This is a genomic window from Mycoplasma corogypsi (assembly GCF_045276875.1).
GTDB classification, from domain to species: Bacteria; Bacillota_I; Bacilli_A; order Mycoplasmatales; family Metamycoplasmataceae; genus Mycoplasmopsis; species Mycoplasmopsis corogypsi.
This window is the reverse complement of record NZ_CP174163.1, coordinates 230,686-346,028: the sequence shown is the minus strand read 5'-3', so window position 1 is coordinate 346,028 and position 115,343 is coordinate 230,686. Positions and strand designations below refer to the sequence as shown.

Genomic DNA, 115,343 nt, shown 5'->3' with positions numbered 1-115,343 from the left:
CTCAACATACTTTTCCATAAGTTCTCGTGTAAGCTCATTATCTGTTACTACTTCTGTTTCGTTAGAAGATAGTTTTATCTTTTCTTCCAGCCTGTCAATTTCCTTATCTATCTGGTTTTTACTTTCTACAAACTTAACTTTCGTCATTTTACCAAGTTTATATTTTTCAAAATCAGACATCTTCTTTGCCTGAAGCTTTTCTATCTTCTTCTCTAAATCTTTCTCGAATAATGATCCAGAACTGAATTCAAATTAATATAATGTTCTACAATCTTAACTCCATCGAGATCGGTTCTATCTACATGAATTTTTGTATAATAAGTTTTTTCTGTAGGTAAAAGCAATCCATTATATATGAAAAATTCAGGATATTTTTGTTTTAAATTATATTGATAGAATAATTGTTTATAATTCAGTTGTTTCACTTCTGCATTAAAGTACTTGGAATCGAAAAGAACAATCTTGTGATTATCATCATCAATAAATATATGATCATACTGTATTTTATATGGACTTCTGCTCTTATATTGCAATCTTTTTTCTGCGCTTTCCACATATTCCATTTCAGGCTTAGAGAATTTATTTTGTTTGTTTTCTCCCCAAATAATTTGATCTTCTTCTATTCCACAAAAACCATCGTTGAGATATTCATTTATCATTACTTCCCAATAATTTTCAAATTTCAATGTTATAAGTCTGACATTATCTCTAGTTGTGCTTTTCCACTCTATATATTCAATCAAATTGTTAATAAGCCTTTTTTCTATATCTTTAAAATATAGATTTCTAATCCTTTTTAATTCATTAAGTACATACCTTAAGTTGTTGAATATATTGTTTTTATTAATATATTCATACGGCATAATCGTATTTATAAACTTCTTATATCTGCTTGCATCTGATAAAACGTAATTCATACATTCGCTAATAAATACACTTTTATCCCTAGTCCTCTTAATAATGAATGGGAAAAATATTACACCTTTTTTCTGAATGATTTTATTTGATTTATTTACTGTTCTGTTCCAATCTATGTTTCCAGCATATCCATTTTCATAATATTGTTCATTAGATAAATATAAACCATATTTCTTATAATGCATCAAAATGCCTAAATATGCTTTTATCGGAAATTCTCCTTTTATTCCCTTATCAAAACTACCATAACTTGCTTTTGATTTCGATAAAATATAAAGTATTTGTTTCATACAAGAAACTTGATTGTGTTCATCATCAACTTTATAATGTTTTGGAAATGAAAATAAAATTTTGTCATTTTTTATAATTGCTCCGACAAAAGATATTGTAAGACTTCCATTGTATTGATCACAATAATCAAATATCTCCCAAGAGTTTACGAAGTCTTTATCAACAGTTTGACCATCATTTACTACACGAATTTCCCGTTGACTCATTTCGCACCTCTACAATTATTGTTTATCATATAAATCAATTAGTTCTTCGCTAAATACATTAAGTTTCTCACCAAAATCTTTATATAGAGAAGAGAATGTTTTGTATTCCTTATTAAATATCTTATACTCATCAGAAATAACTGCACCTTGTACATCATCCCATAGGTAATGCAATAGTTTATTTTGTATTGCAGCAAATTTTTGTTCATCATTACTATAATTATTAAATTTAATGAAGAACTGTCCAATTTGTTTATCTTCACTAAGTTCTAATTTTGTAGTTATGAGCTCATTTAATGACATGTATAATTTATTCCATTCAAATGCTTTATTTACTAGAGTAAACACATATTCGTTCATGATTATTCCATCTTTAGAAACAGGACTTACATCAACATATACAAATTCAAATCTTCTTTTAAAGGCTGTATCTATTACGTTTACATTTTGGTCACTTGTATTAACTGTTCCTATTATATGAAAATTCCTTGGTAAGAATATTTTTTTACCGATATTAATGCCTTTTTCATCAAAATGTTGAATTATTAAATCATTATTAATAGAGCATTCACTGACTCCGTTCTCATCTCTATCTAATAATTGCAAAATATCTCCAAATATACTTGCAATATTACCTCTTGACATTTCTTCAACAATTAAAAATATTTCTTTGTCACTATACTCAAACACCCTAGCAAGTGCTTGCGAAAAAATCCCAGCCTTAAAGGCATATCCAATTTCACCGTTTTTTGATGTCGGCATAATATTTCCTATAAAATTGTAATATGAATAATCCGAATAAACGGTTGTTTTAAAGACAAATGGATTATCTTTATTCTCAATGTTCGGATAGCAATTTCTTATTAACTTATCCACTCCATAACTTTTTCCTGTCCCAGGTGCTCCAAAGTATATATTTTGAATGTTATAATCTAATTTTTTACACTCAATACTTTCAAACTCACGATCAGAATTAATGTCCATGATAACAACTGTATTTTGTTTTACAACAAATAATTTCGATAATGTATTATAGTCTATATCTGACTTTCTAACTAACTCAATATTGTATTTATCCTTATTTTTTACTATTTTAAGTATGTCATCACACTCATAGTTATCATAGTTATCAAGTAAAAATCTAGATAAGGATCTTTCTCCTGTAACTGATGCAAATCTATATGAATTAGCCTGCCCACCCGCTTTAGAAATTCTAAATTTTCCTTTATCAGTATCATTTTTATTTGAAATCTCTACATCGACCCCATTTAAATTCGATTCATAACCATCAAAAAATCTTTCATATGCTTCAGCAGTTGTCTCTATTTGTTTTTTTGTGTCATTATTTGTTATTTTTCTTAGATATATTAGCATTTTTATTCCCTTCAAAATTATAATATTTATCCAATAGTGCACTCACTTCTTTTGCGATTGCATATGAAAGTGCTGGAGGTACTGCATTCCCCACTTCTTCACATCGTTTTGTATGACTCCCAACAAATTTATAATTCACAGGAAACCCTGTGATTGTAGCAGCTTCTCTAACCGTTATACTTCTATGCTCTCTTGGATGAACTGGAAAATTACTATGTCCAGGGACCAATGTAGGACTTGGACTATTTCCATCTAATCTCATTGTATTACCTCGTGAATAAAACCTACTAATCTTTAATTCATCTGGAACATTATCCATATGATTTGCAATATTATCTCCTTCTGGAATCAATTTAAATCTTGCTACAGTTTTAGCAGAATGTTTCATAGGGATATTATCCAAATCTGATGTATCTGCATAATCTATCATTGCCAATGCATCATTTACTGTTCTTACAGGTCTATAATCTTCATTATCAGAATATAAATAAGGATATTTTTTCTTTAATGATTCATCACCGTATTTTGCTAAAGGAAATTTAAACTCAATATCAATATCTCCTCTTATTGCAACAATAATCATTCTTTCTCTTTTTGTTGCAGCTCCATAACAAGCAGAATTTACAAGATGGGCATATACCTTATAGCCAAGTTTCTCATATAAATCGTTTATATCTTTGTAAACAGATTTCATATATCTTTTTTCTTTTAATTCCTTTAGAAGCTTTTCTTTCTCTTTTCTTAATATTTTTCCCTTTTCTTCAAATTCCTCATCTATAGTTCCTTTTTTTCTTCTATTTGATTTTTCTCCCTTATAATTTTCAAGACTTTGCCATATTTCATCTACTTTTTGTGAAATTTCTATTGGAGTATTAGCGTCAAGAACTTCTGCAGTTTTTATGCCCGGAACATTCTCAATAATACTAACTTTAGGTCTTAATACATCTACAAATTCCAACTGTTTGTGATAGAAATAATTGCGTTCATCATTAGGTGATTTTTCTCCTGCTAAACTAAATCCTTTACAAACTATTCCACCGAAAAGCACATCAAGTTCTTCTTTTTTCATACCAGAATCATTCATGATTTGTTTTGGATTAACATCAACTATACTTGTTGTATCAATAATTGAAGTATCCTTTATTTCAGGATTGTTCAGAATTAAAGTTTCAATAGCATCAATTGAGAAATCATTTACATACCGTGAAACAAATCCATTATTTTTAAAACCTATATGTGAGCCTCCCGCTCCAACAAAAGTCTCAAAAATCGTATATTCACTACTTTTTTTTATTACTGTTCTTCATTTTCTACACGCTCCACAATCTCTGATATATCACACTTGAGAACATCACATATCCTTAGCAATACATCAGTAGTAACATTTTCGCCATTTTTAATTTTATAGAATGTACTCTTACTTATATGAGCTTTTTCCATAAGCTCAGTATTTTTCATTTCTACATCAATTAGTTTTTTAAATAGTTTTTTATAACTTAATTTTGACATGAATATCCTCCAGTCTTATCCATCTTAATATCATATCGTTTCTATTATAGCATAATAATAGAACTTTTAATAGTATTATCTTCTTTTTTCTCGAACTAATTTTGCAATAAAAAAAAATCGGTGCAGCCCGAAGACCACACCGACATATCCTATCTCTCCGTTTCCTTTGAAGATTCTTTCTTCTCCATAGGTTTTGCTTTCTCTTCAGCTTTATATTTCTTTATTGCTCCGAGCACAGATTCTTTCTTTTCTTCTTGATTCTTCATCTGTTCCTTTGCTTTTAAAAGCTTAGACGATAGGATTCTAACATTAGTATGTTCCTTTCCGTTATCGTCAATGGATGTTCTTACTTGACCAAAAAGCTTTACAAAGTCACCTTGCTTAAAATCCTTTGGTATATCTCCCTTATCTCCATAAGCTGAGCAATTAGTGTAAATCTTATTTCCCTCATCGTCTTTAGACACAATCGAGAAATTAACTACTTTAAAGGTTTCTCCGTTTTTATTTTCTCTTTCAATATTTTCGACTTCACCTAAGATATTCCCAACAATATTCACCAGATTATTGTCTTCTTTTTCAATTGTTGCACTATCTTTAATCTGTCCATTTTCTCTAAGTTCATCAATCAAGTAATCAAATTCATCATTAAGTAAGCTCATACTGTCATTATCCATATACTCCTCATAACAGACCTCTCTATTTCTTTGACTTATCTTCTAAGCTATTAATTCCTGTATTGTTCAACTTTTCAATTGACATCAACTGAGTTCTCGCAAGCTTTCTCAGTTCTATCATTCTTTCTTTTTGTTCCATACCTTTGCCGATAAGAACCGCATTATAGCTTTCCATATTTGCAAGCACCAACAACTCATTCAGACTTGCATAGTCTCTCATATTACCGTTCAAATCTGGATTTTCTTCACGCCACTGTTTTGCTCTTTTGTTAAATAAAGCAACATTTAGCATATCTGCTTCACTTGCGTACTTATAGTATAGCTGTTCGTTGGTAAGATCCTTTAAGAGATATTCTTTGATTGCATCCGTATGAATTTTATAGTTAATCTTGGAAATTTCTCTATTCAGATTCCATCCCAGTGACAATCTTGAATTTTCATCTGATTTAAGTCTCTTATAATCTTGAATAATGTAAAGCTTAAATTCTGGTGAAATCCATGAAGCAAATTCCATTGCTATATCACTATGAGCAAATGTGCCTCCATATCGTCCTGACTTAGAAACAATGCCTATCGCATTTGTCTTTTCAATCCATTTTTGTGGTGATAGTGTGAATGCATTACTACCTGCTTCATTTCTAAACCTATCGAATTCGATAGGTTTAAAATCAGGATTATGCATTGATTCCCATAAACCTAAAAATTGAATATTATCTTTGCTTCTCAACCAGTTATTAATAACTATAAATGGTTCATCACTTTTATATCTAGCAATATCCGTTAGACTTATATAGTCGTTTTTAAAGTCTTCAGTATAAATTTGAATAGCAAAACCTTTTGCTTCAATCGTGTCTTTTTTTGCCTTAGACATATGACTTCCTCCTTTATGCTGATGTACTGTTTACAACATTTATTATCGTAATAACTGCTCTAAACAGCACACCAACGATTCATTTTTTTGATTTTAAACTTTGGTAGAAACTCTAAAACCCTTGTATTTACTTGACTATTTGCCTGTGTCATTATTATGACACGAAACCCAGCAAAGAAATCGAGTACACGAGCATTTTTATTTTTTGTAATTTAATATTAATTAAAAAATTTATTAAATCTATATTTTCACAAGTGTTAAAGTTGGTATTTCCACAAATACTTTCTAAAAGATCATTACCGTTTTTTGTGTTTAATGTTTGTACCATTATAATGGATTTCGGAGTTCAAGAAGTGTCTCTTTTCTTTGTACAAGCACTGAATTTATTAGATTCAAATTTTACATATAAATCATCGTTGTCTTCGACAACTTTTTCTTTACCTCATCTTCAAACACCATCATAAATATTTTTAATTTTTTTCGGAAAAATTTCTGCAATAGTATTTTCTCTTTTTATAACATCAACTTTATATTCATCTTTATCTTTATATATGTATAAAGGGTAATACAAGTTACTTCTTGTTTGCTATTAAATTTACTATTTGTATTTTCTAATTTATTTTGAAGTTTAAAGAAACCCTTTGCATCTTTAAAAATTTCTTTATATATTTGAGGCATTAATTTTGATATATATATGTCTTCTAATTCCTTAAATTTAAAATTATCACCATTAGAATAACACAAAATATATTCATGTGTTAAAGCAAAGTTTGTATTTGCTTGCCTTCCTTTTAAATTAGAAATATATGGTATACAAACCGCAAAATTCTTTTCGCCAAAAATTTCGTCCATTAAAACTTTTAAATAGGCTTGTTCGCTATCATCAATTGAAACGAAAATAACACCATCTTCCTTTAAAAGTTGGCGTGCTAAAATTAATCTTTCTTGCAACATGTTTAATCAGCCATTACGACTAAATTTATCTCTATAAATAAATTTTGAATTAGAGATATTTTCTTTATCATCTGCTACACTATTTCCATCAGTTACAGCTGACTCTGTATTATAAGGAGGATCGATATAAATTACATCGTAGAGAGCATTATTCTCTCTATTAATAATAAGTTATTTAAAACATTGTAGTTTTCACCAATTATTAATTGGTTCACTGGTTTTAATGGGTTGTTTATAAATGATTTATTGTCATCTTTTTTCTAAAAGAGCAATTGTATCTTTAGCTTCCCCGGAAGCTGAATCGAAAGTAAAGCCTACTTTAACTCTTTGTATTAATAATCTGTAAGCGCTTTCAAATTCAAACGTAGATGTATTTTTATCGTTAAAAAGTAGTTCTAACATCTTTTTAATTAATTCTTTTTGATCTTTATTTAATTGTTTAGAACTAATATCATCAACTTTTTTGAGATATAAATTTAACGATTCTTCTTTCTTAAAGTTTTGCATAATCCTCCGTTATTATATTTATTCTGTTTATTTAATTTTATTAAAAAAATAACATTCAAATTTAATTTGTTCAATATTTATAAATTACGCGAAATGAAGTTAAAAAATTCAGCACTTATACATTGAAAGAAATTAATGGATACAAACTCATAAAAATTTACAAATATAATATGTGTCTTAAATTACAAATTTATCATTTTCATTAAAAAATAAGTGACATGTGCGCTTAATCCAAAAAAATGAAAATAACTTACTATACTATAATATATTAGAATTAACAATATTGTAAAAAGAATATTTTAAATTATAGTGCCCCTTAAAAAATCAATTATTCATTTTATTCGCATTTGTGTCATTCGAAAAAAACACGCATAATATAGGTATGAAAAACAAAAAAGGAGGCATTATTATGTCGCAAAAAAATAATAATAAAAATACAAAAAAGAATATTTTTGATTACAATCATTTTTCTCAAGTTTGTTCTATGGCGAAAAGTTATCAAAATAGTTTAATTCGAGCATTTGATTTAGAACAGATAAAAAAATAATAAGTGAAATCTCTAATGAAAGTTTTAATGATTATGAGAGTTTTCTTAATTCGGTTTCTTCTAAAATGGAAAAATTTTGAAGAAAAAAATATGGTATCGATTTATATTCAGATATAAATGTTTCATTGCCTTTTAGTGAAGATCTTTACAATGCTATTAAATATAAAAAAAAATTGTAGTTGTAGGTAAAGATTCTATCGCAAAATATTCTCAAATCGAAAATATGCTTAAAAGAATAAAATCCGAAGATGACACTTTTAATTATAAACTTAAATCAATCGATACTAGTGTAGCCGATATGAACACTTGAGGTGGACTTAATACAGTAATCGCCACAAACTTTGGAGGCAAATGAGACAGTCAAAGTAAGCATGGAAACATACATAAATATTTAATTGTTAATAAATTATCAATATATGTAAATTGGGGTCAAAATAAAGAAGATAAATCAACAACCCCATTTGAAGAAGTCACTTTTACTGATTTTGATGGTACTTTAATAACTTTAGAAAGTGAAGAAGGGCTTTCAACACTTAAATCATCTAAATGTTTAACTGATGATAGATGAACGGTTGTTCGTTTAAACTCTGATGAATATACATTAGATCAAATACAAGAAATAATTAATGTACAGCTTAATAGAATATATAAAGACTCAAGTGTTAATGTTGAATTGAATGAAAATTGAATCGAAGAATTTGAAACTTTTAATGACTTTTTATATCCTAATAGAGACAATATCTTTACATTTATACTTAAATGCGCAGAATTAGAATACAAAAATAAAAAATCTAATAAAAATGCGAAAGTTTCATTAGATCAAAATATTAAATTAGTCTCAGAATTATTAATCGAAATAATAAATTATTATTTAAATCTAAATCAAAAGATTAATGACAAAGTTAATGAGATTATGAAAAAAGATACTGAAAAGTTATTAAAAGTTTGACAAGAGGATGATATAGAAAATATTATCATGAAAGTATCTTATGCAAAAAAAGACCAAATATTTAATCAAGGTATATCAGATCAAGTAATTAAGCATTCACGATTATTAGATTATAAATTAGTTTATACTGATGAATCGAATCTTGAATATTATTGCAGTGAAGAATTGATTTCTTATATGAACTATATAAATAAATTAGATAAAACATACAAAGATGTAATAAAAGAGTTAACTAATCAAAAAAATATTTTAAACGATGAAGAATTAATAAATATGTTAATTCCAACAACAAGTGATAATAAGCTAGATCAAAAAATAGCAAAAATATTAGAAATTAATAAAAATAATATAATGCCTCCAGGATTTATTTATTCTAGTTGAGACTTTGCAAATGTCTTAACTATTCAAATAAATGTATTGTCTCTCTTAATAAGCATTTCAAAATTGTTTATAGAACAAAAAAGAGAACCTTTAAATATAGAAACGGAAACCGTTTTAAAATATTTTAAAACTTGTTATCCTAAAATGATATTTCCATACGATAGAATTAATAAATCGGAAGATTATAAAAGCTTTGAGAACAAAATTAAAAATATTTCACAAAGCATCAAAAAAGAATTATTTTTCCAAGATGAACAAATTGATAAAGCTGTTCAACCAATAATGAATAAAATTATGTTCCAAATGAATAAAAATAAACCTTGAGCTGCATATTTATTTGGAGGGCCAACAGGTGTAGGTAAAACCAAATTATCACAATTATTATCTGAACACTTATTTGATGAAAAAGAAATAATTATTGTGAATATGGCTGAATATAATGGCTCATCTAGCAAAAGCTTAATAAGTAAAACTGGTGACTTATCAACTAAGTTAAGAACGAATCCTCAATCGGTAGTAGTTTTCGACGAAATTGAAAAAGCTTCACAGTCCACAATAGATAACTTATTGCAAATCTTAGGTGCTGGTTATTTTAAAAACTCTGATGATGAATATATTAGTTTAAAAAATGCAATAGTTATTTGTACAACTAACTTATGCAGTGAATTAGAAGAGTATAAAGTATATTACGATTATGATCGAAATGCTTGAAATGATTTACTTTTTTCAAGTGGAAAATTACGTCGTGAAATACTAGGTCGTTTCGATAAGATAATAATGTTTAATTACTTAGATGATGAAAGATTGTATCAATTATTTAAATTCAAATTTAATAAGACAATTAAAGAATTATTTAAAAAAATAGACTTTAAATTTGATGTTAAATTAGATGATTCTATAAACGATTATTTATCTAAAAATGTTGATCTAGAAAAAAAGGGTGCACGTTCGATTGAATCATTAATTGATAATGATTTATTAACGGCCTTAAGTAATTTTTTAATACACACAAATAATATTGATAAAAACTTAATAATTCATTATAAAAACGGTAAATTGGAGGTTGCTTATGAATAATGAAGCTATAACATCTAAATTGATTGAAACTGCAAAATCAAACAGTATCAGTAAAAAAGACGATGCTTATTCTTTTAAACAAGAAGAAATAAAAAATAATTCAAAAAGAATACAAATTTATAAAGAGTTATTAAAAGAAAATGACTATAAATCAAATTCTTTTGAAAAAACTAAAGAAATTTTTGAAAATGAATTTTATTCAAGACAAGAAATAAAAAATACATTTTTAGATTTAACTAAGAAAAATCAACTTATTAATAAAACATTCGTAATTGAAGGTGATGAACATAAATCCATAAAATATTTAGCCAAAGTTTTATCAAAAGCACTTAATTATGAATTTTGTGAGATATTAACTGACGAATTAGATAAAAAGACAATCAGTAATAACGTTAATGAATTTACTGAAATTCTGTTAAAAAAGAAACCAACAATAGTTTATGTCAATTCAGAAAAAAATCCTGCATTAGCAACAAGTTTAATCTCTAAAATTAAGGATAATAATATACTTGAGTTTTATGATCAATTCTTAGATATTAACTTAAAGTTAGAAAACTGTATTTTAATTATTCATACTGATAATGATTATAAATATCAAAATAATTTAAAAAATTATTCAAAAATAAATTTTAAAAACTATTCTTATGTCGAATTTAAATATTTAATTGAAAATTACGTTATACCTAAATTTGAAAAGCAATATAAATTAAAGATTGAAAATATAAAAGAAAAATATAGCGAGATCTTTGATAGAACATGAACGGGTGTATCTTTTGATCACGCTTATAATGATTTAAAATCATTTTATACGGACATGAGAAATAAGTTTATAGATGATGAAAATAATATTGTATTAACAGATGAAATTTTAAATGAATGATACTATGAAAAAGACTTTTTAGAATCAGCAACTTATGAAAATAATACAAAAGTTGGTGTTTGCAATATAATCGGTGTTAACTTTAAAAATAAAGGTATTTTAAATAAATTAGAAGTAAGTGAAAACTTTATTGATCCTGATAAAAATATAAGCCTTTATATTAATAAAAATCACGATGATTTTGATACTAATATTTCCTTTGAAATAGCAAACAAAGTGGCAATTGATTTTGCTATAAGAACAATAGGAAATACCTCCGAGCTAAAAAAAAATTAATCAAAATAAAATTATTAGTGTTAGTGAAATTCGAGCAAAATTTCAAGGCAATTCAGCAGGTATTAGCATTACAACAGCTTTATTATCTTATTATTTAGATATCCCAATTAATAATAATATCGCTTTTACAGGAGCTATTGCACCAGAAGAAAGTGTGAAAGCAATTGGAGGATTGGAATACAAATTATTAGCATGTAATGACTCAAATATTGAAACTGTTTTTATTCCATATGAAAATAAAATGGATTATGAAAAAATCAAAAAAGACATAGATTTAAAATTTGAGGTTGTATTAGTTAAAAAATACGAAGAAATCTTTGATAGATTATTTAAAAATAATAAATCAAAGCTATTAAAAAAAATAAATAAATAAGTCGTCTATTTAAGACGATTTATTTTTGGAGAAGTACTTCTTTATTAATCTATATTAATTAAATTAATATATCCATGTTAAAATTTATATAAAGAAATTATAAAGGACAGAATATGAAAAAAGACTGAGAATTAAGACTGAAAAACAAATATAAAATTCTATTCATTGACGGTGAGTCATTATTTAATCAAGTTTATACAACATATATTCAAAATAACTTATTAAATAATAAAGATTTTAACCAATTTGACCCTGAAACAGGCGAAATAGGAGATATTCTTGTAAAAAATTTAGACAAATTATTTAATTTATTTTTCATGATAATTTCTAGATCTCAAAACTTAGACCTTTTTCATAATTTCACAAACGGTACTCCTCCTGAAGAAATTTCAGAATTTCAAAATACTAATGAAAAAAATTCAAACTTTATAAAAAAAACCCCTAATAAAATACATGAACCATTCAATTCGTTATATCGAGAAATTGAACAAATAGTTCGTAAAAATATTGATGAATCAGAAGAAGATCAAGTAAAAATAAATTTGAACTTATCAAAATTATTGGCTAATATAGGTGAATATGTTGAAAAATTACATGCGAATTTGTATAATGATTTTTCACAAATTTTTATAGCTTTTAATTGAACAACAAAAGCAGAAAATCATGAAATATTGAATCAAAATATAAGAAATATTATTTTGAATGAGATGAATAAAGCAAATTATTTTGATGTTTTTAACAAAAACATTTTATGTGACTTTTCAAAGAGCTTCACAAAGGATAAGAATAAAGTTATAAGTGATGCAAATAATGAAAGTATTTTATATTGTGATACATTAACCCATTTAAGAATTAATAGCTCGAAAAAATTTTCTCAATATAATTATGTAATTGATCAAGATAAAACCAATAATAGACAAAGATATTTATACGATAATATAAGAAAGCACTTTATCAATTTATTAAAATATTTTGGTTTTAATCTTATTAGTATTCCTTATTTTGAATCACTTGATACTATTAGCTCATATATATCTATTATGAAATCGGATAATCCAATTTTAAAAAGGTAGATTTCTTTGATTTTGATTTAATAAACCCTGGAATTCTTTATGCCAAATATAATAACATTCAAATACCAATCGAATTTCATATTTTTAGTAATAATCATTTATCCAGAAGTTTAATTGCTAGCGATGTAATTAGATTTTATTGAAATAGAGAACAAAATAAATTCATATACGAAAATCTACAAAAATTTATGGATCTATATAAATTTAGCCCTAAGTTATATTCGCAATATAATTTTTTAACTTTTGGATCATTTGCTAATAATAATTTTGAGCAAAAAATGATTGGTGGCTTCGAACACAAAAGTGCAATAGAATTTTTACATACATATAAATCTATCGATAATTTTGAATATTTATGTGATATGTTTTGGAAAGTTCATTATATTACTCCGTTTAGTAAAAATGCAGGAATAAAACAAAGTTGTAATGCGAATTATAAAAATAAATATCATATAGTTTGCGATTTTGATGTTATTTCAAGCTTAGAAGAAAAAGATAAATTAAAACAGCTTCACGATAAACTTTTTAAATTTACACATGTAGAGTTAGAAAACTTTATTAAGTTTTATAAAAAAATTTATATGCTAACTGAAGAAGATATGTTTAATAAACATAAACAAAGAAATAATAATTTAAGTTTAACATCAGATTTCGATGATACATTTTCAGATGTCTTACGAAATAATATCACTTTAACAATAAGTGAATTAAAGAATTCAGGTGGACATTATGAAAACAATTCTTCTAGATTAAAATGAACACAAGAATTTTATATTCCAGAATTACACCAAATAGCATTTTTTGCTAATTTATTTTCACCAATAAAACTTAATTCTTATTATTTTAATCAAATAATATTTAAATTTTTAGATAAAACTTTTTTACAAGACAGTAAATACAATTTTATGAAAGAATGTAAAAATTATAGTATTAAATCTAAGATATTTAAAAGTTTATGAAACATTTATTTTAAATCAAACAATCATATCTTCAAGAAATACAATAAATATTTAAGAAATTTAAAAAGAAAAATCGGTTTAGGATATAATCCAGAAACAGAAAAAATGGTATTTAAAACTGTTTTTGTATTTTGAAATAATGATCTAGAATTCAGCAAATACTTAATAAATTTTGAACCAAATGAAAGACCAGAATATAAAAATGGAATGAGTTTAATTCGTCAAATATTAAACTTTGAATCCAAGAATGAATTCAATAAACAAATCTATACACATATGTGCTTTAAGTTTAAGGAAACAGAATTAAATCTTAAATTATATAAAAGTTATATTTTTAACCTACTGAACTATGACTTATATAGTTTAAATTGATTGAAGCAATTATTTATAACTTCAATACATTTGGAATTAAAAGAGTGAGTAGTTAATAAAACTTTTCTTGAAACTGATTCAACTCTAAGCAAGTATTATGACTATAAAGGAAACAATGATGATCTTAGTTTCATTATAGAATAAATTTTTAAACACATTCACATTAAACATAAAAGATATATCCACATAAAAGATATATCTTTTTTGTTATTATAAAATTATCTTTTGATGCTGTTTCATAGGTCTTTTGGTCACTGATTTAATTTTATAAACAAAAGTATTAAATTATGATTAACATAAAGTTTTTTATCGTGTAATAGTAATAATGAATTGCCTGGCGATATGTTAATCATTTTGATTAATTTATAAATGATTATGGTTTTTTTAAAAAATCGTATTTTTGTTTTTCAGTTCACAATAGAGAAACTAGTAAAAAGCGAAAGAAAAATCACTGTTTTTTTTCTTCAAAATTAAGAAAAAAGTGTATTTTTCGTCCTCTTGCTTACCAAGCGACATCACAGCTTTAAAGGTAAAAATGAATATTTGAAAAAGTGAAAATAATATTTATTTTTATAAATTAATTTTAATATAATTATAAAAAAGAGGCATATATGCAAATTACTTATAAAAAACTTTGGAAATTATTAATAGATAAAAATTTAAAGAAAACTGATTTGATAAATTTAGCCAAAATTAGTTCTGTTACTCTTTCAAGATTAAGTAAAGATGAAAGTGTATCTGTGGAAACGCTAAATCGAATATGCAAAGCCTTGGATTGTCAAATTGGTGATATTATTAGTTCAAAGGATGAATAAATGAATGTAATTGATTTGTTTGCAGGATATGGTGGCTTAAGCTTAGGTTTTAAATAGCTGAATTTAAGATACCGTTAGCTATTGAAATGAATGCTTGAGCATCACGAACATATAAATTTAATCTTCAGAATACCATGATACTAACTTGTGATATCACAACGATAACAGACCCTTTAGCACTGCTAGATAAAAAGATTGAAATAGATCGCATACTCGGAGGAGACCCATGCCATGGTTTTTCTTTAAGTGGTAAACGAGACAAAAATAACCCTAGAAATAGTTTGTTTTTGAATTTTATTTCGTATGTCAAAGCGTATTAACCTAAATTTTTTATCATGGAAAATGTTCCTGAATAAAATAATAATTATGGAGAATTTATAATCATGAAGAAAAATAGTAATTTAACTAAAGCTAAAAACGCTAAAAATGACGAGTTCTATACTCAATATAACGATGTAGCTAGTGAGTTAATGAATTATGAAGAGCAACTTCGAAACAAAGCCATTCTTTGTCCGTGTGATTACGATTTTGATAAACTACCGAAAGAGCAACAAGAAGAATTTTTTAATAACGGCTATGTAAGTGGTATTAAAGATAACTTCGCTTTTAGTCAGTTTTTTCATAGTTAAAACGATAAAAACAACCCTAACAACTGAAACAACAAGTTGTATTTTACATACTACGATATTGATACTAATGAAGGAACAAAGTTCCAAGATAGTATCAAAGAATTCGCTAATAAACACCCTGACGGTATCGTAATAACTAACCCTCCATTTTCGTTATTTAGGGAGTTTGTTGAAGTATTAATGGAATGTAATCTTAAATTCTTAATTGTAGGTAATAAAAACGCTATTACCTACAAAGAAGTATTCAAATATATTAAAGCAAACAGATTATGATTAGGGTACACTGGGGTTAAAAATTTCAAAGAACCTAGTGGTGATATCAAAACATTCGGTAATGTGGGCTGATTTACTAATCTTGATGTAATTACCCGAGAAGAAGAATACCCTTTATCAGCCAGATACGATAAAGACTTATACCCTAAATACGATAATTACTATGCTATTAATGTCGATAAGGTTAAAGAGATACCATATGACTATGAAGGTTATATGGGAATACCGATAACCTTTTTAGATAAGTATAACCCAAAGCAATTTGAGATATGTGGAACAACCGAGGTTGAAGGGTATCGAGTAGGACTAGACCCAAGCAGCACTAAAAAACAAGCTTATATAGGTAATCGCGCCGTTTTCAAAAGATTACTAATTAAAAACCTTCAAGTAAGAAAGGATGAGGAAAATGACAATTAAAGAATTAGTAGATAAATGCATAAAAGGTATTATCACAAGCGATATCTCAATGCAAAGAGATATTGTTTGAAACAAAGAAAAACAAGAAAAAGTAATCGATAGCGTTCTTAACGATATTCCACTCCCAGCTATTTATCTATATAAAATAAGGGACGATAAAGACGAAGTAAGTGAAGATAAATACGAAGTATTAGACGGAAAACAAAGAATAGAAGCTTTTAGAAAGTTTCGCAATAACGAGATAAGTTATCAAAATAAAACTTATTACTATTGAGGTCAAAGCAAAGAAGGAAGAGACTTACAAGAAAAGTTCGAAAATACAGAGTTAACTATTATTAATGTCGAAGGCGATGATAACTTAAAAAGAGAAACTTTTTATCGGATTAATGCATTAGGAGTACCTTTAAATAATTATGAGATTATCAACGGACTAGTTAATAATACTTTTTTAAAAGAACTAAACCAATACGCTAAAGATAATAAGGTTTTAAAAGTGATTTACGGGGAAGTAAATAGTAGAGGTAAGTATCAATATGAGATATTAAAATACTTATTTAATAAAAACGAACCAACCGAGTTAGCCAAAATTATTGAAAGCCAAGCACATTTTATTCCAGATGAGTTAAATAAAATTTATAACTTTATTAATGATTTTTTTATTAAACAAAAGAAAGCGATTTTATTTACCAAACAATTACTAGAACTAACCAAAGAACATAAGTGATATAACTTAAAGTTGATTTTATTACCTCATAAGATAATCATTAACGAAACAATTAAAAAATTCCATGACGAAAACAAAAAGATTAAATTCACTGACAAAGAGAAAAAAACTTTTATTTATGAACTAATTAGTGCTTATCAAAATAATCTAGAACTAGATACTAAAAGGTTATTTAGTAAAGAAGATAAAGCCAAATTATTTAATCAAGAAAAATTTATAAGCCAAAATGATGCAACCCTAGAAGTAGCCAAATGTAAACTTTGTGAACACGAATTTTTACTTGAAGATTTAGAAGTTGACCATATTAAAGCTTGAAGTAAAGGTGGAAGAACAGAACTAAACAACGCTCAACTATTATGTAAAAGTTGTAATATCAAAAAAAGTAATAACTAAAGCGACATTATGAAGTACGAATTTTTAAGTATAAAAGATATTTTTGATGAATATAAGGTTATAAATGTACCTTATTATCAAAGAGATTATGTATGAGGACATAAAAACGAAGGTAGAAACTTATATAAGTTTATCAATGATATTTTTACTCAATATGATAAACACCCTGCTTCTGATTATTTTATTGGAACACTTGCTTTTTGTTCAGCAAAAGTTCATGATGTAATTGATGGTCAACAAAGAATTACATCATTAGTTTTAATACTATCTGTGTTAGTTAAAAGATGTTCACAGAAAAAAATTGATGAACACGAGAAATTTTTAATGCAGGGTGATAAGTTTGTTATTCAAGAAGAAGATTACTTAACAGAAGAAATAAAAAGTTGTTTAGGTCTTCCTAATAATTTCAGAACTCAAGGGTATAGAGTAGATATTAGTAAAACAATTGATAAAATTAAAGCCCAAATTAAAAATGCTTGAGGAGAATATACAACTAACTGATATGACGGTTTATATGATTACATTTTTAACAAAGTAAAATGTATTTCACTAGTATATTCTAATATTGCTGATTCGTTAAAATACTTCTTAAATATTAACTCTTTATCAATTGAGCTAACTCAAAGCGATATATTCTATTCAATCTTGTCACAATCTTTAAGAATCACTAATAATACTCATAGTATTTTTACTATTAAAGAAAAAATCAGTGCTCTAGCTAAATATAAAGGTTTAGATAAGGATTTAGACAAATACAACGCATACAACCTAGGTGATGATAAAGGTGTTGTTAATATTATTGCTATTTTCTTGTTTTCATATTACCAAGTAGATGAAAATATTACTTTATTAAACGAAACAGGTATTGGTAAATGATTATCATTTTACAAAAACGAAGTGTTTAATGATCAATTAGAAGCAAAAGAATTTGTTGATAAGTTTTTACAATACTTAGTTGACTTCGAACACATTTATAAAACATTCTCAAATTATGATTCAAATTTAGAAGTAGAATCACCAATTTATACATCATGAATTTAGCTCCAATATGAAGGCTTTTCTGATATGTTGAAGTTTTTAATCGAAGTATTCAGAAAAAGACACAACTACATTGATCATAAACAGATGCTATATGCAGCTGGAACTAATAAAATTGATAGTCAAGAACTAAAAGAAATAGCTAAAAGATTAAACTTAATCATAATAGGTAATTACTTTAGAAATTCAAATAAAAGACTTGATAATTTTATTACCAGTATTTCATTAAATTCTTCAAACAATTACAAACAATCAATTGACGATATTATTATAGACATATCAAGCTCAATTGATTCAGTATTTAATTTAACTTATAATGATAAAAAGAATGTCTCTAATTTAAAAATTAAAGACGAATCACGTGCTATTAAAGTTATTTTAGCTTTACAGCAATCACTTTTAAATGATAAAGCAAACACCAAAGAACCATTTAATGAATACTTAAAAAGTATTTTGTTAGAAAATAATTTTACTATCGAGCACTTGCTTAGTGTTCAAGAATATCGCGATGCAGAAAGACTTGAAAATTGAAGAAGCAAAAAGAATAAATTTCATAATGAAGAAGACTTTGATAGAGAAAGAACTAAGTTCGAAAACCTTTCTTTATTAAGTAGATCAAGTAATTCATCTGCAAGTGATGATGTGCTTTATGAAAAATTGGATAAATATAAAACAGCAAAAAATATACGTGGTTCAGAATTTGAATATTTAATTCAATCACTAGCTGAAAATTCAGAATATTACCATAATCTTAATATTAACGCTCTTGGATTACCAAATAGAGAAATACAAAACATTGAAGGAAACACTTGAGAATTATCTCCAAACAACAGAGAATTCAACATTCAATTATTAGAATTAGTAGTTGATTTAATTGCTAAAATGTAATTGTTTAATTTTCTATACATCATATGTGTGCGCATATGATGTTTTTTATATGATTTATTTGTTTACAACAAAAATATAAAAAAACCAGCACATTAGTACTGGTTAAATTGTATTACTTAACTAAAAGTGATTCTTCATCCATTTCTTTTGGTTTTGCAATTCCTACATATTCTAAAACTGTTGGAGCAACATTAGCTAATTTACCATCTTTTAATTTAACTGATTTGTCTGTACAAATTAGCATTACTGGGCTACTTGTATGTTTTGTAGCTGGTTTACCGTTTTCATCTTCTGTAATTTCAGCATTTCCGTGGTCAGCTGTAATAAATACTGTTACATTATTTTGCTCGGCTCAATCAACAATTCTTTTAATTTGTTTATCTAAAAAGCTTACAGCTTCAATAGTCGATTTTAAATTTCCAGTGTGTCCTACCATATCTGGGTTTGCGAAGTTCATGATTGTAACATCATAGTTTAAAGCATTAGCTAATAACTCATCTGTAATACCTTCAGCTGACATATGAGGGGCATCAGCGTATGATTCAACTTTTAGAGATGGAACCATGATTCTGTGTGAGTTTTTGTATTCAACATCAACACCACCGTCCATAAAGAATGTAACATGAGCGTATTTTTGTGTTTCAGCAATTCTTAATTGCTTTTTACCTGCTAATTCTAATACTTTACCAATTGGCATTGGAATTAACATTTCATCAAAAGCTACAACTGTTTGTAATCCTTCATATTTCATCATTGAAACAAAAACATTGATTTTTAACGGATGCGCTGGTTTTTCTTCGTATAAACTTGATCCAATAAATAAGTGTGTTAGCTGTCTAGCACGGTCTGGACGGAAGTTAAAGAAAATAATTGAATCTCCATCTTTCGCGAATGCACTTTGAGGCGCTTTAGCATTTACAGCTGGTACAAAAAACTCATCTGTAATATCGCTTGCGTATTGACTCTCTGCATAATCAACAGCATTTTGGTAACTAGTAGTTGAATGACCTGTGATAGCGTCATAAGCTTTCATAACTCTATCAAACATTTTATCACGATCCATCGCATAAAATCTACCAGAAACACTAGCGATTGTGTAACCATATTTATCACAAATAGCTTGTAATTTTTCCATTGAGCTTTTAATTGATTTAGGCGCAACATCTCTACCATCACCAAATACGTGCACAGAAACATTTTTAAGCCCATAGTTATGCGCAGCATCTAATAACGCAAATAAGTGGTCTTCTAATGAGTGAACTCCACCTGGTGATAATAATCCCATTAAGTGTAAAGTAGAATTATTTTTCTTTACATCTTCAAAAGCTTTAACAAATGCTTCAGTATGCGGATATGTTCCATCACTTAAAGCTTTTTTAATTAGCGATAGACCTGTATAAACAACTGTTCCAGCTCCAATATTTAAATGACCTACTTCTGAGTTTCCCATTTGTCCTTCAGGTAAACCAACAAATTCTCCTGAAGCTTGAATTAAACTATTTGGATAGTTAGCAAAAAGATTATCAAATGTTGGTGTATCAGCTAAAGCAAACCCATTACCTTGAGTTTCTTTTCTTAAACCTAAACCATCGATAACGATTAAAACGGTTTTTTTCATAGAACTCCTTTAATATCTAAATTTTAAGTATTTCAATTATATTACTTTTTATGCTAAATAATGCACTACAAAGCAATTTTTATAGCTAATTGTAGCTCTTTATTCAACTAAATTGCTCCACTTTGCTAAACCTTTATTTTTTAGTGTTCTCTTGCGCTACTTTTCTTAACATTAATTTTTAAAAAGTTAAATATTTAACTAAAAAACTTGTGTGTTAGCTTTGTATTCATTGCTAAAAAGGGTTAAAAATATAATAAAATATAAGCATGAAAGAAGTGACAAAATATCTTAATAAACTCTTAAATAAAGAAAAATTCAGATGAAAACTTTATAAAATTCTCGACATCATTTTTTCAACTTTAATTTTGTTGATGAACTTAACTACCATTTCATTAGCAATTTATACTTTAGTTATATTAGTAGATAAACAACAACATTCAGGAAAAAGTTTTGACTTTTCGATCTATATATTAGTAACTTTAGTAGTTTTAATTTTACTTTCGTTTATTTTGACCATTACCCTTGCGATTTACAAGCAAAACACAAGGCAAAATGAATATAATAAGATTTATAACACTTTAAAACACTTAGAAATTAAGTATTACGCTAATAAGTTTGACCGTGAAACATTTGAAAAGTATTTAAATATGCTTTGAGAAAATTCAAAACACAAGCGTAAATTAGTGATTACCAAAATCATAGCTTCAGAACTGAAAAAAGGAGGAAAATAATGCTTACACCAATGAGACAATACATTAAGCTCAAACGTAAATACCGTAAAGAAAAAACTATTTATGGAGTTTTATACTATGTGTTAAATTTAGTTATTTTATCAACTACTTTTGCTGTTGGTATTTTATCAATTCACTTTCTAGCTGGTATTAACAATTATTTTCCTAAAGGTGTAGTTAATACTTATAAAAATCCAGTGTTAGACACTCCTGGTTTTTATCCAATTTTAACTACTTCAATTAGTGCTGGAATTGGTCTTATTTCAGGTTTACTATCATTCTTTGTGGTTTCTAAAAAATACCAAAATGCATGTAGATATCTAAAGCATATTAATATGGAAGAAATCTTATTTAAAAACAATCTATTTGTCTATAAAGATGCTCCAAGTAAAGTAGCCAAAGAATTTAGACTATATCGAAGAAGTATTACAATAGCTGAATACGACTTTTATCGTGAACAAGATTTTATGGAAGGGTTACCTAAAGATGAAAAAAAACAATAAAAACTTATCTGTTGAAGCTCTTGAAGAAAAAAGAGTTTTATCAAAAGCTAGTAAATACCGTATGATCTTTTACAAAAAGTTCATCATTAGTCGGACAACTTTCATTTTTTTAAGTGTTATTATTTTAATTATTTCTTCAACTATTATGGTCTTAAACTTAAGTTCAATTCGTTTTAACCAACACCCAATTGAAACACTAGGTTTATTTATTGGTATTGCGACAATTAACGTTATGACTACTTTTGTAATCACTATTCAATCATTTTTAAACATTACCGATGCTAAAAGTAAAGTTGAAAACAAAATTGAAAACATTAAAAACTCTTTAGAAACATTAAAAGAACAAACTGATGTAACTCAAGAAGATGTCGATTTATTAAGTGAAATCTTTAATTAAAAATTAGCAACCTTAATTGCTAATTTTTTTTACTATTTTTGTCTAGCATCAATTAAAACACCACGATTTACAAATGGAATATTTTTATAAATTGAATCTAGTAAATTAGGATAATCAATAAATGGATTTCTTAATCCGCCTTGTGATCTAGCACTTTCATTGTTTCTCGTAATATCAAACTTATCAACTGGATCAATTTTGTTTCACTTACTATAAACTTGTTTATAGTGTTCATTTAGATTTAAGTTATTTGGACTAAATACTTCTCTAGCATTGGCTGTTTGAGTTATATTTTTATTTCCATAAGCTGCAGCAAAGTAGAAATAAGCTCTAGATATATCACCCTTAAATGAATTAATTGGTTCAAATACCATTTGATTAGCTGAATTTCTACCTAATTTTGAGCCATTTCTTGATGTAGTTGAAACGCTAGTTACAACATCATGAGGGTAATTACCCCTCATCGCATTAACTTTTATATCAGTAGGTCAAACATGGTTTACATCAGAAACCATTGGTGCAGCTTTACCAAATCAAGATTGAGGAATTAGGTGTTCTCTATTTGTTCCTGTTCCTTCTTCCCTTCCGCTTCCACCTTTATAAGTTGGATATTCATAAGGGTCAGCACCGTTAGGATTTTCACTATAAACATCTAAAATTGAATTATCTTTTTCGTAGTATAAATCTTTGAAAGCGTTAGTGTTTGAGTAAATACTTTTCAAGTCATTATATGAGCCAATACCACTACTTTTTGAAGCTAATAATTTATTAATAGCCGTAAGCAATTCTTGACCGCTTTTACCTTCAAGAGAACTGTAATAATTATCATTTGCATTATAAATATATTCATAACTATTTACAGTTATATTTTCAGTTCTAATATTTGAATTATTTGATGAATTAGTATCTGTTGTTGTATTTGAACTACTACTATTTTCATCTCTTGCAGCTTCATTATTAGTTTTAACTCCTGGTAATTTAATTGAGATTGTAATTGTATCTGAAGCTAGTGTAGAAAATGGGTTATTGTCAAAAATTGAAACAGGTAAAAGTTTTAGGTTAATTGTTGCTGTATTAGTTTGTTTATCATAAGCAAAAACAATATGTCTAAATGGTTTATTTGATCTTGTTGTAACTCTATCACCAGAAACTATTGCTAAACCATATTTTGATGCGTTTAAATCAGTGAAAACATAGTCTCTACCATATGAAGTATCTACATATAACTCACCACTATCATTATCTGAATGTATTTGTGTTCCAAAATTAGAATTATATGGTGTTGTAGCTTCTTCCATAAAAACAGTTTGTGCTTCTTTGTCTTTAAATAATAATTTCAGAGTTTTGTTTTCAAAACTTGATAAAAACGCTTCAACTGCTACTTTAGATCTAGCATCATCAGCCTCATTAATTACACTGCTTAATTTATCTTCTAGAGCTTTAATTTCAGCACTAGTTTTATTAGTTGAATTTGCTAAAAATTCTTTTACTTCGTCAAAAACAGCAACAACTTTTGCTCTAATTGATTTAAATGCTTCGATATCTTCACTAAATTGGTCTAAAATATATGACTTTTGCTTATATCATTCGATAATTTTCTCAAGATTAGTATTAGATGCAGTTGGCTGGATATCAATTTCAACAGCTTCATCTAAAGCTGTTTTTAAAGCTGCATGCAATTCTTTTTGAGCTTCTTCTAATTCATTTAGTTGAGAATTTTGATTGTTTTTAACTTCTAAAGCTTTATTAAAAGCATTTTCTAATTTAGTCTTTACAGCTTGATATTTTCCATCAGTATATTTAGCTAATCGAGCATCTTTTTTACTGATTTCTAGATCTAATCTTGTTTTTGCAAGCATTTTTAGTGCTTCACTAGAAGCAACATTACCAGTTACATCCTCGTTGTTTTTAGCTAATTCAGTTGCGTTATTTGAACCACTTGCACTAGTTTTTTCAGTATTTTGGTTATTTAGTTCTGATTTATTAACTTGTTTATCTTTTTGATCAGTATTTAAATCAGTACAACTAGTTAAAGTGATTAATGGAACTGAAAGGGTTAAAATTGAGCCTAAAATTTTTGATAGTTTTTTCATGATTATTACCTTGTATAAAAATTTTAAAAGTTTTTTGATTTAATGTAATAAAAATCATGCTTATCAAGTTAAATATTGAATATAAAAATCACAATAATTTTTTAAAATTGAAAATATAGTAGAATTAATAAATATTTCATTGAGGTGTTATGAACAAAAGACTTTATGTGGATGATTTATTTTATCAAAAGATCATAGATGGAACAAAAACAGTAGAAATTAGGCTAAATAGGGATAAATACCACGGCATTTTACCTAATTCATATTTAATGCTAGTTAATAATAACAAACCATCTGAGCAACTAATTAAAGTTCTAAATGTTTCTCAATTTAAAACACTTGAAGAATTACTACAAGTTAAAGGTTTTAAAAACTGTGGTTTTACTAGTATAAACAATCCAAATCTTGCTTTAATTAATACTTTTTACACCCAAGAAGAAATTCAAAAGTATGGTTTTATCGCAATAGAATTTGAAAAAGTTACACTTAAATTAAGCGATATTAAAAACTTTGTTTTTGATTTAGATGGCACACTACTAAACTCAGCTGGAAATATAGGTGAAAAGAATCTAGAAACTATTTATAAACTAAAAAACCTAGGTAAAAACATAATCATAGCTACCGGAAGACCTATTTTTACAGCAAATAAGGTTTTAGAAAAACTCCCTAATGATTTTCCATCACTACTAGCTAATGGTTCAATGATTTATGATTTTAAAAATCATAAATATCTTAATATTGAAGCAATTGATAAAAATATCATAAAACAAATCTACATCAAACTTGTTGAATGAGATTATGATTTTGTCATGTATAGCCAAAATTGTATTTTAGGCTATAACACCCAAAAGACTGATTTTTTCACTAAAAAAGGTTATACTAAAACCTTAAGTGTACAGCAATACATTGAAGGAAATGCTTATGAATTACTTGATCAATTAGATATTTGTAAAATTCTGGTAGTAAAACGAAGTAACCCTGAAGCTATGTGAGATAAAGTTGTACCTTTAGTTAATTCTTTTACCCAAATTTATGGTGTAGTTAGTGATATTGGTCATTTAGATATCATGAAACAAGGAGTTTCAAAAGCTAGTGGTTTAGAATATTTAGTTAAACATTTTAAGCTGGATTTAACCAAAACTATCTGTTTTGGTGATGGTGATAATGATATAGATATGCTTCAGAAAGCAGCTTATTCAGGTTGCACAAGTAATGCTTTTACAACTGTCAAAGATAAAGCACTATTTAATTTAGATAGTAATGATACTAATTGACTTAGTGATTTTATTTTAGAAATTGAAAAATAAGCACCAATAGGTGCTTTTTTTATAAAGAAAAAATGCACATAAGTGCATTTAAGATGGTGTTTTACAACAAATGGCGGAACGGAGAGGATTTGAACCTCCGCGGGAGTTGCCTCCCCTACAGTCTTAGCAGGACCGCCTCTTCAGCCTCTTGAGTACCGTCCCATTTCTTTGAAGTTGCTTTATTATTATACACAAAAATTTTAGTGTTATAATTAAATTATGAAAAAATTAATTAAACTAAGTAATAGCGATAAAGCATCAATTTTAGAATTTTTAAGTAAGCAAGATATGGTTAAATATATGTTCTTAGTTTCTGATATTGAAGGATATGATTTAGAAACTAAAGATGTAGCTTTATATGTTTCAAAAGATAATGATTTAGTTGAAAATATTTTCTTATGTTTCTATGGTAATTTAGTTGTGTTTTATCAAAAAGATAATTTTGATTTAAACCAACTAAAAGATATTATGACTGAATATCAAATTAAAAATGCTATTTGTCAACCTGAATTTATTCCTGTTTTAGAAAAATTAGCATCTCAATTAAATAAAACAGTTGAAATAAATAGAGAAACAATTATGACACTGGATAAAGCTGAATTTGATCAAATTAAAGCACAATACCCAAATTTAGAAGCTACTTTAATTGTTGAGAAAGATTTAGCTCCAATTATTGAATCAAGAAAACAAATTAAAGAATTTAATAATTTTAGCGCACAAGCTTTAGATCTAAATTACTTACTTAAATCATTAAATAATGGTTATTATGGTGGTTATGTAATTTATAAAGATAACAAAGTAGTATCTCACGCTTCATATATAGCTAAAAATCAAAAAGCAGCAACAATTGGTGGTGTATTTACACTTGAAGATTATCGTAGAAAAGGTTATTCAAAAGATTGTGTAATTAAGTTATGTGATGATTTATTAAATAAAAACATTACTCCTACACTATTTTTTGATAATCCTGTAGCCGGAAAAATGTACTATTCACTTGGTTTTAAAGATTACGGAACAATAATTGTAGGTTTATTAAAATAATATGCAACAAGAATACCAATTACAAACCAAACCAGTTAAAGAAATTATTTTAGATGATTTATATGCTAAAAAAGTCAAAGAATACTATAATCTAGATTCATCAAAATTTGAACATGATGAATTATTTGTGCAATTTCAACAAGAAGTTAGAGAAATTGCCAATGTTTATAGAAAATATCCTGATACTAAAAATTGTTTAATTTTGGTTAGAAAACTGATTCAAAATTCAACATATAGCGATGAATTAAAAAGCATACTGCTTTATAACTTACACGCAATTACTTATAATTTAATTGTTAATTATTTAATTATTTTAGTTAAAAACATTAATGATGACTGATTTGATAAAAATAACTTTGCTAAAAGATATCAAGCTAGTAAAATCAAATTAGATAAAAAACTAGCTAAAATTAGAACTAAATTACAAAATAACAAAAGAACTAATGTTGAATGAATTTTATTTGGTTTAATTAACAAAGTGTGTTTATGTGCTGGATTAAGCATTGGAGATATTGTTTCTATTCATAAAATTTATGGCTTTTAGCAGCCATTTTTTTAATTATTTATAATAAAATTGTTATTATGCCCAGTCATAAAATTAACAGTTTTTGGCACAATTAAAATGTGCAAAAGTTTTCCACAATTTCTTTTTATCACTAAAAAAATAGCATAAAAGTTTTACAATTTTGACTTTTATTGTAAGATTTAAATAGAAATAAAAAACTAAAAAATGGAGATTACTACATTATGACAAAAAAAGAATTCATTGCAACAGTTGCGGATTACATTGAAGAAGACGCAAAGATTGTATCTAAAGTTTTTGACGGAATGGTGTTTATTATTAAAGAACAACTAATTTCAGAAGAACCAGTTAGACTATCAAAATTAGGTATTTTCCAAACACAAATGAAAAAAGCTCGTACAATCACAAATAAATTCACAAAACAAGTGATGGAAGTTCCACAAAAACGTGTTATTAAATACAAACCATCAAAATACATGCGTGAACAAGTTGATATGAAAGCTTAATCAAGTAAATTGATAATTCCAGGAAATTCAAGATCTAAGACTCTTGAATTTTTTGTTATTTCTTCAATACTTAAGTACTTTTTATTCTCAATTAACCTACTAAAATCATCAATATCAATTTTGATAAATTTATTAATTACATTAAAGTAAATCAACAAAAACGCAATTCCTCCATATTGCTTTATCGTTTTTAAATAGTTAAATTGATGTTCCTTTAAGTTAGCTACATAAAACTTATCTTCATTACAAGTTTTAGCTTCAAAACAGATAAATCTCCCTTGATACATTCCAATATAATCAACTGTACTTTTCTTATAAAAATGAGCATTTTTTAAGACCTTTTTATTATTAACTTCTTGAACTTTATTAAACTTAACATCTAAAGGTTTTTTCTCGATAAAAGCTTGTTTAGTTTCTCAATAATGAAATATTGTTTGATTGATTATATTTTCTAAAAACATTCCCTTATTTTTATACATCACTAAATTATTAAATTAAAAACTAGTTTGAGACTAAAATCAAACTAATTTAATACTAATAATTCTAAAACCATATTAAAACCAAGCTTTTAAAAAGCTTAGTCTTAATTAAAAGCTAAGAGTTATTTAAAACTTAAGATAATAATTTTTGGTTAAAAGCTAAAAAATCAATATTAAAATTATAAAAATATTTTAAAATATAAATACTTAAAACATAAGGAGTATTATGAAAAAACTAGTAATTATTGGTAACTGAAAAATGAACAAAACTTTTTCAGAAACTAAAGCTTTCGTAGCTGAATTTGACAAGGTTTATCAAGCAAATAAAGCAAAATTATATGGGAATTTAGATTTTGGGATTGCAGCACCATTTACAAACCTAGCAGCACTTAGAGAATCACAAGTTAAAGAATTAAAAGTTGCAGCACAAAACATGAATGATCACGAAAAAGGTGCATACACAGGTGAAACAAGTCCTTTAATGTTAAAAGACTTATCAGTGCACTATGTTGTTTTAGGACATTCAGAAAGAAGAACATACTACCACGAATCAGATGCTGATGTTTATGCAAAAGCTAAATTAGCATTAGAACACGGTTTAACACCAGTTATTTGTGTTGGTGAAACTTTAGAACAATACGAACAAGGTGTTACAAAACAAGTTGTTTTACAACAAATTAAAGAATCAGTTAAAGATTTACCACTTTCAAAAATCGTGGTTGCTTATGAACCTATTTGAGCTATTGGAACAGGTAAAGTTGCAACTCCTGAAATTGCTCAAGATGTTTGTGCTTACATTCACGAAGTTACTTCAAAAGAACTTGTTGTTCAATACGGAGGAAGTGTTTCTCCTAAAAATATTGAAGAATTATCATCACAAAAAGATATTGATGGTTTCTTAGTTGGTGGAGCTTCATTAGAAGTTGAAAGCTTTGTACAATTACTTACATTAGGTAAATAATTAAACCTTTATGATACAGCTCATAGCTGTATTTTTATTTTCTTTATAATAAAAAACACATTCAGTGAATGTGTTAGCTTGGGATCGAATCTCGTTTAAGCGCATCTAAATCAACAACATTATCAAATCTTTTAATCATTCTTGGATCAAAGTGGTGTGAAATGATAATAATGGCTTTGTTTAGATTTAGGATGTTTTCAATGATTACACCACGGTTATCGTGATCTAGGTTTGAAATAACCTCATCTAAAATATAGAGTGATTTTTCATTATAGAAAATATTAGCTAGTCTTAATTTTTGTAGCTGTCCAATTGATAAAGTTTCTAGTTTTAACGGTGTGCTAAAAGTGCTTAAATTCAAGTTAAAAGTTTCAGCAAGATGATAAACTTTAGCTTCATCGTAGGTTTCACTACCAGCTATAACTTGGAATACATTATCAAATGGAAGAAGTTGTGAATTAACCTCACAATAACCAATATTAACGCTTAAATCGCTTTTTGAAGTATATTGAGTATCGTTTCAATAGATATTTCCATCATACTTAATTAGATTCAGAATACATTTAGTTAAAGTACTTTTACCACTTCCGCTTTCACCCATTATTAAGCATTTTTGGTTTTTGTGAATTGTCAAGTTAAAATCATTAAAAATCTTATGTTCAGCAAAAGTAATGTTTAAGTTTTGAATTTCTAACTTTTGTAATTCTTCAAATGGAATAAGCTCTGATTTTTCTCTACCATCAAAAAAGTTAGATAACTTTTTAGTGATCATTTTCACTTCTTTGAATCTTTTAAATAGTGAAATGATGTTAGTAAACTGAATAATAATTTCATTAAAGTATAAAGTTACAGTAATTAAAATACCTAAAGATAAAAGTTTTTGAACTGCATAAAAGTAAATTCCGAGTCCAAAAAAGATAGCCATTAGGAAAAAATCAACAATTTTTCCAGATGTATCTAACGTAGTGTCCATAGTTTTTAGTAAAAAGTGTCTTTTAAAAATAGGATTTGTTTTATCTTTGAAAAAGGTATATAAATAAACTTTTTTGTTCGCAAAAACAAATGAATGGACTACATTAATAAATTGAGTAATAATTGAAGTTCTTTTTTGCTCTAGCTCTGTTTTTTTAACTTGTACTTTTCCGCTTAAGTAGCTTAAGATATAGTTAGCGATAATTTTGATCACAATAACAACAGCTAGCATACCTAAAACTACGATATTTTCAGCACCAAAGACAGCAATAACACCTAAAATAGTAGTTACACCATACACTACATTTTTTCAAGCCATTAAACCTTCAGTAATCTTATTTCCATCAATTTCGAGATTAGATAAAATCTCATCTTGATTAATTTTAGTTAGTTCACTTGGATGTAAATGAATAAATTGTTCCATTAGTTGTTTTCTAAATAGATAATGGACATAGTGATACAATTTTACAAACGAGTAATCACTAATTGGTACAATAAATAAGGTAAAAACGTTTACCGCAATGTAAATGTAAATTCACATCATCATTTTAATTGGTAAAGCACCTTCTTCAGGTGTTTTATTGACAAAAGCTTCAAAAAACTTAATGGTAAATCAAACACTTAAAACTGTAATAGATGAATGAATGGTTCATAAAATGATATTTAACAAAATCAGAGGTTTATTTTGAAAAACTAATTTATGCGTTTTCATGCAAACCTCCATTTTTTAATTCATAAACGTGATCAAAATATTTTATATCATCTTTAGTTACAGTGTTTGAGACCATTATTATTGTTAAGTCATCACAAAAAGATAAATATTGCAAAATTAGTGAAGTGTTTTCAGCATCGATATTACTAAAAGATTCATCAAAAATTAAAAACTTTTTGTTTGAACATAAAGCTTGCACAATTCCTAGTCTCTGCATTTGTCCTTGTGAAAATTCTAAAGCATTTGGATTTACAGTTTTTTGTAAATCCAACATTTTTAAACCAAAGCTATGACATAGGAACTTAGCGCGCTTTTCTTGTAATTTATCACCAAAACTAATGTTGTATAAAAGTGGTTCTTCAATAAATTTAGTATCACTAGTTAAGTAATAAAAGTCATTATACAAGTTGTAATATTCTAAATCTTGGTGATTGATCAGTTGGTCATTACGATAAATTTCAATTTCAGGAAAGTGATTATAAGTTAAACCAGAAAGCATTTTTAACAGTAAACTTTTACCAGTACCGGAATTTCCTTGAATTAAAATTTTCTGTCCCTTTTTAATGCTTAAACGGATGTTTTTAAATGCTAAATTATAAATATTATAGTCGTGAATAAATAAGTCATATGACTTAAAACTATGCGGAAATTCTAGCCTTTGGTCTAATAAATTTGTATTAGGTTGTTCTTCATCTACTATCGTATTTAAATCTAAATAAGTTTTTTTAGTAATTTTGCTTGAGTTATTTAAGGCATAAAATTCTTTCGCAGCTGTAACACCTTTATCTGCTAAGTTTTTAGCACTCATTAACACAATTGAAATCACACCAACATCATATTTAGCTGTAACAAGCATTGTAAATAAAATAATCAGTAAAAAGACTGTGTAGTAAGTTAATTCACCACTAAAAGTAATTGGAATGTGTTTTTTAGCTAAATCTTTAACATAAGTTTCTTGAAAACTTTGAAACTTATGTTCATATCACTTCAGTAATTTATCAGGTGAATTTAAACGGTAAGTTTTTAATGCTTTTAGAGCATCACGATTATACTGATATGGTTTTAATTGTGTTGTTTGAAGCGAATCTCCATAGCGATTGCTAGCACGTTTGAAAAATAAAGGTACAACAATTGCAAAAATAGCTAACGGAGTTATATAAAGTAAAGTTAGTGGTGCTACCACTGCCAAAAAAGCTGTAATAGCTGCAATTGCTAAAATGGAGTTAAAGAAACTCATAAAAGCCACACCATTTGAAAGCGCATTGCTTTCCATTGCTTTGGTTAAAGCATAAACTTTAGTATGAGAATCAATTTTGTAACTTTTAACAATATTCTTATTAGTTATATCATCTTTAAATAAACTAAAAGACAATCTTCTTTCAAGCTTAAAATAAGTAAAGTTTAACAAAAACGAAACACTAAAACCTAAAATTAATTGTGCTAAAAATACACCTAGGTAAATTCCTAAGTTAATAAATAACTCATTTGATTGATTAGTTTGCTTTAACATCGTAATTAAGTTTTGAAATAAATACGATGAACCAATTAAAGCAGCAGCGTATAAAAGCGAACTAACAAGTAAAAAGATAAATAAAAATTTGTATTTTTTAAATAGCATTTAACTCCATAATTTTGTTGTTTAAATTTTAAACTATTGCGCTGATTTTAATAATTAATTTTAAAACATTAAGCTTAATAAAGTATTTTAAATACTAGCATAAAAGCTAAAAATAGTATTTTGATAAATAACTTATTCAATTAAAACGACTAATGCCTAGAAACTAGTATAATTATTATGAAATTTCTACTTGAAGGGGTTTTATGGAATTAAGAAAGAGTTTTACAGTTTCACATCCAAACGGAATTAATGTCGATCAATGTGCTCAACTAACAGAGGTGGTTAGAGAATATAAAAACACAGAATGTGTGATGGCTTATAACTCTCGTTATGCTGATATTAAATCTTTTTTAAATGTCACAAGTTTAGGATTAAAACATAAAGATATATTTACAATCATTTGTAAAGGTGTTAGTTCAAATGAAGCATTATTAAACATCGAACAAACCTTACAAAGCTTAAAAATTGTAAATTAAGTGGTAAAACTGGAATAAAATTTCAGTTTTTTTATTATCTGTGTAAAAAACTCCCCATACTATAATAAAATTATAGTATGATGGTCAGCAGCAAAAAAGACAGTAAAAAAGTTAAAAAAACCAGAATTTATGTGCAAATTGGTGCAATTTCTAAGCCGCACATAAAACTGATTGATTTTTCTACTGATTTAAAATGAATTCCTGTTTCGTTTGCAGTTATAGCAGTGGACTACAAAACAAAACGAATTCGTAAAAGTTTTTCAGTTATCAACCTTTCTAAATTAACTGAAATCAACTTTGTTAGAAAACTACAAAAAGAATTCGCTAAAGCGATTTTATCTGTAGCTAAAATCGATATAGAAGACCCTAAAAACCTAGAAAATCTTGAATTTTATACTTGAGATGGTGTTATAACCAAAAGTGTGCTATTTAAGTACTTTAATATATCAGCTAAAAGCTATTCAGATCGCTTTCATGTTTCTTTAATTGATCTTACTAATTCTCAACCTCATATTCCAAGTGAATTTAAATACTTATTATCATTAGATTTTGAAGATGATATATACCTAAAAACCATTCAAGAAGATAAACTGAGTCTAATGAATTCTCTAGCATTATCTTATTTATACCTAAAAACCAACGAAGAAAATATTAACCATAGACTTGAAGGTCTAGATTAATACAAAGAAGTTCACCCACGCTTTTTAATCGAAGATGTTCAACAATTTTTATTCAATCAAATTAACCGTTTTCTATACTTTTTAGAGCATAAAAACAAGCTTTATAAATTTATCCCACAGTTTGAAAATTACAATACTCAAATTCAAAAATTAAGTGCTGAAAGAATTGCAGTACAAAATAAAATTAATTTAATTCTAAATAGATGTAAAATCCTAAGCAAAACCATCGGTGAAACAAGAATTAAATTAGAAATTAAAATTGCTAAATTAAAAAACAGTTTGACCGAAAACCCTGATGTTTTAGCTTCAAAAGAACAAAAAACTAAAATCAACAGCGATATTTCAAAACTTGTTAAACTTAGTGATGCCTTAAACTCAATTTTAGACATTAGTGATAGTAGCAGTTTATACCAGTTAATTGACGCTTTAAAGCTCAAAATTGTCGAAATCGAAACTCAAATAAACACCGTTAAAGCACTTAAAAGTAAATATGGAACAAAGCTGGAATAATAGCTTTAAATATAATAGATATATTGTATAATTCTTAAAGATAATTTTCAACTATTAGTATAGATACTTAGACACTTTTAAGTAAAGTTATTAAATTCAAAAAATCAAAAAAAATATATAAGGAGACACATGAAAACAGCTCAAATCAAAATTACTGACCCAGTTGGATTACACGCTCGTCCAGCACAAAAAATTATCAGTGTTACATCAAAATTTAAGTCTGATTGTGTCATGATTGTAGGTGGTTCAAGAGAAATCAACTTAGCTTCAATTATGAACATTATGACAGCTGGTGTTAAAAGTGGTGATGTTGTAACTTTCAAAGTTAATGGTGAAGATGAAGATAAAGCATTTGAAACTTTAATTAAAACAGTTACAGACACAGAAAACAACCAATCAGCATTAGGTGAATTAGTTTAATATTAATATTCATCAGAGCAAAAGCTCTGATTTTCTTTATTTAAAAGTTTATATGGTAACCTGCTTACACTAAATTAATATATAATATAAACAATCTATTTAACTAGAAAGCAGGAGATATTATGAGTCTTATGTTTATTCTTCTAGGGATCGGATTTAAGATTGCCTTAGAAAATGTTCCAAGCTTTTTATACAAGCGTTTTGGTGCTCGTTGATCAGTTGGGAACGGTTTTATTTGCAAGTATCTAAATAGTAGTGAATTATTTTTAAATACTAAAGATAAAGTACATCCAGACTTTATTTTAGGGCTTAAAACAGCTAAGAATTTAGAGACTAATTTACTGAAATTTTTATTAATTAGGCTGTTATGTAGCATTATTAGTATATCGATAATCACAACTTTAGCATATTTTGCTTTTAATCACTTTATAGCTGAAGGTGTTAGCGCTAATGTTAAATATATTGTGTTTTACTCACTGTTTTTAACTACTAGTTTCTTGATGTTTTGCTTTAATATTAGTTTTATCTTAGCTAAAAGAAAGAAAATTAAATTCTTTAGTACTAAAATAACTGAATTAGAATTTAGTGCACCAAGTCATTTTAATAATTTACTACCAATTAGCTATGAAACTAATGTAGTAGAAAAACCAGCTAAAAAGGACGCGGATAAAAACAAAAAAGCTCAAGAAGAAGAGGAAGATGAAGAAGAGTTATTAATTATAAGAGGAACTTGAGCTGATGTATTTGAACCATTTCCTATTTATAATGAACCAACTCTTTATAAAAGATTTTATAAATTTGATAATCAAGAATTTCAAACTTATTTATATGCAGTTGTGGTTGCTATTTATTATGACCCAGCTGAATCAAAACTTTATACCAAAGATTATAAAAATAAAATCGCTCAAAACGTTGTGAATTTATTCCAAGAAAATAAAATTAGAAGATTTACGATAAATACTTCAAAATAGTTATATAAGCTAACACTAGGTGTTAGTTTTTTTATACTGTAAAATCAGTAAATAAGTCAAAAAGTCTATTAAAAAACTTCACCAAGTGGTGAAGCTAATTTTATCTAGCTGATTCAACTTTTGTAATTTTAATTGTTAGTTTTGTTTTAGCATTAACTTCGACAGTAGCTCCAGCCTTTTTACCTAACATAGCAACAGCAAGTGGACTTTTGTTTGAAATAATGTCATTAAATGGGTCAGCATCAAGAGCACCTTTAATTGTAACTACTTTTCTTTCACCAACTTTAACTCTTGAATCTTTGTTTTCTACTTCTAAAACTTCAAATTCAACTTGGCTACCAATACCAACTTCACCTTTTTTCTCTGCTAATGTAGCTGCATCAATAACGGTGTGAGATTCAAAGATTTTTTCTAGTTCATTAATACGACCTTCAACTTGAGATTGTCTATCTCTAGCTGCATCATATTCAGCGTTTTCAGATAAGTCCCCTTGGGCACGAGCTTCTTTAAGAGCGTTTTGCACAGCAACACGATCTTCTTCGATTAAACGTTTATATTCTTTTTTGTAAGCTTCTAAGGTTTCTTGTGATAGATAATTTAATGATTCATTATCAATTTTTTGTTTATTTTTAGCCATAACAAATGCTCCTTAATATGTTTTATTATTTTACTATATTCTATTAATTGTTTTGATAAAAAACCAAAAATCTAATTCTATAATGGTTTTTTAGTAATAAAAATAAGCTTTGTACCAAAAAAGTCTATTTCGTGTCTGATGCTTTTGTCTATTAAATATTGAACAAAACTTTTCATATCAGCGTTTAAAGTGTCCTGATAACTAACAATTATCATTCCATTTTCACTTAAATGTTCAAATGATAAATTAAATTCATCAAGAATTGAACTACCAGCGTGTGCTATATAAACTAAATCAACTTTTTGATTACTGTACTCAAAAATATTATCTTTAAATTCCTCTGGGAATTTTTCTTTTGCATTTTGAAATAGATCGTAATCAAAGTCAACCATTTTATAAAATACATTTGATTTAATTTTTTGGGCAATTGCACTAAGAGGGAATAAATCAGAGTTATTAATTACTAAAACACCTTTATATCCATTATTAAAGACTGTATTAATTATTCCTTCAATATCAAATAAATTAGCTTGGGAACAAAAATATTTATATAAATTCATGGGTAATTCACCAGTTTGGTTCTTTAATGAATCCATTTTAATTAAAGTTTCACGATCTAACTGACCTTTTGTTTTTCTACGATAATATCTAGCCCAAATATGAACTCCGATATAAAAACCAAAGGCTAAAATCATAAATACTATAGCACTAGCTACAAGACCAATTTGTCATCCTTTTAACATTATTTACCTCACTTATGTCTGTGGTATTCTAAATACTCATTCAAAATTAGTTGAGCTGCTAATTTATCTTTATATTGTTTTCTTTTTTGTCTAGTTAAACCAGCATCTATCATTGTTTGATGAGCCATTTTAGTTGTATATTGTTCGTTAATTAACATCACTGGAATATTTGGAAAATTAGTTTCTAATAGAGTTTTAAAATCTTCTACCATTAAGGTTCTTTCACTTTTATCACCACTAATTTTTAATGGATAACCTAAAATAAAACCATCAATTTCGTTTTTATAAATGTTTAAGTAATGTTTGATTTGTTCAATAACTGAATTAAAATCATTTTCAGCTGGAAAGCGAAAGTTTTCTAAACCAGTAGCTATGATTTCACTGCTATCAGTGATTGCAAAACCACAAGTTTTAGTACCTAAATCAAGTCCTAATTTTCTCATTTAATTTCACCTAAAACTGCAAGTAAGTTTTGTGGTTTAGCAGCTAATTTACCCATTGATAAAATTTTATTCCCACCACCACGGCCATTAAAGGTTTTAAATAAAGTTTGAGCAACTAAGTTTGAGTCATATTGTTTAGAAGCTACCACTAACATCGGAGTAGCATCATTTGATAAACAAACAACAAGTATATTTGGGTGTTTCTCTCTTAAAGTAGTTGCTACGGTTTTAATATGTTTGTTATCTAAAGCTTCATTTAAGTATAGTTTGTTTCCGTTTAAGTCTAAAACTTCAATGTTTTCATAATCAAACTCAAAGTTAGTTTCAAGTTCTTTGTTTAATTTTTTATTATCTTCTTTAATGTTTTCTAAAGCTTGTCTTAAATATTTAACAGCTTGTTCTTTTTGCTCTGGTATTTCTAAATCAAAAATATAGTTAGTATTTAATTTTTGGTTTTTAACAATCGCATTTTCAATCTCAACTAATAAACCATTAATTGTTTCATCTAAAAACTCATTTACGATTTCATGTGAGCTAATTGCTCTAATTCTAAATACACCTGCAGCTTTTTTATCAACTGAAACAATTTTAAAGTTTTCTAATTTAGCAGTATTACTTAAGTGAGTTCCACCGCATAAATCGGCTGTAATTCCATCAAAATGAACTATTCTAACACTTTTTGGATCCATGTATTCTGCTTCTTCAAGTGTCATAATAGCGCCCATTTGTTTTGCTTCTTCGGTTGTCATTTGTTTATATGCACGAGTAGCATCTAATTTAATATATGAACGAACTAAGTTTTCAATTTGATCAATTTCTTCATTAGTAGGTTTTGTGTCAGCTGGAAAGTTAAAAGTTAGACGTTCTTCATTGTTATCACTACCAATTTGTTTAATTTGTGGACCTAAAACATTTCTTAAGGCACAGAATAATAAGTGTGTTCCAGAGTGGTTTCTTTCAAGTCCTAATCTAATTTGTTCATCAACAAAACACTCAACTGGTAAGTCTTTTTGAATTTTACCTTCGACTTTATGAACGTGGTTACCAAATTTATCTTTAAATACATCTAAAATTTGAATGTTATTTGAATTTTGTTTCATATAACCACGGTCGTGTTTTTGACCACCACTAGTTGCATAAAATGGAGTTTCTTTTAAGATGACATAAGAAATTCCATTAGCGCTTGTAATTTCTTTTTCTGTATCTAGTAAGTATAAAATTTCACTTGTATTGCTTGTGTGTTCGTATCCAATGAATTTATCAACTTTTTGTTTAATTAAAGTTAAAGAGTTGATTACTTTATCCATTCCACTAGTTTTAGAATTTCTTGAAGCTTCAGCGTGTTTTTCTTTGGCAGCTTCAAAAGCGTCTAAATCCACTGTAATATTTTTAGCAGCTAAAATTTCAGAAGTTAATTCAATTGGAAAACCATAAGTTTCAAATAATTTAAATGCTAAATCACCTGGGAAAACTTTAGTGTCCTTTTCTAAATATGAAGCTAAAATTTCTTTTCCGTTTTCAATAGTTTTTGAAAAAGAAATTTCTTCATCTAAAATAATTTTTTGAATTGGCTCAATTTCGTATTCAAAAGGTAAACAACTTTTTACGACAGCAACTAATTTTGATAAAAATTGTTCTTGTATTCCAAGTTGCATTGCTTTATAAACACTTCTACGAATTAGTCTTCTTAAAATATATCCACGACCAACATTTGATGGTTTAGCACCATCAGCAATAGCATTAACCACAGTACGCATATGGTCAGCGATTACTTTAAAACGAGTGTTAATTTCAGCTTGTGTAGCTTCTTTAGTAAAGTAGTTGTTTATCTCATATTTATAACTAGTATATTTTTCAATTTCATTAATAATAGGTAAAAATAAGTCTGTATCAAAGTTAGTTGGAGCATCTTGCATAATTGATACAATCCGTTCTAAACCAGCACCAGTATCGATATTTTTTTGTTTTAATTCAGTATATTCACCCTCACCATTTGAATTGTAAGTTGAAAATACGATGTTTCAAATTTCAATATAACGATCATTTTCTAAATCTTCTTTTAAAAGTTCAATCCCACGAGCGTCATATTTTTCACCACGATCGTAGAAAATTTCAGTATTTGGTCCACAAGGTCCTGAACCTACTTCTCAAAAGTTAGTGTCTTTAGTTCCTGGGATTAAGTGATCTTCACTAGCGCCAAGACTCATTCATAACTCTTTAGTTTCTAAATCTTCATAGTAGTAAGTAAAATACAATCTATTAGTATCTAATTTTAAAACTGTAGTTAAGTACTCTCAAGCAAATTCAATGGCTTCTTTTTTAAAGTAATCACCAATTGAAAAGTTTCCTAACATTTCAAAAAATGTATGGTGTCTAGCTGTAATACCTACATTTTCGATATCGTTAGTTCTAATTGCTTTTTGTGAGTTAGTTAATCTTCTAGCTGGTGGTATTTTTTTACCTGAAAAGTAGTCTTTTAAGGTTGCTACTCCTGAGTTAATTCATAGCAAAGAAGGATCGTTTTGAGGTACTAGGCTTTTTGAAGGTACAATAAAGTGACCTTTAGTTTCAAAAAAATCTAATCAATCTTGTCTAATCTTTTTTGAATTCATAAATTGCTCCAATTTACTAAATATAATCTAGTTGTTTATCATCATTAAAAACTTGTTCAATAATTGCTCCACCCAGACATTTTTCTCCATCATAAAACACTACTTGCTGTCCAGGAGTTACTGCTTGAGCTTTTTCTGGATAGAAAACTCTGACACAATTATTTTCTAATAGTTCAATAGTTACTTTAATATCAGTTTGTCTATATCTAAATTTAGCTGTTAGATTATTTTTATCATAATCTGTGTTATTAAAGTTTAAATTACTTGCAATTAAGTTGTTTGACTCTAAATAATCCATTCGTGAATTAGGTGCGACATACAAAATGTTGTCTTTAACATTATGACCACAAACATAATAAGCCTGGTCCATTCCACCTAAATTTAAGCCTTTTCTTTGGCCGATTGTGTAATAAAAACAACCAATATGTTTTCCTACTACTTTATTAGTTGTTTTATCTACTATATTTCCAGGTTGAGCTGGAATGTAGTTTTGTAAAAACTGAGTAAAGTTTCTTTCACCAATAAAACAAATACCAGTTGAATCTTTTTTATTAGCTGTAATTAAACCAATTTGTGCAGCTATTTCACGAATTTTGCTTTTAGTGTAGTTAGCTAAAGGCATAATGACATTTTGTAGTTGCTTATGTGTTAGTTGAGCTAAAAAGTAAGTTTGATCTTTGTTTGTATCTTTAGCTCGATATAAGTGTCCATCAATGACATTAGCATAGTGTCCCATTGCAATATAATCAGCACCTAAAGCATTAAAAGCGTAGTTAGCAAAAGCGTTAAATTTAATGTATTTGTTACATAAAATATCCGGATTAGGCGTTCTTCCTTTTTGGTATTCGCTAATAAAGTTTTCAAAAACATTATCTCAGTACTCTTTGACAAAATCAACTCGATGCAGTGGAATATCTAGTTTTTTAGCCACTGCTAAAGCATCTTGATAATCTTGTTCTTGAGGACAAAAACCTTTATCTAACTCTGTATTACCTAATATATCGTTATTGACCATTGAGTCTCAATTACGCATAAATAAACCAACAACATCATAACCTTGTTGTTTTAATAAATATGCAGCAACTGAAGAATCAACTCCACCAGAAATACCAACTACTACTTTTTTTGACATCTATGTTCCTTTATTTACAAGTTTTTCAATATAATTAAAATTTATTTTAATTATATCTTTTTTTAGTTTTTAAATAATATAAAAACTTTGAAAGTCAAATAAAAAATGGTGCAGAGCACCATTTATGTTTTTGGGAATATACTAGTTATTTTTAAGTTGTAAATGACTAGGTAAAGTATCTCAAATTTGTAGAGGTTGATGTGATTGTTTTGGTATGTATTTAGTTGTACCATTTTCTTGTGTTTCTTGCACAAATAATGGAATTAAATCAACATATTTTCTTTGACCATTTTGTTCAAAAGTTAAGACATAGTAGTTGTTTTCGTTTGGTAAGTTAGTATTTGTAACTCTTAAGAAACTAGCTTTTTGAGCACCAAATGAAAATAGTAATTTAGCAAACATTTCATTTAAGGCTGTGGTTGAAGTAGTCGTGTTAGCGATCGCATCAGTAATGATTTGTAAGATAGTTGATTTAGAACTATCACCTAATTCATCTTCTCTACCGATTGCAGCGATAAAGTTTCGATCGTTTCTTAATCTGTTTAATTGTGCTTGTGCTTGTTTAATTTGTTCAGCTGATAATTTTTGGTTATCACCACTTTGACCAGCCCCACCAAACATTGATTCTCTAAGTTGAGTACCTGCTGCAAATGCTTGGTATCTAATTTCGTAAAATCTTTCAAGTGTTCCTTGCACATTAGAGATAGTTCTTTGTTTAGTTTGTAGTTCGGTTTTTAAGTTATTAATTCTAGTTCTTAAAACTCTAGCTTGTGAAGTATTTTTTTGCTCAACGGCTTTTCTTAAATCATCTTCAGTTCTTTTTAGATTATTTGGAATTGTTTGGAAAACATCTTTATCTAAATCTGAATATTGTTTTTGTAAACTAGCGATAGTTGATACATATAATAAATCAGGTCATTTATTAATAAAGGCTTTTGGATCACGAGAAAACTCTAAAGTTAAAGCTTCAACTTGTTCAATTGGCATAACATAGTCAAAATACTGTCTTCCAGCTAAAGTCATTTGTTTTCTCAGTTCAACTCTAGCGTCTCACAGTAGCCCTTTAATTCCTACTCTAGCTTTTTGTTCATCAACTGTTAAATCTAAAGCGTTATCAATCGCAGCTTGTAGAGGAACCGGGTTTGAAATTACACCTTGATTTTTATTTTTGAAAATTAAAGCTTCAAACGCTAAGTTTCTTAAAGTTGTCATAAATGCATCTAAGTTAGAAGTGATTTTATTTGAAGCATCACCAGAAATGAATTCTTCTTTAGTAATTTCTTGTTCAATTGGTGATCAAAAGACTGCAAAGGCTGGTGAAATGTTAGTTAAATCAAATAATGGACTTTGGTTTCATAATAAGTTTAATGGACCAAAACCACTACCAATTCCGTTTTTGCTATCGTAAGTGACACGGTAAGCTAAAATGTCAAATGACTTGTAAATAGCATTAAGCAATTTAGTTGGATCTTGTTTTAAGGTTTCAAAATTAACTTCACTTAAGTTGTAATTTTTTAAGATATTTTCAGTAATAAAGTCATACTGTCTACGAGGAATACCATTAAATGGTAAAGCATTTACATATGAGAAAGTAAATGAATAGTTAGCTTTATCTTCAGTGATAAATTTAGAAACTACTTGGTTATTTTCAGTAGTTAATGAATCTAGAAAGTGTTGGTAAAAAGGTGTATCTAATAATGTATGCTTGATAACTTTTAGAACTTTTTCGTATGTAACAATTTTCTTTGGATTACGTGTATCTAAAAATGATAATTTAGAATATTTAGCCATAATGGCACGAATATTACCAGCTTCTGGATCTTTTTCAGGGTTAAATGCACCTCTGATAATAACATCCATACTGTATTTAGGTTTTTGGTAAAACTCTAAATATTCACGCACTTGGTTAAAGTAAGTAAATTTATTTGGATCGTTGTTAGTGTTGAAAGCTTCAGTTGTTTGAGCTGAGATGTTATTAGATTTTACTAAAAAGTTGTTTGATAAAATGAACTTAAATGCATCATATTTATCAGTTAAAAATGGGTTATTAAGATGAGCTTTTATAAATTGTTCTTTTGAAGAATATTGATTAAAGAAACTATAAAAAGCGTTATTTGAATTAGGTCCAAGTACACTAGGTTGATTGTAGTAATACTTATTCATTAATTTATTAGCTTCAGCTAATTCGTTTCTAGCGTTATCAAAGTGTGGTTGAAAAATGCTTGGAAGAGAAGCAATTGATGGATTTAAGATAATTTGGAAAATACCATTTTGTGTGTCGTAGGTGTATACATCATTAACTGTAATAACTAAATCTTTGTTATCTACGGTAATTGGGTCTTTGATGTTTAAGTTATAAGTATCACGGTTGAAAGTTAGGATATTAGTATCATGTAAAGTTTTTTCAAATTCAACAAGTGAAGGAATGTTTAAGTCTTGGTTGTTTTGTGATAGTGTGATTAAAGGTTTGGTTTTAATAGCATTTTGTTCAATGAAAATTTTGGCATATTTAACTGTTTGGTCATTTTGTTTTAAACATGAAATAGTAGTTAATGTAACTAATGTTAAAGCACTAAATGAACTTAAGATTAGTAATTTTCTTTTATTTAGGTTAAATTTCATAATTAAATAAACATATCTGTATATTTTCAAGATTTAATACCAGCGTAGCCAATAACTCCACCGATAACAAAAATTAAACAACAGAATGCTAATCCTCCGATCATGTATGCTTTTGAGAATGTTCATGTATCAACAATTGCTGTATCTAATGTTACTTTTTCTTTAAGTAACAACAACTCATTAACATGAGCGATATTAATTGATAAAGCAATAATACCAACAAAGGCAAAAATAGCCATTATTAATCAAATAATAATTTTTACTTTGTAATTTTTCATTTTCGCCCCTAACCTTTAATTGCTGAACCTTGTCTACTAATTGCAGCCATAATTCTTTTTCTAAAGAATAAGAAACCACAAAACATAGGCACTAAAACTAAAATACTTGCAGCCATACGCACGTTTTCTAATCTACGAGCTTCAGAATCGTTTACATCTAGTCCAGCATTAAATAATCACACTGAAAGAACTTCGTTTTTTGTTCCATTAATTGTTGAAATAATAGAAGGTCATAAGTAGGCATTTCAAGATGCTAGTGAGGTTAAAATTACAATTGTTAAAGTTGTAGGCATAACCATAGGGAAAGCAATTTTAAATAAGTATTTTGCTCCACCAGCTCCATCGATTAGTGAAACTTCTTTAATTCTTCCTGGAATCATTTCGAACGCATTTTTGTACATAGTAGCGTTAAAGATACTTGCTGTGAATGGGAAAGCAACAGCTAATAAGAATCCAATATATGTAGAAGTTAGCTGCGTTTTAAGCACCACAAAATACTGACCGGATAATAAAGCAACTTCTGGGAGCACAAGTAACGCTAGTGCTAAAAATCATACAAATCCTTTTCCACGTCAGTTTCTAAGTGAAAAGGCATATCCCATTAGGAAAGTTACAAAAATCTTAAATACAACTGAAACAAGCACATTAAGTACAGTTAATAATAAGGCATTTCAATAACCACTTGAAGCTGCACGTTTGAAGGTATTAGCTACAATTTCGCTTCAGTTATTTGTAAAAACAATACCGTGTAAATCTCCATTAGTTCCATTATTTACATAGTAAGTAGATCCAGGACCAAATGAAGGTAGTAATCTAAATGAGTTTTTAATACTTTCAATTTCGTTATCACTCATGAAAGCCATTAAAATCATAAATGCAAATGGGAAGATAATTACTACACCAAAAAAGCATAATAATAGTAATTTTAGTGCACCAGCGGCGACAACAGATGATGGTGAGGTTTCATGGACTTGAGAAGAAACACGTTCTTGATTTTTGTTAATTTTAGATTTAAATATTCATCTTTGTATTTTTAACTTTAATTCAAACATTTCTTTCTCCTAAGTTATTTAAGGTTAATTGTACCATGAAGAATCCACCACGAACGATTGAAGAGAAGGTTACACCAATGATGAATAATGAAACAGATGCAGCTCCAGAAAGAGCAACGTTAGGATTTTCTTTTGTTAATCAATAAACGTACATCATAAGTGACGCACCACCATTGTTAAAAGCATCATCTGGTCTGTTATCAAATAATGCTAGTGGGAACACTTTAAGACCACCAATAATTCCTAAAGTGATCAAGAAGTTGATTGTTCCTTTAATTGAAGGAAGAGTGATTTTGAAAAATTGTTTAACTTCTGAACAACCATCAATTGAGGCTGAACGGTATAAGTTTTTATCTACCCCTAGCATAGCTGTGGTAAAGATTAAGATATTAAAGGCTAATCCGCTTCAAATACCATTTACAATCATAGCCACTAATGCATAGAAAGTATTTGGATCACCACTTCTTAATCAGTTAATATTTGTTCCTAATACTGAGTTAATTAATCCACCAGTACTAAATAGTTGCACAAATGTTAAAGACACAGCAACAACGTTAGTAACATAAGGCATGAAAAACACAGTTTGTCAAAATCCTTTAGCTGATTTACGGTGTAGTTTGGCAATAACTGACGAAATAATTAAAGCAGTCATCATAACAAAAGGTAAAACAAACATACCGTAAATAAATGAGTTTCTAACCCCAAGCGCAAACCGAGGATCGGTAAAAATTGATTGGTAATTTTCGATTGTTAAAGCACCGTTTTGGTCTCTAATTGAGTTAGCAACGTTAAAGACCATAGGTACTACTGTAAAGGTAGTAAGCAGAATAATACCTGGTAGTAATAATAAGAATGGTTTTCAAAATGGAGTTTTATTGTCCAAAATTGAATGAGATAGTGTTGATTTTCTTGAAGCTTGTTTTTTAGCTACAAAACTGTGCAATCAAGGAAATTTAACAGCTAAATATGAGTAAAATGAATTTTTAGATAACTTCATACTCGATTCTTTCCTCTGTTACTTGATCGAAAATATGTAATTTACGAAGTGGTAAGTCAAAATGAATTGTTTCACCTACTTTGTAATCGTAATCATTGTCTAATAGGAAATTAATTCTTCCGGCACCTTCTAAATTAACAACTAATTTACTTTCTTTACCAAAGTTTTCTAACACTTCCACTACACCGTGGAATCTTGCTTCTTCAGCATTTTTTCTAATAATAAAGTCTTCTGAACGCACACCGACATTGATTTCTTTGTGTGAGACACCATCAATTTTAATTCTTCCAACTAATACACCTTTAACAAATAAGTTTTCGTGTTTAATTTCTGAACTTAATAGTGCCATTTCAGGCATACCAATAAAACGAGCTACAAACTGGTTTTTAGGCTTGTTGTATAGTTCAATTGGTGAACCAATTTGTTGTACTTTAGCCATTGACATACATACAACAATGTCTGAAATACTCATTGCTTCCTCTTGGTCGTGGGTAACGAAAACAGTAGTAATTCCAAGAGATTGTTGAATTTGTCTAATTCATTGACGAGTTGAGATACGTAATTTAGCATCTAAGTTTGATAATGGTTCATCCATTAATAAGATTTCAGGTTTTTTAACGATTGCACGTGCAATAGAAACACGTTGTTGCTGTCCACCAGATAAACGAGTTGGTTTTTTCTGTAAAATTGGCACAATTTCAACACGTCTAGCAACTTCCATAACTTCATTATGAATTGCTTGTCTTAGTGAAATATTTAATTTTGAAAGTCTATTTAATTCTTGAGTTTCTTCGTCTGTTAAATTAAGTTGTTTAATGTTTTTAACAGTAGCTAATTGATATTTGTTTGAAAGTTCACTTAAAACTTGTTGGAAATGTTTTTTAGCTACAAATGGTAATCTTTTTGCATCAGCTAAAAGTTCGTTATAATCTTTGTTTTCTTTTAAGGTTTGCTTAAATTCGGCTTTAGCAGCTATGTAATCTTTTTCAGCTTCAGCTAATAAAGTCTTGTATTTTTCACGAATATCATTATTTTTCTTAATATATTCGTATCTTGCTACGTTTTTAATAATTTGTTGTTGAACTTTTACCACTTTAACTCTGTCATTTAGTTTAATGTTAGTAAAATCAACTTCTAACAATCTTGAGTTAGCATTATTTAAGCTTGTAATTCTTTTATCAATTTCTTCTTTATTGTTTTTTAAATCAACAAATTTAAGTAGTGAATTATCAAATTCTAGTAAAGCACGACAATCTTCTAATTTATCAGGACTAATTAAACCATTTTCAATTTGTGATTTATATCTGTTTTTAATCTCTAAAATTTTAGTTTTTGAATCTTGTTTAGCTTGAGATATGAATTTCATTAAGTGTTTTGCTAATAATGAATATTCTGAATTTTCGTGCACTTTAGAAATTTTTAAGTGTGCATGAGCTTTTTCATATTTATCAACTAATTTAGCATACACTTCATTAATTTTGTGATTAAGTTCTTTTGAAATAATTGATCAGTTTTCAAAAGAAGTTTTTAGACTTTCAATTTCTTGTTCTGAAGCACCTAATTTTCTTAAATAAATTAAACGAATATCGTTTTTAGCTTCTTCACGATCCATATAAACTTTTGTTTGTCAGTTTATATCGTTTTTTAGTGGGAATGCAATGTTATCATACACACTCATATGTGGATATAACGCATAGTTTTGGAAAACAAACCCTAACTTTCTTTTTTGTGGTGTAGCATCTGTTACATCTTTTCCTTTAAATAGGACTTTACCAGATGTTACAGTTAATAAACCAGCAATCGCATTAAGTGTTGTTGTTTTACCTGATCCAGATGGTCCAAGTAGTGTAACTAATTTACCATCAGGAATTTTAAATGTTGCATTATCGACAGCTAAAGTTTCACCAAAATCAATATTCAAGTTTTTAAGTTCAATAGCTGGAACTTTATCAACATCGATGTCTTTAAATTCATTTACATACTTAGTAATTTTATTTAAATCATCTTCTGTTACTTTTGCAGCTGATAATTTAATGGCATCAGTAACTTTTTTTAGTAACTTCATATATTCCCTTTCCTTTTGTAATTTATATGAAATATCTAGGGTGCTTATTTTTTACCAAAGGCATAAACTTTTGATTTATCTCAAAAGATTAATCATTTTTGGTTTGGTTTTTTTCTATAAATATCCTTTGCACCTTGTGGGACATTATTTATTCATTTAAAGAAACCTTTACGATTTGTAATTGCTTCGTTAAACGCTTGTGCAATAGATGGATAAACTAATTTAATGTATGAATCATCACCTTCTAAATCTTTTTGAATAAGACCTGGGTCATCACTAAATGAGTATGGATAGGTATATCCAGCTCTTACAATTTCAGTGTTATATGAGTATTGGTAATTATCTCCAAAAAAGATATCAGCTGTAAATCTACCAAAAGCATCTTTAGAATCAGCGAATGCAATTCTAGCTGTTGGATATTTCTTAAATACTGCTTTACCAAATTCAGTTGATAATAAAGCGAATGCATATTCAAATGGAGCAGCTTGGTTTCCGATGAATTTTTCAGGTGTATCAATTCCAGCTAGTCTGATTTTAGGTTGATTAGTACCTGTATCAAAGTGAGTTCTGTACTTTTCAGGTGCATTCATTACTTCAAATTGGAATGTATCACCATCAGAAGTGTTAGTAATTTTAATATCTGCTCATGCTGAACTTAATTTATCTCAATTTATTGTAACCGGCTTAAACACTGAAGTATCGAGGACAAAATGATTTAATTGTCCTTCTAAAACTGGTGAAAATGTGATGTCCTTTTTAAATGTAAATGGTAAGTTTGAACCAAAACCTCTAAGTTCAATATTATACTCATCTCATTTATCTCCATTTTTAACTACTGATTTAATATCGTAATTAAATTGAATTGAATTTGTAACAGTATTTTTTGTTGCAAAGTTTAAATTAGTAACACCAGCTTCTCCGTATTTACCTAAATCTAGTGAAACAGAAACAGGATTTTCACTTGGTGTGAAAACTATATATTCATTATCATTTAATTTAACAGATAATGAATCATTAGCACTCGGATCAGCAACTGTAAAATACATATCACTTGGTGTTAGTTGTTTAGCTTGATCTGCTAATACTTTTGCTTTAGCTTGTAATTTATCAATTGATGGTTGAATCTTTGCAATAAATTCTTTAGTTTTTTCAGTTGATAATGTTGTTGATTGACCATCGTTTGCAAGTGATAACCTTGCGAATGCACCTGAATTGGTTTTTCTAATATTTAATTTGTATCCACTTACTGCGTCTTTTAAATAATTAGGATTTTGTGGATTAAGAGATTCTGTTGTTGATGTATTTTTATCAGTATTTGTGTCAGTACATGAAGCAAATACAATAGGAGTTAAAATCGAAGAACTAAAAAGCATTGTGCTAGTTAATAGTTTTTTATTAAATTTCATGTGCGACTTTTTCCTCTATATATAAAATATAATTTGTGTTTTAAAACACAAATTATACAAAACCAAATAAATTTTATTTGTTTTTATTATCCTCTGTTTTTACCAACTTGAATTTTGTCAATAAAGTCACGGTATGTATATTGTGAACCTGAGTTTGCTGCGTTTTGTAATGATGTAAATGAAGAATTGATTTGATCTCTGAATGGGTTCGCTTGAGTTGTTCCTGGTTCATTGTAAGCTACTCAGTTAGGATCTGTTGCTACTTTTTTGTATAGTTCTAACGCAGTTTTTAATGATTGGTTGTTTTCTCTAAATGGACTAGGTGCAGTTTCGAATCCAGTAACAGGAGTTACATATGACATCGCTTCTTGTAAGAAAATAACAGGTTTTTTGTTGTTTAATTCTGAATATGTCTTATCAGCTGTCATGAATCATTTAACAAACATTCTTGTAGCTTTATCGTCTTTTTCGTTAGCGTGGATACCGATTACTGAAGGACCTTGTGAGAAAATAACATCTTTAGGGTCTGATTCTTCTCATTTTGATGGAGAAGGTAAAATGAATAATTCACTTTCTTGTAAAGTACCTGTGCTATCACGTTTAACTAATTGATATCCGAATGGTTCTAATGCTGCATTTAGAATTTCTTCATTAGATTTTCCTTGTGTTTTAGTTGCTTTAATTAACACAAAATTTTGACCTGAATCACTAGTAATAGCTCCAATATAGTTAGCTGATGCTTTAAGTTCAGTATATGAAGATTTGTTAACATCTAATGTTGAATAAGGAACCTTAATAATATACTCATTTTTATTTTCTGGTTGTCATGCGGCTGCAATTTTCTTATCACTTTCTTCATCAAGTGCTTTATATTCAAATCTATTTAAATCATTTGTGTATGATGACTTGAATATAGGGTTGCTAAAATTATCAACATAAGCAAGAACATTTTCAGGTTTTTGACCACTTAGTTTTTTAGGAATTACACCTCATGTGAATCATGATCTGTTTAAATCAAAATTCATATATGGTTTGTTTGGAACTTCAAATGATGAAATAGATTCACTTCTTGTAAAGTTGTGTGAGTAACCAGCGGTTGAACCGATTGAATATGCAAATTTATGTTGGATTTGATCACCAGAACTAAACGCACCTGGAGGTTGTAATTTAAGGACTCTTTGGGTTACTGACTTACTGATAGCATCATAAATAATTCTTCCTTTTGCATATGCTTCAGAGTTTTCGTTATGAATTGGACGGTAACTTACTTGAATTTTGTTTCCTTCTAAAACATTAACTGATTGAATCATTTTTTGATAATCAGCACCAAGTGACGCGAATAACGCTGATTCGAATAGAGCAACTGGGCTATCAACACCAAATGCTTGAACAGCTTTAGCTGAATCAACTGAATTAACGAACATTTTTTGGATTAATTCAGAAAACGCTAATAAACCTTTTCAAGTTTTAAATACATTTTTACTGAATTCAAAACCTTTAACAACTTCACCAATATTTGGAACTGGGTTTCCTCATTCTTTTTGAACTCCGGTAGCATCACCAGCACCAGCTGCTTTAACTTTTGAAACAAAATCTGTTGTTTCTGTATCAGCTGCAAATTTAACACCGTTATCTTCCAGTGTTTTTAGAACATAAGCTAAAACAGATCCATTAACTGCTAAAACGTTTGTAGACTTAAATGCAGGTAAAATGTTTGTTGTAGGTGCATCAAAATATTGAGTTGTGTAGTTTTCTGCAACGAATGCGTTAGAGAAATGTGAAATATCATAGTTAGCTTGTTTGTCTTCATCATTAAATGATAATAACATATTGTATTCAGCTAAACTTGCAGCTAATGCAGCATAGTTAAATGTTAAGTTAATAAATGAGTTAGCATCTGTATTTTCTAAACTTCTAACTACAGCTTGTGCACCTCCATTGTAACCTGAACCAATGTTTTTAATTTCAAATGGTTTAGCAGCTTCTACACCTGGAATATCGCTTGATTTTTCTTTAACTAATTTGTTGTAAACTTCAATTAATTTTTGTAATGATTTATATTGATTGTTTGTTTCACTAAATGTGACACCAAGAACAAGAGTAGATTTTTCCATTTGATCAAATGGTTTTTTAGCTGAAGTTGGGTTTGTACGATCTGCAGCATTTGCAACACGTTCAGCTTCTGTAATGCTGTTAATGTAACCATCTAATGTAGTTGATGAAACTCTACCTTCTAAGTCATCAGCTCCAGAAGTAATAGTACCCCTTGAACTACTACTATTAGTTGCTTCATCTTTACATGAAATAGCAACTAAAGGAACAGCTGATGTTAGTAAAGCTGCACTTCCTAAAATATATTTCTTAATTTTGAAATTCATAGTGTGATTCTCCATTTATGCTAATTTTCATAGCATAACAATCATTATTTTGGCTAAAAACAATGATTTTAATTATAAAAAGTATGTAAAAAAGTAATAAATTGAATGTAAATTGATAAAAGAAACCTTGAAAGTTTTGATTTCTAAATTAATTATAATACATTATGAGGATTCACACACGATTTTAATCCCTAAATTAGTGTTTTTTAGTACATTTTTAAGACTTAAACAATTTTTTAGCCACCTTAAATAAAAAAGCATTAAAAACTAAAAATAAAGGCAAGATTAAGGTTATTTAATGGTCAATTTGTGTTATAATAATTTAATGCTTATAGGTAAAAAAGTAAGATTGTTAACACTATTTAGTGCAAACATAGTACTTCCAACTGTGTTTATTTCTTGTTCTACAACCCAAAATCTAAATAGTCAGATTGAAGCTTATAAAAAAACAGTTCATGATTTGGAATTGTTAAGTAAAAAAAATCCTAATTTAGTTTATTTATATAACGCAGCAAAACATTACCAGCAGGTTGTGTTAGATAATAAAAAAGAATTAGATGATTATTTAAAAAGAGCAAGTGAATCTGACTTAAGAACTTTTGGAGCTTTTATTGAAGCTCGTATCAAAGCAATCAATCTTACTAAAGAATATATTTTAAAAGATCCTACATATGCTACTAGTGTTGTAGCAGCTGCACGTGATTACTTATTTATCTATGGTTATACAGGTGAAAATTCATCAAGTACAGCAGATGCTCGTGGTTTTATTCAGTTAAAAGATTTTATTGAGCAAAATTTAAAAACTAAAAATGAAACTAATGCTCTAACTAATGAATTTTTAGAAAAAAATAGTAAATCTCCCAACAAAGTACAATTAGTAAAAGAATTAGATAAATTAGTTAATAAATTTTACGATTTTAATGAATTATTCAGCATAAATGTATATAAAGCTTTTTTAATTTCTGGTTTTTATAATTCATATTATTCAGAAATTAACTATGGTAAACAAGTTGAAAATTTAAAAAACGTAATAAGTCAATATCAAAAAATATTAGATTCAATACAACAAGATGATAATTTAAATGAAGAAACGAAGATGTTATATCAAACTTATTTTGAAAATGACATTTATCCTCAGAAACAAATTATGCAATCAATCATTGATAGAATTGGATTTAAAAGTTAAAACAGTGAAGTTCTTAGCTCCACTGTTTTAATTTATCTTTTATAAAGTAAGTTGTGTTGATTGCAAAACTATTCTTGATCATCTGGTGTTAATGTTAGCAATAATTGTGCTATATAACCATAATTTGGGATTATTTGCCGTTCAAAATAGTTGTATTTTTCTTGTGATGGATTTAACATCACTAAATCAAGATTTTTATGGATGAATGATAAATCAATTTTTCCTTTATAGTTTGGAAAATATCTTATATATGGATCGAAAATAACTCTGTTATTTTCGTTTTTTAATACGATAAGCTTGAAAATATGGTTATTTTCGGTTAAAAAGTAGTAATAATCTAAATTATTATTCTGTTCACTAAAGCGAGCATGATCAACTATTTTATTAGATAAATAGCTTGTAATTATAGGAATAGGTATATGTTCATGCGAAATTAAAATTCAGTCTAAATATTGTGGAGAATGTCTAATTTGATCAATAGTTGGAAAACTAAACCAATTATAAAACCCTGGACTAAATAAGTGGAAATTATTGAGGAAAAAATATCAGTTAGTACTAAGTAGTCTCTCAAGACGAACAACATTGGATGGATCTATATTAATAGCTTTGTCATTTTTAACTATAAATTCATATTCTTTAAGAATTTGTTTATTTTTACTTGAATTAGTTTGGTTTGCTAAAAACCGATCTAAATCATCTTTATTTGGATAAACATTAGTTAATAATTCATTCAATATTGTTGCATTTTGATTGCTAAATAATTGTTTTTGAGAACTATCTTTAGTTTGATTATCACTAACTTCAGTTTTTTGTTCTTGTGTACAAGAACTAAAAATTAAGGAGGAAAAAGTTAGTAAATTAAGTCCGAGTTTTAATTTTAATTTCATATTTATAAGTTTAAATTATTCTTTGATATCTACAACTGTATAACGTAGATTATCAGCCCCATAGCGTTCAGCAAATATAACACTATTTGCATTATTTGATCTTAAACCAGCAAATGATACATTATCAATAACATATTTTACGATGCTAAAGTCTCTTAACTTATTGTTTGATTGAATTAATTTAGGATACGAAAATAAGTATCCAATGACGTTAACTTCATTTGGGCTATCTGGTTTTCGATCGGTATCCCGTTTAGCATCTGTTATCACAACTTTAATAATAAAACCAGCTTCAGTTAAAAGAAATATATTTGTAGTATTTTCATCTTTTGAATCTTCATATACGTGAACTGCAAAATCGATAAATTTATTTGATTTAGGTTGATAAAATGCACCTAAAGTTAAGCTGTTTTCAGTACTTTTGATTTCCGTTTCAGCTCGACTACGATCAAATAGCTCAACATGAGGATAACTGACAAATTCAAATTTGTCTAAATTAAATAAAAATCATAATCAATTTTTACCAAATAAATCAGAAACTACATTTCGAGCAGTTTGAAGTGGGTATGGAGGTGAACCAAAAAAGTTTCTCACATCTGAACCAAATGAACTTTGTAAGTTATTTCCGAAGTATAATCAACTTTTTAATTCTTTTATGTATGAAGAATCAATAGCTTTTTGTTGTTTTATATATTCATTTCTAGATTGTTCAGTTTTAAAAGCTAAGCTCAAAATTTTATTAATATGTTTAGTGTTTAAAAAGTTATTTCATTTATTTTCTATTTGTTCTTGCTCTGTAAGTTGATAAAACTCTGATAAATCATTTTTTGAGTCATTTTTAACACTATTAATGCTTGGAGATAATGAAAATAATAATGTAGGAGCAGCAATTAATCCTAAAGCTAAAAGTTTTTTAAGAAATTTAATCAATTCATACCCCTTCTAAATCAGTGTTATTTTCTACATTTGTATTTTCAGTGTTTTGGTCATTTGGATTAGGTAAAACTAACATAACATAAGCTGGTAAACCATGTCTTTGGTTTACCACTAAATCTTTTTCTAATGCATCATAACCTTCTTGGTATTTATGTATAAAACCATTATGGTAAATATAAGAAACAAGACTAAGTGAAACAGTTTTAGCTTTACTTGCTCCAAAATATCAAATTTCAGGCGAAATAAATAACTGAGGATTTTGACTACTTGCTTCTCTAATTACTAGTTTTAGTACTACTTTATTAAGTTGTAGGTATAAAACAGTTGTATCTCTAAGTTCAGCTGATTCTTCACCAATTCTGATATTTTGAATATTGTTATTATTAAATTTAACAGTTTGATAAGCACGACTAGAAGCAATTAATTTCTTATAATTTTCACTATGAACACCATCTTTAGCATCAGGAATTGCAATAAATTCTTCAAATAGACCAACATATTTATTGTAATTATTTAAAAAGTAATACCAGTTTTTGCTATATAACTCAAAAAGTTTATTTTTAACATCAACTAAAATTTGATTTTCTTTTTTAGCTGCTCCAAATTTATTAGATAAATCTTGAATTTCAGCTTCTAATTTTTCAATATAAACTGGGTCAGTTTGTTGATTTACAAATTGAGTACGTTCTACATTTGTTTTATATGTTCGACTTAAAATATTATTAATAATACTTTTAGTTGTTGCTTTATCTGGATCAATATCTTGAAAATCAATACTATGATCTTTATCTATGTACTGATATAAATTTGCTTCTTGGTTTAGTTGAGCACAGCTTATAGCAAAACTTAAAGGTGTAAAAAGCGACATAGATGCTAGTAATTTCAGTCTTTTAGTCATTTTCTACACTCCGTAATGTAAATTTAATAATTGGTAGCTCACTTAGTTCTTTTAAAGCGTTAAATTGATATAAAACATAAGAGTTTTGATCGTAAGGTTTAAAATATTGATTTAATTGGTTATTTTGTTTAATGACCTCTTCACCTTTAGGTTCAAACGCATCTTTATCTTCTTTTAGAAGTTGTTCAATATTTTTTTGTCTTTGTTCCCAAATTTTAGTTTCTAAAGCATTTAGTTTATCTTTTAACCAAGTAATTTCAGTATTTTCGTCTGTATCAAACATAAAAAAGTCTGGAACTAGAAAAATTTGTTTTTTGTTGTCAAATTCATAACTATAAAGTTTCATAAAACCAGTTGGAAAAATTAAATAATGCGCTTGTAAGTTGGTAATTGGATCATTTTGATACCATTTAGGTTCAACTAAAACACTATAAATTTCAGTTAATTTATTTGTATCTAGTTTTAGAAATAATGAACCAATTTTCGTTTTAACTTTATTAAAAACATCTTCTTCAAAATCATCGTTATACTCTTCACCGTAAGGGTTAAAAACAAATACAAAACGATTTAAATAGTTAAGTAATCACAATCAATTTTGTTTTAAAGTAGTATTAACTATATTAACACCATTACTTGTTAAAGTTCTTAAAGAGCTGTTATTAGATCTAATATTTGTATAAAACAAGGGAGCTCATGTTAAAGCTGATTTTAATTCATCAAATTTAGTATAAGTGTCATCTAATTGCTGTTTTAGTAGTGAATTTAATAAAAACTGATCATTATTAGTGTAGTTTTGAATGATTGGATCTAATTTTTCTAACATCACATTTTTTGTTTTTTCTGCTGGTTTTTTTGTAGTTTTTGTTTCAGTTGATTTATTTTGACATGAAACTAATGAAACCAAGGCAATTGAGCTAGCAAAAACTAAACTAATTTTGGTTAATCACTTTTTCATAAAAAATACTTTCTAAATGATCGTATTTAGTTCCTGAATACAAGATTTTACCTTTATCAATTAAAGTTAATGAATCTGTGTATTTATCAATTTCTGATAAAACATGCGAGCTAATAAAAATACTTTTACCTTCATTTTTTAGCTCATTTAGTAAATTGAATAATTCATATCTAGCTCGAGGATCTAAATTTGCAGCTGGTTCATCTAAAATAATAATTTCTGGGTCATGAAGTAATGATTGAATTAATAAAACTTTTTTCTTTTGCCCAGAAGAAAAGTTAGCTGGTTTTTTATTTTTTAAATCTAAAATACCGAATTTTTCAAGGTATTGATTAATTTTTATTTCAGCAACATTTTTTGGTATCTCATTAAGTAAAGCAAATGATTTTAGATAACTAAAAGTAGTCAATTCTTTTGGAAAATTTACATATTCAGGTACATAACCTAAATGTTTTTTAGAATTCGGATTAGTATTTTCAATTCCATTAATTAACACTTTTCCACTAAAACTGTTATATGAACCAATAATACATTTTATAGTTGTAGTTTTACCAGCGCCATTTTCACCAATAAAAGCGTGAAATTCACCTTTTTTAATTTCGAAATTTAAATCAAACACACCAGTTTTTGAAGAATTATAAACTTTGTTTAAGTTACTAATTTGTAAGATATTTTCCATTATTTATAATCCTTTCTTCTATATAAAAATGTGGTTGTTGATGCTAGTGTGCTAGCTAATATTAATCAAATAATTCAATAAACATTTTTATTGACAATTTGGTTAGCTCTAACTAAAGCGTAGATATTATCAGTGGTTTGGAATAAATAGTTATCTGATGCTTGTAATTCGTATCTAATAGCTACTTTGTTATCAATAACTTGTTGTTTAGCAGCAAATGAACTAAAACCACCAATGTTGTAATTAAAGTTATCTAAAAAGATTGTTAACTGACTTGGTGAACGATCTTTTTTTGTTTCATTAAATAAAATTGCACCTAATAATCTTGAATCTTGGTATCTAAAGTAAACATAATACATTAAAGCAACTGTTAAATATAATTTCTTTTCTGTTTCACTTTTTATAATTTTATTTTTGATCGCATTAGGATCTAAAACCGTTACTTTTAAGTCGCTAATATTTGCTAAAACACTGGTTTTATCAGCATTTAAGTCTTTTGATAATTCAGATAAAAAGTTTTGTTTTAGTTCAGCTAAACCTAAACGCTTGTTAGTGATGTATTGAGCGATAAATTTATTAATAAATTGATCAGAAACACGCATAAATTCAGCACTTTCTAATAATTCTTTAGTAAATTTTCAACTTAATTCACCAACAATATTATTTGGTGAAGCGTACACAAATTCATCTTCTGGGAAATTAACATCAAACTTATCAGCTCCTTCACGAGCGTAAATTAATTTTGTATTGATTAAATCTGGATACTCACTATTAATTTTTAATAGTCCTGGAACAATAGTTTGATTGTTGAATTTAACAAAATTAGACAATAAATTTTGAGCATTTTTATCTAATTGATAGTCATATAATTTTGAATCCAAACCATTGTAATATATATAATTGTTCAAATTTGTATCTGTTTTATTTGTTAAACTTGCTAAAACATCCTTGTTTTCAAGGTTAAATACATCTAAAAATTGATAAGGCGTACTAAGTCAAGAATACACTTGTATGCTTTGAGCTGAATTTTTAGATAAATCATAAGCTTTATCTAAAAATTGTTTTTGCTTAACGCTAAATTCCTTATTTTCATATCCGTTTGGTACAATAAAGTACTGATCTTTATTGTTTTTAAAATAAAACTCATTTGTATTTGAAGCTGTTTTGCTTTTGTTAAACTGATACGGTAGATTTAGATAACTAGCAAATTTACTTGCAGTATTTGTTGTATTTGAATTGATTACAGATCCACCAATCATAAGTGGAGCAGCTAAAACTAGTGGTAATGTAATAGCAAGTTTTTGGTTAAATTTTAAAGCAAATAAAGCAGTAATGTTGCCAAAAATTACATAAGTTAAAAGCATAACTCCTAAACTTATCAAACTTAAAACTATTAAACTATTGACTTGTAAAATGGCAAAACTAATTGCATTAGTGATAGTTAAAACTAAACTTCATAACACACCAATTGCAAAAAAAGCAATTTGTTTGGAAAGTAAAATTTTAGTTCTTGAAATTGGTTTTGAAAAAACCAAAATATCGATTCCTTCTTCTTCAAGTTCACGATAAATGTTAATTGATTTTAAGCCACTAAAAACTATAGTTGTACTAATTTGTAAAAAAGCAAATGCATAAATATAAATTAAGCTATCGTTATTAGTCCTAACAAAACTAATGACAGTTGCAGCTATAATACAAATTAATAAAACAAACAGTGGCATAATGTAAGTATTTTTCTTTTTTATTAATAAAGATAATAAAAACTTATTGTAGTTAAGTATTTGTCGCATATTTCCTTTCTAATATATTCCATTACTGTAATATATTATATAGTAAAAATATACATATGCTAATAATTGCATATGTTTTTTAAAATAAAAATTGTGCAAGTACAAACTTACACATTATTATTGTTTGAAAAGTAGTTATTTAACTGTAGTTAATTCAAAGTTTACAACTACTGTTTTAGACATTTTAGCTAAAGTGTCTAACTCTTTTTTAAATTCATCAATTTTAGCAAAATCATCATAACTTTGTTTACTTGATCATCTTTCAACCAAAACAATTTTATCATCATCTGCTATTCCGTATTCGAAAGATAAATTTAACTCAAGCATACGGACTTTTTTAGTAAGAACAAACAAGTAATCTAAAAAAGGTTTCATTTTTTCAGGATTAATTGTATATGTAGTTGATTTTGCAAATATCATATTTCTCCGATTTGCTATTTCTTAATACGTTGAAATAACATAAATTGGTTCGCCTGTTTAATATTATCAAATTTTCCAAAGTTGCTTATTAAATTAAATGAAAAAGCCTCGATATTTAACGCTTGTAATACTTCTTGCATCTTTTGTTCTAAAACTACAGATAAATAAGTAGCAACAGCATAAATTCCGTTTAATAATCTGGCGATAATTAATTCTAAACGTTCTAAATCTTCTTTTAAAGTTCAAGGTTGAGTTTCATCAATGTATTTATTTAGTTCACTAGAAAGATTAATAGCAATTTTTAAAGCTTTATCAACTTCAAAACGATCAAAGTGAGATTTGTAAGCTTCAACTGATTGAATAATTTTTTGGTCAATTTCTTGATCTAAAGCATAGTCGCTAACTTTATAAGCGGTTGTCTCAAATGTGTTAGATTTCATTTTTAAGGTTCGAGAAACTAAATTACCAAAGTTATTAATTAAATCAGCATTAACTAAATCAATTAAGCGATCTTCGTCATAAACTCCATCTTCACCTAAAATAATTTGGCTAGATAAGTAGTATTTAACCATTTCTGGGTGGTATTTTTCTAAAAGTAACACTGGATCTACCACATTTCCTTTAGATTTAGACATCTTACCAGTAGGGGTAACAATTCATCCGTGAGATTGAATTCGAGTTGGTAATCTTAAGTCTAAAGCCTTTAAGAAAATTGGTCAATAAATCATATGGAATCGAGCAATTTCTTTACCAATTAAATGCACAACTTCAGCATTTTCGTCATTTCAAAAAGCATTAAAATCATCTGCTAAAACAGCTTTATTAGGGTCATATCCTAGAGCACTAATGTAGTTGCATAATGCATCTAATCACACATAAACTGTGTGATTTGGATCTTCTAGTGTTTTAATTCCTCAATTAATATTAGTTCTTGTAACTGATAAATCTTCTAATCCTTTAAGCAAGAAATTATTCATCATTTCATTAATTAATTTTTGCGGAGCTAAAAAACTAGGATGTTGATTAATGTAATCGATTAGCCACTCTGCAAACTGATTCATTTTAAAAAAGTAACTTTCTTCTGAAACTAAAATAAGTTCATGATTACTTTGTGGATGATAGTATTTACCATCTTTAAAAACAGCTTGTGTTTCAGTTAAAAATTCTTCATCACTAACTGAATATAAACCTTCATATTTTCCTTTATAAATGTAACCATCTTGTAAAAACTTACTAAAAATGTGTTGAATAGCAGTTTTATGAGACTGATTTGTAGTTCTTTGATAATAATCAAATTTAATATCATATAACTTTCATAAATCTAGGTATTTTTGCACTAACTGATCTACAAAAACCTGTGGATCTAAATTAGCTTCTTTTGCTTTTTGTTCAATTTTTTGACCATGCTCATCACTACCTGTTAACATCTTTACTTCATAACCATCAAGCTTTTTGTAATTAGCAATTACTCTAGCTAAAGTTGTGGTGTAAACATGTCCAATATGTAAATTTCCACTAGCGTAATAAATCGGAGTAGCAATATAAAACTTCTTATTCTTCATTTTTGTCTCCAGTTTCTAATTTAATTGGTTTATAAAGTTCTTTGATTGCAGGTAGATATTCGTGATTTACTTTATCATCATTGTCATGCAAGTATAAATTAGGTAAAAAATGTACACCTCAACCAGTTTGGTATCTAGCTTCAATTAAAGCAAATTTAGGTTTATCGTCCACTCTTGGTAAGATAAATTGCACACGTTTTGGCTCAAATTTATATTTTTTAAGCAGCGTAAAACAATCAACTAATCTTTCAACTGGTAAAACCATTGATAGTAGTCCTTTTTGTTCAATGATTTTTGAGCTACCTTCAATTAATTGCTCTAAATTTAAGTGAATTTCGTGTGTGGCAATTAGTTTTTCTTGACTTACTTTTTTACTTACTAACATTTTGTCATAAGGGTAAAAAGGTGGATTACAGAAAATGATATGGTATTTTTTCTTGTTCGATTTTACAAATGATTTTCAATAATTATTAAAATCATCACAATAAATATCAATTTGTTTTTCAAAATTATTTAATTCAACATTATACTTGGCTAATTCAGCTGCATCTTTTTGAATTTCAATCGCATCTATTTTTAATTTATTGTACCTGCTAGCTACAAAAATTGATAAAGCACCGTTATTGCAACCGATTTCTAAAGCACGAGTGGTTCTTTGGATTAAATAAACAAAATTACCAAGTAATATTGTATCAACTGAGTAATTGAACATATTTTTATCTTGGTAAATGTATATATTTGAATCAAAACCTAAAGAGTTTTTAACTAGCTTACGACCAGGAAAAAGTTTGGTTACTAATTCTTTTTCTAGCATTATTTCCTATTAAATGGTTTTTTATTTGTTCTAAATGATTGATTTTTAGCTTTTTCTAATTGTGCTTGGTATTCACCATATAAGTCTTTAAGCACACAATCTACCTTACCTTGAACTAAATCAACATCAACAACTACAACATCAACAAAATCACCAAGTGTAAAGGTTCTATGATTTGAAACAAGTTTAGTTAAATTGTCATTAGCTTCATATTCACCATCAATTAAAGTTGCTTTTCTAACTAAACCACTTGCCTTAAAGTCAAATTCAACAAAGAAACCAAATCCCATAATGCTTAAAATTTGGGCTCTAAAAGTTTGACCAATTTGATTTTTTAAGTATTCAGCAAATTTTAAGTCATTAACATTACGCTCAATTTGAACTGCTTTTTGCTCACTTTTAGTGTTTAAATCACCAAATACTGATAATTCAGCTGTAAAATCTGCAAGTTTATCTAAATCTTTGTTGATAATAAAGTTTCTAATTGTTCTATGAATTACTAAATCTGGATAACGTCTAATTGGACTTGTAAAATGACAGTAGTAATCACTAGCTAAACCAAAGTGTTTGATGTTATCTGGTGAGTAAATCGCTTTTTGCATTGTTCTTAAAAACATTAATTTAACATAATCATCATCACGTTCAGCTTTAGCTCTTTCAACTAATTCAGCGAAATTTTTAGGTGAAATGTTATTAGCAGTTAAACTACCCATAGAAATGCCAACTACACTTAATGCGTTTTTTAGTGATTCTAATTTATCTTCATCAGGTAATTCGTGAACACGATATAAAACAGGTAATTTATTATCATATAAGAATTTAGCTACTGTTTCATTAGCACGAACCATAAAGTCCTCAATTAAAACTTCACTAAATCCTCTTTGTTTGATAATAATTTCTTTAACACTACCAAATTCATCAAGTTTAATTTTTGGTTCATTAATATCAAAATCAATATATCCTTGTTTGATTTTGAGATCATGTAAAATTAAACTTAACTCCTTAGCTTCTTGCAGCATGTGTTTCATTTTTTCTAGTTGGTTAGGCTCTGAATCTTCTTTAATTAAACCAGTTTTGTAAAATAAATCAACCTCACGGTAAGTTAAACGGTATTTTGATTCAATGATTGCTTGAAACACATCAACATTGACAGTATTACCGTTTGGATCAATTTCCATTTCACAAGCCATAACAAAACGGTCTTCATTAGGGTTTAATGAACAAATACCATTAGATAGTTCTACAGGAAGCATCGGAATAACACGGTCAACTAAATAAATACTTGTTCCACGTTTTAACGCTTCTTTGTTTATTTCAGTGTTTTCACGTACATAATAAGAAACATCGGCAATATAAACACCTAAAAAATAATTTCCATTAGGTAGTTTTTTAACAGTAATAGCATCATCGAAGTCTTTAGTATCATCCCCATCGATAGTTACTATCATTTCATTTCTTAAGTCTCTACGACCAGTTCAATCCTCATTTTCAATGGTCAGAGGAATATTTTTTACTTCTTCATCTAAACTTGAAGGGAAATTGCTAGGAGCTTTAATTTCTTCTAAATAACATTTAACAAAAACCATTGGATCAGCTTCGTTAGTGATGATTTTTTCAACTTCAATTAAAACTACTCTGTCTTCAATTTTGACAATATTACATAAAACTAAATCGTTTAATTTAGGTAAAGCTTTTTGAGATACAATACGATATTGCATCGCTTTATATCTAGCATCTGTTGGTACAAAGTATGTTGATGTGTTTTTTTGTTTGATAAAACCAATAATTTGATTATTACCACGTTCTAAAACTTTTGTAATAACACCATTTTTTAATTCAGTTCCATCTTCTTTTTTGTCTGTATATACGTTTACTTCAACCTTATCACCGTGCATAGCACCATTAAAATTAAAGTTTTTAACAAAAACACATTCATTTGGATCACGGTCTTTTGACCTTTCTTCATTTATTTCTAAATCGAAATCAACAAATCCAAATGTTAAACGGTTTGAAACACTTAAAACACCAACTCTTGTTTGTTCTAAAATCGGTGCATAGTATTCATCATTATTATTTTTGAAAATTTTGTACTCTTTTTGTAAATTAGAAAGCACATTTGTTAATTCTTTGTTATTTTGAATTGAAATATCAAAGTGTTTAGCAATATTGATAAAAGACTTTGGATTTCCTTTTTGAATATATGTGTATATATCTTCAGTGTTAATTTTGTTGTTTCTCATAAATTTATTTGACTAAAATTCTAAGTAAAAGTGATCCAATAATTAACATAAAACCAAATGTATACATTGAATATTTTAGAATCTTTTTAAAACCCCTTTCTTTGGATTGTTTGAATAGTTCTAAGTCGCTTGAACCAACTAAAGCACCAGAAAAACCATTAGAATCTGGTGACATTAGGAATGAAACAATAATGGTTAAAAAACCAGCGATAATTAGAAAAACTGTAATTGCTCAAGCCATAGTGCTCCTTATTTAATTTATTAATTAAATAATACCACAATTTATTTTTTAATTTAGCCAATCAGTTTTGATTTTTAAAATTAGCTTGTGTATAATTAGAACATGAAAAAACAAGTAAATAAAGTTGGGATTGTAGTTGAATATAACCCTTTTCATAATGGGCATAAATATCAATTAGATTGGGTCTTCAAAAACATCCAAAACGCTGAAATTACTATAGCAATGAGTAAAAAATACACCCAAAGAGGTGAGATAGCTTGCGCGAGTTTTTATCAGAGAAAAAGAATTGCAAAAAAATTCGGAGTAAAAAAAGTTATTCCATTAAATATTGAAATTTCAGCTCAAGCTGCACACATTTTTGCTCGTGAATCCGTGTTAAAATTAGCGGCTAAAGGTATTAAATATCTAGTTTTTGGTAGTGAAACTGGCGATGCTAGTGTATTTGTAACAATTGCAACTACAATTAAAAATAACCTTGGAAAATATAATTTACTTGTTAAAAAATATCTTAAAGAAGGTGGTAATAGTTTTCCAAAAGCCACTAGTTTAGCACTAAAAGATTTAGTAGGTTATGAAATTACTATGCCAAATGATATTTTAGGTTTAGAGTATGTTAAAACTATTGTTGATTTTAATTTAGATATTATTCCTATCGCGATTAAACGTACAGTTGGTTTTCATGATGAAAATATAAATGGTGGATTTGCGAGTGCAACTAAAATTCGAAAAATGCTAGCTGAAGGTTTAGATGTTTCAAAATATACACCAATGAAACTAACTAAAATACCTAAAAAAAGAGATATTAGTTTAACTTATGATAAGTTTTCTAAAATTGTAAAAACACTACCAGCAAGTGAAATTAGTCAATTTAAAATGATTAGCGAAGGTATGGAAAACTTATTTAAAAAACAAGTATATTTAGCTAAAAATTATGATGAATTTATTGCTAATTGCACTAGCAAAAGATACACAAGTAGTCGTATCAAAAGAGCATATTTATTTACTTTATTAAAGATAAGAAAGTAATAAGTTCATAGTGTTTTGCATATAAAAATCAGCACTTAAGTAAGTGCTGATTTAATTTTTTATAAACCTAATGCTGTTAAAAAATTATTTACTGTATCTTTTACTTCATTGAATTTTAAAATTGTTCCATGACCAACTCTAACTGTTACAGCACCATCTTCTGGCATATCTGAATCATTTAATTGTGCAGCAGATGTAAATAAATCATACATTTGATTTCCTGCAATTGCTCTTGCTTCTTTAGTTGTATCAACTGCTTGTTCAGTTTCTGATCTTTTATTATTTCATAGATTTCTAAGTAATATCAATCATTGTTTAAAAGTGTGATCTGTTGAACCTTTAGCATAAGTTACTAATTCTGATAAAACTGGGTAAGTTGAATTGGTAGTTGTTCCTGCATTTCCTGAAGTTGAAGCACCTGCGTTCCCCTCTGAAGCTCCAGCTTCACCTGTTTCGACATTAACATTTACATTAGTGTTTGTATTTGTTTCTGTACCTGAACCTGTATTTGTACTAGTATTAGTATTTGTGTTTACATCGACAGATGCACTTCCTGAATTATTGTTTGTTTGTGTATTATCTGAAGATGTTTCTGCTTTTACTTGATTTTCAGAAGCTGATTTAACTTCTCCACATGAAACTAAAGCAACAGGTGCAATAAAACCAGCAGATAAAGTAATTAAATAACTTAATTTTTTCAATTTCATATTAAATCTCCGTTAAGATTATCATTTTGGTAAATTTTTCTTACTTGTGGTATGACATTCACGGCATCTGGCTTCGTAGGTATCATCTCCTAATAGATGTCTTTCGGTTGAATTTACTTTACGATAAGACATATTTGCTTGTCCACGACATTTCATGCAGACAGCTTTTAGTTTTGTAACTTTATCAGCAATTGCTAATAAGTTAGCTACTACTTCAAATGGCTTACCTGTGTAATCCATATCTAAACCAGAAACTATTACTTTAATGTTTTTGCTTAATAAATGTTCAATTTGTGTCACAACTGATTCTTCCATAAATGAAATTTCATCAAAAGCTACAGCTTTTGTATCTTTATCAATGTAGTCTCAAATTTCGTTTCCATTATCAATAGCGTGTGCTTCTAAATTAGACCCTGTACGAGAAACAATTTTATCGTTAGCAAAACGTACATCAAAACTTGGTTTAAAAACAACAACATTTACTTTAGCAATTCTTCATGTTGTTATTCTTTTAATTAGCTCTGCACTTTTACCTGAAAACATAGGTCCAGTAATAACTTCTAGTGTGCCTTTTGGTTTATTTCAAAACATTAATACCCCCAAGTGATTTTTATTTTGATTATTATAATAATTTTATGGTTTTTTTCATAAAAAGATTTAAAAACTTGTCTATTGAATTGCTTTAGATTTTGTAATTTCAGCTCAAAAAATTACTAATTATAATAGCAGATTTTAGCAAAAATTTATTATAATTTCAATAACTTATTACCATTGAAACAAAAGCATACTAAAATAATAAATTTAAGGAGGAAATGATGTTAGAAGTGCAAAATTTAAGCAAAGTTTTTAGTGATAAAAAACTTTTTGAAAATGTTAATTTGAAATTTACTGAAGGTAATACTTATGGAATTATTGGGGCTAATGGAGCTGGTAAATCTACATTTTTAAAAATTCTAGCTGGTACAATCGAAGCTACTTCAGGTCAAATTTTAAGAGAAAAAAATAAACGTATTTCAGTTTTAAGTCAGGATCACAACGCTTATGATGATTTTGATGTTACTGAAGTAGTTATTATGGGTAATACAGACCTATATAAAGTTAAAGCTGAAAAAGATGCAATTTACGCAAATCCTGAAGCTACAATGGAGGACTACGAAAAAGCTGCTGAATTAGAAGAAAAATTCGGTGAATTAGGTGGTTGAACTGCTGAAAATGACGCTCAAGAATTATTAAACGACTTACATATTCCAAAAGAAAAATGAAACGCACCAATGCGTGAATTAACAGCTAACCAAAAAATTAAAGTATTGTTAGCTAAAGCATTATTTGGTAATCCAGATATTTTAATAATGGATGAGCCAACTAACCACCTAGACTTGAGAAGTATTCGTTGATTGGAAAACTTTTTAATTGATTACCAAAATGTTGTTATTGTTGTTTCCCATGATAGTGACTTTTTAGATTCAATTTGTACTCATATTGTTGATATCGATTACAATGAAGCTAAAATTTACACTGGAAACTATTCATTCTGAAAACAATCATCTGAATTAGCTCGTGAAATGATGAAACAATCTAACTTGAAAAAAGAAGCACAAATGGAAAAGCTTAAAGAGTTTATCGCTCGTTTCTCAGCTAATGCTTCTAAATCAAAACAAGCTACTTCACGTAAAAAATCATTAGAAAAAATCCAGTTAGATGAAATTAAACCATCAAATCGTAAGTATCCATATGTTAGATGAGACATGAACCGTGATCATGGTAAACAAATTTTAACCGTTGAAAACTTAACTTACCAAAACGAAAAAGGCGAAACATTATTTGAAAACATTTCATTTACATTAAGACCTGGTGAAAAAATGGTTATTGTTGGTGATGATGACATCGCTAAAACAAGACTACTTGAATGTTTAGTAGGTTTAAGAAAACCAACAACTGGAACAGTTGAATGAGGTCAAACAATTACTTACAGCTACTTCCCTAACGATAATAGTTCATATTTTAACACTGATGAAACTATTTTAGAGTGAATTTCTAAATGACCATTAGAAAATAAAGTTAAAGAAAATCGTGAAAACGATGATGCTAGAATGCGTGGGTTTTTAGGTAGAATGCTTTTTAGCAACGATTCAGTATTTAAGAAAGTTGCTGTAACAAGTGGGGGTGAAAAAGCTAGACTAATGTTTTCAAGAATGATGCTTCTTGAATCTAACTTTATTATTTTAGATCAACCACTAGACCACCTAGATGCTGAAAGTATCGATTCAGTGATTGAAGGTGTTAAAGAATATAAAGGTGGAGCAATTTTTACCACTTACAATAGAGCTTTTGTTAACCAATGTGCCGATGTGATTTTAGAACTTAAATCACCAACTAAGAGCTTCTTATTCAGAGGAACTCTTGAAGAATACGAAGATATCATGAGTGATAACTAATGAATAGATTTTTTGTTGAACAAAAACAAGATAATTATTTTCTCTTAAACAAAGAAACATTAAAACACTTACAAGTGATTAGAATTGCAGATAAACCATTTATTTGCGTTTATCAAAAAGAATTCTATAAGTGTATTTTAGAAAATGAAAAAGCCTTAATAATTGATAAATTAGACGAAAACCATGAGTTTAATTTTGAGGTTATTTTAGCTTTGTCTGTTATTAAAATTGAACGATTTGAATGAGCTTTACAAAAAGCTACTGAACTTGGTGCTACTAAAATCATTCCAGTAGTTAGTCAATTTACAAATGGTGAATTAATTAAGTATGGTAAATTTGACAAAAAAATAGCTCGTTTTAATGAAATTATTAAAAATGCAGCTGAGCAATCATTTAGAAACATCATTCCAACCCTTTTACCATTAACTAACTTTAATGATTTAGTTAAAAATGCTACATTACCATTAGTTTTAGCACATGAAAAAACTAATACTATTGATACTTCTTGACAAAATAAATCTTGTATTTTACTAGTTGGACCTGAAGGTGGATTTAGCGATGAAGAAGTAGCATTAGCAACTCAGCGCAATGCTAAAATTATTTCACTAGGTAAAAGAATTTTACGTGCTGAAACTGCTGCTTTGTACCTATTAAGCCAAATTAAAGAAACTTAGTCTCAAAACTGTCCACAAATAACATAGTATTTGTGGATTTTTGGTTTAAAAGCAAGTTTTTTAAACTATGATAAATTTAAAAATTTATAATATAAGAATTAATAAGAGAGGTAAAATGCTAATCGGAATTTCAGGAATGATAGGTAGTGGTAAAAGTGTACTATCTAAAAAACTTGTAAATCATTATAAAAAGAACTCATTGTTATTACAAGAATTTTCAGATGATGATGAAGTTTTTACAACTATGCTAAAATGGCTTTACGAAAGAAAACCTAATTTTGATGCTACTTTTCAAGTGTATGTTTTAGAATATCACTTAGGGTTGGTTGAAAAAATTAAAGCTAAATTTAAAAAGCGTGAAATGGATCAAAATAAAGATATTATTTTCCTTGATCGTTTTGTGGCTGAACATTACGTTTTTGCAACTGTAAACTTAAAACATTGTGAAGAAAAAATCAAGAAAGCTTATGATTCATTTTTTAACTGTATGGTTACTAAAGATAATTTACCAGAGTACGCAATTTTCCTTGATGTTAGTTTTGAAAACTTCAAAGAAAGACTATTTAATCGTGGTAGACAAGTTGAAATTGATAGCTTCGATAAAAACAAAAAATACTTTAAAAACTTACTAGCAATTTATAAAGAAACTTTTATTAAAGTAGCTGAAAAATTTGGTGTTAAATACCAAATAATAGACACAAACGGAAAAAGTGAACTAGAAGTATTTCACGAAGCAAAAATGCATATTGATAACTTTATGAAAGGGTAATTATGACATCACATAAAAAAGTTAAAAAAGTACTATATACAGAAGAATTTATCGAACAAAAAATAAAAGAATGTGCAGAGTGAGTAAACAACACTTATAAAGATAGTGAAGATTTGATTTTAGTAGGTTTATTAAAAGGGTCAGTGCCATTTTTAGCTCAATTAATTAAAGATATCGAAGTAGATCACTCAATTGACTTTATTACAGCTAGTAGCTATGCAGGAAGTCACGCAACAAGTGGTAGTGTAAAAATCATTATGGATATGGCTCAAGATATTGAAAACAAAGATGTTTTAATTGTTGAAGATATTATCGATAGTGGAATTACCTTAAATAAAATAAAAAATCTACTAATTAGTAGAAAACCAAAAAGTTTAAGAATTATCACACTAATGGATAAACCATATAATCGTAGAGTTGACTTATACGCTGATAAATATGGATTTCAAGTCGCAGACGAATTTTTAGTAGGCTTCGGTTTAGACTATAAAGAAAAATTAAGAAATTTACCATTTATTGGTGTTTTTGATGAGGAATTCATTGAAGAATAACAATATTTTAGATACTGAATATGCAATTGAGATAAATAATTTATCTAAAAGTTTTAACGACCTAAAAGTTTTAGATAAATTATCACTAAAAGTCAAAAAAGGCCAATTGTATGGTTTTTTAGGTTTAAACGGAGCTGGTAAAACTACAGCCTTAAACATTATTTTAGGTTTAATCCCTCGAGATGAAGGACAAATTTTAATTAATAATTTAGACGTTGATAAAAATATCGAATCTATTAGAAATAACATTGGAATAGTTTTTCAAAATTCAACTTTAGATCCAATTTTATCAGTTTATGATAACTTACTATTTCGAGCTTCTCTTTATAAAGATATATATAATAAGCACAATATTAAAAAAGTTGTCGATGATATCATTGTTGAATTTCAACTAGAAGATATTAAAAATAAAAGATACAAAAACCTAAGTGGTGGACAAAAACGAAGAGTCGATATTGCTAGATCACTAATTCATAAACCTTCAATTTTATTTTTAGATGAACCAACAACCAGCTTAGATCCAAGTTCTAGAAAACTAGTGTGACAGATTCTAAACAAAATTCAGCGTGAAAGAAACTTAACGATTTTATTAACTACTCACTACATGGAAGAAGCTAATAAATGTGAGTTCATTTCAATTTTACAAAAAGGTAAAAAGATTGTTGAAGGAACTCCAACACAGCTTAAATCGTGATTCGCTAATACAACTGTCAAAGTTTATAGTAAACAAAACCTAGAACTTGAGCAAATAGCAAAATCACTTGACGCTGAAATTAACTACTTAGATAAGGGATATATTTTTAGTTTTTCTAACAACAGCCAAGCAGTAAAATTTGTAGAATTGATTTCAAAAATAACCAATGATTTTGAATTACACAAAGGAACTATGGAAGAGGTTTTTATTAATGTAACTTCTATGGATCCTGAACAAATAAATGAGGTAATTAAGAATGTTTAGTTTCAAAATGTTAGTAAAAAGAAACTTTAAGATCTTTTGAAAAGATCGTAAACGTGTTTTTATTACACTTTTGTTACCGGTTTTAGTCTTATTCGTTTATCTATTTGTAGCTAGAGAAGTGTATAAAAGACAGTTGTTTAATTTATGATACGTTTCAAATCGAGATGCTTTATCATATGCCTTTAATAAAGCATTGACTGCTGAAAACTTTTCTATGCATATTTCCAGTGTTTTAGATAAAAACAAGGATGTTTATCAGCAAAATGTTTTTATTTATACTGTACTTGACTATGCCAAAGACAAAGATTTTCCATTAGTCAAGCTAACAAATGCAAATGACATAATAAATGCTAGTAATTATGTTTTAGATAAAATTATTAAGCAAGATGTTTTGGAAAACGGTAAGCTAACCCAGACTTATCTAAATGATTTCCCAGTTTTAAAACAAGCTATTGCACAATTACCTAGAAATGCTAAATTCACTGATTTATATAGGGTTTTAGAACAAGAACTAGGGCAAATTGAAGCTACTAATCAAGCTATGTTTAAAAACTTAGTACCTTTAATTTTTGGTATTTATCACGCATTTAAAAATAACACAAATCTAGTTAATAACTATTTAGTGTACCAAAAAATTGTTGTTTCAACAGAGTTTTTAAGTCATTACTTCACTAATCAAAATACATTTTTAGGTTTATTTTTTATGAAGAAAACTTCAATTTCACTACTTCCAGTTTTAGATGTTGAAAGTTTTAAAAATCCAAACATAACTTTTGACGATAGACCTCTTAATGTACTTTTCACCAAAAAGATCATAGACTTCTTTGAGAATGAATATAAATTCACTCAAAATTCTTATACAGATTCATTTTTATTAATTAGTCTTTTAAGCACAACTGCTTTAACAACAAGTGTAACTCTTTCATCGGTTATAGTTGATGATAATGCTGATAAGATTTTGACTGATTTAACTGTTACACCAGTGAAAAAATCAATAATTAGAGCTAGTTACTTGATTTTTAATGTTGTGGTCAACATTATTATAAGTTCAATAATTTTGCTAATCAGTTTTATTTTCTTAGTAGCAAATAAAACTTTTAACTATAGTTTTGATCCAGTTTTACTAATTTGATTAGCAGTTTGTTTAGCTTGTGTATTAAACTCAATTTTATTTAATTTTGTTTTCTCATATGTTAAATCTAAATGACTATTTAATATTGTTTCAATATCAATAGCAAGTATTTTTGGTTTTGTAATTGACGCTTTCGTTCCTTTACACTATATGCCAAAAGCACTGGCAGAAATATCTAGATTTTTACCGATGACACAAGCTACACAACTAATTCGGTGAACAGTTTTAAGTCCACTTTCATATTTAAAAACCACACCAGCCAATGGTAGCTATTTACTATTTGATATCCCAGTAAATGGATGAGAAATTTCATTGTATATAATTTCATGAATTTTAATTTTCATTCCACTGAACTTCCTTTTATACAAAACTAAAAAGTATAAAAAGCTTTTAACTACTTAAGTACTTCAATAAATTTTATTGGAGTACTTTTGTTTTAGTTTTTGGTTGACACCAATTTTACTCCTTAAATCACAATAGATTGACCATTTAACCTACTAGTTAGGCATTAAAATTAAAATACACTAATTAAAAATCTAATTTTGGACATTTTTAGCACTATTTTAAGACAAAAATAGCACTAAAAAAGTAAAGATATCGGAAAAATAAAAAATATAATAAACTATAATATAAGTAATTAAAAAATAGGGGGTATGATGCTTAAAATTATTAAACATCCACTTATTGAAATTAAGTTAACCAAAATGCGTGATCGTAAATCTGATCACCTAATTTTTAGACGCAATTTAGATGAAATTGCTTCACTTATGGTTTACGAAATTCTAAGAGATTACTCAACAAAAGAGAAGAAAGTCACCACACCACTAGATTTAGTTTACACTGGAGCTGATTTTGATAAAGAAATTGTATTAGTTCCAATCTTAAGGGCAGGTTTAGGTATGACTGAAGGTATTTTAAATCTAGTTCCTCAAGCTAGAGTTGGACATATTGGAATGTACCGTGATGAAAAAACTTTAACTCCAAAAAGTTATTATTATAAAATGCCAAGTGTTCCAAAAGATTCACTAATTATCGTAGTAGATCCAATGTTAGCTACTGGTAATTCAGCAGCTGATGCAATTAGAGAACTACAAAACGATGGTTTTACAAACATTCAACTAGTTTGTTTAGTCGGTGTTAAACAAGGTGTTGAAAGAGTAGAAAAAGAATTTGGTTCTGATTTTAAAATTTATTTAGCTTCACTTGATAAAAAACTAAACGAAAAAGGTTATATAACCCCTGGTTTAGGTGATGCAGGTGATCGTATTTTCGGAACTAAATAATGTTATTTAGAACAGGCAGCCATAATCACAATTCACAATTTCTCAAACAAATTGTTTTTTCTAGTTTTTTACTTGCTTTATCAATCTGTTTTGCTTACTTAAGCAAATTTATGAAAGTGTTTCCATTTTTAAATATTTCACTTTCACTTACTCCTATCTTTTTATGTTTTGTTTTAGTAAACACTAAATTCACTATCATTATACTTATTGCACGATTTTTATTTGAGCCACTAATTTTACCTAATTCATCTATCGATATAGAATATTTAGGTAGTTTTATAGTGTTGCTTGCACATATTTTATTTATTGCTTTTTACGCCCTATTTTTTCACCTATTTTATTTTGCAATCATTAAAAAATACCATAAAGAACAATCACAAAATCATAAAATTTTAATAACAATGATAAGTTTGATACTAACAACCATAGTGGCAACACTAGTTTTATCAACTATCAATACATTTTTTACTAACCTGATTTATTTCAAATTATTAAAAATTACAAATACTTTTTCTTTAGCTAAAACTATTGAAGTTTATAAAAATATTAAAAATTATTTTGCTTTCGGTATCGATAACTACTATGGTGGTTCATACCTTTTATATATTGTTTTTAACTTACTTAATTACAGTATTAATGGATTTATCGTTTTCAACTTAATTGTTACTGAAATCAAAACTAATTTTTTAACTAACTTTTTAAAATTTGATCATCACAATCATTACTAAACATAATAAGGAGCTTATATGGCACAATACGAGTTTTCATCTATAGATAAAAAATGACAACAAAAATGAGAGGAAGAAAATTACTTTGAACCTTTAAATAATTACGAGTTGCCTAAAAAATACATATTAAGTATGTTCCCATATCCAAGTGGTAAAATCCATATGGGACACATTCGTAATTATTCTATAGGTGACGCTATTGCTCGTTATTTTAGACGTAGAGGATTCAATGTTTTACATCCTTTTGGTTGAGATGCTTTTGGTTTACCAGCTGAAAATGCAGCAATAAAAAATCAAATTCACCCTAAAACTTGAACTTACAAAAATATTGAATTAATGAATGAAGAGATCAAAAAAATGGGTCTTTCATTTGCTTGAGATTATCAATTAATCACAACTGATGAACAATACACCAAATGAGAGCAATTTATATTTATTAAACTTTGAGAAAAAGGTTTAATTTATAAGAAAAAAAGTTTACTAAACTGATGTGAAAAAGATAATACTGTTTTAGCAAATGAACAAGTTATTAATAATAAATGTTGACGCTGTGATGAAGAAGTAATTCAAAAAGAAATTGACACATACTACTTAAAAATTACTGCTTATGCTCAAGAATTATTAGACGATTTAAAAGAACTTGAAGGTCATTGACCACAACAAGTTTTAACAATGCAAAACAATTGAATTGGTCGTAGTGAAGAATATACATTAGAACTAAAAATCAATTCTAATTTAGCAAACCTTAAAACACAATCAATTCTTGTAGGAGAAAAAGACTACCAAAATATCTTAAATGCTAAATATCTAGCAATTTCGAATACTCACCCACTTGTTAAAGAACTAAAAGAACTTAATTACTTCAGTGAAAGTGAATTAGAATTGTTAAATGACATTGATAAACAATTTGTTGCAAAAGATTTTAGTCGTAAAATTTGTGTAAATCTAAATATAACAGTAAATAATATAGTAACAGGAACTGATGTTCCAGTTATTATTTCAGATTTTGCTTCAAATAATCCAAATAGAAATGCTCAATTTGTAAGTGTGCTAAATAAAACTCATATTAGTTTTATGGATGCAAATCAATTAGCTTACAACGAAGAACAATTAACTCCTTTAGTTAAAGAAGCGAGTTTAACCAAAGAAGTTAAATATAACCTACGTGATTGAGGTATTTCAAGACAAAGATATTGAGGAACTCCAATTCCACTAGTTCACTGTAGTGATTGTGGAATTGTTCCTGAAAATCTTGATCATTTACCAATTACGCTACCATTTAATGTTCAGTTTACAGGACAAGGAAATCCATTAGAAACCAATCAAGAATGATTAAAAACTAAATGTCCAAAATGTCACAAAGAAGCTAAAAGAGAGACTGATACTTTAGATACATTCTTTGAATCATCTTGATATTTCTTACGTTATACAACACCTAGTCATTTAAGAGAAGATGTAATTTTTGATCAAAAAAGTTTAAGCTACTGAAATGTTGTTGACCAATACATCGGTGGAATTGAACACGCAATCTTACACCTACTTTATGCTAGATTCTTCACAAAAGCATTAGCTGATTTATCGCTAGTTCCATTTAGAGAACCATTTAAAAACTTAATTACACAAGGAATGGTATTAAAAGATGGATCTAAAATGTCTAAATCAAAAGGAAATGTTGTTGAACCTGGTGAGTTAATCGCTAAATTCGGAGCTGATACAACTAAATTATTTATTTTATTTGCAGCACCACCGGAAAAAGAGTTAGAATGAAGTGATTCAGGTGTTAATGGATGTTATAAATTCATCAATAGAATAATTGACAGAAGTGCTGAAATTAATAGTGAATTAGTAAAAACAACTATTGATCATAATTCACTAAGTGAAGATGAAAAATTAGCTAGATACAAGTTATACTTTGGAATGCAAAAACAAATTGAAACTTTCGAAAAACAAGATAGTGGTTTTGCATTTAATACATTAATTTCATGAGCTATGGAGACTATGAACGCTTATGATAGCGTAGAGAAACCAGAATTAATCACTGAATTATTCTATGTTTTATTAAACATTTTAGAACCATTTATGCCACATACCGCATGAGAATTATCAGAAAAATACTTCAACTTAAAAAACCTAACTGACTTTAGTATTGTCGAAGAAGCTTTAATCAGAGATACAGTTTCATATCCTGTTTCAGTTAATGGTAAATTTAGAGCTGAATTAACAGTTAAAAAAGATGCAACAGAAGAACAAATAATATTACAAGCTAAAGAACAAGCAACTAAATGAATTGATGGAAAAACTATCGTAAAAGTCATTTATGTGCCTGGAAAAATCGTAAACATCGTGGTTAAATAAACCTAATTAAGGAGGATTTATGAGCGAGAAAAAAGTTAAAGAGAAACAACAAAAAATTGTCAAACCAATGATTATTGTTAATGATAAGTATCAATCATTAGAATATGGTATTCACCAAGTATTAGTTGATGGTTATCAAGCATATACATTGTTAGAATACGCCAAAGAAAGTAACACAAAACTAGATCGTCTGGTTATTAATTATGCTGTAATTAGCTCTGAAGATAAAATAGCATACGATAATAGAGAAGATAAAACTGATGAAGAATATCAATATGGTGACACAATGGAAGAAGATACTCTTGACACTATTGATATGATTCAACGTGGAATTGCTAAATTTAGTTCTACTGGTAGATATGCAAAAGTTTTAGACTTTTATGAAGATCCTGATTTAGGGTTATTTGTATTAACCTACAAAGTTTTAGGTGTTGCTGAGATCGAAATGATCCGTGATGTAACAATGGATAATGGTTCTGTTTTATTCGAATGTAAATTCTTATTAGTAAATCCTCGTGATTTAGATAGAACAGATATTGATCAAAGTGAATACAAATTAGTTACAGACAAATTCAAATCAACTTTATCATTAGTAGAAAAAGAAGCATTTACAAAAACATTTACAACTACAATTTTTGGTAAAGCTTCAGTTATTTTGAATGATAAACCTATCAACTTTAGCTATATTGAAAATCTAGTTCGTAAATACAATGGTGAATTTGAAAGTATTGATAATTCAGCTTATGAAAAAGCGCTATTTTATACAATCTTAAACTTCGTGGACTGTGATTTATTTGCTTATAAAAAAGGTTTTAACGAAAATTATAGAGAATTTAAAATTAGCTTTTTAATTCAACAAATGATAGCAGCGTTACAACAACGTCTTGAACTTGAAACAGAGTTACAAGAAAAAATGAATGATAAGTTATCAAAACAACAAAGAGAATTCTACTTATTAGAAAAACAAAAAGCTATTAGTGATGAATTAGAATCAATTGGTTCAAATGTTGATGAAGATGATTATTCAAAAATGATCAAAAACGATAAATTAAGACAAATTTATCCAACTAAAGTTCGTGAATTAATCAAAAAAGAACAAAAACGCTCAAGAGAATTACCTCCTGCTAGTCCTGAATCAAGTATTATTAAAACTTACATTGACCATCTTAAAAAATTACCATGAAGAAAGGTCGAAAAAGAATATTTAGATATTTCTAATGTAAGAAAAGAATTAGAAAAACACCACTATGGATTAGAAGAAGTTAAAGAACGTGTGGTTGAATATTTATCAGTTATAATCAACAAAAAAATGAATGAACCACAAGAAGCTGATTCTAAAATTCCTTTAGGTAAAGAACACGAAATTGACTTAACCTTATTTAAAGAAGGAAAAGAAAAAGGAAAACAAACCTTTAACAATGTTCCTATTTTAACTTTAGTAGGTCCACCAGGTACTGGTAAAACATCATTAGCTAAAGCTATTGCAAACTCTTTAAACCGTAAATTTGTCAAAATCTCACTAGGTGGAGTACATGACGAAAGCGAAATTAGAGGACATAGAAGAACTTATGTTGGTGCTATGCCTGGTAAATTGATTAAAGCAATGCTAGAAGCTGGTGTTTCAAACCCTGTTATCTTACTTGATGAAATCGATAAAATGAAATCAGATATGAAAGGTGACCCAGCTTCTGCAATGCTTGAAGTTTTAGACCCAGAGCAAAACACAAAATTCCAAGATCACTATTTAGAAGTTGAATATGACTTATCTAAAGTAATTTTCATTGCAACTGCTAACTACTACGAATATATTCCAGGACCATTATTAGACCGTGTTGAAATTATTGAGCTTTCTTCATACACACTGACTGAAAAAATCAAAATTTCTAGAGAACACTTAATGGAAAAAGTACTTCAACAATGTGCTTTAAACCCTGAATTTTTACAAATGGATGATGAAGTTTTAGAATTTATCATCGAAGGCTACACTAAAGAAGCTGGTGTACGTGGTTTAAAACGTATTTTAGACAAAATTGCACGTAAAATAGTTGTTAAAAAACTAGAAGATAAGGAACTTAAAAAATTCGTTATCACCAAAGATATCGTGTTAGATTTTTTAGGACCAATTAAATATAGAAATGAACAATTTGAGGAATTTGAAGCTCCAGGTGTGGTTAACGGATTAGCCTTTACTTCATATGGAGGAACTTCATTACAAATTGAGGTAAATACATTTGTTGGTAAACCTGAAATTAAACTAACTGGTTCATTAAAAGAAGTTATGGTTGAATCAGCTAATATTGCTCTTTCATACGTAAGATCTAATGCTGAAAAATTTGGAATTGTGGATTTTGATTTTGAAACTCATACAATTCACATTCACGTTCCAGAAGGTGCTGTTCCAAAAGATGGACCAAGTGCTGGGGTAACATTCACAACTGCTATTATTTCAGCTTTAAGTAAAAAAGTCGTTTCAAGTAAATACGGAATGACTGGTGAAATTACCTTAAGAGGAAAAGTTCTTCAAATCGGTGGATTAAAAGAAAAATCATTTGGAGCTGTACAAAAAGGTATTTCAACTGTCTTTATTCCTCATGATAATATTCAAAACCTAAATGATATTTCTTTAGAAATTAAATCTAAAATTACGTACGTTCCAGTTAAAATGTACGATGAAATTTATGATGTAATTTTCAATAATAAAGAACCGAAAGAAAAATTAACATTTTCTATGGACGATAAAAAGGAAGAAAAAACTAAAGAACAATTAAAACAAAAGACTAAGAAATAAAAATGGGCAAGCATACCAAACACTTTAGTCAAAAGTCTTTTACATTTTTTACCATCAACTTTATAGTTGGACTTGGTTTTCTTACCACACTAGCAACGGTAGCTAATTTTGGATTTTATGGTTATTTAATCATTCTGCTTGCTGCCATTGTTGTTTTTGGTATATCATTAGTTTTTTCAAGACTAGCAAATAACTTTAAAGAGCACTATGGTGGTTCTTATCAATTTGCTAGACATTTAGACGATAAAATTACAACAGGTACAATTCACGATAAAGTAGAATTTAACAACATTAAAGAGCGTATAAGTCACCATAAATATCGCTTGTTAAGTTTCTTTATCGGATGAAACCAGTTTTTACAATCACCCATATTATCGTCAATTGCACCTTTATTTATTGCTGATACCAATTTTAATATTGGTTTCAAAAAATAACAGTCACTATAAAACCATTGAGTGAGCAATCAGAATTACTTCATTAGTTTTCTTTTTAGCAATTGTCTTTTTATCTACAATCGGTCTAAAAACAAACAAAATTGTAATTATGATTTTTGGTATATTAAAATGACTAATTCTGGTAATAGGTGTATTAATTTTGGTTTACATCGTATCTACAAACAATCAATATCAAGCAAATATAACACAAAGTCAAAACATTAGTGCTAGGTTATTATTTGCAAATACAATTTTATTTATTTATGCATTTGGTGGAATTGAAGATGTTTCTGCCATGGTTAAAGATGTTAAAATGAAAAACTTTAGAAAAGTTTTATTAACAGCTTTAATGTTTATTTTAGGCTTTTATCTACTTATTTATTCATTAGTATTAGGATTTAATATTCAGCTATTTAAAAATAGCAGCTTACAAATCATTTACCAAAGTGCCTTTGGTGCTTTTGGTACTGTCTTATTTATCATTGGATTTTTATCAAATGATATTACTTCAAGAATTACGCAAAGTGTTGCTACAGCTCGTAAAATTGTACCAATGGCTGAAGATGGAAACTTGTTCCCTTATTTAGCTCAGAGATCTAAAAAAGGTGAATTCAAGCACGCTATTTGATTTACAACAAGTGTGACACTTATTACAATGATAATTTTATGAAGTATTCCTCTCATTATTTACAATAATGACCAAGAAAGAGCTAATAGATTCTTTGAAACTGCAATTTATGCAACTAATATTGCTGTGTTTGTTGAAGATTTATTAACTTTTACCGTAGCATTTATTTTAGAGAAAAAACAAATCATCAGCAAAATACCGCTATGAGAAAAGATTATTTATGTTTTTGATATGATAGCAATTGTATTTTTACTAATAGTCTTCTTAACACCAGGTATATTTGGTGATAAAGCTAGCGAAACTGATCATTTAACCCCACTAATTGCAATTAGTACTTACTTTATCTTTATAATTTTTGGTATTATTATGAACATTTTAAGCCGTATGTATATCAGAAATAAACAAAAAGTAACTAGCGATTTAAATGTGTAACTTCTGTTGCACATTTTATTTTATTTATTGCCACTGTACAAACTTAAAAAGGCTAAATAATCACTTTAAAATATGGTAAAATAAGATAACTATGGAACACACAATGTATAATTCACTACAACAAATTAAACAAAAACACGATGATCTGCAAGCAAAATTACTGCTTCCTGAAATAGTTTCAGATATCAAAACATACACTAAAATCAACAAAGAAATCAACTTAATCTCTGATATTGTAGAAGCTTTTAACAAATATTTAGAAGCAGAAGCAAACTTAAAAACAGCCAAAGACATTTTAGTAAACGAAAAAGATGAAGAAATGTTAATGTTGGCTAAAGAAGAAATCACTCAAGTTGAAGAGGTGATGGAAAAATTAGCAGCTGAATTAAAAATCTTAATCTTACCTAAAGACGAAAACGATGCTAGAGATGTTATTGTTGAAATTCGTGGTGCAGCAGGTGGAGATGAAGCAAACATTTTTGCAGGTGATTTATTTAGAATGTATCAAAAATGATGTACTCAAAATGATTTAAAAACAACTATTTTAGATTCTTCTGCAGCTGAAGCTGGTGGATTTAGTTTAATTACATTTTCAGTTAAAGGTGAAAAACCATATTCAAAACTAAAATTTGAAAGTGGTGTACACCGTGTGCAGCGTGTTCCTCAAACCGAAACCAAAGGTCGTGTTCATACATCTACAGCAACTGTTACAGTTATGCCTGAAATTGATGATGATATTGAAATAGAAGTTAAAAGTGAAGACATTAGAGTTGATGTATTCCGTTCAAGTGGTAATGGTGGTCAATCAGTTAACACAACTGATTCAGCTGTTAGAATTACCCATAACCCAACTGGTATTGTAGTTTCTTGTCAAGAAGGTAAAAGCCAAATCCAAAACAGAGAAATTGCTATGCGTATTCTTAAGTCAAAACTTTATGATATTGAAGTTAAGAAAAAACAAGAAGAAGAATCATCATACCGTAAACTAGCAGGAAGTGGTGATCGTAGCGAAAAAATTAGAACCTACAATTACCCTCAAGACAGAGTTACTGACCACCGTATTGGATTTTCAACTAGCTTATATCCAGTTATGGAAGGTAAAATAAATCCAATTATTGATGCTCTATTAACCGAAGAACAAAACGAAAAAATTAAAGCATCTGGTTTATAATGCCAACTTTAGAGCAACTTTTATTAGAAAAACGAAGATACGGTTTAGAACAAACTGTATCTTCTTTTGAATTAGAGCAATTAAAAAAAGGAACACCCATCCAAAAAATTATCGGTTACATTGAAATGGCTGATGTTAAAATTGATTTATCTAAAAAAGTTTTAATACCACGTTATGAAACTGAAGAGCTAATCTATTTAGTTAAAGAACATATTAATGATAAAGATCAATTAAACATATTGGATTTATGTTGTGGTAGCGGTTTTATTGGTATTGCGTTACAAAAATTCAAACCTAATTGCACTGTTACAATGTCTGATATTGATCATGAAGCTATTTTACAATCACAAATCAATCAAAAAATAAATAATGTAAAGGTAAATATAATACAAAGTGATTTATTTGAACATTTACCAACTAATCACTTTGATATAATAGTTTCAAACCCTCCATATATCAAAAACACTGAAATATTAGATAAATCAGTATTAGACTTTGAACCACATCATGCTTTATTTGCACCTGATAATGGATTATATTTTTACAAACAAATTCTAAAACAAGCTCCGAAATACTTTAAAAATCAAAAAGGTCTGTTATTTTTTGAAATAAATGCACTAGACTTAGAATTTTGAAATGAACTTAAAAACCAATATAAATTAGAAATCATTAAAGATATAGCAGGTTTAAATCGTATTGTTAAAATAACATTTGAATAAAAGGAAATTATGCAACATCTAAATAAAAATTCATTTTCATGAGAAGTAAAAAAAGAAATCATAAATAATGCTACAAGCGAAAAAGAAATTATCGCTTTTATAAATGGTTTAATTTATTCAAATGCAACAATTGATACAGATCAATATATCTTTAATATCAAAAATGAATATATCTTAGATAAAATAATCCATAAACTTGGTAAAGTTCATATTCCTTATTATAAAAATGCTAAATGAATATCTAAACTTACAATCGATCAAAAAGACTTAGCTTTAAGTTTAGCGTTAAATTTTGGTGATTATTTAACTTTCTTTTTTGCTGGTGTTTTTTGCGGTAGTGGTAATATTAGCTCCAAACAATCAACTTCATATCACTTAGAAATTAGTTCACATTACAAAGAGTTTGCTGATAAAATATTAGAAGTTTTAAACAAATATGAATTTGGTTTCCAATATTTACATCGAAATAATAAACATATTTTATATGTTAAAAAATTAGATAAATTATTTGATTTTTTATCAGCCATTGGTGCTAAAAAATCATGATTCAAGCTTCAAGATATCCGTATCAACCGTGATAAAGAAAATGTTGTTAATCGCATTAACAACATTGATATAAGTAATCTAAAACGCATTGCTAAAAGTTCATTAAAACACATCGAAAATATTGATTATATTTACCAAAACAACCTTGAGCATTACTTTGATGAAAATCAATTAGTTTTTTTTAGACTAAAGCAAGAAAATAAATGATCTTCACTTGTAGAATTAGTACATATTTTAGAAACTGAACATAATATTTTTATAACTAAAAGTGGTATTAATCACTGATTAAGAAAACTAACAAAAGTAGTTGAAGACCATAAAGAAAATAAAATATAAGCGCCTATATTTGGCGCTTTTTTAATTTATATATGGTGGTATTAGTTTTTATATGTTATTTAAACTCAAAAACACAGGATACAAATTTTGTGATTAATTAATAATTATATGAACTTAATAGATATAGTTTGTATGAGTAAAATTTAAAGAGCATATCACATGGTGTCCCATCATTTAACCTATTTTTTAACTTTTTGTGTATCATAATTATAGACACAAATTTAAAATATTAAGGTTTTAAGCTTGTGATTATTCATCTGGATAATTTAATTTATCTGTTGAATTCATACATTGATTAAATTTGACAATGTATTTTAAATGTTCAATTAAGGAAAATATGAAAACAAGAAAACTAAAATTAGTTTTATTATTTGGTACAGCTGTTGCAACTCTACCAGCAACAATCGCAGTAAGTTGTAATGAAGTTATTGATGAAAAAATAAATAAAACTGATACAAACACAACAAATACAACAAGTCCAGCTGATGAAGAAGCTATTCCTAAAACTTCAACAGATAAAGATAAAAATACAAATACAGATAATGGTACTTCTTCTGTTTCACCGACTACCCCAACTACTCCAACTGCTCCAAGCAGTGAAACTAGCGCTGAAAAAGAAACAGCTAATAACTCAACAGAAGAAACAAATAACGGAAGCTCACAAGCTGAACCAGCAAATCCAAATCCTCAACCTGATCAACCTACAGCAGGTGGGAACACAGAAAATAACAATAGTGAATCAAACAGCCAACCAAGTGAAAGCGCTAATAGTGCTAACACTGAAACAAATAGTGGTAGTTCAGAAACAACTAATAATGTAAATCCTTCTAATCAACCAGCTAGTGGAGGAGAAAGTGCACCAAGTTCCGACAATACTAGTGTAACACCACAACCAGTTGATAAAGCAGCTGAATTACAAAATGCTAAAAACGAAGCAAATTCAAGAATTGATACATACCTAAATTTATCATCAGGTGTTATCGCTTCACTAAAATCAGGTGTTAATTCATTGGAAAATAATGAAGCAATTCAAAATATAGTTAATAAAGGGGCAAATTTAAATGCCAAAACTGGTGATTTAGTAGTTTCACTTTTAGGTGTAGAGAACGAAACCAGAATCGCGAACAGAGTATTTGAAAGTGTGAAAAAAGCATACCTTAGTGCATTAAATAATGCTCAATCACTTTTAACAGAAGGTAAGTTAAAAGAAAGTAGTACTACAGTAGATCAAATAGAAGCAGTATTAAACTCACTAAAAGCTGAAATAGATAATGTAAATAATGCTGATGAAAGAATGGAACTACATGATGATAAATTAAATAGTGTTAAAAACGATTTAGGCGAATCAAATAAAACATTAGGTGAAAACTTTAAAAAAGTACTAATGCAATTAGTTAGTTCATACATTAATAATAAAGATCAAAATCATGTCGAAAACACTATCAAAGTAGCTGAACTACTAAAAAAATTAAGCGAACTGCAAACAAGTGTTCTTGAAGGTCTAAAAACTCAAACAGATTATCCAAGAAAATACTACAATGCTTCAAATAAAGATGCATATGATACAGCTTTAAGAAATGCTTTATCTATTTTTCCAGCTTATAACTTCGATAAAAATGATGTTTATAACTCTGTTACATTAGAGGCAAATAATCCTAGATTATTCGCAAACGCAAGAACTGCTGAAGACACTAAATTAGAAAACTATGTTAAATTAGGAGAAAACAATAAAGTATTAACTGAAGGCGCTAACTTACAATCAACATATGATTTAGTAACAAAATTAAATAAGGATTTAAAAAATGAAGAAAGTAAGTTAAATGGTGACAACAACACTGAAGCAAAAGCTTACTTTAAAAATCCTAGAAATGTAGAACTTCACTGAAATAACTTCTTACCTAAATTAGTTATTAATACAGATTATTTAAGTACTACAATTGAAAACACAAATGAAGCAAGCAATTCATTATCAAATGGTCCTTTAACAGATGATCAAATCAATAAATTCCCAAGTGTTGTTGAAAACAATAAAAAATCAACTGCTGAACTTGAAACTTGATTTAATAACGATAATAATAGAGTTATGCTTACAGATGCATTAATAAAATTACTTGGATCTGAAAATATTAATAACGTTAATTTATCATCACCTGTAATTACATATAAACATATTTATTTTAAGAAAAATACGAATAATAACGGTGCTGAAACTCGTACCGTTTACTCAACACCAGTTGTGACATTTGATGTAACAGCCAAGGAAGGATTTACAGCTTTAAGCAGTAGTGAAGGAAATAATAATAAACTATCAATTAATTTAAGTACAATTAGAAAAACAAATACAGAAACTCCTTATTTATATACTTCAGTTTATTATACATCTACGGTTGGTCAACCAATTAGTGGCGATGTAATTACAACATCGAAAAAATATTTAAATAATATAGTTAATTATTATGGTCCAGCAATTCCGTTAGATGCAAGTGCGCTTGCTTCAGAATTATCACAAAGCAATACAACTATTTTGAATAAAACAGTTAATGGAACATCATCAATAACCAATACAGATTTTAATGATAAGTTTAAAAATTGACTGTTAAAAGACAATCAAAGTAGTCCAATTGCAAATGCTCAATTTAGAAGTGTTTTAAGAAACTATGTACATAATTATGACAACAGATATGACTTAACAAATACAAGTCAATCAGGTAATTCAGGAATATTTATTGCTTATCCGATTTTAAACACTCCACCAACCAATGGTCAAGAGGCAACAGAAGAAAATACCAAAAATGGATATAACTTAAAATTAAATGAATTTTCAAAACTAAAAGAGAGTTTCTATCTTCAAAAAATTGATGGAGACAATAATGCTGTTTATGTACCTTTACAAGCAAAAACGTCTGCAAGATGATTAAGAATATTTTTAGTCAGAATACCATTAACTAAATTTATAGCACCAGTCACACCAATCGCTGCTCCATCTACAGCAACCGAATCTAATCCAGAAGTTAATAACGCAGTGACAAGCGATAGTGCAAATAGTGGTGCTGGTTCTACTTCAACAACAAATACAGGTAATGAAAATTCAGTCATGACCGAAAATTCTGCTGCTGCAAATGGAGATGATGCAAGGTCAGATGCTAGTCATTCAGAATCAGGCACAAAACCAAGCGCAGATGAAACTGCAAATGGAACATCTATGAGTCCCGCTCCTAGTTCAACTTCTTCTCCATCAAATCCTTCTACAACTTCACCATCAACTTCTACAGGAACAACTGAAACAAGTACAACCGCAACTTCTGGCAGTTCAACTTAATAATAATTAATTAACTTAATTTATATTTTCCAAAATAATATGTTACTTAAATAATGCTTTTTTATCTATTCACATATAGCCTATATCAATTTTGATATGGGTTTTTCTTTAAAACTTATTTAATTTATTAAATGCTAATGTAATTTTTTTAGCGTTAAATTACACTGATCTGCTGATTTTGCAGTTCTTTTTATCATTTTCTTCTTTTTTTTTTTTTTTTGTATTTTAAAAGTGCAGTAAGAGGTTAAAAACAACCATTTTTAGCTAGTTATTACTGGAATTGATACAACAAATACTTACTAAACAATATATTTTTAGTTATATATTGAGTAATTTAATATATAGAAAATTTTATTAAGGAAAAATATGAAAACTAAGAAACTAAAACTAGTTTTATTAGTTGGTGCAGGTGTTGCAATGCTGCCTACCACTATAGCAGCAAGTTGTAACGAAACTGTTAAAACGGATACAACAACACCTGAAACTCCTTCAACCGATGATAAAACTACACCTGTTGAACCATCTAAACCTGAAACAGATGGAGATAAAGGTAGTACTCCTACTCCTAAGCCAGTTGAGCCGGTTACTCCAAGTGGTGAAGGTAGTGGTGAAAAGAGAAACCAACAAATCCAACAACAGATGAAACAGGTAAAGAAACTAAACCAGTAGAACCAGTCGACCCGACCCCTGAACCAGAAAAACCTCAAGAAGGTGGGGAAGCAGCTAAACCTGAACCTGAAAAACCAGTTACTCCTGCAGTTGATCCTGCTACTGAATTAAAAACAGCTAAAGCAGATGCTGATAAGAAAATTGATGCTTTAGCTAATTTATCTACAGCGGTTATTACAACCTTAAAAGAAGAAATTAAATCTGCTAAAGATAAAGCAGTAGTTCAATCAACTATTGAAAAGGGTGATACATTAAATACTAAAGTTGGTGAACTTGTATCTGGTATAAAAGCAGCTGAAGCCGTAAAAACAAAAGCAGATTCTGTATTTGAAAATGTAAAAACTGCCTATACATCTGCACTTGATGCTGCTAAACTTCTTTTAACAGATGACAACAAATTAAAAGAGTCATCAACCACAGAACAAAAATTAACTGAGACACTTGCTAAACTTAATAAAGAAGTAGAAAGTGTTAATAATGCAGACGCAAAAATCACAGCACATGAAGCATTATTAAAAACTGTTAATGATAAATTAGGTGAAGGAAACAAAACATTAGGTTCTGCATTAAAAGCTGCACTGGTAAAATTAGCTGGTACATATACTGATAAAAAAGTTGAAGCAAATGTTGATAATGCTATTAAATTAAATAGTCTATTAGATAACTTAAGCGAATTACAAAACAAAACACTTGAAGGTTTAAAAGTTCAAACTGCTTATGAAAGAAAATACTATAATTCCGAAAATAAAGCAGCATATGATACAGCCTTAAGAAATGCCTTATCAATTTTTTCTGCCTATAATTTCGACAAAGATGGTGTTTATAGTTCTGTTACATTAGAGGCAAATAATCCTAGATTATTCGCAAACGCAAGAACTGATGAAGACACTAAATTAGAAAACTATGTTAAATTAGGAGAAAACAATAAAGTTGTAACTGATCAAGCAGATGTAAATACAACTTATGATTTAGTTACTAAACTAAATAAAGCCTTAAAAGATGAAGAAAGTAAGTTAAATGGTGAAACAAATAAAACATCAAAAGCTTACTATAAGAATCCAAGAAATGTTGAACTTCACTGAAATAATTTCTTACCGAAAATTACAATAAATACTGATGATTTAAGTACAGTAATCAAAAAAGAAAAAGCCACTGAAGTAGAACTTAAAAATGGTGTAGTTACAGATGAACAAGCTAAAAAACTTCCTGAAGTTCAAACAAATAACGATAAAGTTACTGCAGAGTTGAAAAAATGATTCAGTGAAAAAACTAATTTAGAAATCCTTGTTAATAAATTAACATCACTACTAGGTTCTGAAAACATAAATAACGTTGAATTAAGTAGTCCAAAATTCACTTATAAACATGTTTACTTTAATAAAAAACAAAAAAATGATCAGCCAGAAACCCACACAGTATATTCAACTCCAGTTGTTACATTCAATGTGTCTGCTAAAAATGGTTTTAGACTTTTAAATACAACTGATGGAAATAAAGATAAATTATCTATTAACTTAAGTGTATTACATAAAACAGGCGAAAGTGATAATGAAAAACCATACTTATATACATCAGTTTATTTTTCAACTATAACAGGTAAACCTGTTACTGAAGATGTTATTAAGAAATCTAATGAATATCTAAATGATATTATTGAATATAACGGACCAGCTATCCCATTAGATGCTAGTGTGCTAAATAACAAACTTGGAAAATCAGGTATAACAGTATCTGATAAAACTGTAAACGGCACAACTAATATATCAGAGGAAGAATTTAATAATAAGTTCAGAGACTGATTAATAAAAGAAGGTCAAGATAGTCCAATAAACAACAAACAGTTTAGAAGTGTATTAAGAAATTACATTCAAACTTATGACGATAGATATGATCTAAATAACACTAATAAGTCTGGACAATCAGGTATTTTCTTAGCACACCCAATTCTAAACACACCAGGTGAAAAAAATAAACCAGAAACAGCAAAACCGGCAGAAGGATACAATTTAAAACTAAATCAGTTTGCCGGTATAAGAACTGAATTTAAACTTCAACAAATCGAAGGTGATACAAATGCTGTGTATGTACCTTTACAAGCAAAAACATCTGCAGGATGATTAAGAATATTTTTAGTCAGAATACCATTAACTAAATTTATAGCACCAATTAGTCCAATGGTTTAAAAAGAAGAACCGGTTTCTAAACCTGATGGTGAAAAATCAATTGAATCTGAAATCGGTAGTGATGAATCACATACTACAAACGGTGATGCAAATGTAAACAAACCAGACGCAGCTCCAGCAGCTCCATCATCATCAGCATCACCAGCAACATCTGGAACTAACAGAAATGGTGCTTAAAGTTCACAATAAAAACAAACCTTATCCTCATAAATTCATAATTAAAAACCTCATTCAAAATATCCATGTCCTAATTTAATTTATTAAGAGTTTTAATTTTTGTTCCTTTGAATAAAACTCTAATTCCTTTTAATAATTACAAAATTTAATAAGCTCACACTTGTAGTTATTTCACATACAGCCTATATCAATTAGATATAGGCTTTTATTTAAAAATTGCTTTTGTTTTAACTGACTGATCTAATATTTTTAAACTATTTCCTGTTGCATAAAAATCAACCGCACCCCCATTTTAAATTACGAAAAATAAGGTTACTTAATGTGGTTAATAAACTAAAAAGTAATTTTTTAGTGTAAAATCTGACCGAATCTGCTGATTTTGCAGTTCTTTTTATCATTTTCTTCTTTTTTTTTTTTTTTTGTATTTTAAAAGTGCAGTAAGAGGTTAAAAACAACCATTTTTAGCTAGTTATTACTGGAATTGATACAACAAATACTTACTAAACAATATATTTTTAGTTATATATTGAGTAATTTAATATATAGAAAATTTTATTAAGGAAAAATATGAAAACTAAGAAACTAAAACTAGTTTTATTAGTTGGTGCAGGTGTTGCAATGCTGCCTACCACTATAGCAGCAAGTTGTAACGAAACTGTTAAAACGGATACAACAACACCTGAAACTCCTTCAACCGATGATAAAACTACACCTGTTGAACCATCTAAACCTGAAACAGATGGAGATAAAGGTAGTACTCCTACTCCTAAGCCAGTTGAGCCGGTTACTCCAAGTGGTGAAGGTAGTGGTGAAAAAGAGAAACCAACAAATCCAACAACAGATGAAACAGGTAAAGAAACTAAACCAGTAGAACCAGTCGACCCGACCCCTGAACCAGAAAAACCTCAAGAAGGTGGGGAAGCAGCTAAACCTGAACCTGAAAAACCAGTTACTCCTGCAGTTGATCCTGCTACTGAATTAAAAACAGCTAAAGCAGATGCTGATAAGAAAATTGATGCTTTAGCTAATTTATCTACAGCGGTTATTACAACCTTAAAAGATGAAATTAAATCTGCTAAAGATAAAGAAGCAGTTAATTTAGTTGTTGCAAAAGCAGAAGGTTTAGAAGCCAAAACTGTATTATTAGTTACTTCATTAGCAGAAGCTAACAAATTAGGTAAAAAAGTTGACACTGTATTTAATAGTGTTAAAAAATCATATAACGATGCATTAGATGCAGCTAAATTATTACTTAATGAAAATAAATTAAAATTAGCTACTACAACTGTTAAAGAATTAGAACAAGCAGCTACAAAACTAGACGCTCAAGTTAAAAAAGTTAGTGATGTTGCTGCACAAATTGCTGGTCATGCACAATTACTAGAAAAAATTAATACAGAATTAGGTAATGAAAATACAACTTTAGGTGTTGGTTTAAAAACTGAATTAGCTAAAATACCTGCTACATTAGAGCAAGCTACAGAACAAAATGTTAATAAAGGGTTAAAACTTTATAACTTATTACAAAACTTAAAATCATTACAAAATGATACTGTTGCAGCTTTAGATTTACAAACTAAATATACAAGAAACTACTATAACTCAACCAACAAAGCTGAATTTGATAAAGCTTTAAGAAATGTTCTATCTGTATTATCACCATATAATTTTGACAAAGAAAACGTTTATTCAGAAGTTAACGTTGAAGGTAATAATAACCCTAGATTATTCGCTAACAAAAGAGTAGCAGCTGAATTTAAATTAGAAAACTTTATTAAACTAAATGAAAATATTTTATCAACAGAAGGTGCTAACTTAGATTCAACAGCTAATTTAGTAAAAAGCTACTATGAAACACTAAAAGCTGAAACTGCTAAATTAAACGGTGATACCAATAATTCTTCAAAAGCCTACTACAAAAATCCTAGAAATGTTGTGTTACATTGAAATAACTTTTTACCTAGAATTGCTAAAGATTTTAGTGAATTAAGTACATCACTTGGTGAATCAGAAGCAACAGACTTAAAAAATGGTGCTATAACAAAAGATGAAGTTTCAAAATTAAAAAATGTAGTTGAAAATGATAAGAAAACAACTGCTAAACTTCAAGAATGATTTAGTGTTAAAGAAAACCTTACAGAACTAACTAACCAATTGGTTATTCAATTAGGTTCTGAAAACATAAATAACGTTGAATTAAGTAATCCAGAATTTACTTATAAACATGTTTACTTTAAGAAAACTACTAAAACAACTGAACCAGAAAAGACAACAATTACATACACAGTTTACTCTACACCTGTTGTAACATTTAATGTTTCAGCTAAAACAGGATTTGAATTGTTGAATGAAAAAGATGGACACAAACCTAAACTATCTATTGATTTAAGTATTTTAAATAATTCTAGTGATAGCAATAAACCATACTTATATACATCAGTTTATTTAACAAGTATAACAGGTAAACCGGTTACTAAAGATGTTATCAAGAAGTCTAATGAATATCTAAATGATATTATTGAATATAATGGACCAGCTATTCCGTTAGATGCTAGTTCATTAGTTGGTAAAATCGGTGGTGTTGTTGAAGATGTCACTAAGAAAACTGTTAATGGCACAACTAATATACCAGTGAAAGAATTTAATGATAAGTTCAGTAGCTGATTACTAACAGAAAATGCACCTAAACAAAATGTTCAATTAAGAAGTATATTAAGAAACTACATTTATAAATACGATGACAGATATAATCTAAATAATATTACTAGATCTGGTGAATCAGGTATTTTTGTAGCATATCCAATCTTAAATACACCTGAGAGAAAAAAAGGTAATGCTAATACAGAAGCTAAACCAGAAGAAGGATACAATTTAAAATTCAATAACTTTAGCGAAGTAAAATCACAATTTTATGTTCAACAAATTGAAGGTGATACAAACGCTGTATATGTACCTTTACAAGCAAAAACATCTGAAGGATGATTAAGAATATTTTTAGTCAGAATACCATTAACTAAATTTATAGCACCAATTAGTCCAATAGTTTTACCTGCATAACCAGTCGCTAAACCTGATGTTGAAAAATCAAGTGAATCTGAAGCCAGTGATGAATCACATACTTCAAATGGAGCCGCTAGCACAACCGCTCCAAGCACAGCTCCAGCATCACCAGCACCTAACAGTAATGGTGACGGACATTAACAATAAAACAAAAACCTTATCCTCATAAATTCATAATTAAAAGCCTCATTCAAAATATCCATGTCCCAATTTAATTTATTAAGAGTTTTAATTTTTATTCCTTTGTATAAAACTCTAATTCCTTTTAATAATTACAAAATTTAATAAGCTCACACTTGTAGTTATTTCACATGCAGCCTATATCTATTAGATATAGGCTTTTCTTTAAATAAAAACTGACTTGTGTCAGTTTAGATAATTGAAACTGTAAAGTTTTGTTTACCCTCAAAAGCAACTGGATTGTTTTGATTTAAGGTTTCAATTTCGTGTAAAATAAAGTCTAATTCTAATACAACTGAATCTTGACTTTGACTTATTAATTTTGCATTTTTAATTTCAATAGATTTAACATTGTTATTTTGATCTTGATTTTTCTTAGTAATTAAAATGCTCGAAATATTTAAGTTATCTAAATTAGATCTATTAATACTAAAACTAAAGTTTCTATTAATAATTTGTCTATATATGTTGTTCAATGATTGATTGAAATAATTTTTACCATTATATTTTGGAGTAGTAATTTCTCCATCATTAAGGTTATAAACTAATACAACATCATTAGGAGTATTTACTTTATTATCAATACCAGCAACAGCACCACTAGTTATATCCATAAAAGCAAATTTATCAAAAAATAGACCATTTTCAGCAGTAGCGTGATTAGTCGTCAATTCTTCAGATTGCATCTGTGTTTCTAACGAAACAACATTATAACCTTGAGGAATATTAAATAAGATATTTTGGTTTAATTCTGGATCAAAGACATTAAATGTAGCACCAGCTACAATATTATCTTCAATAAACTGAGTATTGTAATTGTGTCCAGGGTGACCTTTATAGTAGATATTGTAGTCTTTTCCATGTTTGTATAGTAAATATATTAATACATTTCTATCTGCCGTTTCACCAGTACCTATTAAAATCAAGCTCTTTTTGTTATTGCTTGCATTAACTTTTTTAACTAAATCTCTTTGTTTAGTTCAATCAACTCCTGAAATTAAAGGTCAATAACTAAATAATCTTTTATTGTTTATATCTCTTGTTTCAAAAACTACATCTTTGATAGTTTTACTATCATTTCCTGGGAAAAATGGATAAGTATTTTTATAACCTAAAGCCCTTAATTGTATTGCATCAGCTTCAACAGTAATATAATTAATATACTTTTTATTCGGTATTAATGCTGGCATTAAATACTGGTTTTCACGAGTAATTCAGTCTTTAAATGATAAATCTACTATCTTGCCGTCTTTGACATATCTTTCGTTATTTTTATGTCATGAGTGAAGCAATAAACCGCTAATGATATTAGCATCCTCAATTCCAATCACATACACGTTAGGTAATTGGGTTAGTTTAATAAATGATGGATAATCTTTAATATGATCTGCATTAAATCAAACATTAATCTTTTTAGCTGGGTATTTTAGAGCATAATCATTAATAGTATCATAGTAATATCTTAAATTAGCACCAAAATCAATATAAGGAACTTCCTCAATAGTACTATCTAAATACATTTTTCTATCTGTAACACCTTCTGGAAGTTTTTTGTGATTATGTACAAAATCTAAGTATGCTGCTTGATTTACTTGAGCTTGAATTGGTAGTCTAGGTCAAATATATAGATGCGTTTCAGTAGGAGCTATCATTGATAAAGCTAGAATATTATTAAAAAGCTGAACACCATGACCTACATGAAAGAAATTAACATCTGCTTCTTTTAGCCTATCAATAACATTAGTGTTGTAAGGTTTAGCATCCTCTTCAGGTGGAGCATGTTCAATTCAAGGGTTATCATTACATGAAATAGCTAAACTTAATGGTAAAGTTGTAGCTAAGGTTAATGATAATAACTGTAGTTTTCGAAATTTTTTCATTAGTAGTTTAATTATATCTGTTATTCCTAAAAGCACTAAATAATTAGTAAAATAGCTTCAAAATTCAACTTTTAAATGAATTTCGAAGCTCTGTTATCCTTATTTTTTACATAACAAAAAAATACCAAACTTTTTAGATTTGGTATTTGTAAATTATTGCTCATCATGTTCTAAATCTTTTGGATGAGTTGGATTTGGATTTAAATCAATATTGCTGATTTTTCCGCCTTTAACATATACAACTTTATCAGCTATGTCTTTAATAGTAGGGTCATGTGTAACCATAACTATGGTTACACCGTATTTTTTATTAATATCATATAAATAACTTAAAACAATTTCAGATGTTTTTTCATCAAGCGCTCCAGTTGGCTCATCAGCGAAAATAATATCTGCGTTTTTAGCTAGTGCTCTTAAAATTGAAATACGTTGTTGTTGTCCCCCTGACATTTGAGATGGATATTTATTTTTTACATCTTCCATATCAAATTCAGTGAATAAGTCATTAATGTTTAGTTTTTTAGACTTATCTTTTTGTAAATATGCACCAGTTTCAACATTATCATAACCATTTAAGTTTTGTAGTAAGTTATAGTTTTGGAAGATAAATGACACATTTTCACGTCTAAATAATGTTAATTTTAAATCACTTAGATAAGGTAAGTTTTTATCACAAACAACCACATGACCATTACTTGGACGATCTAGTCCAGAAATTAAGTTTAATAAAGTAGATTTACCACCACCAGATTTACCAAAAATTAAAACAAATTCACCACGATTAATTGTTAATGAAACATTTTTTAATACACGAGTAACCACATTACCTGATAGATAGTATTTTGAAACATCTTTAACTTCTATGATAGCACCTTCAGTGTTTTTTAAGTTTTTAAATTCATCTGCTTTACGCTTTTTGTTTGATGCTGCTCTTAATTTACGAGCCATAGAACGATCAACAATCGCTCTATTACTTCCTCCATTAGCGTTTAAGGCTTCGAAAATATTATTTTTAGTAATCTTAAATCCAGCACCTTTTTTTGTCAAAATTAAATCTTCTTCAGCATTTTGGTTTTCGACTAATTCAGCTGGATTTTCTTTTTCTTCCACACTATTTTCAGTGTTTTCGTTCTCAGGTATTAGTACTTCTTCTGGTTGCTCTTGTGAAGATTCTTCGTTAGATTGTGTCTCTAATTCTTCAGGCTCTGTAGTTTCTTCTACTGCTTCTACTTGTGGTTCTTCTATTTGTTCTTGGTTTTCTTGGTCTTCTTGGTCTTCATTTGATTTTTGTAATTCTAAATTCTCATCTTCAAACACTTCGAGTGTTTGTGTTTGTTGGTCTTCTAAATTTTGTTCTAGCTCACCTAGTTCGTTAATATCATTTTCAACTGGTTGTTCGTTATTTTGTTCTAAAGATTTAGCTTTAGATTTAAATTTTCAAAATTTCTTAAACATTATTTTCCTTTCAATAAGTCAATTGGTTTAACTTTATCTATACTTCTTCAAGCATTAAATGAAGCAATGATAAAGATGGCAATAACACTTACTACTGTGACGATTATGTGGGTGAATGTAATTGCAGTCGGTATCGCTATTTGCGCCATTGTAATTAATAAATAACTAAATCCAGCGAGGGTGGCAAAAGCTAGTCCAACTGATATTAAAACTGCAATAAGAGCAAATGGTGCATAAATTGAGAAAAATACTCGGATTTTTTCACGGTTTGTGTATCCTAAAACACCTAAAATAGCTATGTTTTTCTCATTTTCATTAATTAAGATAGTTGAAACAATAATTAAGATACAGATAGCGATTGCAAAGCTAATAATTGCAAAACTGGTAATAATTTGTTGCATTGTTTTTGAAACAATTTGAATGTAATCAAATTCAATATCTTTTGAGACAAAACCACTAACTAATGGAGTATATATATTTTTATTATACAACTGTAAAAATTTACTGTTGTAATCTCCGTATTTATTTTTGTTTACTGCTTTATATTTATTAATTGCATCATCTAAATCAGTAGCAGTATTACCAGTTAGATAATGAATAATTTGCATTGGGGTATATCCATCGTGAATTAAAGCTCCATCAGCATATTCTGGACCTAGTTCTTTAAATCCAAAGATGGCATTAAATAATTGTGCTTGTTCACTATCATTTAGTAAATCTACATCAAAGTTAATTGCGTTTGGCGAGTAGCCAGATGGTGAATATACAGCAGCTGAATAAAGAATTTGATCTGGGATAAATGATTTAGATAAAACACCATTAAATGGTCGCTTATCACGAGCTTTATATTCGAGTGTATCTAAACCAGTTATGATATTAGCAGCAACTTGTGGAATGATAAATTCCTCATTAATGTAGGTTGGATTAATACCTACGATTTTGAAAGTAAATATTGGTGGTTTTTTGGCTTTTAAGCCTACTTGTTGATCTAATTTGTATTTAAAACGATTAACATTGTTTTCAACATATGAAACAAATTCATCACCAATTTTTAGCTTGTGTAAACCTCTGGAAACGTGGTTTATAATAACTGGTATTTTGTATTTACTTAAAGTTTCGCTAGTGCTGTTAGAGTTGTAATTTTTAACAGCTTGTTTAAATTCATTAACAAATTTTGTGTTATTGAATTTATACTCTCTAATAATTTCTTTTAGCCAGTTTTTACCATCTCGATTGATGAATTTAACAAACTTACTATCTTCATGATATCCATATAAAGTAACTAAGTTGCTTGGAGCTAGTGATAATTCTGGATTTGAATCATCCGATGAACTAGCACCTAAAGCTAATTTATCTTTTTGTTCTGTTTGATTATCTCCATTAGTTAAAAAGACTTTAGCATATGAATAAGTTTCATCTATTTTATCATTAAATAGTTTTAAAGCGTTAATTGCTACAAATAATTCGTTAATAATTTCACCATTACGCTTACCAGTAATGATATTGTTGTTTCTAGCTTCTAGATATTTATAACCATTAACTAAAAACTCACGATATAGTTTTCTAATTTCTGGTTCATTTGTTACTCTAAATGACTCTAATTTATCAAGTTCTTTATCATAACGAATGTATTTAAAGCTTCCTAAAGCAACATTTTCAGCATTAGGTGAATAAGAGAAAAATCCGTGACCGTTATTTTCTGCTAATGCTTTTTTAGTTTCATCGATGTTGATTTTACGAGCTAATTCATCTAAATTAGGGTTATTAAAGCGTAAGTTAGGTTGACTATTTTGTAGTATTGTAGCTACTTTGTTTCTAATTTGAAGCACTCTTGAACGATGGCTATCAGGTAGTTGATTGTAAATTACAGTTCATGGGTCATAAGAGCTAATTTGAACATTAACTGAAAATTGGGTTAAGATGTGACCGTCATTTTTGGTTGGATTACCGTTAACTAATCGACCATTATTATCCTTGCTTATTGCAGTTGAAATTCCAGGTCTAAAGAAGCCACTTTGATACATATCAATTTCATTAACTGTACCAATTGGGACATATAAAGTATTTTCTAAATCGTTAATTTGCTTGTTATCTAAATTAACTATAGCTGTGTTAATTGCACCTCCTTCAGTTGTTGGAGTAAATAAATCATACTTAAAGTTATAATCACGCTGTGAGTAAGTTTTATTAATTGACTCTTTAAATGCACCAGACGTAGATAGTCCCACTATTGTGGTAACACCAGCTAACACGATGCTAATTGCAAATGATAGAAGTTTTCAAAAACCATTAAAGGCAAGTGATAAAGAGAACTTGCTTTTTACATTTAATTTTTTAGCTTTAATTTGTAATTTATTGTGAATTTCACCTATATTTAACTCAACTATACCACTCATTAAATCAATAGCTTTTTTCTTTAGTGCATTTAAGCTTGATAAAACAATAATTAATGAGACAAAAACTAGCCAAATTGCCACATACATAATGGTAAAACCAATATTAAAGTTTAATGTTTGAATAGGAATAGTTCAAAAGCTTGACAAGGTATTTAAAGCAACACCATGTAGTAAATAACCAATTAAAGCCCCTAAAGTTCCACCTACACCAACGGTAAAGAAAGCAAAGATAGTAAGCGCACTTGAGATTTGCATTGGTGTATAACCTTGAGCCATTAAAATACCAAGCACTTTATTTTGACTAGCAATATATCTTTTAATGATAAACACAATTGAAACAGCAACTAGAATTGAGAAAAATACCATTAAAATTGTTGCTGTTAAATTAACACTAACTACTAGTTTTTCGATAAAAGTAATTCTTAACGAACGTTCTGGATTTAACTGATCAAAGTCAGTGTATTTATAGATAAATTTAGGTGGGGTTTTACCATTAGTTGCTATACCAAGTTGATTTAGTACTATTTTATTTAGTCTACTATCTAAATTATCTTCGTTTTTAAAGTACAGTCCATCTTCAATATTTGGATTTTGGATAGTTAGGTATCTTTTAACATGAATTCCACGGTTAATTTCTTGAACACGACTAAATCCATTTGAGTTAACATATACAATTGCTTGCTTGTTAGTGTTTACTTGAATATTATTTTCATCAATTAGTGGATAGAAATAGTCAAATGATAAGTCAGTTCCTACAATTAAGAACCTTGCACCATTGACATTTAATAAGTACTCTTCTTTATTTTCTTTTTCTAACTGCTCAATTAACTGACGCATTTGCTCTGGTTCATTTGGAATGAATCCACTATAAACACGTTTGTGGTTTGCTTCTGCGTAAGCCTGGTTGATTTTAGCTATATATGAAGAACTTTGAGTATATCTAATAAATGAGTTATCTAAAATAATACCTGTAATGGTATCCATTACACTAAATAAAACACCAAGTAAATTAGTATCAAAGAAACTTTTAATTATCGGATCTTCACCTTGAGAAAGCTCTTTTAGTTTTAATAAATAGTCATTGTCAATTGCTAATTTAGTATAGTAATCTTTTTCAAAAGATGGGTTTGAAACTTTTACATTAATTTGATTTTGGAAGAAAATATTGTTAATAAAGTCATAAGCATTTTGCTCATTTTCAAATACTTCATCAAAATCAATAAGTTTGTATTTAACTAAATAATCAAGGTTTGCGTTTTTAGATACTGAAGCTGAATCAGCTGAAGAGTTAGTTAAAGTTCATAAAATCAAGTTTGGAAATTTATTTCTTAAAATTGAATTTAAGTAAATATCACGAATCCCAATTTGGTCATAAGAGAAGACTTTATAGTTTTGTTGAATTAGTAATCTAACAATGTCAATATATCTAACATTTTCTTGGCTAACATTTTCACCTTCAATACTTCCAGCTACTTTTTGTAGTTCATATAGTTTATCATTAGCTAAAACTCTAGTAATTAGTAAATAAACTAAACTAGCATACACATTTTGATATGGGAGATTATATTCGACTACATTATTGTTTTTGTTAAACAAGATATATAGTTGTGCTTGCCCATTATACGCAAAAGCTTGTGTAATTAAGTACTTATTAGTAATTAAAAACTGTTTATAGCTTGGGTATTTGTTTGCTAAATTTCTAACTGATGGATTTCTAAACTCACCAATTGAATTAGTAGCAAAAATTTGTGATGATATCGCAGCAGTTTCAACAAGTCCTTTAGTTACTTGGAAATTATTTTTGCTATCATAAATTGCTAGGTTATTTCCGTATTTAGCTGATAAATTAAAGTTATTAACTATATTAATGATTTGCGAATTATTCGCAAGTGCTAGTAAATCCAGTGCAAACGCTTTTTTAGTAGCTAAATCAGCATCAGTATTAAAGAATATTTCTGTTCAAATTTTAGAAGCTCACAGTGAATCTTTAATTAAACTAAAGTTATTTCTAATTTGAGGTTGAATAAAAGTATCAACCACAGTACTGAAAGTACTAAATAATGAATTATTTGATCAGTTTGAATCACCTTTTCCAATTAATCCAAAGTTATTAAAGTATAACCATATATCACTAACACTTTCAATGGTATTAATACTTGGCATACGAGAATTTAACTTAAATAAGTTAAGTATTTTAGATCAAGTATTATATGTTTTTACAATGTCTTCTTGATTGTAAACACTGGTTTTTATATATTTTTGGGTTGCAGGATTATATTTTGTTCCATTTCAACCAAAGAAAGCGCTTAAAGCATTTTTGATATCAGTTGGAACTTGCTCAATATTTATTTCTGTTTTATCAGCAATAAACTCAAGCGTATTTTCTAATCCTTCAAAACTAAAACTATAAATATCACTAGTATTAGCTCTATTTTCTGAATTTGGATTGGCATTTTTGTTTAACAAGCTACCTAAATTTAGCCCAACTAAACTAATTAAGTCATTTAAATCTAATTTGTTAGGATCATCAGCTGGAATAATGATATTAATATTGCTATTGTAAGCAAAATCAGTTCCTAAGTTAGATAAATTTAACCCTTTTGCTAATTCAGTTTTTAATCTACCAGAACTACCTGGTGTTGCAAATAGTGATTTTAAGGCTGCGTAAATTAAATCTTGAGTTTCAAGTGATTTTAGAATTAAGTTTTCCGTTACATTGGTTTCACCACCAATTTCATTGTAAAACACCCTATTAACTACTGTTAAAGGAGTTGATTTAATTTTTGAATCAACAATCTTACTAAATTGATTAAAATCATATGATTTAACAAAGAATTTAAGTAGGTTTTTTAGGTTATAAAACTGGTTGGTAGAATTTGGATTTTTTTGGGCATTTAGTGTTTTAATAAATGCTTTTAATGGATCAGGAATTGAGCCACCAAATAGGTTAACAAGCGGATTAAATGAACCATCAAATTTAGCTATCGAGTTAAAATCAATATTATCAATAATTGCATATAACTGTGATTTGATAACATTAGAATCAATGCTTTTTAAAGCTCAACTTAACATTTCGTGTAATGAAAACTTTTTAGTGTATAAAGTTGGTCTGTTATTAACTGTAAAAGTTAAACTTTGTGGCTCATCATTAATCATTACACCATTTTCACTAGCTAGTGTAACTGCACCGACTTTAAAGTTAATTGAAAACTGATTTGGATTTTCATTATTAACTCTAAATCCAATACGATTGTCTAAATAAGTTTGTTTATTTTCACTAAAAAGAGGATCTACATTAGCTATAAAAATGTTTGGATCTACATTTTTGTTAAGTAAGAAAATTTGTAATGCTTGGTTGTTTCCATATACTAAATCAAGTGTTTTAGTAAATTTATCAAAAGTAAAATAAGCTTTTCTGCCACTAGCTAAAGCTGAATGTAAGTTATATAAATAATTAGGATTTTTATTTACTTCTGGATTTAAAGTTAGTAAGTTGTTTAACTTTAATGCTTTAGCGATATTTTGTTCTTGAATTAAGCTTTCATGTAGTGTTACAGATTCAAGTAACGCTTCTTCACGGTTAACAAAGTTAAAATCTAGTTTTTTGATTTCAAACTCACCAGTTTGATCAAAAGTTTTTCCGTGCACATTTGTACTAAAATCATTAGAAAACTCAGTGAATTTTTTGATGTTAAATCCTGCTACGATGTTTTTTAGTGACTCAATAAAATCAGCAGGACGAGCTATAAAGTCTAAATATTTAAACAAAGTATCTGCATCAATTTTGATACCAAATAAAAACTCAATTAGTTTAAATAATGAAATTAATTGTTCTTTTAAATATGTTCTTTGTTCAACTAATGTTCTTAAACGACCACTTTTATCATATTTAAGTTTGTAAATGATAGTATTAAACATATCATTAAATCATTTAGAAGCATAATCACCATTAGGATCATGTGATCAGAAATAAAATGTATCAATAACAATTTTAGGAATAGTTCCTAGGTTAATTGATCCAGAAGATATTGTGTTGGCAAAATCATTTTGGGTAAATGATTGTTCTAAAACTTTTGAATAACTATATAAAGTATCTTTTGCAATAAAACCTTCTTTAATTAAGTCAGATTGCAATAGTCCACGTACGATATATTCAACAGCTAACTTAAATGTACCAGATGAACGAGCTTCATTAATAATATCAGCTTTCGGAGCACGATAACCAGCTGGTATAAAAACAGTACTTGGAAAACTTGGGTTGTATCTAACTCAACCATTTGGATTAATTTTAGCCATAATGGTTAATTGTTGTGAAGTTAAATAATGATCTATTGGTGTATTGTTAACTAAAGCATATTTTCTAGTTAATTCAGGTGTTAAAATAAAACCATTTGGATAATTAGTATAATCAACATTTTCTCACCTTAAAATTTGAGATTTATCTGTGTTATATACTGGTTTTACTATAATAGCCGTATCTGGAGATAAAAAGACAATCCCTAATCCAGCAAATTGAGCTTCATTTTTTAAAGCCGTAGCTTCATCGTAGTTACCTAAATAAACAACTTTTTGGTTGATTAATGTTCTATATTTTAAGGTACGATAGTCAATTAAACGAACAGGGAAATAATCAATTACTGATTGAATTAATGCGTCATCAGGCTTTTTATTAATTCCTTCTCCGTATAAAATTTTTGCTGCTAATTTTGGAGGTAATTGTTTAGTTCTAAATGCAGAAGCTAATTGATCTGCATTTTTATTAAGTAAATTTCTACGAGGGTTTCTGTTTTCGTTTGCTAATAAGTTTAAGTTGTTTGGTATTCCATTAATTCTACGGTCATTATCCCCAACATTAACAAAATGGAAAACATTTTTTTCTCCATCTACATATCCATCAACTGTAGCAGTTTCACGAATACCTAAATGTCTACCACGAGGTTTGTTTTTTAAATCTGTATTTAGTTGATCGATTTTAACTTTAATTCTATTAGCTAAATTTTTACTTTCAACTACATCAACAAATGAGTTGAAAATATTTAATTCAACAATTAATTTAGTTCTTTCTTTGATGTAATCGTATTTATCTTTAGCTATTTGTGAATTAGTTAAATCTAAATATGTTTGATAATCAAGTGTATTTTGCTCATTGTTTGTAGCGATTTGAGCAATAGTTTTTTTACCATCAAAACTAAATTTAGCATAATCAGGTTCATTTGTAATAAAACGACTAATTTCTGTATTTGGATTAGTATCTGTTAAATACTTTAGTTGAATGTTATTAACTTCATCTAGTCCTAAAAATAAATTGCTAGTACTAATACCACTAGTGTTAATAATTTTTTGTCTTGGATTAGATGGATCAAAACTATAATCTAAAGTAGTGATTTGTTTAACAAAGTAATTGAATGGTTTTAGTTCCTCTGGTGTTTTACCATTTGAATTAGCGATTTGATTTTCAATATATTTACGATATGCACCTTTTCAAGATTCTTTATCTTTTGGGTCGTAAGTAGTTTCGTAAAAATAACGACTAAAGAAAGTGTAGTTTTCACGGTATTTAACTCAATCAGTTGGTACAGTTAAATAACTTCCAGCTTCAAAAGTATAATAATCATAAATTGTTTCTTGCGGTCTAACTTGTGAAACACTTGGAACTAAATTTGAAATAACAAAAGATTTAAGAGGAATGTTAAAAATTGAGTTATTAACTTGACTAGCTTCATCATCTGGATTAATAACTAAATTACTAAAGTTAGCTAAAGTTAAATTTCTACCCCTTAAAGAACTTAATGAAGCACTATAAGCTTCATCAGATGAGTTGGAAATTTGGTATTTTGATAACCCTAAGGCTCTTGCGACAAAACTGGTGGGAACTTGATAAAAAGGAATATTTGAATTTCTTCAATCAATCATTTCTAATGTATCGAAAGTGGCAGTGTTATTTGCTAAATTCAAATATAAAGGTTGGAACTGAGTAAAAATTACGACATTAGTATTTCTAATATCACGATTGATGTTTGCTATATCACTTAAACGAAAAAGTCTTCTGAATGTAAAATTAGATCTAGGATTTACATTAGTATTTTTAACATTTAATGTAAACTGATTAGAAGAATTTTTGGTGTAAGTTTTGATATTGTATTTTTTAAGAAATCTAATTCTTTTAGAAGTTTGGGTTTCGTCAAATAGAAGTTGTAAATGATCTTGAGCATTATTTGGTAGTTCTGAATTATACAGATTATACATACTAGTAAAATCATCTAGATGAATGTATCTACTTGCATAAGGTTGACGAGTAATGCCAAATAAACTGATTGGAATATATTTTTTTTGTTGAATTTTTGGGTCTTCAGCAATCTTTTCTAAATTAAGTAGGTTGTAAACTTTCTTATAATTATCTTCAACATATCTAATAGGCTCGACTGAATCGTTTAATTTACCATTAACACTATAACCACCATTAGCAGCTGAACCATTAATTGGAATTTGATTTAAATCTAATGTGTAGTGATGTTGGTTTGATTTTAGTCTAAAAGCATAGTATTGATTGGTCATTGCTCTACTTGTATCGTTTAACAAAGCAAAAATTCCGGTAGTTAAAAAAATAAGCACTGTTAAAGCAAACAATACAACTTTGTTTTTAAATATCGACTTAAATACTTCTTTTAAGATATGTTTCATTTACACCTAGTCCTTAATTTTTAAATTACTTATATTATAACTTTTTTAAAAGTTAATAACTGAAAAATATGGAAAAACTAGGTTATTCATACTTTTTTTAAAGAAATTAATTAGTTGGTTTAGTGCTACTAGAAAAATCTCAATTCTAATAGAAAATCAATAAACCTTATGCCCATATACGAATGTATGTGGGTTATATTTGTTTCTAGTCATTAAACATTCTAAAAGTATAGAAAAACCACACCTATTGATGTGGTTAATACATTTTAAGATTTAATTTATACTATCTTCTTTTATTTAAGAAACGTTCTAAGTTTCCATCACGAAGACCTTGTCATAAGGCTTCTCAACCTTTTATACCTGTATTACCTCTATATGGGTAATCTTTAAATCAAATAATTGCTTGTAATGAATTAGGGTTGTAATTTCATTGATACACACCATAGTAACTTCTAGCACCTTGGACGAATGTATCATTAAATCATCATCCATCTTTTGTAATACCTAAACTGTTATATACATCACTTAATTTAAATCCGTTTCAGTTTGGTTTTCTTTTCATTTCATCAAGTAGTGCTTTAGTTCTACCATTTCTAAAGTATGTATCATACGCTGCATCTCTTGAACTACCATTAATGTACCCTTCAACACTTGGTCCTATACCGTTTCATCATCAGTATGAATTACCCATATTTTTATTTGTAAATCAAAGGAAAATAGTAGTTAATCTAAACGCTGCTTTATAACCCTCATTGTTTTTGTAATTTACAAAATCAAAACCATTTCTTACACCTCTAATATATCTCGCATGCGCTTGTTCTATTGAGTGTTCTCAAATCATTGTATAAAGTGATTTGATAAAATCAGTTAATTTACCATGTAAACTAATTAAGTTTTCATCAAACGCAAAGTTGTATTTTCTTGGTGTAAATCCGTTGTTATTTGTTGTTGCAGGTGTATTTGTTTTGTAAATATCCAATTGACGACTTAAAACGCCATAAATTCCTGTTCTTCTATCAAAATCACTAGCATCAAATAATCTATTAATAAATGATACATAAATTTCAGGTGTCATATATTTACTATGTCTAATTGAATTTAATAAATCAACTCTATTTAATACTTGGTGTAGCGATATGCTGTTGTTTTTATTTGAATATCCATCTTGAAGAATGATTGAAATTAAACCATTAATTACATCATCATTGAATTGTGCTGCTGCTATTCCTGTTTGATAGTTGGTTGTACTTAAGTTGTAGAACAGTCTATCGATAATAGTATTAAATGATCAATCACCTTGGAATCTAGTTGTTGTTAAGTGTTCAAAGAAAGCTTTCATCATAGCTTCAAAGTTTCGTTGGTCAACTTGTCAGTTAAATCTAAATCCACTGTTATTTAGTTTTGAAATCACAACTCTAGCTAATGTTTTATAGAAAATTCCTGATTTTGGATTTGATGGAGTTAACACTTCTTTCAATCACTCTTTGAAACTATCTTTAATACTGAATCTGTGGTGATTTTTATCTATTTCTAACACTTTTTTAAGTGCTTGTTGTCAAACGACAACAGAATCGGCATAGAATTGTTCTTTATTATCAATAATTGTATTAAAGAATTTCTTAATAAATGTTTTAAGTCCATTGCTGTTTACTAAAACTTCCATCATGCTTGTAATATCACGAGCATCAGCTTCAGAATTTGAACCTAATAATACTTCTGGAATTTTTAAATCACGAACTAATTTTCCAATTCTTGATACACCATCAGCACCTGTTTGCCCATTAATTAATTCTGTATTTAAGAATTTATCAACTAAATCGCTAACTAATTGTTTTAAGTCAGTTACATTTTGTGATTTTCTGAAGATTTGATCTTTAAGTAGTTTTTTGAACGTTGAATAGTTTGTAATATCAAATGCATTTTGCACTTGTTTTTGAATTGCTTTAGTTACTTCACCAACGCTTGTACTTGTTTTAATAGTTTCAACAATTGTATCAACTATTGAATCTAATAGACCTCAATCTTTAACGATTCTGTCTAAATTATGTGTAAATTCTTGAACTAATCTTTGGTATCTATTTGGATTGTTTAATTTAGCAAATCCTTTGATGAATTTTTCAAAAATTACATTATCAAGTAGTTTTTTAACTTCTGAATCTCTTAATGATTGTAAAACAATCTCTTTAAGTGTATTTTTAACTTCGTTTCCGTTACTATTTACATAATTTTTAAGAATATCAATAACACCATGCGCATTTGTTATAAGTGTAGGATTGTTAAATAGATAGCTAAATGTATCTTTAATTATTTTCTTAATTGCAGTGTTATTTCTTGCTGCACTTTGAATAGCTTTTTTAATAAGAGATTGATCAACTATCTTAGTACTAATAAACTCTTTGGTTGTATCAGGTAGCATTGATCAAATAAGCTCTGAAACAGTTGGAATCTTAAGCGCTGCGTCACCTTCAACCACTAAATCATAAGCATTTTCAATTAACTGAATAAATCCATTTTGGTTAGCTGTTGAGATAATACTGTGGTCACTAAAGATAGCTTTAATAACATTGATTGAGTATGTTTCGCCATTTTCTTTAGATGTAAAGATTTCCAATGTGCCTAAAATTGTATCTACAAGTGGTTTAGCTACTTGTGTATGATTTGCGGTTCTTAGTGTTTCAAATAACTTATCTAAAACTGAGTAGTATAAACCAGCTCCATTATTTGCTTTAAGTGTTTTGTTTGTAATTTTTACAACTTTTAAGACTACTTTTAAGATTTCACTTGGATTTGAAATATTTTTAAATAGTTTTTGTTTTAGTGAAGGATATGAATCTAGCTGTTTGAAAACTAAATCAGCTAAAAATCCTCTTGTTGTATCATCGTCAATAATAACATCAATAAATTGTGAAATTGATTGAATTAAATCATTTTTATCTTGAGTGTTAAATTCAAATAATTTATTAATTAATTGTGACAATGAGTTAATTGCTTCAAAACTATTATGTGATGTTAGTTCTTTAGCACGTTTTAAACTCTTAACCACAAGTTGTCTAACAAATGGTTTAAATTGAGGTTTGTTAAATACCGTTTTAATAAATGTTTTTGTGTTATTTAAATCAGTTTTGAAGTTGGTTTGTAAGTATTTAGCAAAGTTATCAACTAATTGAGTGTTTGTAGAACTTAAAGTTGAAGTGATTAATTCAACAATTGCTTCACTATGGTCATTTAGTAAACTCGCAAATAGTAAACCTTTTTTCAACACTGATACATTCGATGTATCAAGAACTCTAGTTAATACGCCATTTAGATTATTTTGGAATTTAACATATGTATCTTGTTGTCCAACTAAATTAACAACATTTTGTAATAAGGTAGTTAATAATGGATTAGTTGTATTTGCGTCTTGCTTAATAAATGTATTTAAGCTCATTAATAAGGTACGAACAATTTGTCCTTGAATTTGAGCGTTTTTAATTGTAATTCCATATTGTTTGGTTAAATATGTAGTTACATCATTAGCAATTGCTACTGATTTTTCATGTGAAAGAATTGTAGGTATAACATTTTGTAAAAATCCAGTAAATTTAGACTTAAATGCCGGGTTGTTTTTTACAAATTTATGCAATAATCCATAGATTTGGTTTAAATCACCACTTAAAAGTGTAGGTAATTGATCTTTTCAACTTAAATCATCTAATAGAGCTTTGATTAATTCTTTACCTAAGCTGATGAATGATTCATTAGCTACAATGCCGCTTAATACATCCTTAAAGTTAGCAAATTGAACAGCTTGTAGTACACCAGAATTTCCTAGTGAACCTTTAGAAGCCATACCTTTAACAATGTTTGAAAGTGTATGATTTTGTGCTAATTTACCGAAAATTTCTTGTGATAAATAAACAACTGTAAATTTATGTCTTTGAAGAATGTTGTTGTTTGAAGCTGTTAATTTATTTAAGAATTTTCTAGCAAAATCACCAATATTATTTGTTATTTTGGTTGTTAAAACATTTGAAATTGCAACAGGAATACCAGTAAAGTTATGTGCTTTAATAGCCTTATCAACTGCATCAATTGTTGCGTTAAACACATCTAGTTCATTAAGTAGATCATAACCGTTATTTAATAAATCAGTTAATAATTGGTCTGTGGTCAAGCTTCTATTGCTTAAATCAATGTTTAACTTAGCGATTTCAGCTTTGATTAATTTAACTAATACACGCTGTGTATCAGAATTTTTAACCATATATCTTAAGAAATTAGTGATATTAGTTTTAACAGGTGCTAAGTTAATTGCGTCTGCAACTATTGTATAAACTTGTTGGATATCTCTAGAACTTTTTAGCCTATTAATTGTTGAATCGCTTAAAGCATTAGTTGTGAATCTTTTAGCAACTGCTAAAAAGTCGTCATTAGTTAAAATTCTACTAAATAGTAATTTAACATCGTTTTTATTGATTTGGCTTGAATTTTGGTAGCCTAAATTTTTAATTACTGATGATGCTATACTTGCTGCAATAACATCAGTATTTCTTTTACTAAATAAGTTGTTAAATACACTATTTAAGCCAGTTCTTAATGTTCCAAATGAACTGTCGTTTACAACTGCTTTAATTAATGCGTTAAGTTGTTTTTGACCTTCAGGAGTTTTGTATTGGTCAAAAATTTGTTGTAGTAATTGGAAAACAACATCAGATGCTTGGATTTGTAAACCATTAATTTTTAGTTGCGCAAAGACTGCATCAACTACTTTTCTAGATAATTTAGCATGATTATCAACTACTGAATAAATTCCTAAGAATGAATTTACAAACGCTTGTTTATTTTGAATTACAGAGAAAATTGGAGCTAATTCAGGGTCGTTTAAAACTGCTAAAACTGGACCAGTTACTAGTTCTCTAACTTTGGTATTTGCTACTGTTCTTTCAACTATTTTATATAGTTGATCTTTAAGTTTAGTTTCAAAACTATTGTTGCTTAAGATTACTTTTAAAACATCACCATATGAGTTAAAACTTTCTAAGCTTGATTTACCTAATGAATCAATAATTGATTCAATGTTTTGAGGTAATAATTCAATAACTTTTCTAAGTGCGTCAGTAATTTGGCTATCTGCGATAACTGCGTTAATTGCTTGAGATACTTTTGTAGCATCTAAATTTAAGCTTCTAGCTAAATTTGCTTGATTTGCTCTTAATTGACTAATAAATCAATCGTAAGTTACGTATTTAGTAACTGCTTTTTTAGCGATTTTCTTAATGATGTTTCTTTGAGTTGTATCTCTAATAACTTGTGAGCTAATTACTTCTTTTACTACTGAAAAATCAGTAATTAAGAAGCTTAATAGCTCGCTTGATAATCTACTTGAGAAACCATCAAAGTTAGTTATATTTCGATCGGCGATAATAGTTTTAACTTTTGAAAGGATATTTAGAATTAATGGGTTAGTTGGGTTTAATTCTAAAATTGATTTAACAGTGGTTAAAATTTGTTTTACTGTTTCTTTGGTTAAACCACTTTGAGTGTTATCTAATAATCCTAAACTTACAAGTTTTTGGTTAATGTTAGTTACATTTAGAATTGACTCATATAATGAATCATTTAAGTTAGTTAAAGCTTTACTTACAAGGTTATGAACTGCTGTATTAAAGTTGTCATTAAAGACATTTCCTGCTAAACCAGCTTGTAATGTTCTAAAGACAAAGTCTTTAAAACTAATATTTGCTGGTAAAGTAATTTTGATATCTAAAACAGCACTAGCTAAATCTTTTACGATAGTAACTAAGTTTCTATCTAAAATATAGTTATTTTCAGTTGAGTTAGCATCTTTGATTATGAAGTTTAAGTAAGTATTTAAAGCAGCTGTTTGGTTACTATTTGGAATTAGTGAATTTAGCAGGTTTGTATAAATTTGAGCATTTTGTCCAGTTACTTCTTTAAATTGATCAATTAAAGCGTGTAAGATTGACCTTACATATGGTTTGTATTGGTCTTTTAATAATGGAGAAGCTTGGATTTTGTTAAATAATTTAACTCACTGAGGTCCAATATTACCATTAGGTTGTACAAATGCACCTAATTTTTGTTTATAAATATTAAAGATATCTGCTGGTAAGTTAACAAATTTAGCTTTAACTTCTGCAACTGTGGTTGCTTGTTTTGCTTGACCTAAAACGTCAAATACTTTAGTAACTACAGCTTCAAGTGTGTTTCCATCTATATCTAAAATTGAAACAATATGAGGTAAAGCTTCACTTACAATTGCTTGTGATTGTGTTTTGTTTGATAAAGTTGGAACGTATTTTTCTAAGTAATGAGCTGCAATTTTACTAATTGCTGTTTTAATTGAGTTATTTGAAACACCATTTTTAACAACATTAATAATTGTTGGTTTTAATGATAAATCAATGTGAGCGATAAATTTAACTAAAACATCTTCAAGTTTAGTTAATCTACTTGGTACAACTGCTTTTAGAGCATTTGTGATAGTTGTTTTAATTGAACCTTTTAAGTTAGGTGCTAAATCTAATACACCTTTGTAAGCTAATACTAAATCACTGCTGTATGGGCTTAATTCACTTGGTAATAGTCCGTTGATTAGCACTGACATTAAGTCATTATTTGAAATTAAAGCACTAGCTAAAATACCAATCGGTTCTGCATAACTAGGTCATTCAGTATCTGAAATTGTTTTTCAAAAGTCAATGATAAATTTATCAACTGTTTTGCCTAAAACTTCACTTTGTAATTTTGCTAATAATTCATTTGTAAAGTTAGCAAACTTATTGTGAGTTTTATAGTTAGCAATTGCATCAGTAACTACTTTGGCTATTTTGTCTGCATTATTTTTGATTAAGGAATTATAAAGCTTATCAAGTAGGCTGTTGATTTTAGCTTTTTGATCAGCTGATAAAGGAGAGTTTGATTCACTAGCTATTTGAGCAACTTGATTATTAATTTCTTTGATAGCTAAAGTTTTTAGTTTCTCACTTGGTAATAATGTTTCTAAAAATCTTCTAAATTCATTTAGGTAAGCTGTATCTTGTTTTGATAATTTATCTAGTAAACTTGAACTTAAATTTGAAACAGCATTAACATTAACTACACTAAGTAGTGGTTTTAATAAAGCTGAAGTGGTAAAACTTGATAAGTTTTGCACACCTGAAATTAAACCATCAGCCATTTGTAAAATGGTTTCTTTATTTTCACTTAATGTGTCCAGTGCGATGTTAACTGTTTTAGTAGTGAAATCTGGATCTAAAGTGATTCCTAGTTGAGTTTTTGATAATTGAATTAATGATTTAGTTAAAGTTTTTGACAGTCTACGGTTGGTTACGATACTATCAAATAAGTTTGCAAATACTTGTTTTAGAACAGGTTTAGTTTGTGGGTTGCTAATTAAAACTTTAACAACTGGTAAAGCTTTAGTTGAATCACCTTTAACTAAAGCTTTTAAGTCAGTAATAAACTGATTGTTATTTAAGTTATCAATTGCACTACCAGCAACTAATTTTAATAGCACATATAAGTTTTGATTTGCTAACTGTTGATTAACTAAACTTAATACTTCGTTTTTATCAGCGTAATCAGCATTTTGATCGACTCAATTTGAAACTAGACCGCTAATTATGTTTTGAATTACTGGTTGGAATGATTGTAAAGTACTATCAAAAGCTCCAGGAGTAGTTTGAATTTCTCCTGAAATTTTGCTAATTGTAGCAGTTACAATTTGTTTTAGGATTGCAGTATGAGGTCTAATTGTATCACTTGTAATAAAGTCCACAAAGACACTAGCTGTGTTAGAGTTATTTCCTAAAGTATCAACAATGATTTTAAATAACTGATTTGGAAGTTGGCTTAAGTTATTAGCTACTTGATTTTCTTGTGCATTTGAAACTGAGGCTAATAATCTTTCTTTTAATTTTGTTAATAAAGCAAAGTTGTTGCTTTTAATTGCTGTTAGGAATTTATTTACTAGTGTAGTTGCGAATGCTCTAGAGTTAGCATTTGGAATTTGATATCCATTTAGTAAAACTTGTTGCACTAAATTTACTAGTAGTGATGAAATTTGAGAGTTATTAGCTACATTTTTAACTAAATTTATAATTGGGTTAATTGAATTTTCACTAATTAAAACTTTTCAAACTCTAGCTACTAATTGATCAGGTGAAGTTAAGTTTTTAAATCTTTGGATATTACTGAAAATGTTATCTACAACAACGTCAATAAAGTTGGCTAGATTTTTACGTCCATTACCTGCGTTATCTGCATTAATTAAAATTGTTAAGAATTTTTCAACATTAGCAGCTGATAGGAACTTGCTTAGACTTTGTCTAATATCAACTGGTACTAAATTAATTGCATTTTGTAAGTTAAGTGGTGTGTTTGATGAAGTTAATACACGGTTGTATAAAATGTTTTTAAGTAATTGTTTTAGTACATTTTTGTTAGCTTGGTTGCTAAATACTGGAGAATCGGCAAATTTAGTAAGTAGTTTGAAAATACCAGTTCAATTATTTTGGTTTGATAAATCAAATTTAGGAATTGAAGCCTGAATTAATGAACCACCTAAAAGTTCAGCAGCTGAGTTTTGTGTACGACCTGCAATACCTAAAAGCATATTGCTTACTGCGTCTTTAACAATTCCTAAATCTTTAACATTGGTAATGGTAAAGTTTAATAAATCTGACACAAAACGTTTGTAGTCATTTTTTTGTGATTCATTTGTTAGTAATTTGTTATCTGTAAAAAGTTGAACTAAAGCACCTGCAAATAGGTCTTTACCATCTGCAAGCATTTTAAATACTAAATT

General features: G+C 28.1%; 90 protein-coding genes, 1 tRNA gene and 3 pseudogenes (2 of these 94 only partly in view). 48 read left to right on the top strand and 46 right to left on the bottom strand.

Features of this window, described 5'->3' with window-relative positions:
- The 9 genes and pseudogenes from ACJA23_RS01480 to ACJA23_RS01440 all read right to left on the bottom strand — a co-directional run.
- Positions 1-222: pseudogene (locus ACJA23_RS01480) on the bottom strand (recombinase) (its annotated part extends 48 nt beyond the left edge of the window); the annotation flags it as partial.
- The gene (locus ACJA23_RS01475; protein ID WP_406614616.1) at positions 213-1,415 is read right to left on the bottom strand and encodes an LlaJI family restriction endonuclease; all 1,203 of its coding nucleotides are present in this window, start codon (positions 1,413-1,415) and stop codon (positions 213-215) included. The gene ACJA23_RS01475 and the pseudogene ACJA23_RS01480, both read right to left, overlap by 10 nt.
- Before the next feature lie 15 nt (positions 1,416-1,430).
- Positions 1,431-2,789 carry an AAA family ATPase gene (locus tag ACJA23_RS01470; RefSeq protein WP_406614614.1) on the bottom strand — a complete coding sequence of 453 codons (1,359 nt, stop codon included), beginning with the start codon at positions 2,787-2,789 and terminating at the stop codon, positions 1,431-1,433.
- Positions 2,758-4,131: a DNA cytosine methyltransferase gene (locus tag ACJA23_RS01465; protein WP_406614612.1), complete on the bottom strand. Its 1,374-nt coding sequence runs from the start codon at positions 4,129-4,131 to the stop codon at positions 2,758-2,760. Before ACJA23_RS01465 ends, ACJA23_RS01470 begins: the two co-directional genes overlap by 32 nt.
- Positions 4,083-4,298, bottom strand: coding sequence for a helix-turn-helix domain-containing protein (locus ACJA23_RS01460; RefSeq protein WP_406614610.1), 216 nt, complete (start codon positions 4,296-4,298; stop codon positions 4,083-4,085). The genes ACJA23_RS01465 and ACJA23_RS01460 overlap by 49 nt, the downstream gene beginning before the upstream one ends.
- Positions 4,299-4,447: 149 nt before the next feature.
- A pseudogene (locus tag ACJA23_RS01455) lies at positions 4,448-4,984 on the bottom strand (DNA-binding protein); the annotation flags it as partial.
- 10 nt (positions 4,985-4,994) lie between these two features.
- On the bottom strand, positions 4,995-5,843 hold the full coding sequence (locus ACJA23_RS01450; protein WP_406614608.1) for a KilA-N domain-containing protein: 849 nt from the start codon (positions 5,841-5,843) through the stop codon (positions 4,995-4,997).
- A gap of 513 nt (positions 5,844-6,356) precedes the next feature.
- Entirely contained in the window at positions 6,357-6,923 is a 567-nt protein-coding gene (locus tag ACJA23_RS01445; protein ID WP_406614747.1) for a DNA methyltransferase, read from the bottom strand.
- Between the two features lie 117 nt (positions 6,924-7,040).
- Entirely contained in the window at positions 7,041-7,304 is a 264-nt protein-coding gene (locus ACJA23_RS01440; RefSeq protein ID WP_406614606.1) for a hypothetical protein, read from the bottom strand.
- A gap of 382 nt (positions 7,305-7,686) precedes the next feature.
- On the opposite strand from ACJA23_RS01440, the gene ACJA23_RS01435 reads away from it, so the two are divergent.
- The 7 genes from ACJA23_RS01435 (at position 7,687) to ACJA23_RS01405 (ending at position 15,006) form a co-directional block, all read left to right on the top strand.
- Positions 7,687-7,851, top strand: a complete 165-nt coding sequence (locus ACJA23_RS01435) for a hypothetical protein (RefSeq protein ID WP_406614604.1) — start codon at positions 7,687-7,689, stop codon at positions 7,849-7,851.
- A gap of 223 nt (positions 7,852-8,074) precedes the next feature.
- Complete coding sequence (locus tag ACJA23_RS01430) at positions 8,075-10,258, top strand: AAA family ATPase (protein ID WP_406614602.1); 2,184 nt, start codon at positions 8,075-8,077, stop codon at positions 10,256-10,258.
- Positions 10,251-11,414, top strand: coding sequence for a hypothetical protein (locus ACJA23_RS01425; RefSeq protein WP_406614600.1), 1,164 nt, complete (start codon positions 10,251-10,253; stop codon positions 11,412-11,414). The genes ACJA23_RS01430 and ACJA23_RS01425 overlap by 8 nt, the downstream gene beginning before the upstream one ends.
- On the top strand, positions 11,410-11,787 hold the full coding sequence (locus tag ACJA23_RS01420) for a S16 family serine protease (protein ID WP_406614745.1): 378 nt from the start codon (positions 11,410-11,412) through the stop codon (positions 11,785-11,787). Before ACJA23_RS01425 ends, ACJA23_RS01420 begins: the two co-directional genes overlap by 5 nt.
- A gap of 113 nt (positions 11,788-11,900) precedes the next feature.
- Positions 11,901-12,860 carry a hypothetical protein gene (locus tag ACJA23_RS01415; RefSeq protein ID WP_406614598.1) on the top strand — a complete coding sequence of 320 codons (960 nt, stop codon included), beginning with the start codon at positions 11,901-11,903 and terminating at the stop codon, positions 12,858-12,860.
- A 278-nt stretch (positions 12,861-13,138) separates the two neighbouring features.
- The gene (locus ACJA23_RS01410; protein ID WP_406614596.1) at positions 13,139-14,335 is read left to right on the top strand and encodes a hypothetical protein; all 1,197 of its coding nucleotides are present in this window, start codon (positions 13,139-13,141) and stop codon (positions 14,333-14,335) included.
- A gap of 467 nt (positions 14,336-14,802) precedes the next feature.
- Complete coding sequence (locus ACJA23_RS01405; protein WP_406614594.1) at positions 14,803-15,006, top strand: helix-turn-helix domain-containing protein; 204 nt, start codon at positions 14,803-14,805, stop codon at positions 15,004-15,006.
- Between the two features lie 49 nt (positions 15,007-15,055).
- Here the strand turns inward: ACJA23_RS01405 and ACJA23_RS01400 are convergent, their stop codons facing one another.
- A complete protein-coding gene (locus ACJA23_RS01400) occupies positions 15,056-15,217 on the bottom strand; it encodes a hypothetical protein (RefSeq protein WP_406614765.1) in 162 nt (53 codons plus the stop codon).
- Between ACJA23_RS01400 and ACJA23_RS01395 the strand changes: the two genes are divergently transcribed.
- From ACJA23_RS01395 to ACJA23_RS01370, 6 genes are all read left to right on the top strand, one after another.
- Positions 15,141-15,326: a DNA cytosine methyltransferase gene (locus tag ACJA23_RS01395; protein ID WP_406614743.1), complete on the top strand. Its 186-nt coding sequence runs from the start codon at positions 15,141-15,143 to the stop codon at positions 15,324-15,326. The genes ACJA23_RS01400 and ACJA23_RS01395 overlap by 77 nt on opposite strands.
- Before the next feature lie 63 nt (positions 15,327-15,389).
- On the top strand, positions 15,390-15,635 hold the full coding sequence (locus tag ACJA23_RS01390; protein WP_406614592.1) for an adenine-specific methyltransferase EcoRI family protein: 246 nt from the start codon (positions 15,390-15,392) through the stop codon (positions 15,633-15,635).
- A gap of 36 nt (positions 15,636-15,671) precedes the next feature.
- A complete protein-coding gene (locus ACJA23_RS01385) occupies positions 15,672-16,325 on the top strand; it encodes an adenine-specific methyltransferase EcoRI family protein (protein ID WP_406614590.1) in 654 nt (217 codons plus the stop codon).
- Positions 16,315-17,442: an HNH endonuclease family protein gene (locus ACJA23_RS01380; protein ID WP_406614588.1), complete on the top strand. Its 1,128-nt coding sequence runs from the start codon at positions 16,315-16,317 to the stop codon at positions 17,440-17,442. The genes ACJA23_RS01385 and ACJA23_RS01380 overlap by 11 nt, the downstream gene beginning before the upstream one ends.
- 9 nt (positions 17,443-17,451) lie before the next feature.
- A complete protein-coding gene (locus ACJA23_RS01375; protein ID WP_406614586.1) occupies positions 17,452-18,483 on the top strand; it encodes a DUF262 domain-containing protein in 1,032 nt (343 codons plus the stop codon).
- A gap of 24 nt (positions 18,484-18,507) precedes the next feature.
- Positions 18,508-19,368, top strand: coding sequence for a hypothetical protein (locus ACJA23_RS01370; protein WP_406614584.1), 861 nt, complete (start codon positions 18,508-18,510; stop codon positions 19,366-19,368).
- Positions 19,369-19,480: 112 nt separating this feature from the next.
- Here ACJA23_RS01370 and gpmI read toward each other — a convergent pair whose 3' ends face one another.
- Positions 19,481-20,986: a 2,3-bisphosphoglycerate-independent phosphoglycerate mutase gene (gene gpmI / locus ACJA23_RS01365; protein WP_406614582.1), complete on the bottom strand. Its 1,506-nt coding sequence runs from the start codon at positions 20,984-20,986 to the stop codon at positions 19,481-19,483.
- Positions 20,987-21,252: 266 nt separating this feature from the next.
- Between gpmI and ACJA23_RS01360 the strand changes: the two genes are divergently transcribed.
- Genes ACJA23_RS01360 through ACJA23_RS01350 form a run of 3 tightly spaced genes read left to right on the top strand, consistent with a single transcriptional unit; the run spans position 21,253 to position 22,617 of the window.
- Positions 21,253-21,717 (top strand): hypothetical protein, encoded by a 465-nt coding sequence (locus tag ACJA23_RS01360; protein ID WP_406614580.1) that lies wholly within the window; start codon positions 21,253-21,255, stop codon positions 21,715-21,717.
- Complete coding sequence (locus ACJA23_RS01355) at positions 21,717-22,220, top strand: hypothetical protein (protein WP_406614578.1); 504 nt, start codon at positions 21,717-21,719, stop codon at positions 22,218-22,220. The genes ACJA23_RS01360 and ACJA23_RS01355 overlap by 1 nt, the downstream gene beginning before the upstream one ends.
- Positions 22,204-22,617 (top strand): hypothetical protein, encoded by a 414-nt coding sequence (locus ACJA23_RS01350; protein ID WP_406614576.1) that lies wholly within the window; start codon positions 22,204-22,206, stop codon positions 22,615-22,617. Before ACJA23_RS01355 ends, ACJA23_RS01350 begins: the two co-directional genes overlap by 17 nt.
- Positions 22,618-22,649: 32 nt before the next feature.
- On the opposite strand, the gene ACJA23_RS01345 is transcribed toward ACJA23_RS01350, so the two are convergent.
- Positions 22,650-24,710: an endonuclease gene (locus ACJA23_RS01345; protein WP_406614574.1), complete on the bottom strand. Its 2,061-nt coding sequence runs from the start codon at positions 24,708-24,710 to the stop codon at positions 22,650-22,652.
- Between the two features lie 149 nt (positions 24,711-24,859).
- Between ACJA23_RS01345 and ACJA23_RS01340 the strand changes: the two genes are divergently transcribed.
- The gene (locus ACJA23_RS01340) at positions 24,860-26,017 is read left to right on the top strand and encodes a Cof-type HAD-IIB family hydrolase (RefSeq protein ID WP_406614572.1); all 1,158 of its coding nucleotides are present in this window, start codon (positions 24,860-24,862) and stop codon (positions 26,015-26,017) included.
- A gap of 71 nt (positions 26,018-26,088) precedes the next feature.
- On the opposite strand, the gene ACJA23_RS01335 is transcribed toward ACJA23_RS01340, so the two are convergent.
- Positions 26,089-26,179, bottom strand: a tRNA-Ser gene (locus ACJA23_RS01335).
- A gap of 57 nt (positions 26,180-26,236) precedes the next feature.
- On the opposite strand from ACJA23_RS01335, the gene ACJA23_RS01330 reads away from it, so the two are divergent.
- From ACJA23_RS01330 to ACJA23_RS01320, 3 genes are all read left to right on the top strand, one after another.
- Positions 26,237-27,058, top strand: a complete 822-nt coding sequence (locus ACJA23_RS01330; protein WP_406614570.1) for a GNAT family N-acetyltransferase — start codon at positions 26,237-26,239, stop codon at positions 27,056-27,058.
- A 1-nt stretch (position 27,059) separates the two neighbouring features.
- Positions 27,060-27,602: a hypothetical protein gene (locus ACJA23_RS01325; RefSeq protein WP_406614568.1), complete on the top strand. Its 543-nt coding sequence runs from the start codon at positions 27,060-27,062 to the stop codon at positions 27,600-27,602.
- Between the two features lie 203 nt (positions 27,603-27,805).
- Positions 27,806-28,087, top strand: a complete 282-nt coding sequence (locus ACJA23_RS01320) for an HU family DNA-binding protein (RefSeq protein WP_406614566.1) — start codon at positions 27,806-27,808, stop codon at positions 28,085-28,087.
- Here ACJA23_RS01320 and recU read toward each other — a convergent pair.
- On the bottom strand, positions 28,084-28,566 hold the full coding sequence (recU, locus tag ACJA23_RS01315; protein ID WP_406614564.1) for a Holliday junction resolvase RecU: 483 nt from the start codon (positions 28,564-28,566) through the stop codon (positions 28,084-28,086). The two genes, ACJA23_RS01320 and recU, sit on opposite strands and share 4 nt — an antisense overlap.
- Before the next feature lie 226 nt (positions 28,567-28,792).
- Here recU and tpiA point away from each other — a divergent pair, with 226 nt between their 5' ends.
- Entirely contained in the window at positions 28,793-29,527 is a 735-nt protein-coding gene (gene tpiA, locus ACJA23_RS01310) for a triose-phosphate isomerase (RefSeq protein ID WP_406614562.1), read from the top strand.
- 73 nt (positions 29,528-29,600) lie between these two features.
- Here tpiA and ACJA23_RS01305 read toward each other — a convergent pair whose 3' ends face one another.
- Positions 29,601-31,211: an ATP-binding cassette domain-containing protein gene (locus ACJA23_RS01305; RefSeq protein ID WP_406614560.1), complete on the bottom strand. Its 1,611-nt coding sequence runs from the start codon at positions 31,209-31,211 to the stop codon at positions 29,601-29,603.
- A complete protein-coding gene (locus ACJA23_RS01300; RefSeq protein ID WP_406614558.1) occupies positions 31,198-32,829 on the bottom strand; it encodes an ATP-binding cassette domain-containing protein in 1,632 nt (543 codons plus the stop codon). The genes ACJA23_RS01305 and ACJA23_RS01300 overlap by 14 nt, the downstream gene beginning before the upstream one ends.
- A 203-nt stretch (positions 32,830-33,032) precedes the next feature.
- Between ACJA23_RS01300 and ACJA23_RS01295 the strand changes: the two genes are divergently transcribed.
- From ACJA23_RS01295 to ACJA23_RS01275, 5 genes are all read left to right on the top strand, one after another.
- Entirely contained in the window at positions 33,033-33,305 is a 273-nt protein-coding gene (locus ACJA23_RS01295) for an HPr family phosphocarrier protein (RefSeq protein ID WP_406614556.1), read from the top strand.
- 77 nt (positions 33,306-33,382) lie between these two features.
- Positions 33,383-33,985 carry a hypothetical protein gene (locus tag ACJA23_RS01290; protein WP_406614554.1) on the top strand — a complete coding sequence of 201 codons (603 nt, stop codon included), beginning with the start codon at positions 33,383-33,385 and terminating at the stop codon, positions 33,983-33,985.
- A 279-nt stretch (positions 33,986-34,264) separates the two neighbouring features.
- Entirely contained in the window at positions 34,265-34,495 is a 231-nt protein-coding gene (locus tag ACJA23_RS01285; protein WP_406614552.1) for a hypothetical protein, read from the top strand.
- A gap of 129 nt (positions 34,496-34,624) precedes the next feature.
- Positions 34,625-34,915, top strand: a complete 291-nt coding sequence (locus tag ACJA23_RS01280; RefSeq protein ID WP_406614550.1) for an HPr family phosphocarrier protein — start codon at positions 34,625-34,627, stop codon at positions 34,913-34,915.
- A 122-nt stretch (positions 34,916-35,037) separates the two neighbouring features.
- Complete coding sequence (locus ACJA23_RS01275; protein ID WP_406614548.1) at positions 35,038-35,886, top strand: hypothetical protein; 849 nt, start codon at positions 35,038-35,040, stop codon at positions 35,884-35,886.
- 100 nt (positions 35,887-35,986) lie between these two features.
- Here the strand turns inward: ACJA23_RS01275 and greA are convergent, their stop codons facing one another.
- The 12 genes from greA to ACJA23_RS01215 form a co-directional block, all read right to left on the bottom strand.
- On the bottom strand, positions 35,987-36,523 hold the full coding sequence (gene greA / locus ACJA23_RS01270) for a transcription elongation factor GreA (RefSeq protein ID WP_406614546.1): 537 nt from the start codon (positions 36,521-36,523) through the stop codon (positions 35,987-35,989).
- A gap of 77 nt (positions 36,524-36,600) precedes the next feature.
- A complete protein-coding gene (locus tag ACJA23_RS01265) occupies positions 36,601-37,266 on the bottom strand; it encodes a BC85_0335 family putative methyltransferase (protein WP_406614544.1) in 666 nt (221 codons plus the stop codon).
- Positions 37,266-37,709, bottom strand: coding sequence for a Holliday junction resolvase RuvX (ruvX, locus tag ACJA23_RS01260; RefSeq protein WP_406614542.1), 444 nt, complete (start codon positions 37,707-37,709; stop codon positions 37,266-37,268). Before ruvX ends, ACJA23_RS01265 begins: the two co-directional genes overlap by 1 nt.
- Positions 37,697-40,321, bottom strand: coding sequence for an alanine--tRNA ligase (gene alaS / locus ACJA23_RS01255; RefSeq protein ID WP_406614540.1), 2,625 nt, complete (start codon positions 40,319-40,321; stop codon positions 37,697-37,699). The genes ruvX and alaS overlap by 13 nt, the downstream gene beginning before the upstream one ends.
- 16 nt (positions 40,322-40,337) lie before the next feature.
- The gene (gene mnmA / locus ACJA23_RS01250; protein ID WP_406614538.1) at positions 40,338-41,453 is read right to left on the bottom strand and encodes a tRNA 2-thiouridine(34) synthase MnmA; all 1,116 of its coding nucleotides are present in this window, start codon (positions 41,451-41,453) and stop codon (positions 40,338-40,340) included.
- Positions 41,454-41,594: 141 nt separating this feature from the next.
- Positions 41,595-44,075: a hypothetical protein gene (locus ACJA23_RS01245; protein WP_406614536.1), complete on the bottom strand. Its 2,481-nt coding sequence runs from the start codon at positions 44,073-44,075 to the stop codon at positions 41,595-41,597.
- A gap of 2 nt (positions 44,076-44,077) precedes the next feature.
- Positions 44,078-44,353 carry a hypothetical protein gene (locus ACJA23_RS01240; RefSeq protein ID WP_406614534.1) on the bottom strand — a complete coding sequence of 92 codons (276 nt, stop codon included), beginning with the start codon at positions 44,351-44,353 and terminating at the stop codon, positions 44,078-44,080.
- An 8-nt stretch (positions 44,354-44,361) separates the two neighbouring features.
- Entirely contained in the window at positions 44,362-45,405 is a 1,044-nt protein-coding gene (locus ACJA23_RS01235; RefSeq protein WP_406614533.1) for a carbohydrate ABC transporter permease, read from the bottom strand.
- The gene (locus tag ACJA23_RS01230) at positions 45,365-46,402 is read right to left on the bottom strand and encodes a carbohydrate ABC transporter permease (RefSeq protein ID WP_406614531.1); all 1,038 of its coding nucleotides are present in this window, start codon (positions 46,400-46,402) and stop codon (positions 45,365-45,367) included. The genes ACJA23_RS01235 and ACJA23_RS01230 overlap by 41 nt, the downstream gene beginning before the upstream one ends.
- Positions 46,389-48,467 (bottom strand): ATP-binding cassette domain-containing protein, encoded by a 2,079-nt coding sequence (locus ACJA23_RS01225; protein ID WP_406614529.1) that lies wholly within the window; start codon positions 48,465-48,467, stop codon positions 46,389-46,391. The genes ACJA23_RS01230 and ACJA23_RS01225 overlap by 14 nt, the downstream gene beginning before the upstream one ends.
- A 44-nt stretch (positions 48,468-48,511) precedes the next feature.
- A complete protein-coding gene (locus ACJA23_RS01220) occupies positions 48,512-49,873 on the bottom strand; it encodes a thermonuclease family protein (RefSeq protein ID WP_406614527.1) in 1,362 nt (453 codons plus the stop codon).
- A gap of 86 nt (positions 49,874-49,959) precedes the next feature.
- Complete coding sequence (locus ACJA23_RS01215; protein ID WP_406614525.1) at positions 49,960-52,251, bottom strand: P68 family surface lipoprotein; 2,292 nt, start codon at positions 52,249-52,251, stop codon at positions 49,960-49,962.
- Between the two features lie 325 nt (positions 52,252-52,576).
- Here ACJA23_RS01215 and ACJA23_RS01210 point away from each other — a divergent pair, with 325 nt between their 5' ends.
- Positions 52,577-53,437 carry a hypothetical protein gene (locus ACJA23_RS01210; protein WP_406614523.1) on the top strand — a complete coding sequence of 287 codons (861 nt, stop codon included), beginning with the start codon at positions 52,577-52,579 and terminating at the stop codon, positions 53,435-53,437.
- Between the two features lie 68 nt (positions 53,438-53,505).
- On the opposite strand, the gene ACJA23_RS01205 is transcribed toward ACJA23_RS01210, so the two are convergent.
- The 11 genes from ACJA23_RS01205 to secG all read right to left on the bottom strand — a co-directional run bounded on the left by ACJA23_RS01205 (position 53,506) and on the right by secG (position 64,859).
- On the bottom strand, positions 53,506-54,324 hold the full coding sequence (locus ACJA23_RS01205; protein WP_406614521.1) for an aromatic motif membrane protein: 819 nt from the start codon (positions 54,322-54,324) through the stop codon (positions 53,506-53,508).
- A gap of 15 nt (positions 54,325-54,339) precedes the next feature.
- Positions 54,340-55,254 carry an aromatic motif membrane protein gene (locus ACJA23_RS01200; protein WP_406614519.1) on the bottom strand — a complete coding sequence of 305 codons (915 nt, stop codon included), beginning with the start codon at positions 55,252-55,254 and terminating at the stop codon, positions 54,340-54,342.
- Positions 55,247-56,158: an aromatic motif membrane protein gene (locus ACJA23_RS01195; protein ID WP_406614517.1), complete on the bottom strand. Its 912-nt coding sequence runs from the start codon at positions 56,156-56,158 to the stop codon at positions 55,247-55,249. The genes ACJA23_RS01200 and ACJA23_RS01195 overlap by 8 nt, the downstream gene beginning before the upstream one ends.
- Positions 56,151-57,113, bottom strand: a complete 963-nt coding sequence (locus tag ACJA23_RS01190) for an aromatic motif membrane protein (protein ID WP_406614515.1) — start codon at positions 57,111-57,113, stop codon at positions 56,151-56,153. Before ACJA23_RS01190 ends, ACJA23_RS01195 begins: the two co-directional genes overlap by 8 nt.
- Positions 57,088-57,792 carry an ABC transporter ATP-binding protein gene (locus ACJA23_RS01185; protein ID WP_406614513.1) on the bottom strand — a complete coding sequence of 235 codons (705 nt, stop codon included), beginning with the start codon at positions 57,790-57,792 and terminating at the stop codon, positions 57,088-57,090. The genes ACJA23_RS01190 and ACJA23_RS01185 overlap by 26 nt, the downstream gene beginning before the upstream one ends.
- Positions 57,792-59,582 (bottom strand): hypothetical protein, encoded by a 1,791-nt coding sequence (locus tag ACJA23_RS01180; protein WP_406614512.1) that lies wholly within the window; start codon positions 59,580-59,582, stop codon positions 57,792-57,794. The genes ACJA23_RS01185 and ACJA23_RS01180 overlap by 1 nt, the downstream gene beginning before the upstream one ends.
- A 135-nt stretch (positions 59,583-59,717) precedes the next feature.
- Positions 59,718-60,002: an antibiotic biosynthesis monooxygenase family protein gene (locus ACJA23_RS01175; RefSeq protein WP_406614510.1), complete on the bottom strand. Its 285-nt coding sequence runs from the start codon at positions 60,000-60,002 to the stop codon at positions 59,718-59,720.
- Between the two features lie 14 nt (positions 60,003-60,016).
- A complete protein-coding gene (gene metG / locus ACJA23_RS01170; protein ID WP_406614508.1) occupies positions 60,017-61,564 on the bottom strand; it encodes a methionine--tRNA ligase in 1,548 nt (515 codons plus the stop codon).
- The gene (locus ACJA23_RS01165) at positions 61,554-62,378 is read right to left on the bottom strand and encodes a tRNA1(Val) (adenine(37)-N6)-methyltransferase (RefSeq protein ID WP_406614506.1); all 825 of its coding nucleotides are present in this window, start codon (positions 62,376-62,378) and stop codon (positions 61,554-61,556) included. The genes metG and ACJA23_RS01165 overlap by 11 nt, the downstream gene beginning before the upstream one ends.
- Entirely contained in the window at positions 62,378-64,618 is a 2,241-nt protein-coding gene (rnr, locus tag ACJA23_RS01160; protein WP_406614504.1) for a ribonuclease R, read from the bottom strand. Before rnr ends, ACJA23_RS01165 begins: the two co-directional genes overlap by 1 nt.
- Before the next feature lie 4 nt (positions 64,619-64,622).
- Positions 64,623-64,859 (bottom strand): preprotein translocase subunit SecG, encoded by a 237-nt coding sequence (gene secG / locus ACJA23_RS01155; protein ID WP_406614502.1) that lies wholly within the window; start codon positions 64,857-64,859, stop codon positions 64,623-64,625.
- A gap of 102 nt (positions 64,860-64,961) precedes the next feature.
- On the opposite strand from secG, the gene ACJA23_RS01150 reads away from it, so the two are divergent.
- Positions 64,962-65,885 carry a nucleotidyltransferase gene (locus ACJA23_RS01150; protein WP_406614500.1) on the top strand — a complete coding sequence of 308 codons (924 nt, stop codon included), beginning with the start codon at positions 64,962-64,964 and terminating at the stop codon, positions 65,883-65,885.
- Positions 65,886-65,944: 59 nt separating this feature from the next.
- Here the strand turns inward: ACJA23_RS01150 and ACJA23_RS01145 are convergent, their stop codons facing one another.
- Together ACJA23_RS01145 and ACJA23_RS01140 are read right to left on the bottom strand one after the other, a co-directional pair.
- On the bottom strand, positions 65,945-66,592 hold the full coding sequence (locus tag ACJA23_RS01145; protein WP_406614498.1) for a hypothetical protein: 648 nt from the start codon (positions 66,590-66,592) through the stop codon (positions 65,945-65,947).
- 18 nt (positions 66,593-66,610) lie between these two features.
- Positions 66,611-67,183 (bottom strand): thymidine kinase, encoded by a 573-nt coding sequence (locus ACJA23_RS01140; protein ID WP_406614496.1) that lies wholly within the window; start codon positions 67,181-67,183, stop codon positions 66,611-66,613.
- Between the two features lie 224 nt (positions 67,184-67,407).
- Here ACJA23_RS01140 and ACJA23_RS01135 point away from each other — a divergent pair, with 224 nt between their 5' ends.
- From ACJA23_RS01135 to ACJA23_RS01050, 18 genes and pseudogenes are all read left to right on the top strand, one after another.
- Positions 67,408-69,027: an ABC-F family ATP-binding cassette domain-containing protein gene (locus ACJA23_RS01135; protein WP_406614494.1), complete on the top strand. Its 1,620-nt coding sequence runs from the start codon at positions 67,408-67,410 to the stop codon at positions 69,025-69,027.
- Complete coding sequence (locus ACJA23_RS01130) at positions 69,027-69,701, top strand: 16S rRNA (uracil(1498)-N(3))-methyltransferase (protein ID WP_406614492.1); 675 nt, start codon at positions 69,027-69,029, stop codon at positions 69,699-69,701. The genes ACJA23_RS01135 and ACJA23_RS01130 overlap by 1 nt, the downstream gene beginning before the upstream one ends.
- 115 nt (positions 69,702-69,816) lie before the next feature.
- Positions 69,817-70,470, top strand: coding sequence for a deoxynucleoside kinase (locus ACJA23_RS01125; protein ID WP_406614490.1), 654 nt, complete (start codon positions 69,817-69,819; stop codon positions 70,468-70,470).
- A 2-nt stretch (positions 70,471-70,472) separates the two neighbouring features.
- Positions 70,473-71,021: a hypoxanthine phosphoribosyltransferase gene (gene hpt, locus ACJA23_RS01120; protein ID WP_406614488.1), complete on the top strand. Its 549-nt coding sequence runs from the start codon at positions 70,473-70,475 to the stop codon at positions 71,019-71,021.
- Positions 71,011-71,979: an ABC transporter ATP-binding protein gene (locus ACJA23_RS01115; RefSeq protein ID WP_406614486.1), complete on the top strand. Its 969-nt coding sequence runs from the start codon at positions 71,011-71,013 to the stop codon at positions 71,977-71,979. The genes hpt and ACJA23_RS01115 overlap by 11 nt, the downstream gene beginning before the upstream one ends.
- The gene (locus ACJA23_RS01110) at positions 71,972-73,513 is read left to right on the top strand and encodes an ABC transporter permease (protein ID WP_406614484.1); all 1,542 of its coding nucleotides are present in this window, start codon (positions 71,972-71,974) and stop codon (positions 73,511-73,513) included. Before ACJA23_RS01115 ends, ACJA23_RS01110 begins: the two co-directional genes overlap by 8 nt.
- A 254-nt stretch (positions 73,514-73,767) precedes the next feature.
- Entirely contained in the window at positions 73,768-74,394 is a 627-nt protein-coding gene (gene upp / locus ACJA23_RS01105) for a uracil phosphoribosyltransferase (protein ID WP_406614482.1), read from the top strand.
- Positions 74,394-75,122 carry an MPN527 family putative ECF transporter permease subunit gene (locus ACJA23_RS01100; protein ID WP_406614480.1) on the top strand — a complete coding sequence of 243 codons (729 nt, stop codon included), beginning with the start codon at positions 74,394-74,396 and terminating at the stop codon, positions 75,120-75,122. The genes upp and ACJA23_RS01100 overlap by 1 nt, the downstream gene beginning before the upstream one ends.
- 18 nt (positions 75,123-75,140) lie before the next feature.
- Complete coding sequence (locus tag ACJA23_RS01095) at positions 75,141-77,477, top strand: class I tRNA ligase family protein (protein ID WP_406614478.1); 2,337 nt, start codon at positions 75,141-75,143, stop codon at positions 77,475-77,477.
- A gap of 19 nt (positions 77,478-77,496) precedes the next feature.
- Positions 77,497-80,265 carry an endopeptidase La gene (gene lon, locus ACJA23_RS01090; RefSeq protein ID WP_406614476.1) on the top strand — a complete coding sequence of 923 codons (2,769 nt, stop codon included), beginning with the start codon at positions 77,497-77,499 and terminating at the stop codon, positions 80,263-80,265.
- 2 nt (positions 80,266-80,267) lie between these two features.
- On the top strand, positions 80,268-80,699 hold the full coding sequence (locus tag ACJA23_RS01085) for a hypothetical protein (RefSeq protein ID WP_406614474.1): 432 nt from the start codon (positions 80,268-80,270) through the stop codon (positions 80,697-80,699).
- The gene (locus tag ACJA23_RS01080; RefSeq protein WP_406614472.1) at positions 80,683-81,759 is read left to right on the top strand and encodes an amino acid permease; all 1,077 of its coding nucleotides are present in this window, start codon (positions 80,683-80,685) and stop codon (positions 81,757-81,759) included. The genes ACJA23_RS01085 and ACJA23_RS01080 overlap by 17 nt, the downstream gene beginning before the upstream one ends.
- A gap of 103 nt (positions 81,760-81,862) precedes the next feature.
- The gene (gene prfA / locus ACJA23_RS01075) at positions 81,863-82,930 is read left to right on the top strand and encodes a peptide chain release factor 1 (protein ID WP_406614741.1); all 1,068 of its coding nucleotides are present in this window, start codon (positions 81,863-81,865) and stop codon (positions 82,928-82,930) included.
- Entirely contained in the window at positions 82,930-83,649 is a 720-nt protein-coding gene (gene prmC, locus ACJA23_RS01070) for a peptide chain release factor N(5)-glutamine methyltransferase (RefSeq protein ID WP_406614470.1), read from the top strand. Before prfA ends, prmC begins: the two co-directional genes overlap by 1 nt.
- 9 nt (positions 83,650-83,658) lie before the next feature.
- A complete protein-coding gene (gene whiA / locus ACJA23_RS01065; protein ID WP_406614468.1) occupies positions 83,659-84,531 on the top strand; it encodes a DNA-binding protein WhiA in 873 nt (290 codons plus the stop codon).
- Between the two features lie 337 nt (positions 84,532-84,868).
- A complete protein-coding gene (locus tag ACJA23_RS01060) occupies positions 84,869-87,850 on the top strand; it encodes a hypothetical protein (RefSeq protein WP_406614466.1) in 2,982 nt (993 codons plus the stop codon).
- A 366-nt stretch (positions 87,851-88,216) separates the two neighbouring features.
- Entirely contained in the window at positions 88,217-88,519 is a 303-nt protein-coding gene (locus ACJA23_RS01055) for a hypothetical protein (protein ID WP_406614464.1), read from the top strand.
- Positions 88,520-88,626: 107 nt separating this feature from the next.
- Positions 88,627-88,770: pseudogene (locus ACJA23_RS01050) on the top strand (hypothetical protein); the annotation flags it as partial.
- Between the two features lie 95 nt (positions 88,771-88,865).
- Here the strand turns inward: ACJA23_RS01050 and ACJA23_RS01045 are convergent.
- Positions 88,866-89,204 (bottom strand): hypothetical protein, encoded by a 339-nt coding sequence (locus ACJA23_RS01045; RefSeq protein WP_406614462.1) that lies wholly within the window; start codon positions 89,202-89,204, stop codon positions 88,866-88,868.
- A 559-nt stretch (positions 89,205-89,763) separates the two neighbouring features.
- Between ACJA23_RS01045 and ACJA23_RS01040 the strand changes: the two genes are divergently transcribed.
- Together ACJA23_RS01040 and ACJA23_RS01035 are read left to right on the top strand one after the other, a co-directional pair.
- Entirely contained in the window at positions 89,764-90,702 is a 939-nt protein-coding gene (locus tag ACJA23_RS01040; protein WP_406614460.1) for a hypothetical protein, read from the top strand.
- Between the two features lie 744 nt (positions 90,703-91,446).
- Positions 91,447-93,936, top strand: coding sequence for a hypothetical protein (locus ACJA23_RS01035; RefSeq protein ID WP_406614458.1), 2,490 nt, complete (start codon positions 91,447-91,449; stop codon positions 93,934-93,936).
- Between the two features lie 374 nt (positions 93,937-94,310).
- Here the strand turns inward: ACJA23_RS01035 and ACJA23_RS01030 are convergent, their stop codons facing one another.
- The 4 genes from ACJA23_RS01030 to ACJA23_RS01015 all read right to left on the bottom strand — a co-directional run.
- Positions 94,311-95,999 (bottom strand): hypothetical protein, encoded by a 1,689-nt coding sequence (locus tag ACJA23_RS01030; protein ID WP_406614456.1) that lies wholly within the window; start codon positions 95,997-95,999, stop codon positions 94,311-94,313.
- Positions 96,000-96,152: 153 nt separating this feature from the next.
- A complete protein-coding gene (locus ACJA23_RS01025; protein WP_406614454.1) occupies positions 96,153-97,454 on the bottom strand; it encodes an ATP-binding cassette domain-containing protein in 1,302 nt (433 codons plus the stop codon).
- Complete coding sequence (locus ACJA23_RS01020; protein ID WP_406614452.1) at positions 97,454-106,531, bottom strand: FtsX-like permease family protein; 9,078 nt, start codon at positions 106,529-106,531, stop codon at positions 97,454-97,456. The genes ACJA23_RS01025 and ACJA23_RS01020 overlap by 1 nt, the downstream gene beginning before the upstream one ends.
- A gap of 283 nt (positions 106,532-106,814) precedes the next feature.
- Positions 106,815-115,343 carry the 3' portion of a GDSL-type esterase/lipase family protein gene (locus ACJA23_RS01015; RefSeq protein ID WP_406614450.1) on the bottom strand. Its footprint extends 2,082 nt past the window's final position, so only the last 8,529 of its 10,611 coding nucleotides appear in the window; its start codon lies off the right edge, out of view; the stop codon is at positions 106,815-106,817.